Annotated in this window: 112 protein-coding genes and 1 CRISPR repeat array (2 of these 113 running past the window's edge); of the genes, 73 read left to right on the top strand and 39 right to left on the bottom strand. The window is 60.0% G+C overall.

Annotated elements, in window-relative coordinates:
• On the top strand, nt 1–2,656 hold the 3' portion of the coding sequence (locus H035_RS0114455) for a nitrate reductase (protein WP_022949683.1). 8 nt of this gene lie to the left of the window's left edge; only the last 2,656 of its 2,664 coding nucleotides appear in the window; its start codon lies beyond the left edge, outside the window; the stop codon is at nt 2,654–2,656.
• On the opposite strand, the gene H035_RS0114450 is transcribed toward H035_RS0114455, so the two are convergent.
• From H035_RS0114450 to H035_RS0114440, 3 genes are read right to left on the bottom strand one after another with little or no spacing between them, the layout of a single operon-like run.
• Nucleotides 2,636–3,082, bottom strand: coding sequence for a YqaA family protein (locus tag H035_RS0114450; RefSeq protein ID WP_022949682.1), 447 nt, complete (start codon nt 3,080–3,082; stop codon nt 2,636–2,638). The two genes, H035_RS0114455 and H035_RS0114450, sit on opposite strands and share 21 nt — an antisense overlap.
• A gap of 10 nt (nt 3,083–3,092) precedes the next feature.
• On the bottom strand, nt 3,093–3,785 hold the full coding sequence (locus tag H035_RS0114445) for a gamma-glutamyl-gamma-aminobutyrate hydrolase family protein (RefSeq protein ID WP_022949681.1): 693 nt from the start codon (nt 3,783–3,785) through the stop codon (nt 3,093–3,095).
• Nucleotides 3,755–4,768, bottom strand: coding sequence for an amidoligase family protein (locus H035_RS0114440; RefSeq protein WP_022949680.1), 1,014 nt, complete (start codon nt 4,766–4,768; stop codon nt 3,755–3,757). Before H035_RS0114440 ends, H035_RS0114445 begins: the two co-directional genes overlap by 31 nt.
• A gap of 289 nt (nt 4,769–5,057) precedes the next feature.
• Here H035_RS0114440 and H035_RS0114435 point away from each other — a divergent pair, with 289 nt between their 5' ends.
• Nucleotides 5,058–5,345 (top strand): sll1863 family stress response protein, encoded by a 288-nt coding sequence (locus H035_RS0114435; protein ID WP_022949679.1) that lies wholly within the window; start codon nt 5,058–5,060, stop codon nt 5,343–5,345.
• A 72-nt stretch (nt 5,346–5,417) separates the two neighbouring features.
• Here the strand turns inward: H035_RS0114435 and H035_RS19925 are convergent, their stop codons facing one another.
• The 4 genes from H035_RS19925 to nirB form a co-directional block, all read right to left on the bottom strand.
• Nucleotides 5,418–7,361 carry a RelA/SpoT family protein gene (locus tag H035_RS19925; protein ID WP_051149863.1) on the bottom strand — a complete coding sequence of 648 codons (1,944 nt, stop codon included), beginning with the start codon at nt 7,359–7,361 and terminating at the stop codon, nt 5,418–5,420.
• A 131-nt stretch (nt 7,362–7,492) separates the two neighbouring features.
• Nucleotides 7,493–8,404, bottom strand: a complete 912-nt coding sequence (locus tag H035_RS0114425) for a PhzF family phenazine biosynthesis protein (protein WP_022949677.1) — start codon at nt 8,402–8,404, stop codon at nt 7,493–7,495.
• Nucleotides 8,401–8,781 (bottom strand): nitrite reductase small subunit NirD, encoded by a 381-nt coding sequence (gene nirD / locus H035_RS19920; RefSeq protein WP_022949676.1) that lies wholly within the window; start codon nt 8,779–8,781, stop codon nt 8,401–8,403. The genes H035_RS0114425 and nirD overlap by 4 nt, the downstream gene beginning before the upstream one ends.
• Complete coding sequence (gene nirB, locus H035_RS0114415; protein WP_022949675.1) at nt 8,778–11,348, bottom strand: nitrite reductase large subunit NirB; 2,571 nt, start codon at nt 11,346–11,348, stop codon at nt 8,778–8,780. Before nirB ends, nirD begins: the two co-directional genes overlap by 4 nt.
• Nucleotides 11,349–11,597: 249 nt before the next feature.
• Between nirB and ftsH the strand changes: the two genes are divergently transcribed.
• The gene (ftsH, locus tag H035_RS19915; RefSeq protein ID WP_022949674.1) at nt 11,598–13,508 is read left to right on the top strand and encodes an ATP-dependent zinc metalloprotease FtsH; all 1,911 of its coding nucleotides are present in this window, start codon (nt 11,598–11,600) and stop codon (nt 13,506–13,508) included.
• A 93-nt stretch (nt 13,509–13,601) separates the two neighbouring features.
• On the opposite strand, the gene ntrC is transcribed toward ftsH, so the two are convergent.
• Nucleotides 13,602–15,020: a nitrogen regulation protein NR(I) gene (gene ntrC, locus H035_RS0114405; RefSeq protein WP_022949673.1), complete on the bottom strand. Its 1,419-nt coding sequence runs from the start codon at nt 15,018–15,020 to the stop codon at nt 13,602–13,604.
• Complete coding sequence (gene glnL, locus H035_RS0114400; RefSeq protein WP_022949672.1) at nt 15,010–16,095, bottom strand: nitrogen regulation protein NR(II); 1,086 nt, start codon at nt 16,093–16,095, stop codon at nt 15,010–15,012. The genes ntrC and glnL overlap by 11 nt, the downstream gene beginning before the upstream one ends.
• Before the next feature lie 204 nt (nt 16,096–16,299).
• On the opposite strand from glnL, the gene H035_RS0114395 reads away from it, so the two are divergent.
• The 3 genes from H035_RS0114395 to H035_RS19910 all read left to right on the top strand — a co-directional run bounded on the left by H035_RS0114395 (nt 16,300) and on the right by H035_RS19910 (nt 19,379).
• Complete coding sequence (locus H035_RS0114395; RefSeq protein ID WP_022949671.1) at nt 16,300–16,638, top strand: P-II family nitrogen regulator; 339 nt, start codon at nt 16,300–16,302, stop codon at nt 16,636–16,638.
• Nucleotides 16,639–16,674: 36 nt separating this feature from the next.
• On the top strand, nt 16,675–17,925 hold the full coding sequence (locus H035_RS0114390; protein WP_022949670.1) for an ammonium transporter: 1,251 nt from the start codon (nt 16,675–16,677) through the stop codon (nt 17,923–17,925).
• A 209-nt stretch (nt 17,926–18,134) separates the two neighbouring features.
• A complete protein-coding gene (locus tag H035_RS19910; protein WP_022949669.1) occupies nt 18,135–19,379 on the top strand; it encodes a porin in 1,245 nt (414 codons plus the stop codon).
• A 124-nt stretch (nt 19,380–19,503) separates the two neighbouring features.
• Here H035_RS19910 and glnA read toward each other — a convergent pair whose 3' ends face one another.
• The 4 genes from glnA to H035_RS0114365 form a co-directional block, all read right to left on the bottom strand.
• A complete protein-coding gene (glnA, locus tag H035_RS0114380) occupies nt 19,504–20,913 on the bottom strand; it encodes a glutamate--ammonia ligase (protein WP_022949668.1) in 1,410 nt (469 codons plus the stop codon).
• A 136-nt stretch (nt 20,914–21,049) separates the two neighbouring features.
• Nucleotides 21,050–22,219, bottom strand: coding sequence for a cation diffusion facilitator family transporter (locus H035_RS0114375; RefSeq protein WP_026596643.1), 1,170 nt, complete (start codon nt 22,217–22,219; stop codon nt 21,050–21,052).
• A complete protein-coding gene (locus tag H035_RS0114370; RefSeq protein ID WP_022949666.1) occupies nt 22,216–22,443 on the bottom strand; it encodes a sulfurtransferase TusA family protein in 228 nt (75 codons plus the stop codon). Before H035_RS0114370 ends, H035_RS0114375 begins: the two co-directional genes overlap by 4 nt.
• Entirely contained in the window at nt 22,440–23,480 is a 1,041-nt protein-coding gene (locus H035_RS0114365; protein WP_022949665.1) for a tRNA (5-methylaminomethyl-2-thiouridylate)-methyltransferase, read from the bottom strand. The genes H035_RS0114370 and H035_RS0114365 overlap by 4 nt, the downstream gene beginning before the upstream one ends.
• A gap of 133 nt (nt 23,481–23,613) precedes the next feature.
• On the opposite strand from H035_RS0114365, the gene H035_RS0114360 reads away from it, so the two are divergent.
• The 18 genes from H035_RS0114360 to ftsZ all read left to right on the top strand — a co-directional run bounded on the left by H035_RS0114360 (nt 23,614) and on the right by ftsZ (nt 43,035).
• Complete coding sequence (locus tag H035_RS0114360; RefSeq protein WP_022949664.1) at nt 23,614–24,537, top strand: SPOR domain-containing protein; 924 nt, start codon at nt 23,614–23,616, stop codon at nt 24,535–24,537.
• On the top strand, nt 24,534–25,112 hold the full coding sequence (locus tag H035_RS0114355) for a CPBP family intramembrane glutamic endopeptidase (RefSeq protein WP_022949663.1): 579 nt from the start codon (nt 24,534–24,536) through the stop codon (nt 25,110–25,112). The genes H035_RS0114360 and H035_RS0114355 overlap by 4 nt, the downstream gene beginning before the upstream one ends.
• A gap of 247 nt (nt 25,113–25,359) precedes the next feature.
• Nucleotides 25,360–25,818, top strand: a complete 459-nt coding sequence (gene mraZ / locus H035_RS0114350) for a division/cell wall cluster transcriptional repressor MraZ (RefSeq protein ID WP_022949662.1) — start codon at nt 25,360–25,362, stop codon at nt 25,816–25,818.
• 11 nt (nt 25,819–25,829) lie between these two features.
• Nucleotides 25,830–26,756: a 16S rRNA (cytosine(1402)-N(4))-methyltransferase RsmH gene (rsmH, locus tag H035_RS0114345; protein WP_152486074.1), complete on the top strand. Its 927-nt coding sequence runs from the start codon at nt 25,830–25,832 to the stop codon at nt 26,754–26,756.
• The gene (gene ftsL / locus H035_RS0114340) at nt 26,750–27,043 is read left to right on the top strand and encodes a cell division protein FtsL (protein WP_022949660.1); all 294 of its coding nucleotides are present in this window, start codon (nt 26,750–26,752) and stop codon (nt 27,041–27,043) included. The genes rsmH and ftsL overlap by 7 nt, the downstream gene beginning before the upstream one ends.
• A gap of 5 nt (nt 27,044–27,048) precedes the next feature.
• Nucleotides 27,049–28,776: a peptidoglycan D,D-transpeptidase FtsI family protein gene (locus tag H035_RS0114335; RefSeq protein ID WP_051149862.1), complete on the top strand. Its 1,728-nt coding sequence runs from the start codon at nt 27,049–27,051 to the stop codon at nt 28,774–28,776.
• A 7-nt stretch (nt 28,777–28,783) separates the two neighbouring features.
• On the top strand, nt 28,784–30,253 hold the full coding sequence (locus H035_RS0114330) for a UDP-N-acetylmuramoyl-L-alanyl-D-glutamate--2,6-diaminopimelate ligase (RefSeq protein WP_022949658.1): 1,470 nt from the start codon (nt 28,784–28,786) through the stop codon (nt 30,251–30,253).
• Nucleotides 30,244–31,641 carry a UDP-N-acetylmuramoyl-tripeptide--D-alanyl-D-alanine ligase gene (locus H035_RS0114325; RefSeq protein WP_022949657.1) on the top strand — a complete coding sequence of 466 codons (1,398 nt, stop codon included), beginning with the start codon at nt 30,244–30,246 and terminating at the stop codon, nt 31,639–31,641. The genes H035_RS0114330 and H035_RS0114325 overlap by 10 nt, the downstream gene beginning before the upstream one ends.
• Nucleotides 31,626–32,708 carry a phospho-N-acetylmuramoyl-pentapeptide-transferase gene (gene mraY / locus H035_RS0114320; RefSeq protein WP_022949656.1) on the top strand — a complete coding sequence of 361 codons (1,083 nt, stop codon included), beginning with the start codon at nt 31,626–31,628 and terminating at the stop codon, nt 32,706–32,708. Before H035_RS0114325 ends, mraY begins: the two co-directional genes overlap by 16 nt.
• Before the next feature lie 5 nt (nt 32,709–32,713).
• Nucleotides 32,714–34,237 (top strand): UDP-N-acetylmuramoyl-L-alanine--D-glutamate ligase, encoded by a 1,524-nt coding sequence (gene murD / locus H035_RS19905; RefSeq protein ID WP_084684974.1) that lies wholly within the window; start codon nt 32,714–32,716, stop codon nt 34,235–34,237.
• On the top strand, nt 34,228–35,394 hold the full coding sequence (ftsW, locus tag H035_RS0114310; RefSeq protein ID WP_022949654.1) for a putative lipid II flippase FtsW: 1,167 nt from the start codon (nt 34,228–34,230) through the stop codon (nt 35,392–35,394). Before murD ends, ftsW begins: the two co-directional genes overlap by 10 nt.
• A complete protein-coding gene (gene murG / locus H035_RS0114305) occupies nt 35,382–36,473 on the top strand; it encodes an undecaprenyldiphospho-muramoylpentapeptide beta-N-acetylglucosaminyltransferase (RefSeq protein ID WP_022949653.1) in 1,092 nt (363 codons plus the stop codon). The genes ftsW and murG overlap by 13 nt, the downstream gene beginning before the upstream one ends.
• A 46-nt stretch (nt 36,474–36,519) precedes the next feature.
• On the top strand, nt 36,520–37,917 hold the full coding sequence (murC, locus tag H035_RS0114300; RefSeq protein WP_022949652.1) for a UDP-N-acetylmuramate--L-alanine ligase: 1,398 nt from the start codon (nt 36,520–36,522) through the stop codon (nt 37,915–37,917).
• 82 nt (nt 37,918–37,999) lie between these two features.
• Nucleotides 38,000–38,911, top strand: a complete 912-nt coding sequence (gene murB / locus H035_RS0114295; RefSeq protein WP_040575088.1) for a UDP-N-acetylmuramate dehydrogenase — start codon at nt 38,000–38,002, stop codon at nt 38,909–38,911.
• Nucleotides 38,908–39,837 (top strand): D-alanine--D-alanine ligase, encoded by a 930-nt coding sequence (locus H035_RS0114290; RefSeq protein ID WP_022949650.1) that lies wholly within the window; start codon nt 38,908–38,910, stop codon nt 39,835–39,837. Before murB ends, H035_RS0114290 begins: the two co-directional genes overlap by 4 nt.
• 37 nt (nt 39,838–39,874) lie before the next feature.
• Nucleotides 39,875–40,549: a cell division protein FtsQ/DivIB gene (locus tag H035_RS0114285; protein WP_161624033.1), complete on the top strand. Its 675-nt coding sequence runs from the start codon at nt 39,875–39,877 to the stop codon at nt 40,547–40,549.
• Between the two features lie 9 nt (nt 40,550–40,558).
• A complete protein-coding gene (ftsA, locus tag H035_RS0114280) occupies nt 40,559–41,794 on the top strand; it encodes a cell division protein FtsA (protein ID WP_022949648.1) in 1,236 nt (411 codons plus the stop codon).
• A gap of 59 nt (nt 41,795–41,853) precedes the next feature.
• A complete protein-coding gene (gene ftsZ, locus H035_RS0114275; RefSeq protein WP_022949647.1) occupies nt 41,854–43,035 on the top strand; it encodes a cell division protein FtsZ in 1,182 nt (393 codons plus the stop codon).
• A gap of 97 nt (nt 43,036–43,132) precedes the next feature.
• On the opposite strand, the gene dnaN is transcribed toward ftsZ, so the two are convergent.
• Nucleotides 43,133–44,236: a DNA polymerase III subunit beta gene (gene dnaN / locus H035_RS0114270; RefSeq protein WP_022949646.1), complete on the bottom strand. Its 1,104-nt coding sequence runs from the start codon at nt 44,234–44,236 to the stop codon at nt 43,133–43,135.
• Nucleotides 44,237–44,245: 9 nt separating this feature from the next.
• Entirely contained in the window at nt 44,246–45,601 is a 1,356-nt protein-coding gene (gene dnaA, locus H035_RS0114265) for a chromosomal replication initiator protein DnaA (protein ID WP_022949645.1), read from the bottom strand.
• 185 nt (nt 45,602–45,786) lie between these two features.
• Between dnaA and rpmH the strand changes: the two genes are divergently transcribed.
• From rpmH to H035_RS0114225, 8 genes are all read left to right on the top strand, one after another.
• A complete protein-coding gene (gene rpmH, locus H035_RS0114260) occupies nt 45,787–45,933 on the top strand; it encodes a 50S ribosomal protein L34 (protein ID WP_022949644.1) in 147 nt (48 codons plus the stop codon).
• Nucleotides 45,930–46,316 carry a ribonuclease P protein component gene (rnpA, locus tag H035_RS22785; protein ID WP_022949643.1) on the top strand — a complete coding sequence of 129 codons (387 nt, stop codon included), beginning with the start codon at nt 45,930–45,932 and terminating at the stop codon, nt 46,314–46,316. Before rpmH ends, rnpA begins: the two co-directional genes overlap by 4 nt.
• Entirely contained in the window at nt 46,307–46,537 is a 231-nt protein-coding gene (yidD, locus tag H035_RS0114250) for a membrane protein insertion efficiency factor YidD (RefSeq protein WP_026596638.1), read from the top strand. Before rnpA ends, yidD begins: the two co-directional genes overlap by 10 nt.
• Nucleotides 46,530–48,173 carry a membrane protein insertase YidC gene (yidC, locus tag H035_RS0114245; protein WP_022949641.1) on the top strand — a complete coding sequence of 548 codons (1,644 nt, stop codon included), beginning with the start codon at nt 46,530–46,532 and terminating at the stop codon, nt 48,171–48,173. The genes yidD and yidC overlap by 8 nt, the downstream gene beginning before the upstream one ends.
• Complete coding sequence (gene mnmE, locus H035_RS0114240; RefSeq protein ID WP_022949640.1) at nt 48,170–49,519, top strand: tRNA uridine-5-carboxymethylaminomethyl(34) synthesis GTPase MnmE; 1,350 nt, start codon at nt 48,170–48,172, stop codon at nt 49,517–49,519. Before yidC ends, mnmE begins: the two co-directional genes overlap by 4 nt.
• A gap of 22 nt (nt 49,520–49,541) precedes the next feature.
• Nucleotides 49,542–50,042 (top strand): methylated-DNA--[protein]-cysteine S-methyltransferase, encoded by a 501-nt coding sequence (locus H035_RS19900; RefSeq protein ID WP_022949639.1) that lies wholly within the window; start codon nt 49,542–49,544, stop codon nt 50,040–50,042.
• A 133-nt stretch (nt 50,043–50,175) separates the two neighbouring features.
• A complete protein-coding gene (locus H035_RS0114230; protein ID WP_022949638.1) occupies nt 50,176–50,457 on the top strand; it encodes a DUF211 domain-containing protein in 282 nt (93 codons plus the stop codon).
• Nucleotides 50,454–51,047, top strand: coding sequence for a VIT1/CCC1 transporter family protein (locus H035_RS0114225; RefSeq protein WP_022949637.1), 594 nt, complete (start codon nt 50,454–50,456; stop codon nt 51,045–51,047). Before H035_RS0114230 ends, H035_RS0114225 begins: the two co-directional genes overlap by 4 nt.
• A 53-nt stretch (nt 51,048–51,100) precedes the next feature.
• Here the strand turns inward: H035_RS0114225 and H035_RS0114220 are convergent, their stop codons facing one another.
• Nucleotides 51,101–54,289 (bottom strand): PAS domain S-box protein, encoded by a 3,189-nt coding sequence (locus tag H035_RS0114220; protein ID WP_022949636.1) that lies wholly within the window; start codon nt 54,287–54,289, stop codon nt 51,101–51,103.
• A gap of 99 nt (nt 54,290–54,388) precedes the next feature.
• Nucleotides 54,389–55,846 carry a sigma-54-dependent transcriptional regulator gene (locus tag H035_RS0114215; RefSeq protein ID WP_026596636.1) on the bottom strand — a complete coding sequence of 486 codons (1,458 nt, stop codon included), beginning with the start codon at nt 55,844–55,846 and terminating at the stop codon, nt 54,389–54,391.
• Between the two features lie 184 nt (nt 55,847–56,030).
• Between H035_RS0114215 and H035_RS0114210 the strand changes: the two genes are divergently transcribed.
• Complete coding sequence (locus H035_RS0114210) at nt 56,031–56,690, top strand: PspA/IM30 family protein (RefSeq protein ID WP_026596635.1); 660 nt, start codon at nt 56,031–56,033, stop codon at nt 56,688–56,690.
• A 14-nt stretch (nt 56,691–56,704) separates the two neighbouring features.
• On the top strand, nt 56,705–58,024 hold the full coding sequence (locus tag H035_RS0114205; RefSeq protein ID WP_022949633.1) for a hypothetical protein: 1,320 nt from the start codon (nt 56,705–56,707) through the stop codon (nt 58,022–58,024).
• 159 nt (nt 58,025–58,183) lie between these two features.
• Here the strand turns inward: H035_RS0114205 and H035_RS0114200 are convergent, their stop codons facing one another.
• The 10 genes from H035_RS0114200 to H035_RS0114155 form a co-directional block, all read right to left on the bottom strand.
• Nucleotides 58,184–58,477, bottom strand: a complete 294-nt coding sequence (locus tag H035_RS0114200; protein WP_321162858.1) for a HigA family addiction module antitoxin — start codon at nt 58,475–58,477, stop codon at nt 58,184–58,186.
• Entirely contained in the window at nt 58,365–58,808 is a 444-nt protein-coding gene (locus H035_RS22655; RefSeq protein ID WP_321162857.1) for a type II toxin-antitoxin system RelE/ParE family toxin, read from the bottom strand. Before H035_RS22655 ends, H035_RS0114200 begins: the two co-directional genes overlap by 113 nt.
• Nucleotides 58,809–59,174: 366 nt before the next feature.
• Nucleotides 59,175–60,970: a CRISPR direct-repeat array (repeat unit 28 nt; unit sequence GGTCGATCCCCGCGTGTGCGGGGTAACC).
• Between the two features lie 48 nt (nt 60,971–61,018).
• Nucleotides 61,019–61,330 carry a type I-E CRISPR-associated endoribonuclease Cas2e gene (gene cas2e / locus H035_RS0114190; protein ID WP_022949630.1) on the bottom strand — a complete coding sequence of 104 codons (312 nt, stop codon included), beginning with the start codon at nt 61,328–61,330 and terminating at the stop codon, nt 61,019–61,021.
• Complete coding sequence (cas1e, locus tag H035_RS0114185) at nt 61,302–62,198, bottom strand: type I-E CRISPR-associated endonuclease Cas1e (RefSeq protein WP_022949629.1); 897 nt, start codon at nt 62,196–62,198, stop codon at nt 61,302–61,304. Before cas1e ends, cas2e begins: the two co-directional genes overlap by 29 nt.
• Entirely contained in the window at nt 62,195–62,902 is a 708-nt protein-coding gene (locus tag H035_RS0114180) for a type I-E CRISPR-associated protein Cas6/Cse3/CasE (RefSeq protein ID WP_022949628.1), read from the bottom strand. Before H035_RS0114180 ends, cas1e begins: the two co-directional genes overlap by 4 nt.
• A complete protein-coding gene (cas5e, locus tag H035_RS0114175; RefSeq protein ID WP_022949627.1) occupies nt 62,893–63,636 on the bottom strand; it encodes a type I-E CRISPR-associated protein Cas5/CasD in 744 nt (247 codons plus the stop codon). Before cas5e ends, H035_RS0114180 begins: the two co-directional genes overlap by 10 nt.
• Nucleotides 63,633–64,802, bottom strand: coding sequence for a type I-E CRISPR-associated protein Cas7/Cse4/CasC (gene cas7e / locus H035_RS0114170; protein WP_022949626.1), 1,170 nt, complete (start codon nt 64,800–64,802; stop codon nt 63,633–63,635). The genes cas5e and cas7e overlap by 4 nt, the downstream gene beginning before the upstream one ends.
• 12 nt (nt 64,803–64,814) lie before the next feature.
• Nucleotides 64,815–65,345: a type I-E CRISPR-associated protein Cse2/CasB gene (casB, locus tag H035_RS0114165; RefSeq protein ID WP_022949625.1), complete on the bottom strand. Its 531-nt coding sequence runs from the start codon at nt 65,343–65,345 to the stop codon at nt 64,815–64,817.
• Complete coding sequence (casA, locus tag H035_RS0114160; RefSeq protein WP_022949624.1) at nt 65,323–66,879, bottom strand: type I-E CRISPR-associated protein Cse1/CasA; 1,557 nt, start codon at nt 66,877–66,879, stop codon at nt 65,323–65,325. The genes casB and casA overlap by 23 nt, the downstream gene beginning before the upstream one ends.
• Nucleotides 66,876–69,521 carry a CRISPR-associated helicase/endonuclease Cas3 gene (locus H035_RS0114155; RefSeq protein ID WP_022949623.1) on the bottom strand — a complete coding sequence of 882 codons (2,646 nt, stop codon included), beginning with the start codon at nt 69,519–69,521 and terminating at the stop codon, nt 66,876–66,878. Before H035_RS0114155 ends, casA begins: the two co-directional genes overlap by 4 nt.
• 69 nt (nt 69,522–69,590) lie before the next feature.
• Between H035_RS0114155 and H035_RS19895 the strand changes: the two genes are divergently transcribed.
• From H035_RS19895 to H035_RS0114075, 16 genes are all read left to right on the top strand, one after another.
• A complete protein-coding gene (locus tag H035_RS19895; protein ID WP_022949622.1) occupies nt 69,591–69,833 on the top strand; it encodes an AbrB/MazE/SpoVT family DNA-binding domain-containing protein in 243 nt (80 codons plus the stop codon).
• 180 nt (nt 69,834–70,013) lie between these two features.
• Nucleotides 70,014–71,912 (top strand): ATP-dependent DNA helicase, encoded by a 1,899-nt coding sequence (locus tag H035_RS0114145; protein ID WP_235044654.1) that lies wholly within the window; start codon nt 70,014–70,016, stop codon nt 71,910–71,912.
• A complete protein-coding gene (gene tsaB, locus H035_RS0114140; protein ID WP_152486071.1) occupies nt 71,878–72,759 on the top strand; it encodes a tRNA (adenosine(37)-N6)-threonylcarbamoyltransferase complex dimerization subunit type 1 TsaB in 882 nt (293 codons plus the stop codon). Before H035_RS0114145 ends, tsaB begins: the two co-directional genes overlap by 35 nt.
• A 162-nt stretch (nt 72,760–72,921) precedes the next feature.
• A complete protein-coding gene (locus H035_RS0114135) occupies nt 72,922–73,551 on the top strand; it encodes an L-threonylcarbamoyladenylate synthase (RefSeq protein WP_026596634.1) in 630 nt (209 codons plus the stop codon).
• Nucleotides 73,552–73,573: 22 nt separating this feature from the next.
• The gene (locus tag H035_RS0114130; protein WP_022949618.1) at nt 73,574–74,224 is read left to right on the top strand and encodes a site-2 protease family protein; all 651 of its coding nucleotides are present in this window, start codon (nt 73,574–73,576) and stop codon (nt 74,222–74,224) included.
• Nucleotides 74,221–75,003, top strand: a complete 783-nt coding sequence (locus tag H035_RS19890; RefSeq protein WP_022949617.1) for a segregation and condensation protein A — start codon at nt 74,221–74,223, stop codon at nt 75,001–75,003. Before H035_RS0114130 ends, H035_RS19890 begins: the two co-directional genes overlap by 4 nt.
• Nucleotides 75,000–75,554 (top strand): SMC-Scp complex subunit ScpB, encoded by a 555-nt coding sequence (gene scpB / locus H035_RS19885; protein ID WP_022949616.1) that lies wholly within the window; start codon nt 75,000–75,002, stop codon nt 75,552–75,554. The genes H035_RS19890 and scpB overlap by 4 nt, the downstream gene beginning before the upstream one ends.
• Nucleotides 75,502–76,329, top strand: a complete 828-nt coding sequence (gene rluB, locus H035_RS0114115) for a 23S rRNA pseudouridine(2605) synthase RluB (RefSeq protein ID WP_051149859.1) — start codon at nt 75,502–75,504, stop codon at nt 76,327–76,329. The genes scpB and rluB overlap by 53 nt, the downstream gene beginning before the upstream one ends.
• A 73-nt stretch (nt 76,330–76,402) precedes the next feature.
• Complete coding sequence (gene truA, locus H035_RS0114110) at nt 76,403–77,212, top strand: tRNA pseudouridine(38-40) synthase TruA (protein WP_022949614.1); 810 nt, start codon at nt 76,403–76,405, stop codon at nt 77,210–77,212.
• 73 nt (nt 77,213–77,285) lie between these two features.
• Entirely contained in the window at nt 77,286–77,915 is a 630-nt protein-coding gene (locus H035_RS0114105) for a phosphoribosylanthranilate isomerase (RefSeq protein WP_022949613.1), read from the top strand.
• Entirely contained in the window at nt 77,896–79,119 is a 1,224-nt protein-coding gene (trpB, locus tag H035_RS0114100) for a tryptophan synthase subunit beta (RefSeq protein WP_022949612.1), read from the top strand. The genes H035_RS0114105 and trpB overlap by 20 nt, the downstream gene beginning before the upstream one ends.
• A complete protein-coding gene (gene trpA, locus H035_RS0114095; RefSeq protein WP_022949611.1) occupies nt 79,116–79,937 on the top strand; it encodes a tryptophan synthase subunit alpha in 822 nt (273 codons plus the stop codon). The genes trpB and trpA overlap by 4 nt, the downstream gene beginning before the upstream one ends.
• Nucleotides 79,934–80,923 carry an acetyl-CoA carboxylase, carboxyltransferase subunit beta gene (accD, locus tag H035_RS19880; RefSeq protein ID WP_022949610.1) on the top strand — a complete coding sequence of 330 codons (990 nt, stop codon included), beginning with the start codon at nt 79,934–79,936 and terminating at the stop codon, nt 80,921–80,923. The genes trpA and accD overlap by 4 nt, the downstream gene beginning before the upstream one ends.
• A gap of 4 nt (nt 80,924–80,927) precedes the next feature.
• Nucleotides 80,928–82,232, top strand: a complete 1,305-nt coding sequence (folC, locus tag H035_RS19875) for a bifunctional tetrahydrofolate synthase/dihydrofolate synthase (protein WP_022949609.1) — start codon at nt 80,928–80,930, stop codon at nt 82,230–82,232.
• Nucleotides 82,217–82,642: an SPOR domain-containing protein gene (locus H035_RS0114080; protein ID WP_022949608.1), complete on the top strand. Its 426-nt coding sequence runs from the start codon at nt 82,217–82,219 to the stop codon at nt 82,640–82,642. The genes folC and H035_RS0114080 overlap by 16 nt, the downstream gene beginning before the upstream one ends.
• A 191-nt stretch (nt 82,643–82,833) precedes the next feature.
• Nucleotides 82,834–83,265, top strand: a complete 432-nt coding sequence (locus H035_RS0114075) for a YybH family protein (RefSeq protein ID WP_026596632.1) — start codon at nt 82,834–82,836, stop codon at nt 83,263–83,265.
• Nucleotides 83,266–83,341: 76 nt separating this feature from the next.
• Here H035_RS0114075 and ispG read toward each other — a convergent pair whose 3' ends face one another.
• On the bottom strand, nt 83,342–84,571 hold the full coding sequence (gene ispG / locus H035_RS0114070) for a flavodoxin-dependent (E)-4-hydroxy-3-methylbut-2-enyl-diphosphate synthase (protein ID WP_022949606.1): 1,230 nt from the start codon (nt 84,569–84,571) through the stop codon (nt 83,342–83,344).
• Nucleotides 84,572–84,664: 93 nt separating this feature from the next.
• Between ispG and H035_RS0114065 the strand changes: the two genes are divergently transcribed.
• The 7 genes from H035_RS0114065 to H035_RS0114035 all read left to right on the top strand — a co-directional run bounded on the left by H035_RS0114065 (nt 84,665) and on the right by H035_RS0114035 (nt 90,486).
• Complete coding sequence (locus H035_RS0114065) at nt 84,665–85,390, top strand: metallophosphoesterase (RefSeq protein WP_022949605.1); 726 nt, start codon at nt 84,665–84,667, stop codon at nt 85,388–85,390.
• A gap of 282 nt (nt 85,391–85,672) precedes the next feature.
• Nucleotides 85,673–86,431, top strand: coding sequence for a flagellar motor protein PomA (gene pomA / locus H035_RS0114060; RefSeq protein ID WP_022949604.1), 759 nt, complete (start codon nt 85,673–85,675; stop codon nt 86,429–86,431).
• A gap of 8 nt (nt 86,432–86,439) precedes the next feature.
• Nucleotides 86,440–87,318: a MotB family protein gene (locus H035_RS0114055; protein ID WP_022949603.1), complete on the top strand. Its 879-nt coding sequence runs from the start codon at nt 86,440–86,442 to the stop codon at nt 87,316–87,318.
• On the top strand, nt 87,315–87,917 hold the full coding sequence (locus tag H035_RS0114050) for a PilZ domain-containing protein (protein ID WP_022949602.1): 603 nt from the start codon (nt 87,315–87,317) through the stop codon (nt 87,915–87,917). The genes H035_RS0114055 and H035_RS0114050 overlap by 4 nt, the downstream gene beginning before the upstream one ends.
• Nucleotides 87,918–87,987: 70 nt before the next feature.
• A complete protein-coding gene (locus H035_RS0114045; RefSeq protein WP_022949601.1) occupies nt 87,988–88,998 on the top strand; it encodes a biotin--[acetyl-CoA-carboxylase] ligase in 1,011 nt (336 codons plus the stop codon).
• Nucleotides 88,988–89,764, top strand: a complete 777-nt coding sequence (locus tag H035_RS0114040) for a type III pantothenate kinase (protein WP_084684973.1) — start codon at nt 88,988–88,990, stop codon at nt 89,762–89,764. The genes H035_RS0114045 and H035_RS0114040 overlap by 11 nt, the downstream gene beginning before the upstream one ends.
• Complete coding sequence (locus H035_RS0114035; protein WP_022949599.1) at nt 89,761–90,486, top strand: hypothetical protein; 726 nt, start codon at nt 89,761–89,763, stop codon at nt 90,484–90,486. Before H035_RS0114040 ends, H035_RS0114035 begins: the two co-directional genes overlap by 4 nt.
• Here H035_RS0114035 and H035_RS19870 read toward each other — a convergent pair.
• The 3 genes from H035_RS19870 to ygfZ all read right to left on the bottom strand — a co-directional run bounded on the left by H035_RS19870 (nt 90,480) and on the right by ygfZ (nt 93,496).
• On the bottom strand, nt 90,480–91,514 hold the full coding sequence (locus H035_RS19870; RefSeq protein WP_022949598.1) for a COX15/CtaA family protein: 1,035 nt from the start codon (nt 91,512–91,514) through the stop codon (nt 90,480–90,482). The genes H035_RS0114035 and H035_RS19870 overlap by 7 nt on opposite strands.
• A 73-nt stretch (nt 91,515–91,587) precedes the next feature.
• Complete coding sequence (locus H035_RS0114025) at nt 91,588–92,418, bottom strand: HDOD domain-containing protein (RefSeq protein WP_022949597.1); 831 nt, start codon at nt 92,416–92,418, stop codon at nt 91,588–91,590.
• A gap of 100 nt (nt 92,419–92,518) precedes the next feature.
• Nucleotides 92,519–93,496: a CAF17-like 4Fe-4S cluster assembly/insertion protein YgfZ gene (ygfZ, locus tag H035_RS0114020; RefSeq protein WP_084684972.1), complete on the bottom strand. Its 978-nt coding sequence runs from the start codon at nt 93,494–93,496 to the stop codon at nt 92,519–92,521.
• A 246-nt stretch (nt 93,497–93,742) separates the two neighbouring features.
• On the opposite strand from ygfZ, the gene H035_RS0114015 reads away from it, so the two are divergent.
• Genes H035_RS0114015 through H035_RS0113975 form a run of 9 tightly spaced genes read left to right on the top strand, consistent with a single transcriptional unit; the run spans nt 93,743 to nt 98,815 of the window.
• Nucleotides 93,743–93,955 carry a DUF1674 domain-containing protein gene (locus H035_RS0114015; protein WP_022949595.1) on the top strand — a complete coding sequence of 71 codons (213 nt, stop codon included), beginning with the start codon at nt 93,743–93,745 and terminating at the stop codon, nt 93,953–93,955.
• Nucleotides 93,956–93,958: 3 nt separating this feature from the next.
• Nucleotides 93,959–94,348 carry a succinate dehydrogenase, cytochrome b556 subunit gene (sdhC, locus tag H035_RS0114010; protein WP_022949594.1) on the top strand — a complete coding sequence of 130 codons (390 nt, stop codon included), beginning with the start codon at nt 93,959–93,961 and terminating at the stop codon, nt 94,346–94,348.
• Nucleotides 94,345–94,725 carry a succinate dehydrogenase, hydrophobic membrane anchor protein gene (sdhD, locus tag H035_RS0114005; protein ID WP_022949593.1) on the top strand — a complete coding sequence of 127 codons (381 nt, stop codon included), beginning with the start codon at nt 94,345–94,347 and terminating at the stop codon, nt 94,723–94,725. Before sdhC ends, sdhD begins: the two co-directional genes overlap by 4 nt.
• Nucleotides 94,726–94,731: 6 nt before the next feature.
• Complete coding sequence (gene sdhA, locus H035_RS0114000) at nt 94,732–96,564, top strand: succinate dehydrogenase flavoprotein subunit (RefSeq protein WP_022949592.1); 1,833 nt, start codon at nt 94,732–94,734, stop codon at nt 96,562–96,564.
• A gap of 1 nt (nt 96,565) precedes the next feature.
• The gene (locus tag H035_RS0113995; RefSeq protein ID WP_022949591.1) at nt 96,566–97,345 is read left to right on the top strand and encodes a succinate dehydrogenase iron-sulfur subunit; all 780 of its coding nucleotides are present in this window, start codon (nt 96,566–96,568) and stop codon (nt 97,343–97,345) included.
• Entirely contained in the window at nt 97,342–97,905 is a 564-nt protein-coding gene (locus H035_RS0113990) for a sigma-70 family RNA polymerase sigma factor (protein ID WP_022949590.1), read from the top strand. The genes H035_RS0113995 and H035_RS0113990 overlap by 4 nt, the downstream gene beginning before the upstream one ends.
• The gene (locus H035_RS22245) at nt 97,905–98,162 is read left to right on the top strand and encodes an anti-sigma factor family protein (RefSeq protein WP_022949589.1); all 258 of its coding nucleotides are present in this window, start codon (nt 97,905–97,907) and stop codon (nt 98,160–98,162) included. The genes H035_RS0113990 and H035_RS22245 overlap by 1 nt, the downstream gene beginning before the upstream one ends.
• Entirely contained in the window at nt 98,140–98,385 is a 246-nt protein-coding gene (locus H035_RS0113980; RefSeq protein ID WP_022949588.1) for an FAD assembly factor SdhE, read from the top strand. Before H035_RS22245 ends, H035_RS0113980 begins: the two co-directional genes overlap by 23 nt.
• 1 nt (nt 98,386) lies before the next feature.
• On the top strand, nt 98,387–98,815 hold the full coding sequence (locus tag H035_RS0113975) for a protein YgfX (RefSeq protein ID WP_022949587.1): 429 nt from the start codon (nt 98,387–98,389) through the stop codon (nt 98,813–98,815).
• Between the two features lie 32 nt (nt 98,816–98,847).
• Here H035_RS0113975 and H035_RS0113970 read toward each other — a convergent pair whose 3' ends face one another.
• From H035_RS0113970 to H035_RS0113960, 3 genes are read right to left on the bottom strand one after another with little or no spacing between them, the layout of a single operon-like run.
• Nucleotides 98,848–99,498 carry a TIGR04282 family arsenosugar biosynthesis glycosyltransferase gene (locus H035_RS0113970; protein ID WP_022949586.1) on the bottom strand — a complete coding sequence of 217 codons (651 nt, stop codon included), beginning with the start codon at nt 99,496–99,498 and terminating at the stop codon, nt 98,848–98,850.
• Nucleotides 99,495–100,181, bottom strand: a complete 687-nt coding sequence (locus tag H035_RS0113965; RefSeq protein ID WP_022949585.1) for a TIGR04283 family arsenosugar biosynthesis glycosyltransferase — start codon at nt 100,179–100,181, stop codon at nt 99,495–99,497. The genes H035_RS0113970 and H035_RS0113965 overlap by 4 nt, the downstream gene beginning before the upstream one ends.
• A 6-nt stretch (nt 100,182–100,187) precedes the next feature.
• The gene (locus tag H035_RS0113960; RefSeq protein ID WP_022949584.1) at nt 100,188–101,306 is read right to left on the bottom strand and encodes a methyltransferase domain-containing protein; all 1,119 of its coding nucleotides are present in this window, start codon (nt 101,304–101,306) and stop codon (nt 100,188–100,190) included.
• Between the two features lie 246 nt (nt 101,307–101,552).
• Between H035_RS0113960 and H035_RS0113955 the strand changes: the two genes are divergently transcribed.
• Entirely contained in the window at nt 101,553–102,293 is a 741-nt protein-coding gene (locus tag H035_RS0113955) for a class I SAM-dependent methyltransferase (RefSeq protein ID WP_026596630.1), read from the top strand.
• A 173-nt stretch (nt 102,294–102,466) separates the two neighbouring features.
• Here the strand turns inward: H035_RS0113955 and H035_RS0113950 are convergent, their stop codons facing one another.
• Complete coding sequence (locus H035_RS0113950) at nt 102,467–104,431, bottom strand: TonB-dependent receptor (protein ID WP_022949582.1); 1,965 nt, start codon at nt 104,429–104,431, stop codon at nt 102,467–102,469.
• 144 nt (nt 104,432–104,575) lie between these two features.
• Nucleotides 104,576–105,049 carry a transcriptional repressor gene (locus H035_RS0113945; protein ID WP_022949581.1) on the bottom strand — a complete coding sequence of 158 codons (474 nt, stop codon included), beginning with the start codon at nt 105,047–105,049 and terminating at the stop codon, nt 104,576–104,578.
• A gap of 46 nt (nt 105,050–105,095) precedes the next feature.
• On the opposite strand from H035_RS0113945, the gene H035_RS0113940 reads away from it, so the two are divergent.
• Nucleotides 105,096–106,754, top strand: coding sequence for a nitroreductase family protein (locus H035_RS0113940; RefSeq protein ID WP_022949580.1), 1,659 nt, complete (start codon nt 105,096–105,098; stop codon nt 106,752–106,754).
• Between the two features lie 209 nt (nt 106,755–106,963).
• The gene (locus H035_RS0113935) at nt 106,964–107,365 is read left to right on the top strand and encodes a VOC family protein (protein ID WP_022949579.1); all 402 of its coding nucleotides are present in this window, start codon (nt 106,964–106,966) and stop codon (nt 107,363–107,365) included.
• 3 nt (nt 107,366–107,368) lie between these two features.
• Here the strand turns inward: H035_RS0113935 and arsS are convergent, their stop codons facing one another.
• The 3 genes from arsS to htpX form a co-directional block, all read right to left on the bottom strand.
• A complete protein-coding gene (gene arsS / locus H035_RS0113930; protein ID WP_022949578.1) occupies nt 107,369–108,361 on the bottom strand; it encodes an arsenosugar biosynthesis radical SAM (seleno)protein ArsS in 993 nt (330 codons plus the stop codon).
• Nucleotides 108,333–108,986 carry a DUF3047 domain-containing protein gene (locus tag H035_RS0113925; RefSeq protein ID WP_022949577.1) on the bottom strand — a complete coding sequence of 218 codons (654 nt, stop codon included), beginning with the start codon at nt 108,984–108,986 and terminating at the stop codon, nt 108,333–108,335. The genes arsS and H035_RS0113925 overlap by 29 nt, the downstream gene beginning before the upstream one ends.
• A 102-nt stretch (nt 108,987–109,088) precedes the next feature.
• A complete protein-coding gene (gene htpX, locus H035_RS0113920) occupies nt 109,089–109,994 on the bottom strand; it encodes a protease HtpX (RefSeq protein ID WP_022949576.1) in 906 nt (301 codons plus the stop codon).
• Between the two features lie 258 nt (nt 109,995–110,252).
• Between htpX and H035_RS0113915 the strand changes: the two genes are divergently transcribed.
• The 4 genes from H035_RS0113915 to H035_RS0113900 all read left to right on the top strand — a co-directional run.
• A complete protein-coding gene (locus tag H035_RS0113915; protein WP_022949575.1) occupies nt 110,253–111,356 on the top strand; it encodes a PQQ-dependent sugar dehydrogenase in 1,104 nt (367 codons plus the stop codon).
• A gap of 67 nt (nt 111,357–111,423) precedes the next feature.
• Nucleotides 111,424–112,398 carry a signal peptide peptidase SppA gene (gene sppA, locus H035_RS0113910; protein WP_022949574.1) on the top strand — a complete coding sequence of 325 codons (975 nt, stop codon included), beginning with the start codon at nt 111,424–111,426 and terminating at the stop codon, nt 112,396–112,398.
• A complete protein-coding gene (locus H035_RS19865; RefSeq protein WP_022949573.1) occupies nt 112,395–112,658 on the top strand; it encodes a PepSY domain-containing protein in 264 nt (87 codons plus the stop codon). Before sppA ends, H035_RS19865 begins: the two co-directional genes overlap by 4 nt.
• Nucleotides 112,659–112,666: 8 nt before the next feature.
• A protein-coding gene (locus H035_RS0113900; protein ID WP_022949572.1) for a ribonuclease Z crosses the window boundary here: on the top strand, nt 112,667–113,188 show its 5' portion. 498 nt of this gene lie beyond the right edge of the window; only the first 522 of its 1,020 coding nucleotides appear in the window; it begins with the start codon at nt 112,667–112,669; its stop codon lies off the right edge, out of view.

Here is a 113,188-nt window from a genome sequence, read left to right as displayed (position 1 = left end):
GATCCGGACCACCTGCCCCTATTGCGGCGTCGGCTGCGGCGTGCAAGTCACGCTTGAAAAAGGCGGCGTCAGCGTCCGTGGCGATGAGTATCATCCCGCCAATCAAGGACGGCTTTGCTCCAAGGGGACCGCACTTGCCGAAACCGTCGATTTGCCCGAACGGCTGCGCCATCCCCGCATCCGTGGCCAACGTGTCGGATGGGAGGAAGCGATCGGCGCCGTGGCCGGCAAGTTTCGCCAGGTGATCGACCGCTGTGGCCCCGAGGCGGTGGCCTTTTATGTGTCGGGGCAGCTTCTGACCGAGGATTACTACGTCGCCAACAAGTTGATGAAAGGATTCATCGGTTCGGCCAACATCGACACCAACTCGCGGCTCTGCATGTCGTCGCCGGTGATGGCGCACAAGCGCGCGTTCGGCGAGGATTGCGTCCCGGCGTCTTACGAGGATTTGAGCCGGGCGGACCTGGTGGTGCTGGCGGGTACCAATCTGGCCTGGTGCCACCCGGTGTTGTTTCGGCGTCTCGCCGAGGCGAAGCGGGAAAACCCGAAGCTTTACGTGGTGGCGATCGATCCCCGGCGCACTTACACCGCCGATCGCGCTTCCTTGCATCTGCCCCTGAAGCCGGGCAGCGATGCGGTCTTGTTCAATGGTCTGCTGCACTATTTGCACGGAAGCGGCTGCATGGACGAGATCTTCGTCCGCGAACATACGGAAGGGCTGGAAGCGGCTCTTGCCGAGGCCGAAGCCAGTGCGCCGGACATCCCAACCGTGGCCCGGGCGTGCGATTTGCCCCCGGATCTGGTCCGCACCTTCTACGCCCGGTTCGCCGCAAGCCGCCGGGTGGTGAGTTGCTATTCCCAGGGGCTCAACCAGTCTTCCAGCGGCACCGACAAGCTCAACGCCTTGCTCAACTGCCATCTGCTCACCGGCCGTATCGGCCGGAAGGGCTGCGGACCGCTGTCTCTCACCGGGCAACCCAACGCCATGGGCGGACGTGAAGTGGGCGGACTGGCAACCCAATTGGCCGCGCACATGGCAATCGAGGATCCGATCGCCCGGGAACGGGTGGGGCGCTTCTGGGACGCTCCCCGGGTGGCGTCCGAACCCGGTCTCAAGGCGGTGGAATTGTTCGATTCGATCGCCTCGGGCAAGATCAAGGCGGTCTGGATCATGGCCACCAATCCGGTGGTGAGCCTGCCCGACGCGGACCAGGTCAAGAGGGCTTTGGCCGATTGCGAATTCGTGGTGGTGTCCGATTGCGTCGGCGATACCGATACCGCGGCGCTCGCCGATGTGCTCCTTCCCGCCGCCACCTGGGGAGAGAAGGACGGCACCGTGACCAACTCCAGCCGAATCGTTTCCAGGCAGCGCTCCTTTCGGACGCCGCCCGGAGAGGCCCGTCCCGACTGGTGGATCGTTTCCCGGGTGGCCAAGGCGATGGGGTACGGAGCGCAATTCGACTACGCCTCGCCGGCGGCGATTTTCCGCGAGCACGCCGCCCTGTCGGGATTCGAAAACGCTGGCGAAAGGCAGTTCGATATCGGTGTTCTGGCCGATTTGACCGACGCCGAATACGATGAGTTGGAACCGCTGCCGTGGCCGGTGACCGTCGCCGCTCCTCGAGGCACCCCGCGTCTGTTCGGGGATGGCCGTTTCCCGACTCCCAACGGCCGCGCCCGCTTCGTCGCCGTCACCCCGAGAGTCCCCGCCCGGTTGCCGGATAATGATCTACCGTTCGTGCTCAACACCGGGCGGGTACGCGATCAGTGGCATACCATGGCGCGCACCGGCGCCGTGCCGCGCTTGGCCGGCCATGCGCCCGAACCGTTCGTGGAGATCCATCCCGACGATGCCCGAAATCTGAGTCTGACGGAACAAGGTCTGGCCTGGGTGCGGGGAAAGGATGGGAAAGAAGTCCTGATGCGAGTCAAACTCAGCGAGCGGCAGCGCCCCGGCAGCCTGTTCGTTCCCATGCACTGGAACGGGCAATTCACCGGGCAAGGGCGGGTCAATACCCTGGTGGCGGCGAATACCGATCCGATTTCCGGCCAGCCGGAATTCAAGCACGCGCCGGCCGCGATCCGTCCCTGCCCATGCGCCTGGTACGGTTTCGTCCTCAGCCGAAAGGCAATCCATCCCCGCCTCCGGTACGCCCGTTACTGGGCCCGCGTCCGGGCGGGGGAGGCGCTCTGGCGTTACGAGGCCGCCGGCGACGCCGCTCCCCCCGAATGGGCGGGACGGGCGCGCGAACTATTGGGGACGGAAGGAGATATTTGGATCGAATATCACGACACCCTCCGCAATCAATACCGGGCGGCGGTGTTGAACGGCGAGAAGCTGGAGGCGGCCATTTTCATCGGTCCCGATCCCGATCTTCCGCCCCGCGAAAGCCTGAACGATTTGTTCGAGAAACCGGTCCTCACCCGCGACGACCGGATGCGGTTGGTGAGCGGCCATTCGGCCAGCGGGTGCGGCGGCGAGCGGACGGTTTGTGCTTGTTTTCGGATATCCGAGCAGGCGATCCGCCAGGCCATCGAGCAAGGACTGACTTCGGTGGAGGACATCGGCCGGCAACTCGGGGCGGGAAGCAACTGCGGCTCGTGTCTGCCGGAGTTGGAAGCATGGCTTCGTCAATCACCCGACCAAGGGCAATAAACCGTCTATCCAATTCATCAGCCCCAGCAGGATGGCGTAGCGCACTCCTTTGCCTATCCCGGTGAGGAGAAAGAAAACGTCGAAGCGCACCCGCATGAAGCCGGCGATGAAGGTCAGGGCGTCGCCGCCCACCGGGGCCCACGCCATCAGCAGCGACCATACGCCGTAGCGTTGGAACCAACGTTGCGCGCGTCCCAGGTTGGCGGCGCGAAAGGGAAACCAGCGTCGATCCTGGAAATGCAAAAGATAACGTCCCAGCACCCAGTTGACCGCCGCTCCCAGAGTATTGCCCGCGGTCGCCCAGGCCCACAGGGGGAGCGGGTCGTAGCCGGCCGCCAGAAGTCCGGCGAAAACGACTTCCGAATAGGCGGGCAGCAGGGTGGCGGCCAGGAAAGAGATGAAAAACAGACTCAGATAAGCTTCCATATTGTTCTGTTTAGAGGTGTTTTTGCGCCGCGGCGACCAAGGCGCTGAAAAGCTTTCTCTGGCGGGAGGAAAACAGCAGAAATTCGGGGTGCCACTGGACACCGATGAGAAAGTCCTGCTGAGAGTCCTCCACCGCCTGGATGATGCCGTCCAGATCCCAGCCCGACACCCTAAGGCCGCGGCCCAGGCGGTCGATGCCCTGATTATGCAGGCTGTTGATGCGGGTGCGCGTCGTGCCCAGGAGTTCGAGCAGTCGACTGGTGTTTTCCACCAGCAGGGTCTTGAGAGGCAAAATCGTCCAGCGGTTGGAGGTGTTTTTGCGCAGGGACTTGAGCTCCTGATACAGGGTGCCTCCCAGGCGCACGTTGAGCAATTGCGCGCCGCGGCAGATGCCCAGAAGGGGCAATCGGCGGGCCAGCGCATCGTCGATGATGCGGGACTCGAACTCGTCGCGTTCCTTGTCGTAGCGCGGCTCGACCTCCGATTCTTGCGCGTACAATACCGGGTCCACGTCGTGTCCTCCCGTGATGACGACGCCCTGATAATCGAGCTGAAATGCTTCGTGATTATGCGCCGGGCTCAGCTGAACCGCCCGGCCGCCCGCCAGCCAAACCGCCAGATGGACCAGAATCCGTGGTGCGATACCTCGCCTCCGGGGGCCGGTGACCGCGATTAGCGGTCGCCGGGATGAGAAAGCAGCCAATTTTCTACTTGTTCGGCCCAGTTTTTAAATAAGCGATCGAGGGGCTTGTCCAAAAATCGGACGTATAGCCGACACAATTCATCCAGTCGATCGGGTTCGAATGCCAGCTTCTCCACCTCGAGCCAGTCTCCCCATGCGAATCGGATGCCCCAGCCTTCCCGGTCGATTTCGCAGTTGGGCAGACGATAATGAAAGGTGGGGCGGGCTTGGATGCGAGGATCCTTGATGACTTGCCTCACCCGGGGTTCATCCAGCAGGGCGAATAGGGGCAATAAATCCAAGGCGCGGTTGCGGGTGGGGTTGGCTTTCAGGTAATCGTCGATCAGATCGCGCATTTCGGGGCGATAGGCGGGGTCCACCACCCAGCGCACGTAATCGATGGGAAAAGGGTCGATATAGGTGGTGAGCCGACGGGTCAGATTCACATGGGCGTGCGCCTTGAGCCAGTCGAACAGACACAGGAAGGCCTTCAGGTAACGCGTCAGGGTGGTGGCGTCGGTGGCGGGGACTTCGGGGTTGAGGTGCATGCCGAAAGCATACAGCAAACCGTCTTCGGTGCCTTTGGCGCCGGCTTCCCGGAGGCGCTCGATCAGATATTCCACCGCGATCAGGCGGTCCAGGGGAATGGGCGGGCTGACCACTTCCAACGGCACGATTTGCTCCGATCCGACCCGAAGCAATTCCTCCGCGAGTTGATCCATGTCCTTCCGCAATTTTCCGGACGGGCCGGTTTCGCGCCCCTTCTTTTTCAAATAGGCGAAATCGAGCTCGATCTTCCAATCCCCGGCGGGATCTCCGTGGACGATATGCTCGTAGCGGCTGAGCTTTTCCACCGTGCCGGAGACCCGGTCGGCCACGATCCGGGAGAGGGTTTCGATGTCGATGCCGATCATTTCCAGCTCGACCCCGATTTTCCGAGTCTCGCCGTGTTCCGTGGTAGTGACGGGCGGCAGGGGAATGTTTAGGTTCGAAGATTTCATCATGTCGATCGTGTCGGATAATCTGAAGCGTTTGCACCGGCCGGGAACAATCGGTGGTGGTAGTTTACATGCCGATGGACAGTTAAGGGGAGGGATAATTCCGCCTCCCTTCTTTTTCATACCAATGGTCTCTAGATATCGGTTCGTAGATAATACGCTTACTCAAAAATGTCAATGCGAAGCGCAACCGGAGTGATCTATAGTGGATTTTCGCCTTATTTGGGCGAGGGCCGTTGATACTTATCGGGTATCGGCCGGCAGACGCGTAACCGATCAAAGCAGGAGAATGACGATGAATGAACGTGATGCTTATGTACAAAAGATGAAGGCCAAGCTGGATGAATGGAACGCCGAGTTGGATAAACTGAGCGCCCAAGCGGAAGCGGCCGAAGCGGACGCCAAGTTGGAATACCAGGATCAGATAGACGAACTCGAAAAGCTGCGCAACCAGGCCCGTCAAAAGCTGGGGGAAGTGGAATCGGCGAGCGACGATGCGTGGGCGGACGTCCGGCAAGGCGCGGAAGCGGCGTTGAACGAGATGAACAACGCTTTCAGCAATGCCCTGAAGCGTTTCAAGTAAACCGCGCAAACTTTACACAGCCCGCGACCTCCCTTACAAGAGCGGGCTGTTTTTAGGGGAAAACGATGCGGATCATTCCCAAGCCGCCTCCACCAGGCGTTCCCGCCGTGCTTCCGGCAGATGCACGATATTGGGACAATCCCGGCGGTGGATGGTGATCCGGTGCTGGACGGTGAGATAGCCGATCACCGGATCTCCCGGCGACGGCTGGCAGCAGCGGGCCAGCCGGGTCAGCAGATTCGGTTCTCCTTGCACGGACAATGTCGGGGCAACCCCCTGTGATTGCCCCGAATTAGAACGGGCACTGGGGCCCGCTCCTACTGAGGATTTGGGGTCGACCGGTGGGGTTGACGGGGAGATGTTCCCACGCAGGGCGGTTGCGACTTGACCGCGCGAGATCTCTCCGCGGCCGGCGGCGATCCATACTTCTTCCGGTTTGCGAAAACGAAAACGCCGCAAAATCGCCGGCCAATCGATTTCCTTCAATCCCAGTCGGCGCTGTTCGCGCTCCAGCCGTTGGCGCCCCAGGCGGAGATGGTTTTCCGCTTCCTGGCGCTTGAACCATTGCCGGATGCGGTGGCGGGCGCGGCCGGTCCGAATCTGATCGAGCCAGCCGCGGTTCGGCCCCCCGGATTTGGCGGTCAAAATCTCCACCCGTTGTCCGGTCCGGAGACGATAATCCAGCGGCACGATGCGGTCGTCCACCCGCGCGCCGCGACAACGATGGCCCACCTGGGTATGAATGGCGTAGGCGAAATCCACCGGGGTCGCCCCGGCGGGCAGACAGATCACCCGATGGCGGGGGGAGAGCACGAATACCCGTCCGGCGAACCAGTCTTCCCCTTTTGCCCCCGTCTGCAGCGAGCGGCGCAGCGCCGCGACGGTATGTTCCAGGGTGGCGTCGTGGCGCCCGCCCTCCTTGTAGCGCCAATGGGCCGCCATCCCGTATTCCGCCAGGGTGTGCATGGCGTCGGTGCGGATCTGGATTTCCACCGGCAGGCCCTGCGGTCCCTCGATCACGGTGTGGAGCGATTGATAGCCGTTGTCCTTGGGCCGGGCGATGTAATCGTCGTATTCTTCCGGAATCGGTTCCCAGCGGTCGTGCACCAAAGCCAGAACCCGATAGCAGGCGGGCACGTCGCCGACGATCACCCGCACGGCGTTGAGATCGAAGAGTCCCGAGAAATCCAGCTGTTTGCGCTGCATTTTCTTCCAGATGCTGAATAAATGCTTGGGACGCCCCTGGACGTTGGCGGTGATTCCGGCGTGGTGCAGTCCGGTCTTCAGGTGAGCGATGAAATCGTTGACGTAGCTTTCCCGGTTGGCGCGGGTCGAAGCCAGCCGGGTCGCCAAGTGGTAATAGGCTTCCGGTTCCAGATGGCGGAAAGCCAGGTCCTCCAGTTCCCATTTCAACCGGTGCACGCCGAGGCGGCTGGCCAGGGGCGCATGCACCGCCAGGGTTTCCCGGGCCAGCGTCGGCGGGGTATTTCCCTCCGGTGCTTTTCGTGCGACGACCTGGCGCAGCGTTTCCAGTCGCCGGGCGAGGACGATCAGGAGGGGACGCACGTCGTTGGCGACGGCCAGAAACAGGCGGCGCCACATTTCCACCTCTTGGTCTTGGGACTTCGCCTGATCCGAGAGGGCCGCCTGTGCTTCCGGGCAGACCAATTGCTCCAGTCGCTTGACCTTGGTCACCCATTCGGCGACCTGGGTGCCGAATTCGGTGGACAATCTGTTGCTGTCCGGTACGGCATCGACCAGCAAAGCCGCCTGCAGGGTGGGGGCGTCGGCCCAGACACTTTTGAGGGTTCGGGCCACGGCGAAGGCGTTGGAACGCTTGCCCGGTTGACGTTCCGCGGTCAGGACGGATGCCAGGGCGCGGCGCACGGCTTCGGCCTGCTCCGGGGCATAGCCCCGGCACAAACTGTTCAGCAAACGATATTCCGGGGTCGCTTCCCAAACCCTGGGGGCGAACTTCAATCGCTCCGGAGAAGAAACGGACGGTGGCACGGGCATTTGGCAATTCTGATCTGACATCGCTTAACCGTTATATTCGAGAACGGCAAGAGGGTAAAGTTCGATTTTTTTCGTATCCCTGCCCACCGATATCCACGCGAAGGCGTGTCGGTCAGAGCTTCTCGCTTCGGTCAGAGAATATTGCCTTCCGCCACGATGGTCGCCTCTCCGCCGATACGAAGATTAAGCCGGTCGGATCCCCGGTGGTCCATTTCCAAATGAATCAGGCTGCGACGGGCGTCTTCCGCTCCCCGCTCCACGGTAAATACGTAAGTCCCCCGGCGGATATGGGGATGCGCGCACAGGTAGGCGCAAAATGCGGGCATGGCCGCCCCCACCGGCGGCGCTTCCCGGGGGGCGATATCGGGGCCCACCAAGCGGGCGTGAAAGTCCGTTTCCGGGCGCCGGGTCCGGGCGCTGAATAAAAGAATTTCCTGGGCGGCGGTGGCGGGGGCGGTGGATTCGGCCCAGGTTTTGAAGTCGAACACCGCGCGCCGCACGGTTTCGTCGTCCTTCAGTGGAATGATCAGGAAGGGTCGGCCGCAGGCGGCGATTTTGGGGTGAAAGCGTTGGGTTTCGATCTGGGACGGTTTTAATCCCAGGATCGCCGCCAGTTCTTCCAGCGGTGGCGTGAACGAATCGACGATCGGTTCCACGCTCATCGCCAGGGTGATCAGCCGCGGTTCGCCGTGTTCGCGGATTATATGCACCGGCAGGACGCCGCGCCGGGTTTCCAGGGCGATGCGGGTATCGGCTGTCTCCTTGGGAAAATCGTCGAGATGCGCCAACACATAACCTGCGGCGACAATGGCCTGGGCGGCGAAATTCATCTCCCGGTGGGGCATGAAGATCCGCGCCCGGTAATCGTGGTCGGGGTCTTGCGGAGGCAGCAGGAAGAGGGTCTGGGGTAGGTTCAGCTCGCCCGCCAATTGTTGCATCCGGGTTCCGGTCAGTTTTTCCGCCCGGGGAAAGACACCGATCTGGGCGCCACTGAAGGCTTCCCGGGCAAAGGCGTCGACGATGTAATAGCGGACTTCGCTCATGGGTTGTCCCCCGCTTCGGATTGATTGTCTGCCAGCGCCTCGAGTCCGATTTGAACCCGGTCTCCCTCGATTTTCACCGGATAGACGGGAATTGTCACTTCGTCCGACTCCAGGCAGCGTCCCGTCCTGAGGCTGAAGTGCTGCTTGTAGACCGGCGAGGCGACCACCGGCTCTTCGCCGATGCTGCCGGTCAATCCCCGGGCCAGGACGTTGGCTTGGCTGAAGGGGTCGTAGTTGCCGACAGCATATACCTGATCCAGTTTGGGGAAATGAAAAATCGCGACTTGCCGCCCTTCCACCAAGACGCAGACGCCGGCATCGGGTTCCAAGTCGTCACTGTTGCAGACATCGATCCAAGGGGTTGCGTTCGGACTCATGCGGTCTCCAATTCGATGGGAATTTCCTCGAGGTGCTTGCGTTCCACCGGGGTGGCGGGCCGGATCTGTCCGCGCTCTTCGATGAACACCACATTGTCGTCGCTTCGGTCGCTGTTGACGAAGAAGCGAAAGCGTTTTCTGAGGATTTCCTCGTTCTCCAGGGTTTTCTTCCACTCGCATTCATAGGTTTCCACGAGGCGCTGCATTTGCGCTTCCAATTCGTCGCAGATGCCCAGCTTGTCGTCGACGACCACCTCGCGCAGATAGTCGAGTCCGCCTTCCAGGTTCTCCAGCCAGACCGAGGTGCGCTGCAGCCGGTCGCCGGTGCGGACGTAGAACATGAGGAAGCGGTCGATATATTTGATTAGGGTCTCGTCGTCCAGATCGGTGGCGAACAGGTCCGCGTGGCGCGGTTTCATGCCGCCGTTGCCGCACACGTAGAGGTTCCAGCCCTTTTCGGTGGCGATCACCCCCACGTCCTTGCCCTGGGCCTCGGCGCACTCGCGGGTGCAGCCGGATACCGCCATTTTGATCTTATGGGGCGAGCGGAGTCCCTTGTAGCGGTTTTCCAATAAAATCGACATGCTGACGCTGTCCTGGACCCCATATCGGCACCAGGTGGAACCGACGCAGGATTTGACCGTGCGCAGCGCCTTGGCGTAGGCGTGGCCGGACTCGAAGCCGGCGTCGATCAACTCCTGCCAGATGGACGGGAGTTGCTCCAGCCGCGCGCCGAACAGATCGACCCGTTGGGCGCCGGTGATCTTGGTGTAGAGGCGGTATTTTTTCGCCACCTCGCCCAACACGATCAGCTTCTCCGGGGGGATTTCCCCGCCCGGCACCCGGGGAATCACCGAATAAGTACCGTCCTTCTGCATGTTGGCCAGGCGATAGTCGTTGGTGTCCTGCAGCTTGAAGTGCTTGTCGGACAGAATATAGTCGTTCCAGTAGGAAGCCAGGATCGAGGCCACCGCCGGCTTGCAGATGTCGCATCCCAGCCCCTTGCCGTACTTTTCCAAAAGCTCGTCGAAGGTGCGGATTTCCTCTACCCGAATCAGGTGATACAGCTCCTGACGGCTGTAGGGAAAATGCTCGCACAGGTCCTTATTGACTTCCAGGCCGCGTTTTTCCAATTCCGAATCCACCAGGGACTTGAGCATCGCCGCGCAGCCGCCGCAACCCGTGGAGGCCTTGGTTTGCGCCTTGATGTCGGCCAGGGCGACCACGCCTTGCTCGATCAATTCGACCACGCCGCCCTTGGTGACGTTGTGGCACGAGCAGATGGTGGCGCTGTCGGGCAGGGCGCCAGGGCCGAGTCCCGTCTCTGTTCCTTCCACGGCGGGCAGGATGAGTGTATCCGGTTGCTCCGGCAGTTCGATGCCGTTGAGATAGTATTGGAGCAAGGTGTCGTACTGGGCCGCGTCCCCCACCAGCACGGCGCCCAACAGGTGTTTGCCGTCGAAACTGACGATCAGGCGCTTGTAGATTTCGTCGTGTTCGTTCTGATAGAGATAGGTTTGCGCTCCGGGAGTGCGGCCGTGGGAGTCGCCGATGGTCCCCACGTCCACGCCCATCAATTTGAGCTTGGTACTGAGATCGGCGCCGGTAAAGCGGGCTGCTGCTCCGTTGAGCTGTGCCACCACCGTTTCCGCCATTCGGTAGCCCGGCGCGACCAAGCCGAAGATCTGGTTGTTCCACAGCGCGCATTCGCCGATGGCGTAGATATCCGGATCGGAGGTTCGGCAGCATTCGTCAATGACGATTCCGCCGCGCGGCCCCACTTCCAGCCCCGTTTTGCGCGCCAGTTCGTCGCGCGGGCGGATGCCGGCGGAAAACACGATCATGTCGGTTTCCAGTTTGTCGCCGTCGGCGAATTCCATCACGTGCTTTTGGAAAGTGCCCGCGCCGATATTCCGGGTATTCTTGCCGGTATGGACGCCTACCCCCAGGTCTTCGATCTTGCGCCGCAGCATGACGCCGCCGCCTTCGTCCAATTGGACCGCCATCAGGCGCGGGGCGAATTCCACCACGTGGGTCTCCAGCCCCAGGTCCTGCAAGGCCTTGGCCGCCTCCAGACCGAGCAGGCCGCCGCCCACCACCGTTCCGCTCTTGCTTTCCCGCGCGGCTTCGGTGATGGCTTCCAGATCCTCGATGGTGCGATAGACGAAGCAGCCTTCCCGGTCGTGGCCGGGAATCGGCGGCACGAAGGGATAGGAACCGGGGGCCAGGACGAGTTGATCGTAGGGGATTTCGATGCCTTCGCGGGAGTGGACGATTTTGCGCTCTCGATCGATATCCACCGCCTTGTCGCCCAAATGGACGGTCACCCCGTTTTTACGGTAGAACTCCGGGGTGGTCATGGCCAAGTCGTCCGGATCGCGGTTGGCAAAGTACGAGCTCAAGTGAACCCGGTCGTAGGCCAGCCGGGGTTCCTCGCTGAAGGTCACGATCTTGAACTTCGCGGCCGCATCGCTCTGGAGCAAGGCTTCGATAAAATGGTGACCGACCATGCCGTTGCCGATGACCACCAAGGTTTTCTGCTTTGTAGTCGGGTGATTCCGATACATGGGTTTTGCCTTCTGGGAAATGGATCGGGTACTTGATTAAGATTTATACGAATTGATCCAGCACTCATCGTGCCAACCCGTTTTGATAAACGCAGTGGAATGATTATGCGGGCGATCCGTCGGGATCGATGGAATCCGGAAGCAGGGAAAAATGCACCGAATCTGTGCGACAAATGGCGGCATGCACAAAAAGTGGACTCTTTCAATGAGTGATAAACTGCGAGTCTCTTGACGAAAGACGAAAACCTTATGGCTCCCAAGCAAACCCCGAATCAATCCCAGCCGCCGGTGAATACCCAGCAGTCCCCCCAACAGTCCTGGTCGCGTCTGCTGCTTTGGTTTTTCATGCTGCTGATTCTGTCGTGGTACTGGTTCAATCTGGGCCAGAATCAGGCGCAGACCCTTTCCTATACGGCATTCAAGGAAACCGTCCGCGCCGGAAAAGTCGCCAGCGTGACCTTGCAGGGGGATCAGGTGACCGGTCAGTTGCGGTCGATGAAACCGGTTTCGGAAAAAGACCAAGCCAAGGCCGAACGTTTCAAGACCACCTTGCCGCCGGTGGAAGATCCGGAGTTGATGCCCCTGCTGGAAAAAAACGGCGTGGAAATTCAAGCCAAATCGGAAGAAGCCACTTGGTGGCTCAGGGCCTTGATCGGCATTCTGCCCTGGATGTTGATCATCGGCCTGTTTTGGTACAGTAGCCGCAAGATGCAGGAGCGTATGGGCGGGGGCGGGGTGTTCGGATTCGGAAAATCCAGGGCCCGGCGTTTTCGCAAAGGCGAGACGGATCTGACCTTTGACGATGTCGCCGGCTTGGAAAACGCCAAGCTGGATTTGCGCGAAATCGTCCATTATTTGCGCGACCCGGATCACTACCGCAAATTGGGCGCCAAGATTCCCAAGGGGATTCTCCTGATGGGTCCGCCGGGCACCGGCAAGACCTTGTTGGCCAAGGCGGTGGCCGGCGAGGCGGACGTGCCTTTCTTCAGCATCAGCGGCTCGGAATTCATCGAAATGTTCGTGGGGGTGGGGGCCTCGCGGGTGCGGGACATGTTTGAAAGCGCCAAGAAGGAGGCGCCGGCGATCATTTTCATCGACGAGATCGATTCGGTGGGCCGGGCGCGCGGCACGGGACTCGGCGGAGGCCATGACGAGCGCGAGCAGACCCTGAACCAGATCTTGAACGAAATGGACGGTTTCGCCCCCCACGAAGCGGTGGTGGTGCTGGCCGCCACCAACCGCCCCGATGTGCTCGACCCCGCTTTGCTGCGGCCGGGGCGCTTCGACCGCAAGGTCACCCTCGATTTGCCGGACAAAAAAGCGCGTCTGGAAATTTTGAAAATTCATACCGCCCATGTCCCCTTGGCTGGGGATGTGGCGCTGGATCGCCTGGCCGCGCTCACGGTGGGCTTCTCGGGAGCAGACCTGGAAAATCTGGTCAACGAAGCGGCGCTGCTGGCGGGACGGGACGATCGGGACCAAGTGGATATGGCGATCCTGCTGAACGCCCGGGACAAGATCGTTTTGGGCGGCAAGCGCGAAATGGTGATCAGCGACGAGGAGAAAAAGCAGATCGCCTATCACGAGTCGGGACATGCGATCGCGGCGAGTCTTTTGCCCTACGCCGATCCCTTGGACAAGGTGACGATCATTCCGCGGGGGCGGGCCTTGGGCGTCACCGAGCAGATTCCCGAGGAGGATCGGCACAATCTCAGGCAAAGTTACCTGCGGGACCGCATCGGTGTGATGCTGGGCGGCCGGATCGCCGAACAGATCGTATTCGGTGAGGTCAGTTCCGGGGCCGAGAACGATCTCAAGCAGGCGACCCGCCTGGCCCGGCATATGATCACTCAATGGGGTATGAGCGAGAGCCTGGGGCCGGTGGCGTTTCGCCGAGGGGAGGAACATATTTTCCTGGGCCGGGAAATGGCGCAGCAGCGCGATTTCAGCGAGCATACCGCGCGGATGATCGACGAGGAGATTCGCGGTTTGCTCTGCGAAATCGAGGGTAAAGTGACCGAATTGCTCCAGACCCATCGCCCGCAATTGGACGATCTGGCCAAGGCCTTGTTGGAAAAGGAGACGCTGGAGGCCGATGCCATTCAGGCGATCATCGAGTCGGAGAGCTCCCTCGAACGTGCCCGGGAATCCGGTGCTTGAATCGTTCTGGCTTATCCCGCCAGCGGTGAGACTGGCGCCCAGGGCTCATTTGGTCGGCCAACGTCATCGTGGATGCGTTTTCCGGAAAGCGGGTCACGGCGTTGCCGGTTCCTCTTCCTCCAATTCCAACTCGTTGATCTTGCGGGTCAGGGTGTTGCGCCCGTAGCCCAATAGCCGGGCGGCGTCCTGACGTCGGCCCCGGGTGTGCTTGAGGGCGGTCCGAATCAGAATCCGTTCCGCCTCGGCGATCGCTTGTTTGGCGATGTTGCCTTTGCCGTCGGCCAATTGTTGGGCGGTCCATTGAGTCAGTTTCGTCCGCCAATCCCCGCCGCTGTCGGCCAGTGTCGATCGGGGCGAGGGTTTTCCCATCAGTTCAGGCGGCAAATCCTCCCTATAAATGGTTTGACCCGGCGCCATGACCGTCAGCCAGCGGCAGGTGTTTTCCAATTGGCGCACGTTGCCTGGCCAATCCAGTTGACTCAGATATGCCTCCACTTCGGGGCGCAAGAGCTTGGGTTCGGTGTTGAGCTCCTTGGCGATGCGCTTGAGAAAGCGGCGCAGCAACAAGGAGATGTCCTCGCGTCGATCGCGCAGCGCCGGCGTATGGATGCGGATCACGTTGAGGCGATGATAGAGATCCTCGCGGAAGCGGCCTTGGTTGACCAGTTCCTCCAGGTTTTGATGGGTGGCGGTGATGATGCGGACGTCCACTCGGCGCGGAGTATGGGCGCCGAGAGGGTAGAACTCTCCCTCGGCCAGGACCCGCAGAAGCCGGGTTTGGAGTTCGGCGGGCATGTCGCCGATTTCATCCAGGAACAAGGTGCCGCCGTCGGCTTGTTCGAAGCGGCCGATGCGACGCTGCTGGGCGCCGGTGAAGGCGCCTTTTTCGTGGCCGAATAATTCCGATTCCAGCAGATCCTTGGGGATGGCGGCCATGTTGAGGGCGATGAAGGGCGCATCCCGGCGAGGGCTGTGACGGTGGAGGGCACGCGCCACCAATTCCTTGCCGGTTCCGGACTCGCCGGTGATCAATACCGTGATCGGCGAGCGGGCCAGCCGGCCGATGGCCCGGAATACTTCCTGCATGGCCGGGGCCTCGCCGATGATTTCGGGCACCGGGCCGCAGCTGCCGGTCGCCTTGGGTTCCTCGCGGTTATGACAGGCCCGCTGAACCACTTGGACCACTTCCTCCAGATCGAATGGCTTGGGTAGATATTCGAATGCGCCGCCGTGGAGAGAGGCCACCGCGCTGTCCAGATCCGAGTGGGCGGTCATCACGATCACCGGCAGATCCGGGTGGCGGTTTCGAATTTGACTCAGAAGCTCCAGGCCGTCGATGCCGGGCATACGGATGTCGGTGAGGAGAACGTCGGGCTGGGAGTGTTGCAGCAACAACTCCGGCTCGGAGGCGTCGGCAAAGCTGTGAACCCGAAAGCCGGCCTTCTTGAGGGCCTTGTCCAAGACCCAACGGATGGATTGATCGTCGTCGATGACCCAGATTTCATTGGGCATGGCGATTCTCCAGTGGCAGATAAATGGAAAAACAGGTCCGTCCCGGCTGCGATTGGCACTCGATCATTCCGCCGTGACGGGTGACCAGGGTTTGGGCGATGGAAAGTCCCAAACCCGTCCCGTCGGGGCGGCTGGTAATCATGGGATAGAAGATCTGATCCAATAGTTCCGGGGCAATGCCGGGCCCGGCGTCGATGATGTCGATTCGAACCGCCTGCCGGTGGTGCTGCTGGCGGATGGTGACGCGCCGCTTGATGCGGGTCCGAAGGGTGATCTCGCCGTCGCCTTCCAGGGCCTGGGCGGCGTTGCGGGCAATGTTGAGGAAGGCTTGAATGAGCTGATCCGGGTCGCCGTGAATCGGCGGCAGGCTGGGATCGTAGTCGCGCCGGAAAGCGAGGGTGGGATACTCCGCCGCCAGGACCTGGCTGACCCGTTCCAAAATCTGGTGGATGTTGAGCTCGATCATGCGGGGCGGTTGATTGGGAGCCAGCAGGCGATCGATCAAGGCTTTCAAACGGTCGGCTTCGGCGATGATCACATCGGTGTATTCGGAAAGCGCCGGATCGGTCACTTCGGTGGCCAGCAATTGGGCCGCGCCGCGCAATCCCCCGAGGGGATTTTTGATTTCATGCGCCAGTCCCCGGAGGAGCTGGTGAACCACGTTTTGCTGGGCCAGCCAACGTTCGTCGCGGGACAATTGCTGGTAGCGTTCCACATCCTCGATTTCCATCACCACCGCATCCACTTGCTCGTCCTGGAAGAGGGGAGTCATGGCGCAATGCACGGGAAGGATGCGCCCCGGCAAGTGGAGGGGCAGGTTGCGTTCCACCCGCGGCGAACCGCTCCGGATGGTGTGCGCCAGGTCGCCGGCGAATTTTTCTCCCTGGGGACCGAACAGCGCCGACGCCGGTAATCCCAGGCTCTGGCGGGCGCTGATCGCCAAGAGCATTTCCCCCGCCGGGTTGAGGTAACGCAGGTGTTGCGTGCGGTCGAACAGCAATACCGCGTTCCCCAGATGTTCCAGGATGCGTTGATGTAACGGTTCGTCTTCGCGGTGGATGGTTTGATTGTTCATGCAATATTGAGAAGCAAATTATATACCTAAGTTTAGGAATGAGAAGAAAAGGGAGGATCGGCTGGCCTGCCCGTTGATGGTGCGCAAAGGTCCAATCATGTGCATTGTAGGAAAGCCTATTCGCCCAATCCAGGGATATTCATGCATGGCATGAAAGGTGCTTGTTTATTGCCGGAGAAACCGAACTGAATTTGAGGAGTTGCAATGAAACTGGTAACTGCGATTATTAAACCGTTCAAGCTGGACGATGTGCGCGAGGCTTTATCCGATGTGGGTATCGCCGGGATTACGGTCACCGAGGTCAAGGGTTTCGGCCGCCAGAAAGGGCATACTGAACTCTACCGCGGCGCCGAATATGTGGTGGATTTTCTGCCCAAGGTGAAAGTGGAGGTGGTGGTGTCCGAAGATCAATTGGAGCGGGTGGTGGAGGCGATCGGTCAGGCCGCCCGCACCGGCAGGATCGGCGATGGCAAGATTTTTGTCGGTCCCATGGAGCAGGTCGTCCGGATTCGCACCGGGGAAATCGGTGCCGAGGCCCTTTAAGGTTGAATAACGCGTAATGTAAGAGAGGAAAACAACGTGGAAAAACTGATTGAACTGAGCTATGCGCTGGACACGTTTTATTTTCTGATGTGCGGTGCGCTGGTGATGTGGATGGCGGCGGGATTCGCGATGCTCGAAGCGGGTCTGGTGCGGGCCAAGAACACGGTGGAGATTCTGACCAAGAACGTGGCCCTGTATGCCATTGCCTGCCTGATGTATTTGCTGATCGGCTATCAGATCATGTATCCGGGCGCCGCGGTCAATTCGGTCTGGCCCGGGATCGGGTTTCTGATCGGGGCGGACAATACCGCCCAGGAAGTGCTGGCAAGCGGCGGCGACGTCTATTATTCTAAGATGGCCGACTTTTTCTTCCAGGTGGTGTTCGTGGCCACCGCCATGTCCATCGTGTCGGGGGCGGTGGCCGAGCGGATGAAGCTGTTTTCCTTTCTCCTGTTCGCGGTGGTGATGACCGGCTTTATCTATCCGCTCCAGGGTTATTGGAAATGGGGCGGCGGCTTCCTGGACGGCTTGGGCTTTTTGGATTTCGCCGGCAGCGGGGTGGTGCACATGTGCGGCGCGACCGCGGCCTTGGCCGGGGTGCTGCTGCTGGGGCCGCGGACGGGCAAATACGGGCCCGACGGGGAGATTCACCCCATGCCCGGCTGCAATCTGCCGCTCGCCACCCTGGGGACCTTCATTCTGTGGCTGGGCTGGTTCGGCTTCAACGGCGGCTCGGAATTGAAAGTCTCCGACATCGGCGAGGCCAACGCGGTGGCCAAGGTGTTCGTGAACACCAATACCGCGGCCGCCGGCGGGGCGGTGGCGGCCTTGCTGACCGCGCGCCTCTTATTCGGCAAGGCCGATCTGAGTATGATGCTCAACGGCGCCTTGGCCGGCCTGGTGGCGATCACCGCCGAGCCGTTGACCCCGGTGCCCTGGTTGGCGACCTTGATCGGCGCCATCGGCGGGGTGCTGGTGGTGTTTTCCATCGTCTGCTTCGACAAGCTGCGCGTCGACGATCCGGTGGGCGCCCTGTCCGTTCACGGCGTGGTGGGCATTTGGGGGTTGCTCGCGGTCTGCCTGTCCAACCCCGACGCCAAGTTCAGCGCGCAATTGATCGGCGTGGTCACCATTTTCGCCTTCGTGTTCATCGCCAGCTTGATCGTCTGGTCCGTGATCAAGGCCCTGCTGGGCATTCGCCTCAGCGTGGAGGACGAATACAACGGCGCCGATTTCGCCGACTGCGGCATGGAGGCTTATCCGGAGTTTACCGGAAGCGCCCGCTGAATTAATTGAACAACTGAAAGTAGACGAGGGGCCGACTGACGGAAGGTAACGAGCGGAGACGCGGTTGCCTGCCGGTCGGTAGCCCCGGGAAAAAGAGTGTTTACGCTTGTGAATTTGAAAGTCACGTCTATTTGGTTTACTGTTAAATCGCAGAAAAACAACGATTTGTAGCAAAAACAACACAATCAATCATGAAGTGAGGATTCGCCATGCAAACGATCTATAAACCGACCGTGCTGGCTGCCGCGATGGCGGCCGCCTCGGGCGTCGCCGGGGCCAACCCGATTCCCGAAAATATCAGCCAACCCGACAACGCTTTGAAGGCCTTGACCGGCTTTAATCACAACGAAACCGCCCTGATGAAGGATTTGGGGCTGCATTTCGGCGGTTGGGTGGACTTCGGCTATACCCATAATTTCGACAGCAGCGACAATTTCAACACCCCCGTCACTTTCAACTTCCGCAACGATCGGGTGTTGCTGAATCAGGTCAATCTGTTCGTGGAGCGTGCCGTCGACACCGAAGGCAACGCATGGGACATCGGCGGCCGGGTGGATTTCATGTACGGCTCGGACAGCCCGTTTACCCAAGCCGCCGGTCTGGAAATCTCCGATGGCGGCAAGCAAAAGTGGGTCGGCAACACCAATAGCGGCAACAACATCAACAAGCTGGCCATGCCGCAGGCCTATCTGGAGGTGTTTGCGCCGGTGTTGAACGGCATCACCGCCAAGTTCGGTCATTTCTATACCATCATCGGCTACGAAGTGGTCACCGCCCCCGACAACTTCTTCTATTCCCATGCCTACACCATGCAGTACGGCGAGCCGTTCACCCACACCGGGGCGCTTTTCTCCATGCCCCTGGTGGACAATCTGTCGGTGACCGTGGGCGCGGTCAACGGTTGGGACAGCTTCACCGCCGATATCGACGATGCCTGGAATTTCATCGGCGGTTTGAACTGGGATAACGGCGTGGAAGGCGCCGGTGCCCTGTCCGCGGCGTTGACCGCCACTCACGGCAGTATTGCCGGCAACAACGGCCCGGCGGACGATCTGGACCGTTCTCTGTACAGCATCGTGCTCGGTTACGACCTCACCGATTCCCTGCACTTGGTGTTGCAGCACGACCACGGTTGGCAGGAGCAATTGGGCACCGACAACGAAGCCCACTGGTACGGAATCAACAGCTATCTGACCTACGACATCAATGATATGTTCAGCGTCGGCTCCCGTATGGAGTGGTTCCGCGACGAAGCTGGCATTCGCGTCATCGGCAACGGCAAAAGCACCAACTTCTACGAGATGACCGTAGGGGTCAATTTCACCCCCACCCACTGGTTCAAGGTGCGTCCGGAAGTTCGCTACGACTGGGCGGAAAACAGCAAGCCCTTTGACGAAGGCAGTCAAGACGACCAGCTGACCTTCGCGGTGGATGCGGTGGTTGCGCTGTTCTAATTGACGGTCTTCGGGATCGATTGAAAAAAGCGGGATGGATGCGTCCGTCCCGCTTTTTTTTCGGGCACAAAAAACGCCCCGGCTTATGCGGACGGGGCGTTTTTTTTAGCTTAGAGTCTCTTTTTTAGAGGCTGTAGTACATGTCGAATTCCACCGGGTGGGTGCTCATCCGCAGGCGGGTGATTTCTTCGGTTTTGAGCGCGATATAGCCGTCGATCATATCGTCGGTGAAGACGTTGCCCGCCTTGAGGAATTCCCGGTCCTGATCCAGGGCTTCCAGCGCTTGATCGAAGGCGAAGCATACCTGGGGAATGCTTTGTTCCTCTTCCGGCGGCAGGTCGTACAGGTTTTTGTCCATCGCATCCCCGGGATGGATTTTGTTGAGAATGCCGTCGAGGCCCGCCATCAACATCGCCGAGAAGGCGAAGTAAGGGTTGGCGGTGGAATCGGGGAATCGCACTTCGATTCGCCGTGCCTTGGGATTGGCGATGAATGGGACGCGGATGGAGGCGGAGCGGTTGCGGGCCGAGTAAGCCAGCATCACCGGCGCTTCGAAGCCCGGCACCAAGCGTTTATAGCTGTTGGTGGAAGCGTTGGTGAAGGCGTTCAGGGCGCGGGCGTGTTTGAGAATCCCGCCGATGTAGTAGAGGGCGGTTTCCGAGAGGCCGCCGTAGAGGTCTCCGGTAAACTGATTTTGTCCGCCTTTGGCCAAGGACATGTGGACGTGCATGCCGTTGCCGTTGTCGCCCACCAGCGGTTTGGGCATGAAAGTGGCGGTTTTGCCGAAGGCGTGAGCCACGTTTTGAACCGCGTACTTGAGAATCAGTACTTCGTCGGCTTTTTTCACCAGGGTGTTGCAGCCCACGCCGATCTCGCACTGGCCGGCGGTGGCCACTTCGTGGTGATGAACCTCGGCGGTCAGACCCATTTCCTCCAGAGTTTCGCACATGGTGGAGCGGATGTCCTGGAGCGAGTCCACCGGCGGTACCGGGAAATACCCCCCTTTCAGCCCCGGGCGGTGACCGATATTGCCGCCTTCGTAGACCCTTTCGGTGTTCCAGTTGGCTTCTTCGGAATCCACTTCATAGAAGCAGCGATGGATATCGGCGGCCCAACGCACGTCGTCGAAAATGAAGAATTCGTTTTCCGGTCCGAATAAAGCGGTGTCGGCAACACCGGTGGATTTCATATAAGCTTCGGCGCGCTTGGCCACCGAGCGGGGACAGCGTTCGTAGCCTTCCATGGTGGAAGGTTCCACGATATCGCAGCGGATGATGAGGGTGGGCGCTTCGAAGAACGGATCTTCGACCGCGGTTTCCGGGTCCGGCATGAGAATCATGTCCGATTCGTTGATGCTTTTCCATCCGGCGATGGACGAGCCGTCGAACATTTTGCCGTTTTCGAAGAATTCCTCGTCGAGCGTGTGAGCCGGTACGGTGACATGCTGTTCCTTGCCCCGGGTGTCGGCGAAACGCAAATCGACGAATTGAATTTCTTTTTCTTTGATGACTTCAAATACCTTGTCAACGGACATTGAATTACCTCATTGGACGAATTGAAAAATTCCAGGCATTTTAAGCATGAAACATGCCATTGAAATTTAAGATGAAGAGCGTGCTCGAATCTCGGGTTTATTCAGTAAGTGTTCCCTAATTTGGTGCATAATGTACTTATTTGGTGCGTTCGGATCTTGGGGGCGTAAAATAGATTTGCACCTTGCCTACAAAGCTAAACGGTTTGGCGGCTTTTCGCAATTCCTCATGGATAGCCTGGGCGGATCGGTTCGGGGTTAAAACGGATAAGGGGAGATAGGCCTCCACGTCGATTTTTCCCCTCAAATAGTGAAGATTGATTCGTTTGATTTCTTGGGCATAGGGCAGATGCCGCCACGCCTGCTGCAGCTGTTCGATCACCCGGGGGCGGAGTGGAAGGGCCTGAGGGCGTTGCTGGAGATCGTTCTCGGCGTCGATGTGGACGACCACGTCGGTGACCTCGTCGAATTCCTGCAGCAAGCGATCGCGGACCCGGTCGGCGATGGCGTGGCCTTCGGACACCGAAATCTGCGGATGCACTTGAATGTGGACGTCCACCAAGGCTTCTCCGGCCATTCGTCGGCTGCGCAAGGCGTGGAGGGATTTGACTCCCTCGGTGGTGCGGATGGCGGTCTGGATTTTTGTCACTTGTTCGGCCGGCAGGGCGGTATCCACCAGTTCCCGCAAGCTTTCCACAATCAGCTCCAAACCGATTTTGGCGATCATCAAACCGACCACGATGGCGGCGACCGCGTCGGCGAAGTGGTAGCCGGCCAAGACCCCGATCACCCCCACCAGGACGACGACGGACGAAACCGCATCCGAGCGATGATGCCAGGCATTGGCGCGCAGGAGCTTGGAGCGGGTGTGGCGGGCGACCCGGAGCGTGTAGTGGTACAACCCTTCCTTGACCAGGATGGAAATTCCCACCGCGATCAGCGCCCAGCGGTTGGGGTGCCAGAGGGGGGCGGTTCCCTGCAATCTTTGCGCCGCGTCCCAGACGATGCCGGCGGCCACGGCGGCCAGAAATCCTCCCAGTGCCACGGTGGCGAGGGTCTCGAAGCGGCCGTGGCCGTAGGGATGGCTTTCGTCGGCGCTTTGTCCGGCAAAGCGGACGGTGAAAAGAATCAACAGGTCGGTGGCCAGGTCGGAAAAGGAGTGAATCCCGTCGACGATCAAGGCCCCGGAACGTCCGTAAGATCCCGCTGCGATCTTGCCCACGGCCAACAATAAGTTGACCACCCCGCCCACCAGGGTGACGCGTTGTTTGGCGCGAAGCTGCTCCGCTTGCAGGGAAGGGGGGGTCATTCTCCGACCGTGAGCAGGACGTGGTACTCGTCGCCTTGGCGCCAGCTGTCCTGAATCTGATGGCCGTTGATTCGGCACCAGGCGGGCACGTCGTTCAGAATTCCCGGGTCGGTGCCGATCAATTCCACTTCCATCCCGGCGGGAAGATCCTTGGCGGCGTCCTGAAGCCGGATGACCGGCATGGGGCAAAGCAGTCCGCGGGCGTCCACCGTTTCCTTGCTCATAGCACCCACTCCGCGGGGATTCCATGGGGCGGTAGCGGGGCGACGCGCAGGGTGCGTTCGTTTTCGGCGGTGACCGCCTTGACTTCCACCACATCCGCATTCCGGCCCTGGCTGTAGCGGGCGAGAATGCGCGCCGCCAACTCCCAATCTTCGGCGGTGGGGTCGCCGTCCACCAGGATCAAGGGACCGGCATGGCTGACCGGATACAGGTGCGGAAAGCGTTTCTTGTAGCCTTGCAGAAAACGACCTTCTCCCTCTTCCCGGGCGACGATCAATTTATAGTGGGCGCGGGGGCGGATATGGCGACCCACTTTGAGGAGCATGATGTCGTCCAGTTCGTAGCGTTTTTCTCCGCGAGCCTGCCACAAATCGCTCAGCTTGTGCGAGTAGTTTGCGTCGGTCAGAAAGCAGCAGCCACCGGCGGGCTGGGCGTAATCCTCGAGGCCCAGCCGCTGCGCCAGCGCCATCTGCGGCTTGCGGGTGCGGCCGGAGAAGGCGTAGAGCTTGTCCCGGTCCACCCAGCCTTCCCGCTCCGGTTTGGAAGGCGGGAGATTTTGGGCGCAGAGGGGACGCAACAACCGGTCGTCGGCTCCGGATTCGCGGGCCACTAAGGGCATGGTGTCCTTGCGTTGGGATTTGGGTCGTTGACCGATCACTTCCCCGGTAATGATGAAATCGAAGCCGTTGGTTTCGATCCATTGCCTGGCTTTGCCCACCATGAAGATTTTGCAATCCAGGCAGGGGTTTAGATTGGCTCCATAGCCGTGTTTGGGGTTGATCACCACATCTTTGTACTCTTCGATAATATCGACGATGTGAAGCTTGATGCCCAATTGCTCGGCCACCCAGAGGGCGTTGTTGCGCTTGGGTTTGGCCTGATCGCGCTTGCGAATGGCGTGGGTGTGACCTTCCACGCAGAAGCCGGTGAAAAAATTGATGCCTTCCACGTGAATGCCCTGTTCCATCACCACGCGGGCGGCGAGCATGGAGTCGAGGCCGCCGGAAATCAGGGCGACCGCCTTAAGTTGTTGACGCATGGAGCTCATAAAGACTTAATTGCACGAAAACGTATTTTACCATCGGCTCACCGGTCGGTGCGTCAGTCGCCGCGGTTTTGATGTCCGGGATGTTGTGATATGTTTCCTCAAATATCTTAAGGAGGGGCGCCCCATGAGCGACGATTCTCGCAATACAGACCAGCCGGATTTCGCACAGCAGTTGGAAAAGGCGGCGCGCGACCGCCGTGCCCGAATGACCCGGCCTGCGGGTCGGGAAGAGGATTGGGAGCCGGAAGAGGATACCTTGGAGTTGTCCACCGCGCCCGAAAGTACCCGCCATCCGCGCAGTTCGGCGGAGCGTCCCACCGCGCCGACGGTTTCGGCGGAGTCGGAAGTGCCGCCGCCGTGGTCGTCGAATCGGAGCGGGGAGGGCGATGGCCGGTTGTGGATCGCCGTGGGGCTCGGGGGGGCGGCTTTGGTGATCGTCTTGGTGGTGGCGGCGCTGCTGTATCGTCAAAGCGACCGGATCGAGCATCTGGGCAATACGGTGGTTTCCTTGGAGGAGCGCTTGCAAGCAGGGGCCGGTAGGGGAGGCAATGCAGCCTATCTCGGGGGCGAGGTGGATCGAATGAAGGTCCGGCTGGGCGAGCTCGAACATCAGGCCGGACAGCGTTTGGCGGCGCTGGAGGCGGCAACGGGCGAGGACGGGGAGGCGCTTCGAGGCGAGGTCGAGCGCTTGAACGAGGCCATGGCCGGGATCGAACCGCGCTTGGATAAATTGGAGCGACGGCTCGAAGCCGGCCCGCCGTCCCAGGCAGCCAAGTCGCCTTCCGCCGGGGCGGCTGCGGAAGGCGGCAGCGGACGGCAAGGATGGTATATTGTATTGGCTTCCTTCAACAGCCGCGCCGCGGCGGAAAAATTACGGCGGAATTATGCCGGTCGCGGCGTCCAAGCGGAGATTCAGGCGGCGACCGTCAAGGGAAAGCCTTGGTATCGGCTGCGGGTGGGGCCGTTTACCGATCAGAAAAAAGCTTCCGATCGCGGCGAGGATCTGCGCGGGAAACTGGGATTGAATTCGGTCTGGTTGAGCCGATGAATAAAACCCAGTTTCTGATCATGGCCACCCTCTTCGAAGGGGGGTTGGTAGTGGTGGCTTATTTGTTAGGGTGGTGGATGGAAATCGACCCCATGGCGTCGTTTGCCTGGCGTTCCGAGGCTTTGAGTCTGGGGCTGTTGGGGACTTTCCCTTTGTTGGCTTTTTTCGGGATTTCATATCGCTTGCCCGTTTCCGGGCTGGAAAAAATCAAGCGACTTTTGATCGATACCTTGGGCTCGTTGCTGGCCGCCTCTCGCTGGTATGAATTGGTCTATGTGGCCGCGCTGGCGGGGGTGGGGGAGGAAGTGTTGTTTCGTGGGGTGCTGCAGCCCTGGTTGGAGAGTCTCTGGGGATGGGGGCCGGCGCTGCTGATCAGCAACCTGCTTTTTGGACTGGCCCATTCGGTGACACCTCTATATACCGTCCTGGCCGCCTTGACCGGTATGTATTTGGGCTGGCTGTTGGATGTCGGCGGTGAGCGCAATTTATTGGTGCCCATCGTGGTGCATTCGGTTTACGATTTGGCGGCCTTTATCATCGTGGTCGCCGCCTACCGTGCCGAACGCGCCGCTTGAGCGGCGTCTTTTCGGTTTTTTCTGAGATTCTCCTCACGTTTCTGCCTTTCTTTGCGGGGATCTTTTCGGCTGAAAAGTGTCTTCCCCCTGCCCCTGAATGCCCGCCTGGTGTTGGGTTTCGGCAACTTTTGTCGCCAAAAAGGTACGCTTGACGAAGCGTCGCCGGCTCCTTATAGTGCCTTAAAGCCAGTGGGGAAATGTGGGGATTGGTGGGGACTGCGGCATTCGGAAAGCTCCGGGGGGAGAATTGTTTCGTGGTATTCACACGCTGAGTTTGGATAGCAAGGGCCGTTTGGCGCTGCCCTCCAAATACCGGGAGAGCCTGCAGGCCGAAGCGGATGGCCAGGTGGTCGCCACCATTGCCCTCGATAACCGGTGCCTTTGGTTGTACCCCTTATCCCAATGGGAAGCTTTGGAACGACAATTGGTGTCCTATTCATCGCTTAATCGGAAAGCCAGCCACTTGCAGCGGCTGTTGATCGGCCATGCCAACGAATGCCAATTGGATGGGCAAGGGCGAGTTTTATTGTCGACGCCGTTGCGTAAGTACGCCAATTTGGACAAAAACATCGTGTTGGTGGGCGTGGGTGGCAAATTCGAAATTTGGGATGAGGAGACTTGGGACATCCGCCGCAACGTTTGGATTGAAGAGATGAGTCTCGAGGACCTTGCCGAGCCGCCGGATTTTAGCGCTTTGAAGATTTGATTATGGATGCCATGATTCACCAGCCCGTCATGCTTGAAGAGGCGTTAGCGGGGTTGGCCGTCCGTAACGATGGCGTATACGTGGATGGTACGTTCGGGCGCGGAGGGCATAGCCGTGCGATTCTAGAGCAACTGGGCCGCGAAGGCCGGCTGATCGCTCTGGACAAGGATCCGGATGCCGTCGCATCCACGCAAGCTCGGCAGTTGGCGGAAGACCGTCGGTTCAGCTTGATTCACGCGGATTTCAATCAGTTGCGGGAAGTCATCGAGGAGATGGGTTACGCCGGCCGGATCGACGGCATACTTTTGGATTTGGGCGTCTCATCGCCGCAGCTGGATACACCGGAGCGGGGATTCGCTTTTCTCCATGACGGTCCTTTGGATATGCGGATGAATCCGGATGTGGGAATGAGCGCCGCAGATTGGTTGGCCCAGGCACCGATGCGGGAAATCGCCGATGTCATCCGCAAGTTTGGGGAAGAGCGTTTCGCCCACCGCATTGCCCGGGCCATCGTCGAGGCCCGCAGCCGCCAACCGCTGCTTCGCACCCGGCAACTGACGGCGCTGATCGAACGCGCCGTTCCTGCCCGGGAACGCCACAAACACCCGGCGACCCGGACTTTTCAAGCACTGCGCATTCACATCAATCGGGAGCTGGAGAGTCTGGAAGCCGTCCTGGAGCAAGCGGTGGATCTCTTGGTGCCGGGCGGCCGCTTGGTCGTGATCGCTTTTCACTCCCTGGAGGACCGGATCGTAAAGCGTTTCCTGCGCGCCCAGTCCCGGGGAACGCCCTTGCCCAAGGGGCTGCCGGTGACCGGGACGCCGTCTCCCCAACGCCTGAAAGTTCTCGGCAAAAAGCGTCCCGACGCCTTGGAGGCGTCCCGTAATCCCCGGGCACGGAGCGCGATCCTAAGAATCGCCGAACGCCGATCATGTTAAGCAAATCGGAAGGCGTGTGTATCGGCCTGCTGGTATTGGCGGCCGTTTCAGCGGTGGGCGTGGTGCATAGCAAATACCGTGCCCGCTTGTTGTTCAACGAAGTTCAGCGTCTCCAGCGTCAGCTGGACGACTTCGAGGTGGAATGGGAGCAGTTGTTGCTTGAGGAACATGCTTGGGCCGATCCGGCCCGGGTCGAACGTTTAGCTCGAACCCGCTTGCAGATGGTGGTTCCGGATGCGAATGAAATCGTTTATTTGCCGCTCTCTTCAGGCCCTCCGATGCATTGAACGAGATGGTGGATACTAGCCCCCCCCGAATTGACTTGATTTCCTGGCGGCGCGGATTGGTGCTGGCCGGGTTCGGCCTGGGATTGGCGGGATTGCTGGTGCGGGCGTTTTACGTGCAGGTATGGGCGCGGGATTTCTATCAACGGAGGGCGGATAGACAGCAGATTCGGGTGATGGAATTGCCCGCTCACCGGGGGCGGCTGCTGGACCGCAAAGGCGCCCCCTTGGCGATCAGCGCGCCGGTGCAATCGGTTTGCGTCAATCCCCGGATATTTCAGGCCAGCGCGGCACAAATGCGCACCTTAGCGCGCTTGCTGAATATCCCCGAAGCGCGTTTGCGGCACCGGATCGATACCCACCGCCGGCGCGCATTCCTCTATCTCAAACGCCGCCTGCCGCCGGCGAGGGCGGAGCGGATCGCGGGCTTGGAGATCGACGGCCTGTTTCTGAGGCCGGAATTCAAACGTTATTACCCCGCCGCCGAAGTGACCGCCCACTTGCTCGGTTTTACCGATATCGATCAGCACGGTCAGGAAGGCGTGGAGCGGCGATTCGAAGCCCAATTGCAGGGGATGTCCGGGCAGGTGCGGGTGATTCAGGATCGTCGCGGGCGAATCATCGAATCCATCGAAGCGGTTCAGCCGGCGCGACCGGGCCACGATATCCGCTTGAGCATCGATCGGCGCCTGCAGTATTGGGCTTATCTGGAACTCAAGCGTGCAGTGACCGAACATCGCGCCAAGGGCGGGATGCTGGTATTGCTCGATGCGAAAACCGGGGAAGTGTTGGCCCTGGCCAACCAGCCCGCCTTCAACCCGAATTTCCGCGATTCGCTGACCTCGGGCAATTTCCGCAATCGGGCCCTGGTCGACCGATTTGAACCGGGCTCCACCCTCAAGCCCCTCACCATGGCATGCGCCCTGCGGGAGCACGCCGTGTCTCCCGGTTGGAAGGTCGACACCACGCCCGGTTGGATGCGCGTGGGACGGAATCGGGTGCGGGACCATCGCAATTACGGGGTGCTCGATTTGGCGGGGATATTGCGGAAATCGAGCAATGTGGGCATTACCCATGTGGCTTTGAAAATGCCATCCGAATCTTTTGCCGCCTGTCTCAGGGATTTCGGTTTCGCCGGGCGCACCGGAATCGAGTTTCCCGGCGAAACGGAAGGGGTGGTGCCCGATCCGTCCGGCTGGGGCCAGTTTGAGCAGGCGACGATCGCCTTCGGCTACGGTTTGGCGGTTTCCACCCTGCAGTTGGCGCGCGCTTATGCGGTGCTGGCCGATGACGGCATACGCCACAGCATCACCCTCTTGCCCCGCGATCAGGACAGCCGGGCACAGCGGATTCTACCGCCCGGCCTGGCCGCCCGCCTGCGGCGGATGCTGGAAGGCGTGGTCAGTCGGGATGGCACCGCCTCTCGGGCCCGGGTGGCGGGTTATCAAGTGGCGGGCAAGACCGGTACCGCCAAAGTGGCGATTCCGGGCGGTTATGCGGACGATCGTTATCGGGCTTTGTTCGTGGGGATGGCGCCCGCCTCGAAACCTCGTTTGGTCCTGGCGGTGGTGATCGATGAGCCCGGTGGCAAGGATTACTACGGCGGTTTGGTGGCGGCGCCGGTGTTCGCCCGGGTCATGGAGATCGCGCTGCGCTTGTTGGGTGTGCCGCCGGACGGTGTTCCTCAGACCTCTCAACCCCTCTTGGTGAAATTGGATGGGCAGCCGGATGGATAGGCGGGGGATGCCCGGCTGGGTGCCCCTGCAAGAACTGATGCCGGACGTTCCCTGTCCGCCCGGCCTGTGCGTGTCGGGACTCAGCGACAGCGGTTCTTCCGTGCGCCCGGGGGAGGCGTATCTTGCTCCCGCCGGCGTTCGCCGCCATGGGATCGAATTTGCCCCGGAAGCCCAGGACCGGGGGGCGGTCGTGGTGGTCTACGAACCGGAAGGGGCCCGTCTGCCGGCCGGTTTGACCGTTCCCGCCCTGGCCGTACCCCGCCTCAATGAGCGTTTGGGAGAGATCGCCGCGCGTTTCTACGGCCATCCTTCCCGGGCAATCGAGGTGATCGGGATCACCGGCACCAATGGGAAGACATCTTGCAGCTTTTTCCTGGCTCAAGCACTCGGGGGCGCGGTGCTAGGCACTCTCGGGTGGGGCAGTCCGGCCGCTTTGCAAGCGACCCATCACACCACCGCACCGGCCCTGGAAAACCAAAAACGCTTGGCCGCCTTGCGGGCACGAGGAATTCGCTCCGTGGCCATGGAGGTCTCTTCCCACGCGTTGGATCAGGGGCGGGTCAACGGGATCGATTTCGATCTCGCTTTATGGACCAATCTCAGCCGCGACCATCTGGATTACCACGGGACCCCGGACGCTTATGCCGACGCGAAGATCAAGCTCCTGAGTCATCCGAAGCTTCAGGCGGCGGTATTGAATTTGGACGATCCGGCCTGGCCGGCCTTTCATCGCGGGGTCGGTCCCGGGGTTCGGATCTATGGGTTTAGCGCAATCCCGGGGAAAGACGCTCCTTTTCCCCGTTTAGTCGCCGATGCGGTTTGTTATCGCGCCGCCGGAATGGAGTTTCAAGTGACCTGGAAAAACGAGCGGATGCCGGTTCAGGTGCCGCTGCTCGGGGAATTCAATCTCGCCAACGTCTTGGCGGTATTGACGGTATTGCTGGCGCGGGGGTCGGCATTGGCGGAAGCGGTCCGCCTTTTGGCGAATCTTACACCGGTGCCGGGAAGGATGGAGTGCTTCCGGTCGCCGGACCGGCCTTTGGCGGTGGTGGATTACGCCCATACCCCGGCCGCCCTGGAACTGGCCCTGCGCAGTTTGCGTCGGCATTGCCGCGGACGCCTGTGGGCGGTGTTCGGTTGCGGCGGGCAGCGCGATCGGGGCAAACGCCCCCAGATGGGGCGGGTGGCCGAGGGTTTGGCCGACCGGGTGATCTTGACCGACGACAATCCCCGCGCGGAAGACGGCGATCGCATCGTCGCCGAAATTATGGCGGGTATGACCACCCATCCGCAGGTGGTGCGGGATCGCGGCGAAGCGATTGCGACTGCGATCGCCTCGGCGGACGTCGATGACATCGTCCTGGTGGCGGGAAAAGGCCACGAGAGTTGGCAGGAAATCGGAGGAGGAGAGCGGCGCGCCTTCTGCGACCGGGCGGTGGTGGCCGAGCTTTTGCGGGAGGCGCCGGTATGCGCTTGAGCGAGTTGGCGCCCGTATTGAAAGGAACGCTCCTCCGCCAGGATGTCGAGTTTCACGGCGTGGGCATCGATAGTCGCGGGGATTTGCAAGGCCGCTTGTTCGTGGCGCTGCATGGAGCGCGATTCGACGGCCACGACTTCTTGCCCCAGGCGCGGGAGGCGGGCGCCGTCGGCGCGCTGGTGACGCGGCCCGGGGCGAGCGAATTGCCCCAGCTCAAGGTGGCCGATACCCAACTGGCCCTGGGGCAGTTGGCCCGGTATTGGCGCCATCTAAATTTCGACGGGATGGTGGTGGGGGTCACCGGCAGCAACGGCAAAACCACCGTCAAGGAAATGATCGCTCAAGTATTGGCCGAAGCGGAGGAAGCGCACGGCGCCGCTTCCCTCCTTAAGACTCAGGGCAACCTCAACAATGCCATCGGCGTGCCTTTGACCCTGTTGCGCCTGCACCCGTCGCATCGCTTCGCGGTGATCGAAATGGGCGCCAATCACGCCGGTGAAATCGCCTATGTAGCCGGATTGGCCGAACCCCAAGCCGCGGTGATCACCAACGCCGGCCCGGCCCATTTGGAAGGTTTCGGTTCTCTGGAAGGAGTGGCCCGGACGAAGGGAGAATTGATCGCCGCTTTGCCGACTACCGGAACGGCGGTGCTCAACGCCGACGATCGATTTTTTCCATTGTGGCGGGAAATCGCCGGCCGCAGACGGGTGATCACTTTCGGATTGTCTTCGTCGGCCGATGTCAGCGCCGAGGCCATGGAGCCGTTGGCGTTCAGCGAAGGCCGGTTTCGTAACCGGTTCCGGGTTCGAGCGCTGGGTGAGCGTTTCGATGTGGATCTGGCCTTGCCGGGCCGTCACAACGTGATCAATGCGCTGGCGGCCACGGCTTGCGGTTTGGCCATGGATGGAAGTGTCGCCGGGATTCAGGCGGGATTGGCCCGGATGGTGCCCGTCTCGGGGCGATTGCGGCCGTTGCCGGCCAAGAGCGGAGCTTGGCTCTTGGACGATTGCTACAACGCCAATCCGGCTTCCTTCGAGGCCGGATTGGACGCCTTAGGTGCTTGCGGCGGCGAGCCCTGGGTCGTGTTGGGTGCGTTCGGCGAACTGGGACCGGACAGTACAGCTTGGCACACCCGGGCGGGGGCATTGGCCAAAGCCCGCGGTGTCCGGCGCTTATTGGCGGTGGGCGATGCCAGCAGAGCGGCGGTGGCTGCCTTTGGCATCGGGGGGGAATGGTTCGCGTCTCAGGCAGCCTTGATCGACGCCGCGCTCGACCACCTCCACGCCGAGGTGCGAATTTTAATCAAAGGGTCGCGCAGCCAGCATTTGGAGACCACGGTGGAGGCCTTGCAGGCCTGGGGGGGAGAGCAGGGGTGCTATACGAGTTGACGGAATGGTTGAGTGATTGGTACGGCCCGTTTCGGGTGTTCCAGTATCTGACCTTGCGCGCCATATTGGGGGTGCTGACCGCATTGGCGATCGCTTTCATGATCGGCCCCTCCTTGATTCGTCGCCTTGGAAGTCGGGGGCTGGGGCAGCCGATCCGGGTGGACGGGCCCGAAGCGCACCTGAGCAAAGCGGGTACCCCCACCATGGGGGGCGCATTGATTCTGGCGGCCGTTACCCTCGCCACCCTGTTGTGGGCGGATTTGAACAACCGTCAAACCTGGGTAGTGCTATCTGTGACTTTAGCTTACGGGGTGATCGGCTTCGTCGATGACTATAAGAAATTGATTCTCAAAAACAGCAAGGGAATCTCGGCGCGCCAGAAGCTGTTTTGGCAGTCCGCGGTGGCGTTGGGTGCGGCCGCTTTCCTCTACCACACCGCCCAGGTGCCGGCGGAGACCACCTATATCGTCCCTTTCTTTAAGGAAATATCGATCGGCTTGGGATGGGGATTTATTCCTCTTACCTGGTTGGTCATCGTGGGCAGCAGCAACGCGGTCAATTTGACCGATGGTCTAGACGGTTTGGCGATCCTTCCGGCAGTGCTGGTGGGCGGGGCATTGGGGATCTTCGCCTATGTTTCGGGCAACGTGAATTTCGCCGTTTATCTGGCCGTTCCCCACATTCCCGGCGCCGGCGAGTTGGTGGTGTTTTGCGGTGCGCTGGTGGGAGCCGGATTGGGTTTTTTATGGTTCAACGCCTATCCGGCTCAAGTGTTCATGGGAGATATCGGCGCCCTCGCATTGGGTGCGGCCCTGGGGATCCTGGCGGTACTGGTTCGCCAGGAAATCGTCTTGATGATCATGGGGGGCGTGTTCGTGGTCGAGACGGTTTCGGTCATCCTTCAGGTGATCTCGTTCAAGCTGACCGGGAAACGGATTTTTCGGATGGCCCCCCTGCACCATCATTTCGAACTCCAGGGCTGGCCGGAGCCGCGGGTGAGCGTTCGCTTCTGGATCATCACCGTGATTTTGGTCCTGATCGGGCTGGCGACTTTGAAACTGAGGTAGGCGACATGGCAGAGGTCACAGATACGATAGGCAGCAGTGGCATTCAACCCAACGGGGCTTGCGGCCATGGGCAATCGTCTTTGTCGACGTTAGGTCCCGATCCCCGAGTGGCGGTGGTGGGATTGGGCGTGACCGGCGTGTCGGCGCTCAACTTTCTGCATCGCCGCGGGATCGAATGCGTGGCCCTGGATACCCGGGAGAATCCTCCCGGCTTGGCCGCCGCCAGTGCCTTGAGCGGGGTGCCGGTGTTTACCGGCGGTTTGCGTGCCGATTGCTTGACTTGGGCGACCCATCTGCTGGTGAGCCCCGGGATCGGTTTGGAGCAGGCGGAGATCCGCGCAGCTCTGGAGCACGGAGCCGCCTTGATCAGCGACATCGATCTTTTTGCCGATCAAGTTCGGGCACCGGTGATCGGGGTGACCGGTTCCAACGGCAAGAGCACGGTCGTGACCCTGGTGGCGGAGATGGCTCAAGAGGCGGGCTTGAAAGTGCGCGCCGGCGGCAATTTGGGCACCCCGGTTCTGGATTTATTGGATGAGGCTTGCCAACTCTACGTCCTTGAGCTGTCCAGCTTCCAGTTGGAGCGAAGCCGGCGATTGCGTCCGGAGGCTGGCGCGGTGCTGAATGTCAGCCCCGATCACTTGGATCGTCACTCGAATCAGGAAGCCTATGCCTCGGCCAAGGGACGTCTGTTGCGATGGAGCCGGCGGCAAGTGGTAAACGGGGACGACCCGGTTGTGACGAGGTTGGCAGGAAGTGCGCTTCGCGATCGCCAACTGCGGTTTAGTCTGAGCGATCCCACGGCCGATTACGGCTTGCTTCGCTATCGCGGTCGCGAATGGTTGGTTGCCTATGGGAAACCGCTCATACCGGCGGCGGAGATGCGGCTGAGCGGCCGCCACAATTGGGCCAATGCCTTGGCGGCTCTGGCGTTGGCGGAGACGGCGGGGATTTCGCCGGAGGCCGCGATCTCGGTGCTGCGACGATTCAGCGGCTTGCCCCATCGGATGCAAACGGTGGGGGAAATCGACGGGGTGGCATGGATCAACGATTCCAAGGCCACCAATGTGGGGGCCGCCGAGGCGGCCATTGCGGGTTCGGGTGCGCCCTTGATTTGGTTGGCCGGCGGGGACGGCAAGGGCGCCGATTTTGCTTCGCTCGTCCCGGCCGTCGCCGCCAAGGTCAAAACGGCGGTGCTGTACGGCCGCGACCGTAACCGGCTGGCCGAGGCCCTGGCCGGGGCGACGGAAATACGCGTGGTGGAGGACTTGTCTGGCGCGATGACGGTCGCCGGACGGATCGCCCGTCCGGGAGATACCGTGTTGCTGGCGCCGGCTTGCGCCAGCCTCGATCAATTCGAAAATTATCAGGCCCGGGGAGAATGTTTCATGCAATGGGTGCAGCGTCTCGTAGGGCGCGCCGAGGGAGGAAGCGCGTCGATCGCGAACGAGGCGGTTCCTCCGTCACCCCGTCCTGAAATATCCCTAGCCGGTGCCGATCTCGGGGAGGGTGAATCTAAATGGCGGTAAAAGCGCGGCAAGCCGTGTCCCCGACCGGCACCGGCATCTTTCTCGATCACGGTTTGCTGGCGGCGGCGACGATCCTCTTGGTGGCGGGCTATGTGATGATGACCTCCGCTTCGTTGCACTTGACCGAGGACGGCTTGCATTTCGCCAAACGTCAATTGGCCCATCTGGGGTTGGGGCTCGCGGCCGGAGCGGCGGTTCTGGCTGTGCCGTTGCATTGGTGGCTGCGCGGCGGGGCGGTGTTGCTCTTGGGGGGCTTTGTCTTATTGGTGGCGGTGAAAATCCCCGGTCTCGGGGTCACGGTGAATGGCAGTACCCGTTGGCTGAATTTGGCGGTGCTTCGCCTGCAAGTTTCGGAAGTGTTCAAATGGGTGGCGGTGATCTATTTAGCCGGTTACGTGGTTCGTCACCATCATGAATTGCGTACCCGCGCCATGGGGTTGATTCGTCCCCTGGTTCCATTGGGTTTGGGCGCCGGTTTGTTGCTCTGGGAACCTGATTTCGGTGCGGCGGCGGTACTTCTGGCCACCGCGGTGACGGTATTGTTCTTGGGCGGCGCCCGGCTGTTGCCGCTGCTGTCCTTGATGGCCATTCTGGGAGGCGCCGCGACGGGCTTGGTGGTTTTCGAGCCTTATCGGTTCAAGCGTTGGATCGGTTTTCTCGATCCCTGGTCCCATGCCCAGGATTCCGGCTATCAATTGGTACAGGCACTGATCGCCTTCGGTCGAGGGGGGCTGGGAGGCGTTGGTTTGGGGAACAGCGTCCAGAAAATGTTTTATCTGCCCGAAGGCCATACCGATTTCCTATTGGCCGTGGTGGGCGAGGAACTCGGTCTGCTGGGAGTGGTCGGCGTCATTTCGATGTTCGGCTGGTTGTTGTGGCGGGTATTCGCTACCGCCCGTCTGGCGGAGTCGAACGAAGCGGTTTTCGGCGCTTGCCTCGCCTACGGGGTGGGGGTCTGGCTGGGACTTCAAGCGTTGATCAATATGGGGGTCAATTTGGGCGTCTTACCCACCAAAGGTTTGACCTTGCCGCTCATGAGCTACGGCGGCGGCAGTTTGGTGGTGAACTGTATGGCGATCGGTTTGGTGCTCAGGGTGTATGCCGAAGCCCGGGAAATCCAGGCACAGCAGCCGCGAGGCAAATCATGGCGGAGGTGATGATCCTGGCGGGCGGGACCGGTGGCCACGTCTTCCCGGCGCTGGCGGTGGCGGTTTGGCTGCGCGAGCAAGGCCACCAAGTGAGCTGGATGGGAACCTCGCGCAGTTTGGAATCCCGGGTGGTGCCCGCCGCGGGGTTCGAGTTGGATACCGTGTCGGTCAGTGGTTTGCGGCGGACGGGCTTGAAAGCCAAACTACAGGCTCCCTGGATGTTGGCTCGAGCCTTGATCCAGGCGGGCCGCTATTTACGTCGGCGCCGTCCCTCGGTAGTCCTGGGAATGGGCGGATTCGTCGCCGGTCCGGGAGGGCTCATGGCAGAGTGGTTGGGGATACCCTTGGTGCTCCACGAGCAGAATCGAATACCTGGGACGACCAACCGCTGGTTGGCGCCACGCGCGAAGCGGGTATTGGAAGGATTTCCGGGAACCTTCCCCGACCGTTTTTGGCCCTGCTGGACCGGCAATCCCTTGCGGGCCGAAATCGTCGGAATGTCGGCCGATAAAGGTCCGCTCGAAGGGCGCCCGGTGAGGCTGTTGGTGATGGGGGGCAGTCAGGGGGCTCAGATTCTAAACGAGACGGTCCCGGAAGCCTTGGCGGGACTGGAAAACACTGAATTGGAGGTTTGGCATCAAAGCGGTGCGGTTATGGCGTCCCACGTGGCCGAGGCCTACCGGAAAAACAAGGTTTCGGCCCGGGTGGAAGCATTCATCGACGATATGGCGGCCGCCTATGCCTGGGCCGATTTGGTGATCGCCCGCGCCGGAGCGATGACGGTGAGCGAATTGGCGGCGGCCGGTGTCGGTGCGATTTTAGTGCCGTATCCCTATGCCATCGACGATCATCAGAGATTGAACGCCCAATATCTGGTGGAGCGAGAAGCGGCGGTCATGTTGCTCCAGAACGAGCTGACGCCGCGGTCTCTGCGACAAGCGGTGACGGCTTGTTTGGCTCGCCCCGAGCGGTTGCGGGCCATGGGTGCGGCGGCACGCAAAGCCGCCCGCTTGGATGCCACGGAAACGGTGGCGCGAATTTGTCTCGAGGAGGCCGAAAGTGGTGCCCCAGTTAAAAACGGAAAGTGATCCCCGCCTACTGCTGCGAGCGGGGGGAGAACCGGTTCAGCGGCGAATGGCTCGAATCGGGCGGATTCATTTCATCGGCATCGGCGGCGTCGGTATGAGCGGTATTGCCGAGGTGCTCGCAAACCTGGGTTATCGAATATCCGGTTCGGATCTGCGCGAGAGCGTCGCTCTGCAGCGGCTACGCGGCCTGGGGGCGGACGTCTTCGTCGGCCATGCCGCCGAGCATGTGGACGGAGCCGATGTGGTGGTGGTTTCCAGCGCGGTGATGCCCGACAACCCGGAATGGGTGGCGGCGGAAGCGCGCCGGGTTCCGGTCATTTCCCGGGCGGAGATGCTGGCCGAATTGATGCGGTTTCGATTCGGCATCGCGGTGGCCGGCACCCACGGAAAGACCACTACCACCAGCCTGGTCGCCAGCATTCTGGCGGAAGGCGGCCTGGACCCCACTTTCGTGATTGGCGGGCGTCTCAACAGCGCGGGCAGTCATGCCGCCCTGGGGGCGAGTCCCTACTTGGTCGCCGAAGCCGACGAAAGCGACGCCTCGTTTTTGCACTTGCAGCCGATGATGGCGGTGGTCACCAATGTGGACCGCGATCACATGAGTGCCTATGGGGACGACTGGCAACGACTCAAGGAGACGTTCATCGAATTTCTGCATCATTTGCCGTTCTATGGAATGGCGGTCATGTGCCTGGACGATCCGGGAGTGGCTTCGGTCCTCCCCCGCATTCAAAAACCGGTGGTCACTTACGGTCTCCACCCGGAAGCCGACTTGCGCGCGCGGGATCTCGTTCCGGACGGACTCAAGACCCGCTTCGTGGTGGAAGGTCACGGCCTGGATCAACCGTTGGAGATGGAATTGAACCTTCCCGGCCGGCACAACCTCCTCAACGCATTGGCGGCCATCGTAATCGCCTTGGAGGTGGGGGTACAACCGACCACCATTCGCCGGGCACTCGCCCGCTTCGCCGGGATCGGACGCCGCTTTCAAGTCTGTCAAGTGTCGTGGCGCGGGGGCGAGGTGACCTTGGTGGACGATTACGGTCATCATCCGCGCGAGCTGGAAATGACCTTCGCCGCCGCGCGTCAAGCCTGGCCCGGCCGCCGGCAGGTATTGGTTTTTCAGCCTCATCGCTATAGCCGAACGCGGGAGCTGTTCGATGATTTCGTGGAGGTATTGACCGAGGTGGATGAAGTATTGCTGCTCGACGTTTATCCGGCGGGCGAGGCGCCGATCCCGGGAGTCGACAGCGCCGCTCTGGCGGAGGCTTTGGCGGCGCGCGGTCGGGTTCCCAAAATGCTCGATTCGTTGGAGACCGTTCCCGTGGCATTGATGGAGGCGCTTCGGCCCGGCGACGTAGTGATGACCATGGGGGCCGGAAGTATCGGGCAGTTGGCCGCGGCTTTGCCCGAGATGTTACAGGAGAGGCGGGATGACCAGTAACCGGGCAATGCCGATGAGCCACTTGGATTGGAGCCACGAAACGTCTCCGGGACGGGAGAAAGGGGGAGTGGACAGGCATCCCATGTGGCATCCGCTCGAAGGGCTGCGAAGCAGTATTCGGGGGGAACTCCAAGGCCGGGTGCCGCTGGCGCGGTTTACCGCCTGGCGAGTGGGCGGGCCGGCCGAGCGTCTGTTTCAACCGGCGGACAAGCAAGATTTGGTGGCGTTCCTGGAGGGGCTTCCGGCAGACGAACCGCTCACTTGGCTGGGGCTGGGAAGCAATCTGCTGGTGCGCGACGGCGGCGTTCCGGGAACGGTGATTTATTCCGCGGGGCGTTTGCGGGGCATGGCGATGGAGGAGGGCTTGGTATACGTGGAGGCCGGCGTTCCTTGCGCCCACTTGGCGCGCTTTTGCAGTGTCCACGGTCTCGGCGGGGCCGAGTTTTTGGCCGGGATTCCCGGTACCTTGGGCGGCGCGCTGGCCATGAATGCCGGCGCCTTCGGCGGCGAGACCTGGATCTGGGTGGAGGCAGTGGAAACGGTGGATCGTCGTGGCCGCTTGCACCGGCGCACGCCGCGTGAATACAAGGTCGGTTACCGCAGCGTGCAAGGGCCGGCCGACGAATATTTCTTGGCCGCCTGGCTGCGGTTTCAACCGGGCGACATCGAATCCGGCCAGCGCCGCATTCGGGAGCTTTTACAGCGACGCAGTCGGACTCAGCCGACCCGCTGGCCGAATTGCGGCTCGGTCTTCAAAAACCCGCCCGGCGACTTCGCCGCGCGGCTGATCGAAGCCTGCGGTCTCAAGGGCAAGCGGATCGGCGACGCCAAGATATCGGAAGTGCACGCCAATTTCATCATCAACAATGGCGGGGCGAGAGCGGCGGATATCGAAGCCTTGATCGAGGCGGCCCGGGAAGCGGTGAAATATCGCTTCGGCATTGATTTGGAGTTGGAAGTGCGCATCATCGGCGTGGCGGAGGAGCAAGCATGACGGGACTCGGCGATCCCGGTCGTTTCGGCAAGGTGGCGGTGGCCATGGGAGGCGCCAGCGCCGAGCGCGAAATTTCCTTGATTTCCGGGGAGCAGGTCTTTGCCGCCCTCCAGCGGCTAGGGGTGGACGCGAAGGCGGTGGACGTGGGACGCCGCTTCCTGGATGAATTGGCGGGGCGAGGCTTCGATCGGGTGTTCAATATCCTCCACGGCCGCGGCGGCGAGGACGGTGTGCTGCAGGGGTTGCTGGAGGCGCTGGACCTTCCCTATACCGGCAGCGGGGTGCTGGGTTCGGCTTTGACCATGGATAAGCTGACCACGAAATGGTGTTGGCGTGGTGCGGGTTTGCCGACTCCCGATTGGCAGGTTTTGGAAACCCGTGAGGATCTGGCTCGCTGCGGTGATTATTTGGGGTTTCCGGTAATCGTCAAGCCGGCCCTGGAAGGCTCCAGTCTGGGCATGAGCAAGGCGGACGATCGGCACCAGTTGGTCGAGGCGTGGACGCTGGCCCGAAGATACGATTCGCCGGTGTTCGCAGAGCGTTGGATCGACGGCGAGGAGTACACCGCCACCTTGCTGCAGAAGGAAATCTTGCCCCTCATCCGTCTGGAGACGCCGCGTATTTTCTATGATTTCGAAGCCAAATACCGGGCCGACAGCACCCGTTATCATTGCCCCTGCGGACTGCCGGCGGAAATGGAGCAAGCACTCATGGCGTTGGTCGTCAGGGCCTGCGGAGTGCTCAGGGTCAGCGGTTGGGGACGGGTGGATTTGTTCCTCGACCGAACCGGTCAACCCTGGTTGATCGAGGTCAACACGGTACCGGGGATGACCGATCATAGTTTGGTGCCGATGGCGGCGCGGGCGGCCGGTATCGAGTTCGACGAATTGGTGTGGCGGATTTTGGAAACCAGTGTCCAGGCGTAACGCGATCCTCTGGGGAATGGGATTGACGGTGATTGGAATGTTAACTTGGATAGGGAGCCTGAAAACGACGGCTCCGATCCGGTATGTGAGGATCGAAGGGCAGGTTCGGCACGTGACCGGCGATGCCTTGAAGCAAGCGTTGACGCCCTTGTTGGCGGGTGGTTACTGGAAATTGGATGTAGACGATGCGGTGACGGCGGTGGAAAAGCTGGCCTGGGTGGAAAAGGTGCAAGTGATGCGAATCTGGCCGGACGTGATCCGCCTTAAAATCCAAGAGCAGGTGCCGTATGTGCGATGGGGAAAAACAGAACTGTTGAATCGGCGGGGGGAAAAGTTCGTCCCCGCCACCATTGAAGGATACACGGATCTGCCGATGCTGCGAGGACCGGACGGTCACGAAAAAAGACTGTTTTCCGCTTATCGGGAGATGATTCGATCCCTCGGGGCTTTATCTTTCCGGATTCTCGGAATCGAGGTGGATGCCCGGCGGAGTTGGCGGCTGACGATGACCAGCGCAGGCGGTTCGCAATCCGCTCCCGCCACACGCACGATGGTGGTTTTGGGGCGGCAGCAACCGCAGGCTGCTTTCGGCAAGGTGGTTCGGCTTTTGGCCCGCTTGACGCCTGAGCAAAGGCAAAACGTAAAGCGGCTCGATGCTCGCTACGAACACGGATTCGCAGTCCGCTGGCGTGAGCAGGACAAACAATCATAACGAGACGATATGGCTAAGCGCAGAGACCGAAATATTATCGTAGGGCTCGACATCGGCACTTCCAAGGTGGCGGCGATTGTGGGGGAGTACAACGTCGAGGAAGACGAAATCGAAATCGTCGGCATCGGCAGTCACCCTTCCACGGGCCTGAAACGGGGGGTGGTGGTCAATCTGGAATCCACGGTGCAGGCGATTCAGCGCGCGGTGGAGGAGGCCGAATTGATGGCCGGTTTTCAGATCCGTTCGGCCTACGTGGGGATCGCCGGGAGTCACATCCGCAGCCTCAATTCCCACGGCATCGTCGCCATCAAGGACAAGGAGGTGACCCAGACCGACGTGGATCGGGTCTTGGATTCGGCCCGGGCGGTGGCGATTCCGGCCGATCAAAAGATTCTCCACGTCCTTCCCCAGGAATACATCATCGACAGCCAGACCGGGATCAAGGAACCGGTGGGCATGGCGGGCATCCGCCTGGAGGCCAAGGTCCATATCATCTCCGGCGCGGTTAGCGCGGCCCAGAATCTGGTCAAATGCGTCCGCCGCTGCGGCCTGGAAGTGGAGGACATCATCCTCGAGCAGTTGGCGTCCTGTTACGCCATCCTGAGCGAGGACGAAAAGAATCTCGGAGTGTGCCTGGTGGACATCGGCGGGGGAACGACCGACATCGCCGTCTATACCGACGGCGCCATTCGGCATACCGCGGTGATCCCGATCGCCGGCGATCAAATTTCCAACGACATCGCGGTCGCCCTGCGCACCCCCATCCAGCACGCGGAATCGATCAAGATCGATCATGCCTGCGCCCTGACCCAATTGGCCGACATCGACGACATGATCGATGTGCCCAGCATCGGCGATCGCCCTCCCCGGCGGATTTCGCGCCACAACCTGGCGGAAATCGTCGAGCCCCGCTGCGAGGAACTGATGCTTCTGATTCAAACGGAACTGCGCCGCAGCGGCTTCGAGGATTTGATCGCCGGCGGCATTGTCCTGACCGGCGGCAGCTCCAAGCTGGAGGGCTTGGTGGAATTGGCCGAGGAGATTTTTCACATGCCGGTGCGTCTGGGCATGCCCCGCCATGTCACCGGCCTCACCGACGTGATTCACAACCCCGCGTTCGCCACCGGGGTGGGGCTGTTGCTGTTCGGCCACGAGCACGAGGACGGGTTGGGGTTGAGTGACGACGAATCGGTTTTGCTGTCGATTTGGCGTCGCATGTGCAGCTGGTTTCAGGGAAATTTTTAACGGGGATAGTGGGTTTTGGATGTGTGTTCTAATCGCAAATTGCGGAGAGGAGTAAAGTTATGAAATTCGAAATGGTAGACGACTACGGTCAAAATGCGATCATCAAAGTGATCGGCATCGGCGGCGGCGGCAGCAATGCGGTCGACCACATGGTCAACAGCAGCATCGAGGGGGTGGAATTCATCTGTTCCAATACCGATGCCCAGGCCTTGCGCAAAGCGTCCGCCAAGACCGTGCTGCAGATCGGCGGCGAACTCACCAAAGGATTGGGCGCGGGCGCCAGCCCGGAAGTGGGCAAGCAGGCGGCCATGGATGACCGGGATCGAATTCAGGAATTGATCCAGGGCGCCGACATGATTTTCCTGACCGGCGGCATGGGCGGCGGCACCGGCACCGGCGCGGCCCCGGTGTTCGCCGAGATCGCCCGGGATTTGGGCGTGTTGACGGTGGCGGTGGTGACCAAGCCGTTCCCCTTCGAGGGAACCAAGCGGCGCGCGATCGCCGATCGGGGAATCGAGGAATTGAGCCGCTACGTGGATTCCCTGATCACCATTCCCAACGAGAAACTCCTGCCGGTGTTGGGCAAGGATGTTTCCTTGCTGCAGGCGTTCGCCGCGGCCAACGACGTGCTCTTGGGAGCGGTTCAAGGGATCGCCGAATTGATCACCCGCCCCGGTTTGATCAACGTGGACTTCGCCGACGTGCGCACGGTGATGTCGGAGATGGGCATGGCGATGATGGGAACCGGTTCCGCCAGCGGCGAAAACCGTGCCCGCGAGGCGGCGGAACGGGCCATCGCCAGCCCCCTGCTGGAGGATGTCAACCTGCACGGGGCGCGGGGCATTTTGGTGAACATCACCGGCGGCCTGGATCTGTCCATCGGCGAATTCGACGTGGTGGGCAACACGGTCAAGGAATTTTCCTCCGACGATGCGGTGGTGGTGGTCGGCACCGTCATCGATCCCGAGCTGCAAGACGAGATTCGGGTGACGGTGGTGGCCACGGGCCTGGCCGGTTCCGCCGGCGCCGCCGTGGAAGAGCCGCCGGTACGCCTGGTGGAAAAGGACAGTGACGGGAAGGTGGATTATGACAAATTGGAACGTCCCACCGTGATTCGCCAACAACCCGATCGGGTGCGCAAGCTCAACGTGCCGAGCGGGAGCAATTCCGGCGTCAACAACAGCGAGGAAGATCTGGATTATCTGGATATTCCGGCGTTTCTGCGCCGGCAGGCGGATTGAATCCGGTTAGTAGGGGCAGGCCCCTGTGCCTGCCCGATAGCCCCTGTGCCTGCCCGATAGCCCCTGTGCCTGCCCGATATAACCCCGCGGCTCCGGATCAAAGCCGCATCGGCATGACGAGATAGCGGATGGAGGGGTCCTCGGGGTCTTCCGCCAGGCAGCTCAGAGAGGGGTCGGCAAACCCCAGGCGGATGGTTTCCGCGTCCAGGTGGGAAACCGCATCGGCCAGATAGGCGGCATTGAAGCCGACCGTGAACGGCTCGCCTTCGTAGAGTACTTCCACCTCTTCCTCGGCTTCTTCTTGATCCGGGTTATGCGCGGAAAGGCGCAGCAAGTTGGAGGAGACGTCCAGGCGAATGCCGCGGTATTGCTCGTTGGAAAGGATGGACACTCGGCCGATGGCTTCTTTCAAGGCCAATCGGTCGCAGCTCACAAAGCGATTGACTTGCTCGGGAAAGACCCGCCGATAGTCGGGATAGCGGCTGTCGATCAGTTTGGCGGAAAAGACCGCCGAGGGCAGCTCCAGGCGTATATTGCTGGCGGTGAGTCGCAACTGGACGACTTCCTCACCTTCCAAGAGGCGAAACAACTCCTGCACGCCCTTGCGGGGCAAAATCGGCTGGTGGGTGCCGTCCACCGGTGCCTCCAAGGCGTGTTCGCACCAAGCCAGGCGATGGCCGTCGGAGGCGACGGTGCGGATATGGGGCCCGTCCAATTCCAGCAGCAAGCCGTTGAGATAAAAGCGTACGTCCTGTTGAGCCATGGCGTACATGGTCTTGGCGAACAATTTTCTCAGCGCCTCGCCGCTCAATTGGGCGCGAGTTTCTTCGCCGTGGAGGCTGAACTCGGGGAAATTATCGCTGGGCAAGGTGGCGAGCGCGAAACGGCTGCGTCCGGCCTTGACCTCCAGCGTCTTGCCGTCCTTCAAGGTGCATTCCAAGCGAATGCCGGAAGGCAAAAGCCGGCAGATATCGAGCAGTTTGCGCGCCGGTACCGTTGTTTCTCCCTCGCCGCTTGGCACGCTGGCTTCGGTATGGGTAATGAGCTCGATTTCCAGGTCGGTGCCGATCAAGGTCAAGTGCTCGTCCCGGACCCGAAGCAGGACGTTGGCCAGAATCGGCAGGGTGGAGCGGCGCTCGATCACGCCGGCTACTTTCTGCAGCGCTTCCAGAAGCGGTTCGCGGGCAATGGAAAATTGCATCGTCGTGTCTCAGTTGATCAAAAGGTGTAATAGAGTGGCGTAGTCCTCTGCGATTTTGCTGTCGGATTCTTTCAACGCTTCCACTTTGCGGCAGGCGTGCAGGACGGTGGTGTGGTCGCGCCCGCCGAAAAACTCTCCGATTTCCGGCAAGCTGTGGTTGGTTAATTCCTTGGCCAAGGCCATGGCGATTTGGCGCGGCCGGGTGATGGAACGGGTCCGTTTGTTGGAGAGAATGTCGGTGACGCGGATTTTGAAATATTCGGCCACCGTTTTTTGGATATTTTCCACATTGATCAGCTTATCCTGGACCGCGATCAGATCGCGCAACGCTTCCTTGGCGAAGGGGAGGGTGATGGGTTCGCCGGTGAATTGGGCTCGGGCGGTGACCCGGCGAAGCGCTCCCTCCAGCTCGCGGACATTGGAGCGGATTCGTTTACCCACGAAAAAAGCCACATCCGCCGGGAGTTCCACGCCCCACTGCTGGGCTTTGCTCATCAGGATCGCCACCCGAGTCTCCAAGTCCGGCGGTTCGATCGCCACCGGTAGCCCCCAGCCGAAGCGGGACTTGAGGCGCTCCTCCAGACCGTTGATCTCTTTCGGGTAGCGATCGCAGGTGAGCACCACCTGGTGTTTGTTTTCCAGCAAGGTGTTGAAGGTGTGGAAGAATTCCTCCTGGGAACGCTCCTTGCCGGCGAAGAACTGAATATCGTCGATCAGCAGCGCGTCCACCGAACGGTAATATTCCTTAAACGCGTTGATGGCATTATGTTGCAGGGCGGAAACCATGTCCGAGACGAAGCGCTCGGAATGGAGATAGACCACCGAGGCCGAAGGGTCGCTCTGGACGATCAGGTTGCCGATGGCGTGCATGAGGTGGGTCTTGCCCAAACCCACGCCGCCGTACACGAACAAAGGGTTGTAGGCCCGGCCGACGTTTTCCGCCACCTGCATGCCCGCGGCTTTGGCGAACTGATTGGATTTGCCTTCCACGAAAGTGTCGAAGGTGAACGCCGGGTTGAGATTGTTGACGCCTGCTTTTTTCTTTCGCGGACGATGGCTCGCGGCGCCGTTTCGGGGCGCCGCGGAGGAAAAATCCGGTTGTACGGGCGGCGGCGCGGTTTCCTCTTTGCGTGCGCCGATCTCTATGACTACTTGATGGACGCCGCCGTCGTTAGGGGGTAGGGCGGCTTCGATTTTATCGATGAAGTGTTCCTTCACCCAGTCCAGTACGAAGCGGTTGGGCGCCAAGAGGCGAAGCTCCGAACCCTTCTCGACCGCCTGCAGAGGGCGGATCCAAGTGTTGAACTGTTGCGAGGGGATTTCGTTTTCGAGTCGTTGGATACACCGATTCCAGAGGTCGCTCATGGGGTTTTGGCCTGAAACTGTGGGGTTGAACTGCCTGTCCCGACCGTGAGGAGGTTTCGCCACAACGCCGGGGAAGATACTATACCGGATTTGATCCGTACTCACAGCATTGACATGCAGGTGCCGACAGAGTATTATCCAAATCCTTTTTTACTAGGTTTTTCAAATAATTAGAGGCGACGGAGATGAAACGAACCTATCAGCCCAGCAAGATCAAGCGCGTGCGTGCTCACGGTTTCAGGGCCCGCATGCGTACCCGAGGCGGTCGCAAGGTAATCGCTTCCCGGCGCGCCAAAGGGCGGGCCGTATTGGCGTCCGGCCGGACGCGTTGACGCACGGCGAATCGACAAACGGCGGTTCGGAATTCGGCTTTCCCAGGTCCCGTCGACTGCTGTGTGCGGGCGACTTTGCTCGGGTATTCAGTCATCCCCGAGTGTCGGCGGATGCGTTTTTTACGGTGTTGATGCGGCCTAACGAGCGATATTATGCGCGTCTGGGACTGGCCATCTCCAAACGCAAGGTCAAAAAAGCGGTTGCGCGCAACCGAATCAAGCGTTTGGTGAGGGAAAGCTTCCGCCTCAATCGATCTCGCCTGCCTGCGGCCGACATCGTCGTTGTGGCAAAACCGGCCGTTTCGGCCGCCGATCGGAGTGTTCTATGGGCATCATTGGCAAAGCATTGGCAGCGCTTGAGTACGGCTGCCGAATGCTCCTGATTGCATTGATCCGCGGTTACCGCTTTTTTCTGAGTCCCTGGTTGGGGAATCAGTGTCGTTTTCATCCCACCTGTTCCGTCTATGCCCTGGACGCGCTCGAGCGATTCGGGGTGGTGCGGGGCAGCTGGCTGGCCTTGCGCCGCCTATTGCGTTGCCACCCATGGCATCCAGGCGGGCTCGACCCTGTCCCGGAGCAATTTGGAATAACAAAACATGGATAATCTAAGGTTTTTCCTCATCACCCTGTGTGCATTGCTAGGCTACTTGCTGTGGTCGGCTTGGCAGCAGGATTATGGCCCCAAACCGCCCCAAGCTGTTGCGCCTCCGACCCAGGCGGAGGCGCAACAGCCCGCTGCACCGGCGGGGGCGGGGGAAGTGGCGCAACTGCCGGCCGATGCCGGCGGGGTGGCCGAAGCCGAGCCCCTGCCAAGCAGCGGCGGGCGGGTGATCGTGGATACCGACGTCGTCCACGCCGAGATCGATCTGAGCGGTGGCGACATTCGCCAGGTCGAACTGCTCAAGTATCCGGTTTCCAAGGATAAACCGAACGAGCCGGTGCGCCTGCTCGCCGACGAGCCGGGTCGCCTCTTCGTCACCCAGACCGGTTTTTTGGGGGACGAAAAAATCGCTCCCAAGCATAGCGTTCCCTGGCGGGCCGAGACGCGCGAGTATCGCCTGGAAGGGCAGGAAGCGCTCAAAGTGCCCTTGGTGTGGCGCGGCGACGGGGTGGAAATCGTCAAAACCTTCACTTTCGAGCCGGGCAGCTACGAAATCCATATCGATTACGAGGTGCGCAATCTCTCCGCCATGCCGTGGAGCGCGCGCCAATACGGCCAGTTGAAGCGCACCCCACCGACCAAGTCCAAGGACAGCGCCTTTATCCGGACCTTCACCGGGGTGGCTTGCCGGCGCGCCGACGAGCCCTACGAAAAAATTTCCTTCGGCGATATGGAGGATGCGTCCCTGAACTGGGAAACCCAAGGGGGATGGTGCGCGATGGTCCAGCACTATTTCCTCGCCGCCTGGTTGCCGCCCCAAGATCAGGTCAACCACTTTTACACCAAGGCATTGCCGGAGCAAAACTTCCTGGTCGGCTCCTATTCTCCCGAATACCGGGTGCCGGCGGGCGAAAGCCGCACCTTCAGCGTACGCTATTACATCGGCCCCAAGCTGCAGCGCGTGCTCGAGCAGGTGGCGCCCGGCTTGGAGTTGACGGTTGACTACGGCATCTTCACCCTGATCGCCGAACCCATCTTCTGGTTGCTGGAGCAGTTTTACAAGCTGTTGGGTAATTGGGGCTGGGCGATCATTTGCACGACGGTGGTCATCAAGGCCGTGTTCTTTCCCCTCTCGGCGGCCAGTTACAAATCCATGGCCAAGATGCGCAAGATGCAACCCAAGATGCAGGAGTTGAAACAGCGCTTCGGAGAGGACAAGCAGAAATTCCAACAGGCCATGATGCAGCTTTACCGGGAGGAGAAGGTCAATCCGCTCGGCGGCTGTCTGCCGATTATTATCCAAATCCCGGTTTTCATTTCCCTCTACTGGGTGTTGGTGGAAAGTGTGGAGCTTAGGCAGGCGCCTTTCGTCTTCTGGCTCAACGATTTGACTTCCAAGGATCCCTTTTTCATCTTGCCGATTTTGATGGGGGTCTCCATGTGGGTCCAGCAGAAACTCAGCCCACCGCCCACCGATCCGGTACAGGCCCAGGTGATGAAGATGTTTCCGTTGGTGTTCACGGTCTTCTTCGCCTTCTTCCCCGCCGGTTTGGTGCTCTACTGGGTGGTGAACAATACGCTCTCCATCGGGCAGCAGTGGTTGATTAATCGGAAAATCGAAGGCGTCGCCAAGACTTGATTCCCGTCGACGACACCATCGCCGCCCCCGCCACCGCCCCCGGCCGGGGGGCGGTGGCGATGGTGCGGGTATCCGGCCCCGAACTTTCCTCCCTGGCCGCAGAACTTACCGGTAGATCCCGCCTTGCGCCGCGTTACGCCCATTACGTCCGTTTTCTGGCCGAAGATGGGCAAGTGCTCGACCGGGGTCTGGCGCTCTATTTTCCCGCTCCCCGTTCCTATACCGGCGAGGACATGCTGGAACTGCACTGCCACGGTAGTCCGGTGGTGGTGGAATCCTTGCTGAAGCGGTTGATGCAACTGGGGGCCCGGATGGCCCAACCGGGAGAATTCAGCCGCCGCGCGTTTCTCAACGGCAAGCTCGATCTGGCCCAGGCCGAAGCGGTGGCGGCGCTTATCGAAAGCACCTCGGAGCAGGCCGCGCGCGCCGCCCAGCGTTCCTTGGAAGGCGAGTTCTCCCATCGAGTCGAGGGCTTGGTGGAAGCATTGACCGCGATCCGGGTACAGGTGGAGGCGAGCATCGATTTTTCCGACGAGGATATCGATTGGCTCGCCGAAGGGGCGGTGCTCGCCCGTTTGGAGCGAATCATCAGGGACGTGGACGAGCTGAACCGCCGGGCCTTTCAGGGCCGTCTTTTGGAAGAGGGCATGACCGTGGTAATCGCCGGCCGCCCCAATGCCGGCAAATCGAGCCTCCTCAACCGGCTCGCCGAGCGGGAAACGGCCATTGTCACGGATATTGCCGGCACCACGCGGGATCTGCTGCGCGAGCGGATTCAGATCGACGGCATGCCTCTCCACGTGATCGACACCGCCGGCCTGAGGGAAGGCGGCGATGTGGTCGAGCGCGAGGGGATACGCCGGGCGCTCGATGCCATGCAAAATGCCGACGCCATCCTGCTGGTGGTGGACAGCCGAGAAGCGGCGGCGGGTTTGGCGTTGCCGGCGGATCTGCCGGCCGGGATACCGGTGATCCGGATTCACAATAAGATCGACTTGACCGACGAAAAGCCGCGCATCGAAGCGGCCGACCAGGGCGGGGTGGTTTATCTTTCCGCCAAAACCGGCGCTGGTGTGGAACTGCTTCGAACCCATCTCAAGCAAACCATGGGCTTCGAGGCCGAGGCCGAAGACGCTCTCGCCGCACGTCGCCGTCACCTGCAAGCGCTGGCCCGGGCGCGGGATTATTTGAGCCAAGCCCGGGAGGCGTTGGATAGTCTCCAAGCCTCGGATCTCGCCGCCGAAGACTTGCGCCTGGCTCAGCAAGCGCTGGGCGAGATCACCGGCGAGATCACCAGCGACGATCTTCTGGGAAAAATTTTTTCGGAGTTTTGCATTGGCAAATGAGGCGACTTGCTCGGCCAGATCAATGAATGGAGAGATTCAATTCGCCCTCGGCGAATGCGCCTTGGGTATCGTTCTGGTGGCCCAAAACCAGCATGGGATTTGCGCTATCCTGCTGGGCGACGATCCCGATGCCTTGCTCCAGGCGCTCCATCGTTGGTTTCCAGGGGTTAAGATCGTTGCCCATGAGGAAGCGAATGCGGCGCTAACCGCGGTGACGGGCTTGATTGAAAATCCCCGCTCGAATTTCGATCTGCCTCTGGATAGGGGCGGTACCGTTTTTCAGCGCCGGGTATGGCGGGCTCTGCAGGACATTCCACCGGGCGAGACCCGGACATATGCCGAGGTTGCCGAACGGATCGGCGCGCCGAAAGCGGTTCGGGCGGTGGCGCAAGCCTGCGCGGCCAACCGGCTGGCGGTGGCGATTCCCTGTCATCGGGTGGTGCGCAAAGACGGCGCTTTGTCGGGTTATCGTTGGGGTATGGCGCGAAAGCGGGCGTTGCTGGAGCGAGAAGTTTGGTTATGAATGAGCGCTCTCGCCGACTCTTGTTGCTCCTTGCACCTGCTTTCGTTTGAGTCTGAGGGAAAACCCCGTACAATCGATTCAAGGAGGCCTCATTGAGGTTTGGAGCGGAAACGGACCAGCGGGAAGAAACTTCATGCCTGTTGTCACCCGGCTTGTACTCGATGTTTTGAAACCCCACCAACCGAATGCCTTGGAATTCGTCCAAAGCGTTTTGATGCTGGATAGTCTGGATCGCGTCAAGCTCACGGTGGAGGAAATGGATGAAAAAACCGAATCGGTGATCCTTCTCGTGGAAGGCGTGGATATCCAATATCAAGAACTGGTGGACGTCATCGCCAGCATGGGCGGTTCGGTGCACAGCCTCGATGAGGTGGATTTAACCAAGCGGCCCGCCCCTGAGGATGAGTCGGCGTGATCGGCTTCGGCCCATTGAGGCTCTTGTTGCATATCACCCAGGCGCACAAGATCGCGCGCCGCTATTTGGTGACCAACGGCTTCGACGGCGCTCTGACCATGTTGGGGCTGCTGATGGGGTTTTACATCAGCGGCGGAACGCCCTTGCCGGTGATCATCAATGCGTGTTTCGGGGCGGCCATCGCTTTGGCGATGAGCGGTCTCAGCAGCGCCTATATCAGCGAGGCCGCGGAGAGAAAAAAAGAACTGCGCGAATTGGAGTACGCGCTGGGGGCCGATCTGGATCAGTCGGTGCACGGCAGTGCTTCCCGCTTCATTCCGGTATACGTGGCCATTGTCAATGGTTTCTCTCCATTCGGGATTTCACTCGGAATCATCTCTCCTCTCTGGTTGGCGCGGTACGGAATGCAATTTCCCATCGCTCCGTTGGAAGCGTCCATCGGTTTGGCCTTGTTCGCGATTTTCCTGCTCGGCGTATTCCTCGGCCGGATCAGTGGGACTTTTTGGTTGTGGATGGGGATCAAAACCACCCTTCTGGGGCTGTTGACCGCTTTCCTGATTTTATTGGTGGGAATGACCGAACCCGGCTGATTAGATGCGTTTCGCCCCCTTTTAATGACTTGTCTTACCCTTGTCCGCTCATGTCATCTTGGGGAATACATGGCTTCTTCGAGGAATCTTAGAATATCGCGCGCCATTTCGATGAGCCGTTTGATTCGTTCGTCGGCTCGTTCGAACGCATCCATCGCGGCCGGGTGATCGTCGGCGACGATTTTCGCCTCCAGTTCGGCCACCGAGCGCTTGATGTCGCCGAACCCGCAGATGCTCATGGAGCCCAAAATTTTGTGGCTGATCTCCCTGGCCCGGACGAGATCGCCGCCCATTAATGCTTCGCGGGTAGCGGACATCTGGCCGGGTAATTCCTTGCACAGTTTGCGAAACAATAAACTGCTCAGCTGGCCATTCCCGTTGGTATGCCTCAATAGGGTGGCGGCGAAGTCTTCCGCGGTTCGGGGGGCGGAAGGCGAGGGTGTCTCGTTCTTCGGGGCCGGCCGGGTTGTCTCTCCGAGATGCAGGCAGCGATCGATCGCTGTATAGAGTTCCTGATCGGAAACCGGCTTGATCAGGCAATCGACGAATCCCGTCTCCCGTGGCATGGGACTTTGTTCGGACAACGCATGGGCGGTAATCGCCAAGACGGGCGTTTGGGCATTGGGAGAGGCGTTGGACTGAATCCATTGCATGACCTCAATGCCGTCCATGGCGGGCATCCTCAGGTCGAGAAAGATGAGATCGAAGGGGATTTTTCGAATCAGGGTCACGGCTTCTTCGCCGTTCGCGGCTTCCAGTACCTGGGCACCGTAGTCGACCAGGAGTTTTCGGAGCACGGTGCGATTGATTTCATTGTCGTCGGCGATTAGAAAAATTCGATCGAAAAAGCGGCGGGAAATCATTGATCGGGGTCGGGGGGGGGCCACTTTCGTCGATGCGCCGGGGATTTCGGCAACCGCATCGGCCGGAGCCAGGTAATGATCGGGTTCTTCGCCCGGCGAGGAAGGTAGGGGAAGTTCGATCTTGAATAGCGTCCCTTTGCCGGGTTGGCTGGACACTTCCAACTCGCCCTCCATCAAGTCGACGATTTTCTTGCTGATGGCAAGCCCCAGTCCCGCCCCGCCCAGCCCCATCTTTTTCGCCGAGGCTTGCTCGTAGGGTTCGAATATTTTGTCCAGATAACGGGGCTCGATGCCGATGCCGGTATCTTCGATCATAAAACGGGCGGTTTTGCCTCCGTAGCCGACACGAAAACTGACTCCGCCCGCATGGGTGAATTTGACCGCGTTGCCGAGAATATTGATCAGCACCTGGCGCAGGCGCTTGTGATCCCCACTGACTCGGCGCGGAAGGGGGGTGAGGGGCTGGAATTCGAAACGGATGTGCTTTTCGCTGGCGTTCATCTGAAATATTTCGCATATTTCATGAATCAGACCCGGAAAATCGAAATCTTTCGGCTGCAGCGTCAGCATTTCGGTATCGGCCTTGGTGAAATCGAGCAGATCGTTGATCAGGCCCAGCAAATAATCCCCACACTGGGCGATGTGGTGAACGATCTCCTGGTCTTCGGCGGCCAGGGTGTTTTTTTTCTGCAGGACTTGCGCGAAGCCGATGATTCCGTTCAAGGGCGTGCGAAGCTCGTGACTGACGTTGGCGAGGAACAGCATCTTCGCCCGATTTCCCGCTTCGGCCGCTTCCTTGGCCTTCAGCAAGGCGATTTCCGCTTCCTTTCTGGCGCTGATATCCTGAATCTGGGCGAGTACATGGAGTAGTTGATGGGAGTTCGTCACCGTGGTGGCGCTTTTCTGCACCCAAACCGGCTCGCCGCTTTTGTGAAGGAGGCGCTTTTCCATGTGATAGGAATCGATCTCGCCTCGAAGCAGCCGGTTCAAATTTTCCAGGTCGCACGCCAGATCGTCGGGGTGGGTGATGGCTTGGAAATTCTGCGCGAGCAGTTCCTGTTGGGAGTAGCCCAGCATTTGACAAAGGGCTTCGTTGACCTGTTGCCAGCGACCTTCCGGGCTCAACAGCGCCATACCGTTGACGGCGGTTTCGAAAGCGCCGCGAAACCGCGCCTCGCTCTCCCTGAGCGCATTGTCCATCTCTTTGTGCCCGGTCAGGTCCATCCAGCATCCCACCACTTCCTCCAGGTTGCTATCTTCGTCCCGGATGAGCCGGAGCTTGTCGTGAATCCAGCGATAGTTCCCGTCTTTGTGCAGAAAACGGTACTCGTGGTCCAACATGCCGGTTTCAAGCAAGATGCGCTGGCGGGATAAGGCCTCTTGGCGGTCTTCGGGATGCAAGTGATCCACCCAGAAGGTGGGTTGGGACAACCAAGCCTCGGCCTTGTAGCCGACGATGGATTCGATGCCGGCGCTGATCATGGTGACTTGGAAGGGCGATTCGAGATTGCCGGTGGGGCGGAGGGTATAAATCGCCGCGGGAGAAGCGTCCAGGATATGTCTGAGTCGTTTTTTCGACCGCTCCAATTCCTGCTTGACGCGTTTAGGGGCGGTGATATCGACGGCCACCCCGAGCACCGCCGGTAATTCTTCGCCCTCCGGGAGGAAAGGCAGCATTCTCGTTTCCAGAATCCGGGTCTCCCCCGAAGCGGTGGTGAAGCTTTCCTCCGGCACATACATCGGTTGTCCGGTTCGCAGCACTTCCTGCTCGTCGCGGAGAAATTTGGGAAACTCCTTTTCCGCGCCGGGAAGCTCGGGGTTGGTTTTGCCGATGATTTCCCGGGGCGTGGTCGCGTGGGCCTCGGCCAGCGCCTGGTTGGCCAGCAAAAATCGACCTTCGGCGTCCTTGGCGAAGATCATGTGCGGTACCAGGTCGATTACGGTGCGAAGCGGCGTGTTGAAGTCGGCCAGCGCTTCCGCCAAGGAACGCTTCCGGTTCGTCTCGATGAGTATCCCCGCGAACATCGAAGGTTTGCCGGCGCGGTCCGCCCGGCGAACTTGACACCTGATCCAGGCGTACTGCTCCGTGGCGATTTTTAGCCGATATTCGTGTTCCAGGACCGCGCCGCTCGGGGTGTCGAGCCACTTGTTCCGCCACTGCTTTGCATCCTCGGGATGGGCGCGATCGAATAGCCAGGCCTGCGCGTCGAGATGAGGCTTTGCGTCCGCACCCAGCAGCTCTTCCGCGTACGCGCTGAGATAAACGGTTCGCAGGCGTTGACGAGGGTCGTCCTCTGCCTCCAAAAGAAACACGACCGCCGGCAGCGTATCCAGATATTTCACCAGCCATTCCGGTTGGGAGAGTTCATCCGACTGCATCGCGATTGCCCCTGAAAAGAATACCGGTCTTTTTGAGCACGCCCCAATTTATAGACATAAGCGCGCGCCCACAAAGTTCAAAAGCATGATCGGCATGGCTTAATCGACCACATATTTGCGTACCGTGCGCCGGTCCAGTTGGGTGATTTGGGCGACGGCCTGGTAGCTGCCGTGTCGCTCATAAAGGGAACGGCAATAGGCCTGCAGTAATTGCTTGGCGGACAGCTTCTTTTCCAGGTCATCCTCCGAAAAGAGGGAGGCGGATGAGGAGCGACGTGGCATCGGGCGGTAGACCCCGGCCAGACAGATCTGCCGGATGCATTGCTCCAGTTCGCGCACATTTCCCGGCCACGGGTGGTCCTCGGGTACGCTGGCGGCGATTTTGCGCTCGACCTCTTCCACCAGTCGTTCGTCCGGATCGCGGAGAATCCGGCTCAGCAGCTTGGTCACCAAATCCCGCAGTTCCGCCGGGTTTTCCCCGAGCCTTTGCCTCAGGCTGGGGAGGGTGATCACGTCGGAGCAGAGCCGGTAGTAAAAATCGTCCCGGAAGCGTTTGTCTTGCCGGAGTTGTTGAAGATCCCGGTTGGTGGCGCTGATGACCCGGCCGGAAAAGCGCAGTTTTTCATGGCTGCCCACCGGACTAAAGACCCGCTCCTGAAGAACGCCCAGCAGTTTGACCTGGGTGGGGAGGTCGATATCGCCGATTTCGTCGATAAAAACCGCCCCGAATCGGCTGCAACGAGCGAACAGGCCGGGATGGTGGTCGATCGCCCCGGTGAACGCCCCTTTCTTGTGGCCGAACAGCTCGGATTCCAAGAGCCCTGCGGAATACTGGGACAGGTTGATGGCCTGGAAGGCGCCGGCGAAACTTTCCTCGAAGCGGCGTTTTTCCAGATCGAAGGGAATCAGTCCCGAGCAGCCGATGGCATGGGCCACCAGGCTCTTGCCGGTGCCCGTTTCCCCCAGCAGCAGGGTGGAAAAATCCTCCATCGTGCCGCTGAGATGGTTGAGATACCAATGGGGGTTGAAGGTGAAGATGTTGTTCCAGAGCCGCATGCGCAATTCGATCATGGCATCGCACTGGCCATGGATCGACTCGCTGATGAAGTGATAGCCGCGCTGAATTTGGTAAAACAGCGCGATATAGTCGGCCGTTTCCCGGGGGGTGAAGCCGGCTTGCTCGAACATGCCGATCAAGCGCCGGGCGAACGGCAGGGGGATGGGGTGGTCGCCGGCCCGCCCCTGGGCGTGGATGAAAGCGCTGAAATCATCCTGTACCTCGTGAAAGGCGTAAAACAACCACGAAAATAACATGATTTCGTAGGTTTTTTCTGAATAATCTCTAATATTGAAGGGTTTTTTTCTTTGGAGTCGATCCAATTCACACTTCAGCCGGGCTTGGATGGTTTCCACCCGGTCGAGCCATCCCATGCTGCCCGGGGCGATTCCCAATAGCGCGCAATCGGCTTGCTCCCGCGCGCTGCTGAAGGGGTTGGTGAAGGCGAGGTCGGCGATTTGGCGGAAAAAAGCGTGCTGATTGGCGGTGAGGGGGTTCATTTTGGGGACCATCACTTCAGATAAGCTGTTCTCAAAATGTACGGCAGACGTTCATAAATTGTATGTTCGATCGGGGACGGAATGATACAAAAATATATAAGCGGTTGTTTTTATTGAGCTCCATGTCATGGCCCGTTTTTTGATGATAGATGAATTGATTCGTCGAAAAACAGAGGAAAAATTCATGACAACCCTGAAACGCATTTATATCAGCCTGAAAAGCCGCATCGACCAAGTGGCCGATGATTTTGAAAACCACGAAGCGCTCGCCGGCGCGGCGATCAAGGAGCTGGAAGCGGCGGGATCGAGCACCCGCGTGCAGCTGCATCGCTTGAATCGACTCGTGCGCCAGTATGAGGAAAGGCTGACCGATCTGGAAAACCAAGCCCGACGCTGGTCGGAGCGTGCGGTGCAAATACGCGAGAAAGACGAGGAGAAGGCGCTCCGATGCGTCAAGCGTTTGCGCGAAACCCGTCATGCGATCGAGCGCATCGAACAATTGCGGGAGGAGACCCGCCGGCAAGAAGCCAAGACGCGCGCCGATCGGGAGGCGATCGAAACCAAATTGCAAGCGCTGAAAAACAAAAAAGCGCTGCTGGCGGCCAGGCAAACCCACGGACTCGCCCATGCCGCCATCCATTCGGGGGAGGAAATGGGCGGCGAGGATCCGGAGGCGATATTTCAACGCTGGGAAGAAACGGTCGCCGGCGCTGAATGCGGTTTTAGGGAAAGCGATGCGGTCGACGGGTTGGAAGCCGAATTCCGGGAAAAAGAGGATGCCCGGGACTTGCGCGCCATGCTCGATGAGCTGGTTGCCCAACGCAGCGATTCCGGTACATCTTGAACGGGAGGCCCCCCATGTACGCACAGCAATGCTCTACCGAGATTCATCCAGCGATCGAAGCGCAATCCGAGCCGGAAACTCGCTCGAACCGGGGCGGCAAAATAACCACCTATTTCCGCTGGGCGGGAACCCTGCTGATTGTGGTTTCCGCGCTCGGTTTCATGATCCAGGGGCATGCCGACCTGGTGCCCGCCTACCGTTATTGGGTGGGGCTCGCCTTCACCCTGGTGTTGTGCGGCGGCGGTCTGTTGTGCGCCTACGGCATGCGGGAAACCCGGGGCGCGCGGATATTCTTCGGCCTGGGAACGGCGTTCGTCTCGGTCCAGGTGTCTCAGGTGGGCGCGATGATCTACGCCTGGTGGCACGGCCAGGCCGCATCGCAGCCCGCCTATGGCTGGTTGCGGTTCATGGACGTCAGCCCCGCACTGATCGCCGTCGACCTCGTGCTGACGGCAATTTTGTTGGGCTCGGTGAGCTATGCCGGTTTTTCCATCCTGGCGCGCAGGCACACCAAACGTCTCATGCAGGCTGCCATCGTCGGCAACGCTTTGTTGCTGATCCCCGTGCGCGATGGCCATTGGGTGGTGTGGCTGATCGCCGGATTATTCCTGTATGGGCGCGCGGCGGAGCGGTGCTTGCACCGGGATTACGCCATGCAAACCTGGGAGGGCCGGGCCGCCCGGGCGCTGCTGGTATTGCCGCTGGCCATCATGATCGGCCGCAGCCTGTTGCATCCGGTGTCCTATCCCTTGGTCCTGGTGCTCTGCGGGATTTTGGCAATCGGTGCGATTCACGATCTGAAGCGCTATACCCGATCTCCGCAGTTGCTGTATTGCGGTCAGTGGGTCGGCACCTTGGCGGCGCTGGTCGGATGGCGGGTGGGGTGCGAGGCATTTTTTGGCGGGATCGGCGGCTACAACGCTCACCTGCTGCCCTTGAGCGGGCTGCTGTTTTTCCTGTCCAGCCAGGTGACCTATCATTCTCGTCTGTATCGCACCTTTGCATCCCTGGTGGCGGCGTTCGGCGTTTGCGCCGCCTTGCTGGATACCCAAGCGTGGGCGCCCGTCACCGCGCCGGGCGCCGGCATCGCGCTGACGGTGGCCGGGATGCATTACCGGGAGAAAATGCCGTTGCTTTGCGGAAGCCTTTGTTTGGTTGCCGGAGTGCTGTTCTATGGCCGCTACGCCATGGATTATTTCTCGGCCATCCCCTGGGTCGGCACCATCGGGTTGGGATTGATCGTCATCCTCGCCGCTTCTTGGCTCGACCGGCAGGACCGACGGCTTTTCCGCAAAGCGGGATATTATCTGCAGCAGTTGAAATCCTGGTCTTGATGCGTTTATCCGGCCGGGCGGAAGTGATAGGACTTCCGCCCGGGGGTGGCCGGGACAGCTCCAGGTTTTGAAGGTCAACGGCGCTGTTTTCGAGCCTTTTCACCCCATTGGGCGCTTACGACATCGGCGCCCGCCCTCCGACCCGGTCGTTAACCCCTGTCAGGTGTGACGAGCCGGCTCGAAAGGCTGGATGTGAGCCAAGACGTCCCGCATCGACTCCCGAGCCACGGCCATGTCGTAATCGGTTTGCAACCCCACCCAAAAACCGTCGCTCATGCCGAAAAAGCGCGACAGGCGCAGACCGGTATCCGGTTTGATGGATCGCTTGCCCGCGACGATCTCACCGATGCGGCGCTGAGGCACCCCGATTTCCTTGGCCAGCCGGTACTGGCTGATGCCCATCGGTTTCAGGAATTCCTCCAAGAGAATTTCGCCTGGATGGACGGGCGGCAACTTCCCCGAGGATAGATCCGCTACATCGGAAAAGTCCGTCTGCTCCAGATCTTCGGCACGAATGTTCATATAATCTCTCAATGGTAATCCACAATCTCGACATTCCAGGCATGGCGTCCCGCCACTCGAAGCAAACACGCCATTGGTTGTTGATGCGGATACTCCATTGACCCTCCCGGTCGCCGGAAAGTTTTTCCAGCCGGTTGCCGGGTGGAATACGCAATTCTTCCACGGAAGCAATCCGATTCAGAAGCGCCAGTTTCCGACGGGCGGCTTTTGAGACAGTCAAAACACGGTTCCCTGCGCAGGGACGGGAGACCGAATCGCACATTCCTCCTGTCAAGATAGATGTTGCATTGCAAGATCTGACGCTATTGCCTCATAACGTTGGAATGTGAGAACTGACACCGTCGTCTCAGGGGTTGGGTTGTTCACGGCATCCAGGAGATGCCCCAGGGCGTCCAGGACGGGGCGGTCGTCGACTTCGATTTGGATCATCGGAGCACTTTATCTGTTCGATCAGGTCTACAATATAGGGCGCGGATGTGACACGGTGAAATTCTCCCGGCCGTAGCACGGTCGCCTGACCGGAGCATTATGCGGGGTTTCGGGTCATCCGGTGGGAGGCCCCGCCATCCGCTATACCCGCCTTGCTGTCTCAGAATGCGGCGAATTTCGCTGTCTCGCTTCGCCTGATGGTCGATCCCCGCGTGTGCGGGGTAACCCTTAAAGCCGATATCGAAGCCAACAGCGCCGAAGGTCGATCCCCGCGTGTGCGGGGTAACCGCGGCCCGCGCGATAGCCGGACTGGCTATCATGGGTCGATCCCCGCGTGGGCGGGGTAACCATCGGCTATCCCCACAAAATTAAATCGGCCCGGGGTCGATCCCCGCGTGTGCGGGGTAACCGCCGCCGCCTGGCGTTTTTCGCGCGCCGACGGAGGTCGATCCCCGCGTGTGCGGGGTAACCCCATTGGGTGAGTCCCTGTACGTCGCCTGGACCGGTCGATCCCCGCGTGTGCGGGGTAACCGCCGGCGTGGACGATCCCCGCCGCTGCCCCCGGGGTCGATCCCCGCGTGTGCGGGGTAACCAGACAATCAGGCAGGGACCACATTAAGCTCCAGGGTCGATCCCCGCGTGTGCGGGGTAACCGGCAATCCGTCATCGTAATCGACGCCGTAGTCAGGTCGATCCCCGCGTGTGTGGGGTAACCGCATCCCATCCGCGCTCAATCATAACGGGTATGGGTCGATCCCCGCGTGTGCGGGGTAACCATTGTCCGCCCATTAACCTGTCGATAATAAGTGGGTCGATCCCCGCGTGTGCGGGGTAACCGAGAGTCAAATATTTAGGAGAAAACCATGATCAGGTCGATCCCCGCGTGTGCGGGGTAACCGCGAGGTAACTAAATCAGGATTGCTGGAGGTATGGTCGATCCCCGCGTGTGCGGGGTAACCTGAACTAGCGACATCGAAACACTTCGGAATTGAGGTCGATCCCCGCGTGTGCGGGGTAACCGGTTGTTGTTTCAACACTCGAGCGAGGGACGAAGGTCGATCCCCGCGTGTGCGGGGTAACCCATAGCGGGTGGCGTCCAATAGATCGTCCGGGGGGTCGATCCCCGCGTGTGCGGGGTAACCACTGCACGAGATCAAAAAAAATAGCCCAAGTAGGGTCGATCCCCGCGTGTGCGGGGTAACCCTAGAGTCTTTGATTGTGTCGCGGGATACCTGAGGTCGATCCCCGCGTGTGCGGGGTAACCGATCTATCGGCCACGGCCAGTCTCTCCGCCTCGGGTCGATCCCCGCGTGTGCGGGGTAACCCCTTTCCCATATGACATAACATTTACTCCGGTTGGTCGATCCCCGCGTGTGCGGGGTAACCGGTCAAGGATACGTCCGCCTCCGGCGTGGTCAGGGTCGATCCCCGCGTGTGCGGGGTAACCCCGAGTTTCAGCGCCGGCTCGCTGACCGTGCAGGGTCGATCCCCGCGTGTGCGGGGTAACCGCGGCCGGCCCGGGCCATGTATTGGTCGAGCAGGGTCGATCCCCGCGTGTGCGGGGTAACCTGACGCAAAAAAATCTCGAACTGGCGCTTAAAAGGTCGATCCCCGCGTGTGCGGGGTAACCCCGATTTCAGCGCGCAGACGATCCCGCTGCCGGGTCGATCCCCGCGTGTGCGGGGTAACCATCGCTCACCGAGATGACCCAGGCGGTGCGGGAGGTCGATCCCCGCGTGTGCGGGGTAACCCAGTTTGGCGGCGCGGCGCATCACGTCGTCCAGGGTCGATCCCCGCGTGTGCGGGGTAACCTTTGAGTCGCGGGAAATTTGAGCTGCCCTTTGAGGTCGATCCCCGCGTGTGCGGGGTAACCGGTGGGCGGCATGTGCGCGCCTTGCGGGGATCGGGTCGATCCCCGCGTGTGCGGGGTAACCCGCCGTCGCATCCGGGCTGATCGATGGCGAGGAGGTCGATCCCCGCGTGTGCGGGGTAACCTCTTAACCATAACATTTTGTTAAAGAACAAAAAATTCAATCATTCCCTCTATTTGATAGAGGGTGTTTTATTTTTTCGACTTAAGACAATGCCATCTATTTCAATCAAATCGATAGGAGGTAAACCCAAGGTTTTGACAGCTTGGCCTCCGGGAGTTTGCGGGTCTTGCCAGAGCATGATGATCGATGCCTCGGTCTCGATCGAAAACCACTCCTCAAGAACTTTCCAGATACGCTGCCGAACGGCGGGAGATTGGCGGGGAGCACTGTAAACGCCAGGGGCGAGCTCTAACATAGAAGAAGCCAAAAAACCTCGAATCCGGTCTGAAACGTTACGAGTTACCACCACTGTCATGCTCATGGAGCAACTCCTTGATCCGGTCGATCATATTGGGAATCAACTTATGTTTTCGGAACCACGTAGCCGCTTCGCGTCGTATTTCCCTTTCGAGAGAAATTTCCGGATCGTTCATCGCTCGCTTGGCGACCGAGAAGGCCATAGGAAGGGTAATGTCGGCACGCCACAGATCGGCGATATCGAGCGTGAAAGCATTACTCGAATCTTCATGAATGAAGCCAAGAGGTGGGAGTGCTCCCACTGCTGCCACTGCTACGTCAGCGGCTGCTTCGACAAAGGTGGCGGCATGATTAATCGCTTGATTGGGGGGGTCTGCGGCGTTGGGGTTGTTACGGTTATAGCGCCTGCCCTTCCAAGGTATTCCGTACCTCTGAGCAGTGATTTTATAGAGTTCTTTGACCCGCCCGCCTTCGATTCCCCGTAAGACGGTGATGTCTCGATGGGGAAGTACCCGTCCAAAACGGAAAGCATAAAGGCGTCTGGCTGTATCGAGACGTTTTTTCTTATTCGCCCAAAGTTGGGCATGGGCGCGGGCAATATCGGAACGTCCTTGTCCCATGGGCGGTGCGGTATAAAATTTGACTCCACCTTCTCCGATGGCTGCAAGCAAGGTTCCGTGCCGGGCAAGAAGACGGAGAGTGTCATGACTAACGGTAGTTCCCGGTCCCATCAGGATCATGGAAAGGGTCTGATAAGGTATGGCGTAATTCCCTGGTGCAATGTCATTGCTACCGGCGGCGCGGAAGTGCAGGGTACCGTCTTCTACATACAAATTACCCTTGTTAAGCCATAAGAGGCCGTGACGGTCGGTATGGGGAATTCTTGATTCTGCAAGTCCTAACCGACCGGGAAACAAGGTGCTGCGGCTCATCTTGGTGGCCTCAATAACAACATCCCATAACCAAAAGCGCGGTGGCGCCCGATTCCGCGGGCAACAAGTTGGAAAAATTTATTCTCCTCTTGGATGACGCATTCGCCGCGTAATAAAGCTTGAGGTCTCATAGGGTGGAATCTTTTTCGTTGGTGATTCTTCGTTTGTGTGCGTCGTGTTTGACGTATGAGTTGGAAACCTTCGAGCCGTAGGTCATGAATCTGTGCTGCGGTGCTGAATTGTTCTTCCAGCCATTGTCGATATATTGAGGTGCGATCCAGAATGTTTTTTTTAGGGGTATGGTCGGCATGTACAAGAAATACATCCTTCTCGCGGACACCGGAGGTCGTAGACCGGCGGCGGACTGGGCAACACAGAACCTCGAATGCCAATCGCCGTCCAGATTGCCACTGAGGCATTTTGCGGCTGTCGACGTATTCGGGTGGGCAGGCAGCATAGACAGCCGGATCAGCAAAATTAGTCAGCCGGTCGCGCAAGGCGGCGGCATCGACCGTACTATAGGCAAGCACCCGAAGTGGTCGGGGTCGTTTTAAAAATAGCCGGAAAGGCTTGGGAGCCAATTCACCGAAGGCAGCCTTGAGCCACGCGTGGAGGCCATAGCCGAAGTCTTCGTCATCCAGCCCTTCCCTATGCAGAAAGCGCAGCCAAGCGGCCTGATCAATTTTGAGTTCGATCATGTACATGAGTCACCCTCTTGTAAGAGACCTTCGGTACGTAAGCGGCTACCGGCGGGAAGCTGGTTGGCCCAGTCGCGAAGGTCATAGACCCGCCGGGTTTCCTCTCGCTCGTGAATGTCGAGTTCGGCAGGCCAGCAAGCTTCCATGTCAGCTTGATCGGTTTTTTCCCCGTGACGGTTCCATCGGGGTAACTGCCGGAGAATGTGAAGGAGGTCCGGGCCTTCGGCAAGTGGGGTTTCGGGGTCGAATAGGGGGCGAGAGGGAATGCAGGCCTTACGGCCTAAAAAAAGAGGCCGTGCGGGATGGTGCAAGGCGGATAGGAGGAAGGTTAGGTCGGGATTGCCAGACCCTTCGAGGGTGAGCACCAGGGTCATGAGTCCGTCCATCCAATAATGGCGATAACGCTGATGGGTACCAAATTTAGCGCTTTGACCGCCTGCTCGGTGTTCTGGATTTCCACGTGTAGTCCAGCCCGGTTTACTCATTTTTGGCTGGCTTAGATCAACAGTATGGTAGTCTACAACTCGTTCGGGCTTGACGTCCCAACGGGCGGCATAGCGAAGTCGGCGTTGTAGGTTTTCTAAACGGTCAAAGTCTCCATGATGCCATCCTAGGGCGTTGGCAAGAAGGCCGGTTAGCATGGCTTGACCGGGAAAACGTTCGATGAAGCCATGCTGGTCGATGATGACTCCTCCAAAGCTCATCATCGGTGCATCCAAGCGAAGGACCAACGCTTTCATGGCGCTCTCCCGAAAACATCGTCGAGACTGCGGTCGATGGCTTGCTGTAAGCTCAACACCGGTTCTTTGTCTCGAGGCCAATTGTACAATGAGCTGATGTAGCGATTTTCTCCGGTATTTCCGTACATCTTTTCCAGGGCATTCAAAAAGTTTGCCATGGCTTCGACCGATTGCGCCAAAGGATGGCGATCTTCCCGCATCCGGAGAGGTTGCAGGTAGGCGTTGGCTAAACTGCGCGGTTGGGCCTGGCCGCTTTCAAGAATCAAGTGCTCGGCACAGGCGTAAGGCGCGGTGGCACCCAACTTGGCTCCGGGGCTAACTTCGGCGATGGCGTGAATGAGTCGGTCGAGTACGGTGCGAGCGTCGTTATGATCCTGCTCGCGCCATTCTTCGAGTTTACAACCGGTAAGATTAGAGACAAGTAAGGGGATGTCCACGGTGACATAGCTGTAAAAAATACCGGATCCGAGTTCCATATCCCCGGCGTGGGCTGCACCGGTTTCGTCTTCAGCTAGGTCATCCACGACAGTGAAGAAGTCCACCTCGGTATCTAGGGCGTGGGTTGTGAAGGCATGGGCCACGTGTACCGGTGCATCTACCCGGGCGAGCACGTCGGAAGTGACAAAGCGGCCAAACAAGGCGCCTTCGAGACCTGCCATTGGATCTTTGATCCCTGCTTGGAGGAGGAGAGCACGGAAATTGTTTTTGCTTTTTTTGATGCGTTCATCGATCAGTGTTGTGGCGTCCTTGTCGTCGCCAGCAGCATCCGCCTCCTTGAGGAGTTCAAAAAAATAATCCGCCTCCGGTTTGCCGAACAGCACCGGTTGTTTCATCTCCAGGCTTTTTTTGTCCAAGGCATCCTTCTCACCGGCGGCAGTGAGCAGGCCCTTGGCCAGATGCAGAATAAGCTTGTTGGCGCGGTCTTCATTTATGCCGCTTCGCATGAGCCGTTTTTTTAGCTCACGACTGAAAAAATGCCGGGTACGCTGTCCGATGGGCAAATTCACCTGTTTTCTAAGCCATTCGGTCCAGTGCCGTTTCAGACATTGGCTGGAAACTCGCATACGGGTGCTTCCACCGAATGGGATACGCTTGGCGAGACCGGCGTCGTCGCGATTGAGAAGACTGGCGTGATAGGAAGTCAGGGTATGAATTTGCAGGAACATGAAATTCTCCTTTCAGGTTGATTGTTTGTCTTTGTTGTCCAGGTTTGTATAAAAATCCTTGGCAATTCGGGCATGGATTTGATCCTGCTTTATTTCGTTGCGCGTCAGAAGGAGGCGGGCCGCATCCGTCCAGTCGAAGGGCGTGGCCTTGGATGCCAAAAATCGGATAGCGCGCAGGAAGAGGATTCGGCGGACATCGCCCCTTGCCTCGAGAAGCCGTTCCAGCCGCGCTTCGCTGTAATTGTTTTCGGCCAGGGCAGAGCCGTAGCCATATCTTGGCCGGTGGATGGCCGGCGACATGAGAGCCATACCGGCGACCAAGGTTTGCCAGTCGGCAATCTGAAATTCCCAACTTTCAGGAAGATGGCGCAAGGCGAAACGGTAAAAATAAATGGAAGGCGATTGATCCGGGGTCATGCGGCGCAACGATGCCCGCTCGCCAGTGGGAAAACCGGAAGCGCCAATCACGCCAGCAATATGGGCGATGGTATGGTACAGTTCGTGTGATTTAGGGGCGGTATCAGAGACCTGCGGCTGTATCATGGCGATTCTCCTTTAATTGCGGGAAATAGTGGTAAAGTGCCCCCCAAAAACGGCCCTCGGCCTGGGTGCGGCTACGCCAGCGGCGCCCACTATGAGCGGGCATGGCCTCACTGGTTTCGTTGAGTACGTCAAAAGCATGATTACGCAGGCGCTCGATCCACTCGTGTTGGGCTGCATCTTCATCGAAATCCTCGGGTACCGACCAGAACCAGGGAAAATAGTCATCGGACCAGAGGGTATTGAAGCGACGTTGGGATTTTTCCCACCAGTCTTGGGCCGAATCGCGGTCAAACTGGATTTTTTCTGGTGAGCCTTCCAGATAAGCAAAGACTGCCGGTTTCAGAACGCGATTCTGCATTTGTTCGGCGAATTCGATGGCAGTTTTGGCAAGCGCTGCAAGTGGTTGGCGTCTTTCGGGTGGCCCGAACAGGCGCCGGCGGAATGCATGAGGGATTGGTATCCACTTCTCGCAAAAGCCGTCGGTGGTTCCCTGTCCGCGCACTAATACGGAAACTAATAGCCACACGTCGCCTGGACGTTCAGGGATAGGTTGATGAAGCTCCGTCAGCTTGAGGGAATCGTGAAAGAGAATACGTCGCAAAAGCTCTGAAGTTATACCGGTTGGCCCAACGGTAAGGGCGGCTTCTCCCTTTTTGTTGGCCAGATCGATGGGTAACCAGGCATCCCCGACACGGCCTTTCAGTTCCTTGGCAGCTATACGCGGTTGATCGGTAGTGATGCACATCCCATAGATTGTATCTTCATTCAGATAACCGAGACGCACTCGTCGGCAGATTTCCAGATAAAACGGGTCCAATGTCTTTAAATCAAGTCCGGTTTTACCGTCCCACTCCCGAAGCCAGACCAACACCAGCCCTGTTGGATCATAGCCCCACGGACTAGCCAGGGTTTCGGTACGGTGTGGAAAAAGACGTTGTACTGCATCGCGCCATCGGTGGCCTATGCGGCGGTTGTGGACGATTTCTACCACCGGGCGGTTCCCGAATCCGCTATTCATGCGGGATATTCCCGGGTTTCCACGACCGAAATATCCACTCATAGTCTGCAGACTAACCAGCGCGTAGATCCACTCGTCTAACTCTGGCAGGAAGGCACGCGCCTGTTTGAGGTCGTGATTCTTGGCGGTGGGTAGAAGATCCAATTCGTCAGGGGTTTCCGCTTGAAGTTTGAGACGTCCATGATCGGATTTGGGCAGGGGCGGCTGCATGAAGGCAGGCCGGCTTAAGTCTTCCACGACCAGTGACCAGGCGTCATCGTTACCTTTGGCCAAAGCGCGCAAGCCGTCGCGCCAATAGTCCTCGCTCTGGAGCGGATCGTTGTCGCCTTGTCTGGCTAGCACGGAAGCGGCGAGATAGCAGAGAAAAACGTGGAAGGCATCCTCTTGGTGGCGCTGTAATCCAGGTAGGCTGTCCACTTTATCGCGGCCGAGGGCAGCGAGCAGGGCGGGCAGATTCATCCAAGTTAGACCTTTTGCCGTTTGGACGCGCAGCAGGTTGTTGGTAAGCAGATTCATGAGTCCTCCTTTTCCAAACCAAAGCGGGTATAGCGATACCGCCAATCTTTGCCGGTGCGCTGATCGCGCAGGCTTACACAAATTTCTTTGGCCGAGGCGGAAGTCACACTGAGCGTTTCTACTGGCTTCTCAGGAGCCAGATGGCCGGGGATGACTAGTTTCGTGAGTGCTTGGCCAAAAGGGCCGGTGACTTTGCGGTCGAGCATTATTTCGAGATTGCCCACACCAAGGCGGGTTGCCACTTTGCTATTCGCTTCGTGGTATTCGAATTCTCCAAACAACTGATTAAAGGGTAGCAGAACCATGTTTCCAGAGAGCTCCTTGGCCAAGCCTTCCCCTTCGACATTTTGGGCATGCCGCAGCCAACGGTTGCTGGTCAGGGACTTCAGAGACTCGGGGTGGGTGATTGCCTCTACCAGTCGGCGGTTGTCTGTGGGGATCTGCACAGCCGGGCTGGCCGCCAGTACTCGTTGGGTGAGTTCCAAGGTACGCAGGTCCGCATACACACTGCCATACCCCAGGCCTTTGTAGTTGCCGAAAACGTTTCCATGATTGTCCAAGGCGTTTTCCAGATCCTCATGTTCTGGGATTAACACCAGACACCGGGGTGTCTCGAATCCACTAGGCCGAGTGCGTTGGTGACGGTGCAGTCGACCCACCCGCTGAAGGAGCACGTCGGCGGGACAGAGATCGGAGATCAAAAGATCCGCGTCGATGTCCAGACTCTGCTCCAGGGTTTGGGTACCAATGAGCAGTAAAGCGTCGGGAGACGAGTCCCTGCCAAGGCACATGCTCACCGATTTATCCAAGATCAAACGATCTTCCGGGGCAAAACGGCCGTGGTGTGGGCAAACGATTCCATGGCATCGGAACAAATGGCTTGAATCCATTTGCTCTTCCAAGATTCTTTGAAGGGCAATGGCGCGGGAGACAGTGTTCATCACCACCAACACCTTAGCACCCCCATCCAGGGCTGAAGCGATCCGCTCGCCTATAGCCTCCGGGATAAACGCATGAGGCACTAGCTCGAACTCTACCGTTTTATGGTTGGATTCTCGTATCGGTCCACAGCTCAGTGTCTGGCCACTGCCTAGGGTGAGTGCCGGATAATCTATGGCTTCGGCTGCCTCCAGTGAAAGATGCTTTGATTTGTCACCATCCATTTGGAGCAAGTCGGTCCGAGCATGGGAACCCAAGGTGGCAGAAAGCAGCAAGGCGCGGCCGCCCACCGCCAAGTGATGATTTAGGAGATGACGCAGTAAGGCGGTCATGTAGATGTCCGAGGCGTGGACCTCATCCACCACCAACAGGCTGCGGCCAAGGCATACCGAACGCAGATGGGCGTGTTTGGACTGGACGCAGGAAAGTAGGGCCTGGTCGACAGTACCTACTGCTACGGTAGCTGCGAGAAAGCGTTTGGGGTGTTCCGCAGCCCAGATCCGCTCCCTGCGTCGCAGATCTTCGTCATCCTGCCACAGATTGGCAGCGTCAACATCGGGCAAGATGTGCTCGGGTGGTAGGCCGTCCACTTGAGCGTAGCCGGGAACCGCAAGTACTGTTACAGGGCGATTGTCCGGTTCGGGAAACCAGCGCGCCAGGGTTTCGTTCACACGTCCGTAAAGTTCACGGGCGGCGACACGAGTGGGAAGGGCGAAATACAAACCATCTACTAATCCAGCCGAAAACAATGTGCAGAACCAATCCAGTGCTGCCTCGGTTTTACCTGACCCAGTTTCCGACTCGGCGATGAGGAGACAAGTGGTGGGGTCATGTGGATCCAATTCGTGAAGCCGTTTCTGGAGGGGCCGGGGTGGAAATCTAAACCGATCCTCAAATGTGCAGGGTCCTTTAGCCAGATGATGCTGCAGGTATGTCGTATCCAATCCAATTCCTTTGAGCATACCGGGAATGATTTCCCGGTTTTGATAGGATCGTTTAACAGGATCCATTCGTTGTATGGGGAAATGAGCCGGGTGGGAACCTAGCCAGTCGGCGAGCATCACCAGTCCTGCAAAAAGATGGTGGAAGCGGGGCTCGGCGGGCAGCGGTATTCCAGAGGGGGCGAAGGCACGAGGAAAAACCTTACGTGCCTGCTCCATCAGATTTGCAACCTCCGTGAAGGGGTTCCAACCTCTCTTAGGCTGCCACCATTCGGTTTTGGCAAGGAAATAGTTACCTGTTTGTTCGCCTTTGAAACAAAGGGGCTGGCCGTGGTGAGACCAGGTTGCTAGAAGCAGGCTTTCCAGTATTTCAGGATGATCGGTATCCACCCAGGGAAACAGCGCTTCAATGTCCAAGGCTTGCGCGAATCTATGATTGAGTGTTTGTTCTTCAAACAGCGGCGCTAGCTCTCGAATATGACCGGCCCGTCGCGACTTAGGATCAAAGACCTTGAACTGAAAGCCCAGGTTGGCTTTGCCCACATCGTGAAGCATGGCGAAGACCGCCAATCGTTCAAAATCCAGTCCACAGAGTGCTCTTCCAGCAGCAAGTTCTAAACTTCGCCGAATCCCGGCCAACTCAACGAGTTTATGGAAAGTCATGGCTACATCCAAGCAGTGTGCTGCAAGGGGTAAGCAGGAAGGACCGTTTTTTTGGAATTTCCCCCAGAAGATGCACTTTAAATTCTCAATTGTAGTCATCTATCAAATTTCTCAGTAATGTATGTTGATCAGGATTATTTTGCTTCTTGACCGGAACAAGATAAGCAAATGGCGTTTGAAAAAATCGTCAAGATCTCATCCAAAGGGCGAATAACCTTACCCAAAGCGGTGCGTGACTTGCTCAAAACCGACATGGTCAGGATAGTCGCTGAAGACAATAAGATACGTATCGAACCGGCCGAGGAGCTCGATGGCAGTTTGAATCGATATGCGAAGCAATACGTCCCGTTGGCGAAAGTTCGGCAACAGGTTTCGGGTCAAGTAAGGCGTGACAAATCTGGGGGCAGTTGAATGAAGGGGACCGTTCCTCGGGCAATCCAACCTGCGGCAGGAACCCCCGCCGGCAGGAAAGGGCTGTGGTAAAGTTATCGGTTTAATAATATCCGTCTTGCCGAAACCATGCCCCCGGAGAGTAGTGCGGCCCCTTCCTCGAAGCAAGCTCTAAACCAGGTATTCGGGCCCGAAGGGCCCTTGGCCCGCCTGATCGATCGTTACCGACCGCGCCAGTCTCAGGTGGAGATGGCCGAGGCGGTGGCCCGGGTCGTCGCCGACGGCGGCATTCTGGTGGCGGAAGCCGGCACCGGGACCGGCAAGACCTTCGCCTATCTGGTGCCGGCGCTGCTGTCGGGCCTGCAGGTGCTGGTTTCCACCGGCAGCCGCAATCTCCAGGATCAGTTGTTTCTCAAGGATCTGCCCTTGCTGTTGAAGGCTTTGCGGCGCCCGGTGCAGGTGGCCCAGCTCAAGGGGCGGGGCAATTATCTGTGCCATTACCGTCTCGAGCAAACCCTGGCGGCGGACATGATGCGCAGCGAGTCGGAGCTGCACGATCTGACTCGGGTGAGGCGCTGGACGGATGTGACCGAGGTGGGGGACGTCGCCGAGATGGCCGAGCTCCCTGAGAATTGGTGGGGATGGCCGGCGCTGACTTCCACCGAGGATAGTTGTCTCGGGCAGTCGTGCCCCTTCGTCAACGACTGCTTTCTGCTCAAGGCACGCCGCCGGGCGCAGGAGGCGGATCTAGTGGTGATCAATCATCACCTTCTGTGCGCCGACTGGGCGCTGCGCGAGGATGGCTTGGGCGAGCTGTTGCCGGAGGCGGCTGCGGTGGTGGTGGACGAAGCCCATCAGTTCGCCGAAATCGCCGCCCGTTTTTTAGGGGACAGTGTCTCCTCGCGCCAGATTCAGGAATTGATTCGGGATGCGGCGGTGGAGCTCCAGCAGGCGGAATTGGCTTCGCCGCCGACCCAACAGGCCTTGCTTTATCTGAAGCAGCGGTTGGACCGGGTCCAAGGCGTGTTTGCCCGGGCGCCGGGTCGCGGCGCCGGGGTCGAGTTGGAGGCGTTTCCGGAAGTGATGGATTGTCTGCAGCAGCTGCGTCAAGCCTTGGCCGCGGTCAACGACGCCTTGGCGCCGCTGGCGGGGGCCAGTCACGGTTTGGAGTTGTGCTGGCAGCGCAGTCAACGCCTGGGCGGGCGGTTGGAGAAATGGGTGGCGGGGGAGTGGGCGGATGCCCCGGAAGAACCGGAGTGGGTGCGCTGGTTCGATGCCGGTCAGCGCCGCTTCGCCCTCCACGCGACGCCTCTGGACGTGGCGGGGTCGTTCGGCGGTTACCGGAAAACCTCCGGCGCGGCTTGGGTGTTTACCTCCGCCACGCTGAGCGTGGCCGGCCGGTTCGATCATTTTCTCGATCAGTTGGGGCTGACCGAAAAGTCCGCGGAAACCCGCCTCTGGCCCAGTCCGTTCGACTACGCCAGGCAGGCTTTGTTTTATTTGCCCCCCGGAATGCCTGCGCCGTCGGCGTCCGATTACACTTCCCGCGTGGCGGCCGCGGTGCGGCCGGTATTGCACGCCAGCGGGGGGCGGGCGTTTCTGCTGTTCACCAGCCACCGGGCCCTGGCGGAGGCGGCGGGGCTGCTGGAGGATCTGCCGTTCCCCCTGCTGGTTCAGGGACAGGCGCCCAAGGCGGTGCTGTTGGCGCGGTTCCGGGAGTTGGGCAACGCGGTGCTGTTGGGCACCAGCAGTTTCTGGGAAGGGGTGGACGTGCCGGGATCGGCGCTGGCGTGTGTGGTGATCGATAAATTGCCGTTCGCCGCGCCTTCCGATCCGGTGTTTCAGGCCAAATTGGCGAGTCTGCGCCGGCGCGGCCATCATCCCTTTCCCGATTACCAGGTGCCGGCGGCGGCGATCACGCTCAAGCAGGGGGCGGGGCGGTTGATCCGCGGTAGCGGGGATCGGGGCGTCTTGGTTTTGTGCGATCCCCGGGTGACGGGAAAGGCATACGGCAAGGTCTTTTTGGAAAGCTTGCCGCCCATGCCCGTCACCCGGGATTTGACCGATGTGGAGCGATTTTATGCGGATTCTGGCGATTGAAACCGCCACCGAGGCGTGTTCGGCGGCGCTGTATTTGGACGGGGCGGTGGAAGAGCGGTTCCAGGTGGCGCCGCGCCGGCATACCCATTTGATCCTGCCCATGGCGGAGGCGTTGCTGGCGGAAGCGGGACTGACGTTGTCCGCGCTGGATGGTTTGGCCTTCGGGCGCGGCCCCGGGTCCTTCACCGGGCTTCGCATCGCGGCCGGGGTGATTCAAGGGCTGGCGTTCGGGGCGGATTTGCCGGTGGCGCCGGTGTCGACCTTGGCGGCGTTGGCTTGGCAGGTATTCGACGAAGGGGCGGCCGATTGCGCCTTGGCCGCGCTGGATGCGCGCATGGGGGAGGTGTATTGGGGAATATATCGACGGCGGTGGGAGCCCGGGAAGGTGGGTTTCGGGGACGCCGACAACCTGGCAGGACAGCCAGGTTGGACGCACTTCAGTGCGCAAATGTGCGAAGCCAGGAAGGCGAAGCATCAAAACCCGTCCGTGGGGGCTTCATCGCCGCATCCTTGCGGCGAAGACCCCGAAACCCACCTTCCCGGGCTCCTTGATGCCGTTGTCCCTAACTCGGTAATCGCCCCTGAGAGGGTGTCGATTCCGGCTGATGTCGGGGGGGTCGGCATCGGCCCCGGCTGGGAGACTTACGGTGAGGTGTTGACCCGGCGGGTGGGAGCGCAGCGGTTGGTTCAGGTATGGCCGGAGCGGCTGCCCCGGGCCGAAGGGGTGGCCCGGTTGGCGGTGGAGGCGCTGGCGAGCGGTAAAGCCGTGGCGCCGGAGCAGGCATTGCCGGTGTATTTGCGCGATCGGGTGGCGAAAGCGGCGCAAACCGGCCAGACAACCGGTTAAATATATTCACCTGTTGAAAGAAGTGTTATTCTATAAGGCTGATCGTTCTCCATACGTTGCTCTTGTCCCGCGGGTAGGAGAGCAAACAAAGTAGGGGCCCGATTGGCATTGATGCCTCCCTTACCCCGCGCGGATGCGAGTGACCATTGCATGACCTATTCCATGGCGCAGTATTTTCAGATTCATCCCGAAACCCCCCAGCCGCGCTTGATTCGGCGGGCGGTGGACATCCTCCGGGAGGGAGGCGTGATCGTCTATCCCACCGATTCCTCCTATGCTCTGGCCTGTCGGGTCGACGACAAGCGGGCCCTGGCGCGGATTCGGCGGATCCGTCAATTGGGGGAGAAGCACAATTTCACGCTCATATGCCGGGACCTGTCCCACGTATCCCAGTTCGTGCGTCTGAGCAATGAAGCGCACCGTTTGATCAAGGCTTTGACCTCGGGGCCCTATACTTTCGTGCTCAGGGCCACCCGCGAAGTGCCCCGGCGCCTGCAGCATCCCAGCCGCAAGACGGTGGGCATCCGCGTGCCCGATCATCCTATCGCCCAGGCCCTGCTGGCCGAATTGGACGAGCCCTTGTTCACGACTACCTTGATCCCGCCCGGAGAGGAACACGCCCTGGAAGATCCGGAGGAGATCCGCCAGCACCTGGAAAAGCAGGTGGAGTTGGTGATCGATGCCGGGATCGTGCCTTATGAACCCACCACTGTCATCATTATGACCGACGACCTGCCGGAAATTGTCCGTTACGGCAAGGGCCGGGACAAATTGGAAGCCTTGTTGGGATAGCCGCAATAGCCGTGGAGCGAGAATGGAAAGTTTGACCTTGGCCCAGAAAATTTCCGTCTGGGTATTGCCGATTTTGTTCGCCATCACCTTGCACGAGGTCGCCCACGGGGTGGCGGCCCGGTGGTTCGGGGACGATACCGCCAAACGCTTGGGGCGCCTGAGCGTCAATCCGCTCAAACACATCGATCCGGTGGGCACCGTGGCGGTCCCTTTGATCATGCTGCTTTTGGGCGGCTTCATCTTCGGCTGGGCCAAGCCGGTGCCGGTGGATTTCGGAAAGCTGCATCGGCCCAAGCGGGATATGGCCCTCGTCGCCTTGGCCGGTCCCGGCGCCAATTTGCTGATGGCCCTGGGATGGTCGCTGCTGGCCAAGCTGGGAGTATGGCTGGAATGGTCCTATATCTCCTTGCCGCTGATCTACATGGGGGCGGCGGGGATTTTCTTCAATCTGGTTCTGATGGTGCTTAATCTCTTGCCGGTCCCGCCGTTGGACGGCGGACGCGTGCTGGCGGGGATCTTGCCGACCCGGTGGTCGGTGAAGGTGGCCCACTTGGAGCCTTACGGCCTGCCCATCTTGTTGTTGCTGTTGGTGACCGGAGCCCTGGGGCGGATTTTGGGGCCGGTGATTTTTTCTCTGCAGGGCGTCTTTTTCGGCTTGGCCGGGCTGGCATGAGCGAGATAGCGACTCCGCTGGCCACGGTTCTCGGCGAGCCGGTCACGGAACTTCCCGAGAATCTCTATATCCCGCCCGACGCGCTGCGCGTGATTCTGGAGGAAACCTTCGAAGGGCCGCTGGACCTTTTGCTCTATTTGATCCGGCGCCGAAATTTGGACATCATGGCCGTCTCCATCAGTCAGGTGATCGAGCAATATCTGGAATACATCGCCCTGATGGAGGAACTCAAAATCGAATTGGCCGCCGAATATTTGTTCATGGCGGCGCTATTGGCGGAAATCAAGTCGCGCCTCCTTCTCCCGCGGCAAGAATCGGACGAGGCCGAGGAGGAAGATCCCCGCGCCGAACTGGTGCGCCGGCTCAAGGAATACGAGAAATTCCAGCAGGCCGCCCGGGATTTGGATGCGTTGCCCCGGATGGCACGGGATATTCACCCGGTTAACGTGGAACCCCATCTCCCCCCGCGGCCGCCAAGCTATCCCCCGGTTTCCCTGGAGGATTTGGCCGAAGCGTTCCATCGGGTCCTGGTTCGGGCCGAGCAACTGAAAAGTCATACCATCGAGCGTGAAGCGCTGTCGGTGCGCGAGCGGATGGGAGGCGTCCTGGACCGGCTCCGCGCCGATCGGGAATTGGCGTTCGAAAACTTGTTCGATCCCGCCGAGGGGCGCGCCGGCATGGTGGTGACTTTCCTCGCCTTGCTGGAGTTGTGCCGGGAGGGATTGGTGGAAATTCTCCAAGGCGAACCTCTGGCTCCGCTCACAGTCAAAACGCGATGACTTTAAAGCGAATCGTCGAGGCGCTGCTGCTGGCTTCTCCCGAACCTTTGGATACCGCCCAGCTGCTTTCGCTGTTGGCGGACGAGGGGGTTGAAAAGGCGGAGCTGGAGGCGGTGCTGGCCGAATTGGCCGCCGATTACGCCGAACGCGCCTTGGAGTTGACGCGCGTGGCGGGGGGATGGCGCTTTCAAGTGCGGCGGGAGATGGGTCCCTGGGTCGAACGCCTGTTTCCGGAGAAAGTCGGGCGTTACTCCCGCGCGCTTCTGGAGACCCTGGCTATCATCGCCTACCGCCAGCCGGTGACCCGGGGCGACATCGAGGCGGTCCGCGGGGTGGCGGTCAGCGCCAATATTCTGCGTACGCTGGAATCGCGGGAATGGATTCGCGTAGTGGGGCACAAGGAAGTTCCCGGCAGGCCCTCCCTATTCGCCACCACCGGCCGTTTCCTGGACGATTTCAATCTGCAACATTTACACCAATTGCCACCTTTGCCAGTCGATGAAGAAGAACAGACCGACGCCCCGGCCTCGACGCCGGACGCACACACCTGAATCCCCCGCCGACGAGAATTTGCCGGACGGCGAGCGCCTGCACAAGGTGCTCGCCCACGCCGGCTTGGGCTCGCGCCGCCGGATCGAGGAATGGATCCGCCAGGGTCAGGTACGGATCAACGGCCGACTCGCCCGCTTGGGCGAGCGTTGGCACGCGGGCGACCGGATTCAGCTCAAGGGCCGCCCGGTCAATCTGAGCAAACGTTTGGGCGGGGTGGTCCGGGTGCTGGTTTATCACAAGCCGGTGGGCGAGGTGGTCACCCGGCGCGATCCGGAAGGGCGCCCCACCGTCTTCAAGCGGTTGCCGAAGTTGACCAAGGGGCGCTGGGTCAACGTGGGCCGCCTGGACATCAACACCGAAGGCTTGCTGCTGTTCACCAATCGGGGTGAACTGGCCAACCGGCTCATGCATCCCTCCCGGGCATTGGAACGCGAATACGCGGTGCGGGTTTACGGCAAGGTCGACGATGCCGTCCTCAGCCGCTTGCAGCGGGAAGTGAACTTGGACGACGGCCCGGCCCGCTTCGAATCCATCGAACCCGCCGGCGGGGAAGGCGCCAACCGCTGGTACAAGGTGGTTTTGACAGAAGGGCGCAACCGTATCGTGCGGCGCCTGTGGGAATCGGCGGGCGTGACCGTGAGCCGTTTGATTCGCATTCGTTACGGGTCGATCGTGTTGCCGGAGGGGTTGGCGTCGGGGCGTCTCCACGAGCTGAGCCGGGCCGAGGTCAAGCAACTTAGTAGGGGCGACCGGCCGGTCGCCCCTACTCTATAAACCGGCCGGTCGCTCCATAAACTCCATAAACCGGCCGGTCGCCCCCTATAATCTCCCATAAACAATCGTTGAGATGCGGATTGCGCTGAAAATCGAATACGACGGTAGTCACTATGCTGGCTGGCAATATCAAACCCACAGTCCTTCCGTCCAAGCTGTGGTCGAGACTGGGCTGGGTAAGATCGCCGCCCATCCGGTGCGGATCATCGCCTCCGGCCGGACCGATTCCGGCGTTCACGCGCTGGAACAGGTGGTCCATTTCGATACCCGCGCCGAGCGTCCCCGGCGGGCTTGGGTCCAGGGAACCAATACCCATCTGCCGACGGACGTGCGCGTCCTTTGGGCCAGCCCGGTGGCGCCGGTTTTCCATGCCCGCACCCAGGCCGTCGCGCGTTGGTACCGCTACCGGATCTTCAACCGCTCGGTGGCGTCCGCCTTGCTGCGCGGCCGGGTCACCTGGTGGTATCATCCCCTGGATGTGGAAAGGATGCGGGAGGGTGCGGCCTATTTGTTGGGCGAGCACGATTTTTCCTCGTTTCGGGGGCCCTACTGCCAATCCAAAAGCCCGTTTCGGCGGGTTTATCTCCTCGATGTGATTCGGGCGGGAGAGGAGATCTGGGTCGACATCATCGCCAACGCCTTTCTGCACAATATGGTTCGCAACATCGTCGGCGTCCTGATGGCCATCGGCAGCGGTAAACGGCCTCCCGCCTGGGCCCGAGAGGTGCTTTGGGCCCGCGATCGCAGTTCGGGAGGGGTGACCGCGCCGCCGGACGGGCTTTATCTGGCCGGAGTTTGGTATCCTGAGCAGTTCGGTCTCCCGCGGCCGCCGATTTTTGATCGTTTGCCGCAGGATTTGAAACGGGTGGACGGCAACGCTTAGTCGAGCGGTCAAATGACATAAAAAAACAAACCGCCGCGAAGCAGTTTAAGAGCGGTTGAAGAGGAACGGGATTTTGGCGCGAATCCGAGTTAAAATCTGTGGGTTTACCCGCATCGAAGATGCGTTGGCGGCGGCGGAATTGGGGGTCGATGCCATCGGCTTGGTGTTTTATCCTCCCAGCCCGCGTGCGGTGGAAGTGGCGCAAGCGCGGCGGATCGCCCTCGCCCTGCCGCCGTTCGTGACCACGGTGGGGTTGTTCGTGGATGCCGGGGCGGCCGCGATCGAGGCCGTATTGCGGCGGGTGCCCCTGGATCTCATCCAGTTTCACGGCAATGAAACCCCGGCCGATTGCGAGCGTCTCGATCGGCCGTATATCAAGGCGATCCGCATGGCCGAGGGGGTCGATCTCCGCCGCGAGGCCGAGCGCTTCGAAAGTGCCCGGGGGTTGCTGCTCGACGCCTATCACCCGGGGGTGCCGGGGGGCACCGGAAAGCGTTTCGATTGGGACTTGATTCCGGAGGATCTGCCCCGGCCGGTGATCTTGGCCGGCGGCTTGGAAGCGGGCAATATCAACGCCGCCATCGAACGCGTCCGCCCGTGGGCGGTGGACGTCAGTTCCGGCGTGGAGCGCGGCAAGGGGATCAAAGACCGCGCCAAAATGAAAGCATTTTTACGAGAGGTGAATGATGGCGACTGCACCTGAACAGATTGAAAACTATCCATGGCCCGATGCCCATGGGCATTTCGGCCGCTATGGCGGGATCTTCGTCGCCGAGACGTTGATGTACCCCCTGGAGGAGCTGAACCGGGCCTATCAAAAATACATCGGCGATCCGGACTTTCTGGCCGAACTGGACCGCGACCTGAAAGATTACGTCGGCCGTCCGTCTCCCCTCTACCACGCCGAGCGCTGGAGCCGGGAGCTGGGCGGGGCTCAGATTTACCTCAAGCGCGAGGATCTCAATCATACCGGCGCCCACAAGGTCAACAACACCGTCGGTCAGGCGCTTTTGGCCAAACGCATGGGCAAGCGCCGGGTCATCGCCGAAACCGGCGCCGGCCAGCACGGGGTGGCGACCGCCACCGTGGCGGCCCGGTTGGGAATGGAGTGCGTGGTCTACATGGGGGAGGTGGACGTGGAGCGCCAGAAGCTCAACGTCTACCGCATGTCCCTGCTCGGCGCCGAGGTGCGCCCGGTGGCTTCCGGCTCCAAGACCCTCAAGGACGCTTTGAACGAGGCCTTGCGCGATTGGGTCACCCATGTGGACGATACCTTCTACATCATCGGAACGGTGGCCGGCCCCCATCCCTATCCGGCGATGGTGCGCGATTTCCAGGCGGTGATCGGGCGCGAGGCCAAGCGCCAGAGCGTGGAAAAGACCGGACGTCTTCCCGATGCCCTGGTGGCCTGCGTGGGTGGCGGCTCCAACGCCATCGGCCTGTTCTATCCTTTCTTGGATCACGAGGAAGTGGCCATGTACGGGGTCGAGGCGGCCGGCGACGGGATCGCCAGCGGTCACCATTCCGCGCCCCTGTGCGCCGGTCGGCCCGGGGTGCTGCACGGCAACCGGACCTATCTGATGGAAGACGACGACGGTCAGATCATCGAAACCCATTCCATCTCCGCCGGCCTCGATTACCCCGGGGTGGGTCCGGAACACGCCTGGCTCAAGGATTCGGGCCGCGCCGATTACGTCAGCATCACCGACGAAGAAGCCCTGGAAGCCTTCCATCGAGTCACCCGGGTCGAAGGTATTCTGCCGGCGCTGGAATCGAGTCACGCACTCGCCTACGCTATGAAGCTGGCCCCCCGGATGGACAAGGATCAAACCATCGTGGTGAACTTGTCGGGACGGGGGGACAAGGATATTCACACCGTCGCCGCACGGGAGGGACTCGAGCTGTGAGCCGGATTCAGACTACCTTTGAAAATTTGAAGCGGGAAAAGCGTAAGGCTTTGATTCCTTTTATCACCGCCGGCGATCCCCGGCCCGAATTCACGGTGCCGATGCTGCACGCCATGGCGGCGGCGGGCGCCGACATTCTGGAATTGGGGGTGCCGTTCTCCGACCCGATGGCCGACGGCCCGGTGATCCAACGCGCCAGCGAGCGGGCCCTGACCCATCACGTCAGCCTGCATCAGGTATTGGACATGGTGGCCGAATTCCGCCGCCGGGACATCCAAACCCCGATCGTTCTGATGGGCTATCTCAATCCCCTCGAGCGCATGGGCTATCGGGCGTTCGCCGAGGCCGCCCGCAAGGCGGGCGTGGACGGGGTGTTGACGGTGGATCTGCCGCCGGAGGAAGCCGAGGCCGAAATGCTGCCTTTACTGTACGAAGCCGGCATCGACCCGATCTTTCTGCTCGCCCCCACCAGCACCCGCGGGCGAATCGAGAAGGCCGACGCCGCGGGACGCGGCTATCTTTACTACGTGTCCCTCAAGGGCGTGACCGGGGCCGGCCATCTGGATCTGGAAGAGGTGGCGCGCAAAGTGGAAGAAATTCGCGCCGCGGCCCGCTTGCCCATCGGGGTGGGATTCGGAGTCAAGAATGCCGAAACCGCCGCCAAAATGGCCCAGTTGGCGGATGCCGTGGTGGTGGGAAGCGCGCTGGTCCAGAAAGTGGAGGAAAACTCGGGGGATCCGGAGCGGATCGAAACCGCCATCGTGGCGCTGCTCAAGGAGATGCGTGCGGCGATGGATAAAGAGGCGAGGGCGGCATGAGTTGGTTCCAGAAACTGGTTCCGGCCCGGATTCGGACCGACGGAAACCGAAAAGGGGGGGTACCGGAAGGCCTGTGGAGCAAGTGTCCGGCGTGTAGCGCGATCCTGTACAAGGCCGAATTGGAGCGGAATCAGGAAGTTTGCCCCAAATGCAACCACCATATGCGGATTTCCGGCCGGCGGCGTTTGCATTTCTTTCTCGACCCGGAAGCGCGGGAAGAGATCGGCGAGGAGTTACGTTCGGTCGATCCTCTGAGATTCAAGGATACCAAGAAATACAAGGACCGCTTGGCTCAGGCGCAGAAAACCACCGAGGAATCCGAGGCGCTGGTGGTGGTGCGTGGCCTGCTGCAAGGGCGGCCTTTGGTGGCGGCGGCGTTCAATTTCGCCTTCATGGGCGGCTCCATGGGGTCGGTGGTGGGCGAGCGCTTCGTGCGCGGGGTCGATCGCGCCTTGGAGGACAAGATCCCCTTGGTGGTGTTCACCGCCAGCGGGGGGGCGCGAATGCAGGAATCCCTGCTGTCCCTGTTCCAAATGTCCAAGACATCGGCCGCTCTGGCACGTCTTGCGGGAGCGGGTCTGCCTTACATCTCGGTGATGACCGATCCCACCATGGGCGGGGTGTCGGCCAGCCTGGCGATGCTCGGGGATCTCAACATCGCCGAACCGGGGGCCTTGATCGGTTTCGCCGGTCCCCGGGTCATCGAGCAGACAGTGCGGGAAAAACTCCCGGAGGGATTTCAACGCAGCGAGTTCCTGCTCAAGTACGGCGCCCTGGATATGATCGTGGATCGACGCGATTTGCGCGATACCCTGTCCAGCTTGCTGGCGATGCTGGCTCACACCGAGCCTCCGGCCAAGGTGGAAACGCCGCCTGCGCAGGCCGGTTACGGCGCCGACTCGGAGAGCTGCGAAGCAGAAACCTTGTTGCCGACCTTGCCCCTGGATGCGCCACCGCCGGAAGGCGAGGGCGGCGAAGAATCCTGACCGAATGCGTTTCGCTTGCCTGAACGACTGGCTGGTTTGGCAGCAATCCTTTCACCCCCGGTCGATCGATTTGGGGCTGGAACGGGTCCGGCGGGTCTTCGAAACGCTGCGCCCCGATTATCGGCCGCCGGTGACGATCACCGTGGGCGGCACCAACGGCAAGGGTTCCTGCGTGGCCATGCTGGAGGCGATTCTGAAGGCGGCGGGGGTGTCGGTGGGCGCCTATACCTCGCCCCACATTCTGGATTACAACGAGCGCATCCGCATCGACGGTCTGCCGGTTTCCGATCAGGCCATCGTCGACGTCTTCGCCCGCATCGACGAAGCTCGCGGCGATATCAGCCTGAGCTTTTTCGAGTTCGCCACCCTGGCGGCGTTGGAGCTTTTCGCCTTGGCGGAAGTTCAGGTGCAGTTGTTGGAAGTGGGGCTGGGGGGCCGCCTGGATGCGGTCAACATCGTCGATGCCGATGTGGCGGTGATCACCAGCATCGATATCGATCACAAGGATTGGCTGGGGGAGACCCGCGAGCGGATCGGGGTGGAAAAGGCGGGTATTTTCCGTCCCGGTCGTCCGGCCGTCATCGGCGACCGCCGTCCGCCCTTGTCCTTACTGCAGCAGGCGGATCGGCGCCAAGCATCGCTCCAGCGTCTGGGGTTCGATTTCGACCATTGCCGGCGCGACCGGGATTGGGATTGGTGGGGGCCGGAGCACGCCTGGATGCGCCTGCCCTTGCCGGCGCTCCCCGGATCTCAACAGTTGGACAATGCGGCCATGGTGATGGCGGCTTTGCACGCCTTGGGCGATCGCCTTCCGGTGACGCAGGATGCGATCGTGCAGGGATTGAAAGCGGTCCGCCTGCCGGGGCGTTATCAACTCCTGCCCGGTCCGCCGCAGGTATTGTTGGATGTGGCCCATAACCCCCAGGCCGCCGGGCTGCTTGCCGAATACTTGCGGAATCAGTATCCAGGGCGTCGCATCGTGGCATTGTTCACCGCCATGTGCGACAAGGACATCGAAGGGATTTTGGATGCCATGCGTCAGGCGGTGGATGCCTGGGTATTGCTGGAGTTGCCCGACAATCCTCGCGCCGCTTCCGGGGAACGGCTGGTCGAGGCTTTCCGGAAAGTGGGCTTGCCCTTTCCTCTGGCGTCTTTCCGGGATTGCTCGAAGGCGATCGCTTGCTTGGAACAACAGGTCGGTCCGGAGGGTCTTATTGTGGTTTTCGGCTCCTTTTTTTTAGTCGCGGAGTTTTTCCGTAGCTCTACGAACGCGAAGGTTTTGGGAGGAAAGCAATGGATCTTCGCCTGAAGCGGCGTCTGGTGGGAGCGGCGGTATTGGTCTTGCTGGCGGTTATTTTTCTGCCCATGATGTTCGAAGATGCGCTGCGCGACGAATCGGATTTCAGCCCCCCTTTGACCGAGCTTCCCCTATCCGAAGAACCGGCGTTGCCTCGGGTTTCCACGCCTCAAGTACCGCTGCCCGCTGATTGGGCGGTGCAAGTGGGCAGTTTCAGCCAAGCGGACAATGCCGACAGCCTCCAGAATCGACTGCGGCAGGCCGGTTTCGCCGCCTTCATCGAAAAGGTGAAAGCCGGGGAGGGGGTGATGTATCGAGTGCGCGTGGGCCCCTATCTGGACAAAGACAAAGCCGAGGCCATGGTGGCCGAGATCAAGCAACGCCTGGCCTTGGACGGTTTCGTCGTTCCCCATCCCGATTAGGAAATATTCTCTTTCTCGATTTTTGTCGCTCCCGTCACGGGAATTTCAAAGAAAAAGACTACTATGAGAATCAAGGTCGACGGAGTCTTGCCGTTTATAATTTCATAAAAGGAAACACGATATGATTATTGAAGTATTTTGTTTTGTTATCTATAATAAATTCGACTTTTAAAGTAAGTGAGGTAAACCCCATGTTGAAGAAACTAATGTTGATGACGGCCCTGGCGATGGGTATGACCCAGGGGGCGGTGGCCGGAGACACGTCCAAACAAGTGGCGGCCAATGCCGTTGCCCAATGGAATACGGTATTGAAAAAGGGCAGCGTGGACGCATTGCTGCGGCTATATACGGAGGACGCCATGGTGCTGATGCCCAACGGCGAGGCGACCAAGGATCCGCGGGCGATTCGGAAATTCTGGCGCCATTTGTTGGCCAAGCAAGCCGGTCGTTATGAGTTGGATCTGGGCAATGTGATCTATGCCAAGGATGACACGGTGGTTTCGACCCTGCGTTGGTCGAATGTAGATGGGAATTTGAAATATTCCTATGACGGCGTGATCTACAACGTTTTCAAACGCCAACCGGACGGAAGCTGGAAGGCCCAGGTGCAACGCTGGAATTAAGCGACTCACTACCCGGTTTTTCAGCCGCGAGGGAAAGGCCCCGGTCGTACCGGGTCACCTTATCCAAGCGGTTTTTTTATGCCTGCTTACCGTAGCGGTTTTCCACGTACCGCTCGACGATCGCCTGAAATTCTTCGGCGATGTGATCTCCTTTCAAAGTGACGGTTTTCTGTCCGTCTTGGTAGACCGGAGCGACCGGTTTTTCGCCGGTGCCCGGCAGACTGATGCCGAGATTCGCGTTCTTGCTTTCTCCCGGGCCGTTGACCACGCAGCCCATGACCGCCACGTGCATTTCCTCCACTCCGGGATAGTGATTTTTCCATTCCGGCATTCTTTCCCTGAGGAACCCTTGAATCTGCTGGGCCAGACGCTGGAAGTAATCGCTGGTGGTGCGGCCGCAGCCGGGGCAGGAGATCACCATCGGGGTGAATGAACGGATCCCCATGGTTTGCAGGATTTCCTGGGCCACCACGACTTCCTTGGTGCGCGGGGCGCCGGGTTCCGGGGTCAAGGAAATGCGAATGGTGTCGCCGATTCCCTGCTGGAGAAGGACCGCGAGTGCGGCGGTGGAGGCGACGATGCCTTTGGTGCCGATGCCGGCTTCGGTCAAGCCCAAATGGAGCGCGTAGTTGCAGCGCCGGGCGAGTTCCTGGTAGACGGCGATCAGTTCCTGCACTCCGCTCATCTTGCAGGAGATGACGATACGATCGGCGGGAAGTCCCCATTCCTCGGCTTTGGCGGCGCTCTCCAGGGCGGAGGTGATGACCGCGTCGCGCATCACTTCGTCCAGATCGCGGGGATTGGCGAGCTCGGCGTTTTCGTCCAGCAGGCGCGCCAGGACCGATTGATCCAGGCTGCCCCAGTTGACCCCGATGCGCACCGGCTTCTGGTAGCGGCACGCGAATTCGATCATTTGCGCGAACTGGGGATCGCGTTTGGCGCCGCGCCCCACGTTGCCGGGGTTGATCCGAAATTTGGCCAGGGCCTCGGCGCACGCCGGATGGTTGGCCAGAAGCTTGTGGCCGTTGAAATGAAAGTCTCCCACCACGGGAACGTTGCAATCGCGTCGGTCCAGTGCTTCGCGTATCTTGGGAACGGCCGCGGCGGCCTGGTCGGTGTTGACGGTGATCCGAACGATTTCCGAACCCGCGCGGGCCAAGGCGAGGATTTGCTCGACGGTGGCGGCGACGTCCTCGGTGGCGGTGTTGGTCATGGATTGGACCACCACCGGGGCTCCGCCGCCGATTTGGATGGGGCCCACCTTGACGCCCAACGAGGATCTTCTGGGTATGACAGGTGTACTCATAGCTTCAATTGGGAATCGCAGATGCTAATATTGTTGATGATAATGGTGTGATTTACCTGAAACAGAGGACATTATAAGGGAAATGGGCGGGACGTGAGGCTTCATTATTTTTCCGATATCCATCTGGAGTTCGGCGGTATGCGGTTACCCAAGGTGAATGCCGACGTGATCGTCGCCGCCGGCGATATCGGGGTCGGCTTGCAAGGGTTGCGATGGTTGTCCCGACAGGGACGGCCGGTGGTTTATGTGGCCGGCAATCATGAGTTCTACAAACACGAACACGGAACCTTGCTCGCGCAACTGGAACTGGCTGCCCTCGACGGACCGGTGCATTTTTTGGAGAACCGGAGCGAGGTGATCGGCGGGGTGCGTTTTCTCGGCTGCACTTTGTGGACCGATCTAGGGGGCGAAGACGAAGACGTGGCGGCGTTGGCCGATTCGCTGAACGATTTTCATAAGATACGCTTCGGCAACGGACCTTTTCGTTTGGAGCATTATCGAATGCTGCACCAAGCATCCCGAGACTGGCTGGAACAAAGCTTGCAAATTCCTTTTGCCGGACCCACGGTGGTGGTGACCCACCATGCGCCGAGTTTCTGGAGCTGGGATCATCGCCCCAGCGCGCTCAATCGTTTCGCCTATTGCAATGATCTTAGGGAATTGATGTACGAACACGAGATCACCGCCTGGTTTCACGGCCACACCCACGTGGCCCGCGATTACCGCTGCGCGGATACGCGGGTGCTCTGTAATCCCCGGGGTTATTTCTATCAACGCTTGGTGGATGAGTTCCGGCCGGATGGCGTAATCGAGCTTTAAGAGCCCCTTTACAGTCGACCTTGACCCAAAGTAGGGCCCGGCGGCTTGACCGGAGGGCGTTCGCATCCCCCCCACCCAACCCTCCCCCCAACGGGGGGAGGGCAAGGGAGGGGGGAAGCCCCCAGGGATGGGTTCACGGCGTCCCGGAGGGCAAGCCGCCGGGCCCTGCCCCAATTTGAGATGGCTTTGAAAACCCCCTTTAAGCGGCGACCGCCTTTCCTTTTGTCCGGGGCGTGCTACTTTTTGTAGTGGAGTGAGTGAAATCGATAAGGAGGTTCATCCTTGGACATTGCGACCCTGGTCGGATTTTTAGGCGGCTTCGGGGTGATTGCCGGCGCCATCGTGGTGGGCGGTGACGTCGGTCTATTCGTCAATGTGCCTTCGATCTTGATCGTGCTTGGCGGGACCTTCATGGCCACGCTCATGAAGATTACCCTGGCCGACTTCTTGCGTTCCTTCGGGATCGCGTGGAAGGCGTTCTTCAACCAGGTGGACGATCCGGCCCAATTGATCGAGGAAGCGGTGCGCTTGGCGGACGCGGCGCGCAAGAACGGTCTGCTGGCGCTGGAAAACGAAACCGTGGATAACCTGTTTTTGCAGCGGGGGATCATGCTGTGCGTCGACGGTCACGAGCCGGCCCTGATCCGAAAAATGCTGTCCGAAGAAATCAATCAAGCCATCAAGCGCCACGAGATGGGGCAGACCATGTGGGCCTCGGTGGGAGACGTGGCGCCGGCCATGGGAATGATCGGTACCTTGGTGGGTCTGGTGCAGATGCTCGCCAATATGGAAGATCCCTCCAAAATCGGCCCGGCCATGGCGGTGGCGCTGCTGACCACTTTGTACGGGGCGATCATCGCCAATGCGTTTGCGATCCCCTTGGCGGATAAGCTGGCGTTGCTCAGTAATTACGAACGGACCACCAAATCCTTGATCATCGAGACCATCAACGGCATTCAGGAAGGGATGAATCCCAAGTTGCTGGAGACCTTGCTCAATACCTATCTGCCTGAAAAGAAACGCGCTACCGATGAGGACTGAGGAGACCGATGGCGGAAGAATCTGAATGCCCCAAATGCAAACCCGGCGCGCCCGCTTGGGTGATGACCTTCGCGGATCTGATGTCCTTGTTGTTGACGTTCTTCGTCCTGATGCTGTCGTTCGCCACCATGGACGTGATCAAATTCCGCCAGATGGCCGCTTCCATGAAGAATGCCTTCGGCGTGCAGACCCAGATTCCGGCTTATGAAACCGTCAAGGGGACCAGTGTGGTGGCCCAGCATTTCACGCCATCGACGGTCGACCGGAGTCCCCTGGAGGAAATTCACCAAACCACAAGCCGGGATCAGCCCGAACTGAAGATTCCCGAACAGGCCCAGGGCGAGCGCCAGGGGGAATTGAGCCAGGAAGCAATCCGGCAAAAATTCGAGCAGGCGCAACAGGAAAAGCTCCAAGCCCAAGCCAAAAAAATTCGGGAATCCCTGTTGGAAGAGATCAAAGCCGGAAGAGTCAGCATCGAAACCGAAAAGCAGAAAATCGTTATCCGGATTCACGAGAAAGGCTCGTTTCCTTCCGGAAGCGCGGTCTTGAATGCGGGCTTCGGCGCGTCCATGAAAAAGATTATCCGGGTGGTCAAAAACGGCCGGGGAAAAGTCATCGTGGCCGGACACACCGACGATGTCCCCATTTCCACCGACTGGTACCGCTCCAATTGGGAGTTGTCTTCGGCGCGTGCGGTGACTGTCGCCCACGAACTCCTGAAGGGCAAGATCGATCCCCGCCGCTTGGTGGTCGCCGGTTACGCCGACACCGAGCCGCTGGTGCCCAATGCCAATCCCGAAAGCCGGGCCCGCAATCGGCGCGTGGAAATCATTTTGGAGCAGCCGGGATCGGAAGTCGGGCCAGGAAAAAAAGGGGGGGACTTATGAGCGATATCCGCCGGGGCAGTCCGCCGGATCGGCGCCGCTATTTTCGAATCGATGACGAGATCGTATTGGTGTACCGGCCGGTTCCCTCGCACGAAGTGCCCGAGCCCGAACAACTTTCGGAACGTTTTTCCGAGCCTTTTTCCCTGACTTCCACATTGGCGTGTCTGACGCACGAATCTCGATCCCAGTTGCGTCGCATCCAGCGGGATTCTCCCCAGGTGGCGGAGTATCTGGAGGTGCTCGAGCGCAAGATCGACGTACTGGCCCAGGCGGTCATGATGGCGGAAAATCCCTTGGTGGAACAGCCCACTCGGCAGGTGAACCTGAGCGCCTCCGGAATCGCTTTCGATATCGAGCGCGGGCTTTCCGAAGGCGAGGTCCTCGAGTTGAAAATGGTCGTGCCGCCCGCCCTCGTGGGCATTCTTACCTTCGGCAAGGTGGTTTACTGCCGACAACGAAAAAACGGCGATTACCGGGTCGGTGTCGATTTTCTCAGCATCCGCGATCAAGACCGGGAGTTCTTGGTGCGGCATGTGGTTAAACGTCAATTGGTCCGGCTGAGGGAGAAGCAACCGTCGCCCGGTTCCGAGTCGGTATAGGCGCAGGTGGCAAGTCCGGGGGAGACTTCTTGTATACTCATGAAATGTGCAATCAAGTTGACCTGCGTGCATGTTGACCCCCTCCGTAGAAGCTTTAATACAGCATTTGGCCGACGGAAAGTTTCATTCCGGAAAAAAATTGGCCGATACCCTGCAAACCAGCCGTACCACCGTGTGGAAGTCGGTTCAATCCCTGCAGGCCTTGGGTTTGGAGATTCAGGCCGTCAAAGGCCGCGGCTATCGCTTGACCCATCCCTGGGAGCGGTTGAACGCCGAGCAAATCACGGCGTCCATCCAGGTTCCCGAGGCTTGTCCGCCACCGGTCGTGGAGGTGCATGATTGCTTGAATTCCACCAATGCGCATCTGCTCCGGACGGCGTCTCTGCGACCCGCGGCGAGCATTTGCCTGGCGGAGATGCAGACCGCCGGCAGGGGGCGCTTGGGCCGAAACTGGGTATCTCCGTTCGGAGCCAATATTTATCTGTCTTTGCTGTGGCGTTTTCGACGCGGAGAGTCCCTCGGCGGATTGAGTCTGGCGGTGGGCGTGGAAACGGTCCGCGTGTTACGGACGCTGGGTTTGGCGGATCTGCGGCTGAAATGGCCCAACGATATTCTCTGGCAGGAAAGAAAGCTGGGCGGCATTCTGATCGAGGCGATCACCGAATCGCAGGGACAATGTGTCGTCGTGGTCGGTTTGGGCTTGAATTTGAGGCTTCCCCCGGGAGCCGCCGATGCGATCGATCAGCCGTGGGTGGATATCCGCACCATTTTGGGGGGCGGTTCTTCGCGGTCGGACCTGGCCGTGCCTTCGCGTAACCGGATGGCGGGCGACTTGAGCAGTCGTCTGCTGGCCTTGTTGAACGCCTATGGCAGCGAAGGTTTGACGCCATGGCTGGAGGATTGGCGGCGCTGGAATTGCGTGTTGGGTCGCCGGGTGACGGTGGATGAGATCGGGCAGCGCTATGAGGCCACCGCGGTGAACGTGACCGAGGAGGGATCGCTGGTGTTGCGGCGGGACGACGGTCGGCGTCGGCTCTTGGCCGCGGGCGATGTGAGATTGCGGGTTCGGCATGACGCTTAGACAAGGCGGCTCGATGGCCCGCGAAGCGAAATTGTTGGTGGACTGCGGCAACAGTCGTCTGAAATGGGGACTGTTGCGCGCCGATGAGATCGTTTCCGGCGTTTCTTTGCGGAGTCGCAACGGCCTCGCCGAGGCTGATTTGAGTGGCATTTGGGCCGATTTGAATACGCCGCGCCAGGTTTGGATCGCCAATGTGGCGGGACAAATGGTGGCGGACCGGTTAAATGCCTGGAGCCGAACCCATTGGGGGATCACGCCCCATTTCGTGCGGCCGCTGGCGGAAGGCTACGGAGTCGTCAACGGCTACCGGAACCCCGAGGCCTTGGGGGTGGATCGTTGGTTGGCCATGATCGCCGTCCGTCATCGCTATACCTTGCCGGCGTGCATCGTCGACTGTGGGACCGCCTTGACCCTGGATGTGCTGGACCAAACGGGGCGCCATCGGGGCGGATTGATCTGTCCCGGCTTGGCGCTCATGGCTGAAACCCTGGTGCAGGATACCGCCGGTATTCGGTTCGAAGCGCCAGCCGGAGGAGCGCGTGGGGGCGACTTGGCGGATCATACCGGCGCCGCGGTCTATCGGGGCGTTCGCCAAGCCGCGCTGGGCTTGATCGAACGGACCTACGGCCGATACGCCCGGGCGGGGGCGCCGCTTTCCTTGGTGATGACCGGCGGGGACGCGGCCGAATTGGCCCCCTCGCTTTCGGCTCCGGTCCACTTGGCGCCGGATCTTGTCCTGCAAGGCTTGGCGGTGGTGAGCCGATGACGATGGCGAGGAAACTGTGCTGGATCTTGGTGACCGCCAATGTGATTTTTTTTCTATGGGCGTACTATGGCCGTCATGGCGGACCACCCACCCTTTCCCAAGTGCCGCTTGCCCCGGTAGAGCGTCTGGTCTTGCTGAACGAACGACCGCCTGAGGGCGAGTATTCGGATTCGGTTCCGTCGTCGCGCTCGGAAACCGGGACATCTTCCGAAGAGGCGCAGACTGCGGAAAGGGAGAGCGATTCGGAAACCGAGGGCGATACGGATAGGACAGTCGATGTGGACCCCCGGTGTTATCGAATCGGCCCGTTCGCTCGGACCGAAGATGCCGATGCCTTCGTTGAAAAGGCAGGCGTGAAGGGGCGGATCGAAGCCGAGGAAAACGCTTCGGTGGAAGGTTTCTGGCTCATGTATCCCCCCGCAGAAACGCTTTCCGCCGGCCGGAGGAATCTGGAGCGTTTGCGGACCCAAGGGTTGCAAGATTTATGGTTGTTCGAAGAGGGGCCGTGGAAAGGCGCCATTTCCCTGGGAATGTATAGCCAGCTCAGTCGTGCAAAAACGGTGAGCGATCAGCTTCGAGAACGGGGAATTGAAGTGACAGTGATGCCCAGGCGAAAAATAACCACGACCCGTTATTGGGTGCGGATGGAGCGTTCACTGTCACCGCAATGGCTGGAAGCGGTGCCCGCCGGTGTGAAAGCGGTGCCTTGCCGGTCTCAGTGAGAAATCGGCGGGGTTTCCCCGGCGGAGGAAACGTCGGTTTCTGCCGGATACCGCAATTCCGCCGGTTTGGAACGACTAAAGCGCAGGCTGACCAAAAGCAGGAATTGGGCGCCGAAAATCAAATTGGCCACCAACAAGTGGATCGGTTGAACGGCGGGGGGAATGCCCAGACGTTCCATCCCGATACCGGTGGCAACGGCCAAAAGGACCAATAATCCCAGGGCCAAATTGAGTCGGAACATCAGGTGATGTTGGGGGAGGATGCGCAGAAACCGCCAGACCAACCAAAGGTTGGCGCACAGAATGAAAAAGGCGCACGCCCGGTGGACGGAAAATACCCAGGGCAGTTCGGCGTACCACAAATAGCGGTCGGCGTAGTCATGGGTTCGGGCGATGGTATCCACCGCTTCGCGTACCTGAGCGCCCAGGACTATCTGAACCAAAGTCAGCGCCAGCACCGACCACAAGGCGATTTCAAGTTTGGGCGAGTGGATCAGGGCGTTGAGACGAATGAAATAATGTTTTTGGGAGCGGGCGACGGTGTAGATCAACAGGGCGGTGATCGCGATCGCCAGCAACATATGGGCAGTGATCATCAGGGGGTGGAGATTGGAGCTGACCACCACCGCGCCGAGCCAGCCTTGAAACATGACCAGAATCAGGGCGGTCAGCGTCAGATAGAAGACCGGCGGGTCCTGCTTGCGTAAAGGAAAGGCGCAGACGACCGTCGCCAGCATCAGAAGTCCGACGCTGACTCCGGTTAGTCGGTTCATGTATTCGGTCCAGGTTTTGACCGGGTTGAAGCGGGTTTCGGCGTAGCCCAGATCGGCATAGATTTCCTGGTAGTCGGGAGGGAGCTGGGATTCTTCGGTGGGAGGAATCCAGCGGCCGAAACAAGTGGGCCAGTCGGGGCACCCCATGCCGGCGCCGGAAGCGCGTACGATCGCGCCCACCAGAATCAAAAAATAGACCGCCGCCACGGTGAAGAAGCCGATGCGCCGAAAGCGCCGAATCGCATCGTCGTTCATCGAGTTGCTCGAAACCTGTCTTCAAAGATCGGATTTCGAACTATACCGGCTGACGATGGCCCGCACAAGCCGCTCAGGCAAAGACCTGTTTAGCGGCGTCCACGTCCTCGATTTCCACGACGTTGATATCAGGCGCCAGGCCCAGACGTTTGAAAGCGCCCATTTCTTGAGGATCGATGGGAAGCGGTTCCGCATTGCTGGTCAGGTGCTCCAGATAGGCGATCTGCACCACGTCCACGTAGTCGGGCGCGTCTCCGTTCGGTTGGCGGTGCCAGTCGGGGTATTCGGTGGCCACCTTGTACAGACTGTCGGGAAAATTCCAATGCTTCATGATGACCCCGCCGATCTTGGGGTGCATTTTTTCGATCAGGGGGTCGAGGCTGGCTTGATTGTTGGCCAGACTAGGGATCTGTTCGGCCAGGGTCAGGATGGGGAGCTTGCCGATCTGATGAATCAAACCCGCCAACAGTCCGTGTTCGGGATCCAGTTTCGGGCTCAGGCTCGCCAACGCCCGACTGATGGCGGCGACATTGACGCTGGTTTGCCAAGTCTCGTGAAAATAACTGTCCAACAGGGTCGAGGTGGGTTGGAAGATTTGTTGCATGGCCAAACTCATCAACAGAGTGCGAACGGTGTTGTACCCCATTCGCGTGATGGCCATTTGGAGGCTGGTAATTTCGCTGCGGGCCCGATAGAGGGGACTGTTGGCCACCTGCAGCAAGCGCGCCGACAAGGCGGCGTCCTCGGCGATCATGTCCGCCAATTTGGCGGCGTTGATATCGCCGCGCTCGACCTCGTCTCGGACTCTGAGCGCCACTTCGGGCAAAGAAGGGAGGACGAGGCGATTGGATTCGATTTCTTCGAGCAAATGATCGAGAAATTCCTGGGCGTTACTGACTTTCATGGCGTATTTGGATCCTTTGTATGGCTACCCTGGTTTCGCGCGGAGCAGGCGGCTTCGGTCGAAACCCGTTTGCATGGTCCGGCAGCCTGTTCCGTCTCGCTCAAGCTATAGTATAGGGGAGCTCGAGCCACCGTAAGACGAGCGCCTCCTGATCGGCAAGGTGAATCTCCGATCTGTGAACTCGGTCACAATGCACCACCGCCAAGAGTTCTTGTTCGGAGTCGTTGGGGGCGGCGTTGACCACTTGGCCGACCGTTTTATCCTTCGCTAGGAGTCTCATCCCGGCGGCGGGTGTCGCGTGAGCGGCCAGCCGGGCCCGATAGAGGCGTCTTTTGACCTGCCCCCGGTAATGCGTTCGAGCGACCACCTCTTGGCCGGTATAGCAGCCTTTGTCGAAACCAATGCCTCCCAAAGCATCCAGATTGAGCATTTGGGGTAGGAATTCTTCCGAGGTGGCGGCGGTGACGGTGGGCAATCCGGCGCGGATATCCTGAAGCCACCAGTCGGTGGCTGGCCGTTCGGTGGCCCCCCGGTTCTCCGCCAAGTCGAACCACAAGGACCGGGCGGCTTCAGCCTTTCCCAGAATTAAAAAACGCTCGCCCGGACCGGGCATTTTGATCCAGAGCAATTGGCGAGCCCGGGTGACGCCTTCGACTGTCCGGGGAAGCGGCTGCAACAGTTCTTGCAAGGGAGCGGCGCTTGCCAGAATGAGACCGAACAAAGCCACGTCGGCGGTTTCGATGGTAATGTCGGAACGTAGCACATACAATCGCAGGCGTTGGGCCACCTTTTCCGCCAGGTCGGCCGAAAGCAGCAGCAGAAATCCGGTTTCGTCACGCAGAATCCGAAAGGTGGCGATCACCCGTCCCTGGGGATTGCAGAAGGCTCCGAGACCGCTTTGTTCGGAGGTGATTCGGCGCACATCGCAGGTGGTCTGACCTTGGAGAAAGGTTTCGGCATCGCCTCCCCGAATGGCCAGCGCCGCTGTCGGCGGGAGGGGAGATAAAACCATGTCTCCGGTCGCAGACGAGGCTTGCGACAGGCGTTGTTGGACGAAGGTTTGCCAAGCTGTATTCATCGTTGCTCTTTAAGTGCGAAGAAGACGGTTATTGTTAATAGAATGGCCTGGAGCAGGCAAGCAATTCTGCAAGTGGCGCATGAAATGGACTGTTGCCGGAGGGGAGGCAAGAACCGCTATAAGCGCTCCGGGACACCATACCTATCGGCGGAGTGCCGACCATTTCCTTGAGAACGGCATCGATCCGGCATACAATCACCTGAGTTCAGGGTGGAAAATTCCTAACGCGATCTTCAGGAGGACCCGATGCACAGCTACGATCCGCTTTTGTCGTCCGCCCCTAAGGAATCGGAGAGCGGTGCAGAAGACCCCCGCGCAGTTTCCGGCTCGGAAAGCTCCGGAGGAGAAAAACCGGCCAGGGTTCCTATTTCTAACGGCGTCGAGGAAATCCCCGGCCGGCCGGTCGATCCGACCCGTTACCGGGACTGGGAAAAAAACGGCCGTTGCATCGATTTTTAAGCCATGGGTGATCGTCCGTCCTCTCCCCTTTCTCCCCATCTGCAGGTTTACCGCCTGCCGCTCACCCCGCTACTGTCCATTACCCACCGCATTACCGGGGTCGTCTTGAGCATCGGTTTGTTGGCCGTGGTCGGAATGCTGCTGGCGGTGGCGGAAAGCCCGTCCGCCTACGCAGCGATTCGCGGCTTTCTGTCCGGCTGGATCGGGCGGGGATTGATCCTGATTTGGCTGTTGGCCCTATTCGTGCATTTTTGTCACGGCATTCGCCATTTGATTTGGGACCTCGGTTACGGCTTCGAGCGTTCGAATCTGACCCGCCACGGCGTGTGGGAAGTGGCGGCGGCGGTCGCCTTGGCCCTCTTGACCTGGTTGACGATGAGTTTCGCGCCATGAGTTTCAGAACGCCCTTGGGCAGAGCGCGCGGTTTGAGCGCGGCGGGAACGGGCACCGGCCATTGGTGGGCGCAGCGGGTGACGGCGGTGGCCTTGATCCCGCTGACCTTGTGGTTCGTCTGGTTTTTGTCCCGGTTCTTGGTTTTTTCCCACGGCGAGATGGTGCAGTGGCTGGCGCATCCCGCCCATGCCGTTTTGTTGTTGGCTTATTTGGGCGCCGCTTTTTACCACGCCCTGCTCGGTCTTCAGGTGGTGATCGAGGATTACGTTCATGCGCCATGGCTGCGAACCGGCAGTCTCCTGGCATTGAAATTGGTTTTGATCGTGCTCGGTCTAACCGCGGTCTTCGCGGCGCTTAGGATTGCATTTTCAATTTGAGATGATATGAGCAAAGCCTATCCAATCATCACCCATACCTACGATACCGTGGTGGTGGGTGCCGGCGGCGCCGGTCTGCGCGCCACCTTGGGTATGTCGGCCCGCGGTCTCAAGACCGCTTGTCTAACCAAGGTCTTTCCCACCCGCAGCCACACGGTCGCCGCCCAGGGGGGAATCAGCGCCGCGCTGGGCAATATGAGCGAGGACGACTGGCGCTGGCACATGTACGACACGGTTAAGGGGTCCGATTGGCTCGGCGACCAGGACGCCATCGAATACATGTGCCGGGAGGCCATCCCGGCGATCATCGAACTGGAGCATTACGGCGTGCCGTTTTCCCGGACTTCCAGCGGCAAGATCTACCAGCGTCCGTTCGGGGGGATGACCACCCGTTTCGGCGAGGGGGAGGCCCAGCGCACCTGCGCCGCCGCCGACCGGACCGGGCACGCTATTTTGCATACGCTTTATCAGCAATCCCTCAAGCATCAGGCCGAGTTTTTCATCGAATACTTCGCCCTGGACCTGGTCATGGACGAACAGGGTGTTTGCCGCGGGGTACTGGCGTGGTGCCTGGAGGACGGCAGTCTACATCTGTTCCGGGCCCACGTGACCTTGCTCGCCACCGGAGGTTACGGTCGCACCTATTTCTCCTGCACTTCGGCCCATACCTGTACCGGCGACGGCAACGGCATGGTGCTGCGCGCAGGATTGCCGCTTCAGGACATGGAATTCGTCCAGTTCCATCCCACCGGCATTTACGGCTCCGGTTGCTTGATCACCGAAGGCGCGCGCGGGGAAGGCGGATATCTGACCAATTCCGAAGGCGAGCGCTTTATGGAGCGCTATGCCCCCCACGCCAAGGATTTGGCTTCCCGGGATGTGGTCAGCCGGGCGATGACCATCGAGATCCGCGAGGGCCGCGGGGTAGGGGCGCACAAGGACCACTTGCATCTCCACTTGGAGCATCTGGATCCCGACATCCTCCACCAGCGCTTGCCGGGCATCGCCGAAACCGCGCGCATATTCGCCGGCGTGGACATGACCCAGGCCCCGATCCCGGTGCTGCCCACCGCCCATTACAACATGGGCGGCATTCCCACCAACATGGAGGGGGAGGTGCTCACCTGGAAGGACGACGACCCGGACTCGGAGCGCCGCGGCGCTGAAACCCCGGTGCCGGGGCTGATGGCCATCGGCGAGGCGGCGTGCGTCTCGGTCCACGGGGCCAATCGCTTGGGCTCCAATTCGCTGCTGGATATCGTGGTGTTCGGCCGCGCGGCGGCGATCCGCTGCGCCGAATTGGTCAAGCCGCGCCGTCCCCACAAGCCGTTGCCGTCCGATATTCTCGACCCGCTTTTGGCGCGTTTCGATCGGATTCGCCATGCCGAGGGTTCCCTGAAAGTGGCGGAAGTGCGCAAGCGGATGCAGCGCTGCATGCAAAGTCATGTGTCCGTATTTCGCACCGGGGAAGTGCTGGAGGAAGGAAAAAACCAGATCCAGCAAGTTGCCGAGTCATTTTCCGACATCGGGGTCGCCGATCGTTCCTTGATTTGGAATACCGATCTTCTGGAGGCCCTGGAGCTTCAGAATTTGCTCGCCCAAGCGCAAGTCACCGTCGCCGCCGCCCTCAACCGCACCGAAAGCCGGGGCGCGCATGCGCGCGAGGACTATGCCGAACGCGACGACGACAACTGGCTCAAGCATACGATGATCTGGCTGGAGATCTCGCCGGAGCGTACCGATCCGGCGGGCCGCTCCCGAATCGTTTATCGACCGGTCCATTTGCAGCCGTTGACCGGAGAGATCCAGTCCATTCCACCGAAACCGAGGGTGTACTGACATGGTGCAATTGCGTCTGCCGCCCAACTCCAGGATTCAGCCGGGCAAAATTTGGTCCGCCGCCGAAGGCGCCGAGACGGTTTTGACCGTCAAAGTCTATCGCTTCAATCCGGACGGCGGCGAAAACCCCCGTTTGGATGTGTTTCAACTGGATCGCAGCCGGTGCGGAGCGATGGTGCTGGACGCCTTGATCCAAATCAAGAATGAAGTCGATACCACCCTGGCTTTCCGCCGTTCCTGTCGGGAAGGGGTGTGCGGCTCCTGCGCCATGAACATCAACGGCCGCAATACCTTGGCCTGCACCCAGCCGATCGACGACTTAGGAGATACCCTCGCCATCTATCCGCTACCGCACCAGGACGTGGTCAAGGATTTGGTCATCGACTTGACCCATTTCTATGCCCAATATGCTTCGATCCAGCCGTGGCAGCAGACCCTCACCCCGGCGCCCGACCGCGAGCGGCTGCAGAGCCCGGAAGAACGCGCCGAGCTCGACGGCCTCTACGAATGTATCCTCTGCGCGTGTTGTTCCACCGCCTGCCCCAGTTATTGGTGGAACAGCGACCGTTATTTGGGGCCGGCGACATTGCTCCAGGCTTATCGTTGGATCGCCGACAGCCGCGACGAAATGACCGGCGAACGTCTGGACGAACTGGAAGACCCGTTCAAACTGTTTCGTTGTCACACCATTACCAACTGCACCGACGTGTGTCCCAAGGGACTCAATCCGGCCAAGGCCATCGCCGAAATCAAAAAGCTGCTCCACCAGCGGCGGGAATGACCGGCCTCGATCCTGAGCGATGGCTCGACCGCCACGGCGATCTCTTGTTTCGTTACGCCTTGGCGCGGGTGGGAGAGGTCGACTTGGCCGAGGACCTGGTGCAAGAAACCCTGCTTTCCGCTTGGCGCGGATCTCGTTCGTTCTCGGGCAATGCCCGCGAGAGCACCTGGTTGGTGGGGATTCTCAAACACAAGATCGCCGATCATTTCCGTAAATCTCCCCCGCTTTCGATAGAGGATCTGGGATTGGATTTGGACCGCTATTTCGACGACCGGGGTCATTGGCGCCAAGCGCCTGCGAATTGGGATGAGCCGGACGCAAATTTGGATCGGGAGCAGCTCAAAGCGGGATTGCGGGACTGCGTCGGGCGGCTTCCGCCTCGCTTCCGTTATTTGTTCTACTTGCGGGAAGTGGACGGCTTGAGCGGCGAAGAAATATGTCAGCTATTGCCCGCTCCCTCGACCAACAGCGTGTGGGTCATGCTGTCGCGAATGCGTTTCAAGCTGCGCCAGTGTCTCGAACGGGCCGGTTTCGGTCGAATCAACGAAGAGTGCCGATAATGTTGTCGTGCAAGCAGGCGGTGGAATTGTCTTCCAAAGCCCAGGACAAACCTTTGAGTTGGCGGGAGCGAATGGCGCTGTGGTTTCATTTGCGGTTGTGCCAAATTTGTCGTCGTTACACGAGGCAATTGCGTTTGTTGAGGCGAGTGAGTGCCTCCCTCCGTCCGGAGGATTGCTTGAGCGATACCGCCTTGTCCGCGGAAGCCCGCCGCCGGATTGAAGAGCGATTGCACCGTGAGCAGCGCCGAGCGGAATAAGTTGCGCTGGCGTTGCCGGCGCGGCATGAAAGAACTGGATGTGATGTTGGCGCGTTACTTGACACGGGGTTATCCTCAAGCCGACGAGGCCGAGCGGCTGGCCTTCACTCGTCTGCTGGAGGCGTCCGATCCGGAGCTTGCCGCCTGGTTGATATACCGCCATCCCTGTCCCGATTCCCAATTGGCGCTTGCCGTTGCCGCTGTCTGCGCCTGCGAGGGGTGACTTGAAGCATTCCGGCGGGGAAGGGCTGAATCTTTGGTTTCAGGCGTCTCGATGGCAACGCCTGTTTCTCTCGGTCGGTCACGGCTTGGCACTGATGACGGTTTGGCTGAGCGCCTTGCCGATGCCCGCGCCCCTGCTGCTCTCTGCGGTGTTGTTTGTCAGCATTGGTTTTGGTTGGCGCAAGGGGCGACGGCCGCCGCTGAGACAGTTGCACTACGACGGGGAGACTTGGACTTTGGTGAGTCCCGGTCATCAAGTCCGGGAAGGGCGCTTGTTGGGCTCCACCTGGTGCAGCCGTTGGCTGACCCTGCTTCATTTTCGCCTCAGCGGCGGGCGCTTTCGGGCGGTTCCCGTCTGGCGCGACAGTCTTACGGACGAGGACTATCGGCGTTTGCAAGTGGTGCTGCATTGGCAGGCGGATGTTTCCTAACTCCGACGGCGTTCCTTCCGATGCGTCGTTCTTCAGCGCGTCCTGCCCGACGCACCACGGCATTCGGATTGCCACCGTCGAAGATCTCGAGGCCGGTCCAGATCCCATTGGAGGGGGAGTTCCCAAGCTTTTAAATTGAGATCTCGGATACGGCGGCGGGTATCCGCCAGAACCGTCTCCTTTCCCCATGCCATCTCTCGAAATAATTCGGGCTGCGGTCGAGGCAGGCCGATCAGGACGTAACCGCCGTCTTCGGCCGGCCCTAACACGACATCCGTGTTTTGGCTCAGCATGGTGAGCGCCGCCCGAAAATCGGCCGGGGTGAGGGAAGGGCAGTCGCAGCCCACAATCAATGCGGCTCGAGAAACGCTTAGGCGGTCTCGAAACGCCCGCGCCATGCGATCGCCCAAATCGGCGCCTTGCTGCTTCTCGAGCCGAACGCCGTAGCGCCGCTTGAGGGCGCCGAAAAAGGGATGACGGGTATCCGGGTGGCAATACAGATAAACCGGGGCCAACCGGGCGGAAATGAGACGCGTCACCAGGGTACGGCTCAGGCGGGCGTGAACCGCGGCGGCCTGCGCCGGGGTCAACGTTGCCAGTAAGCGTGTCTTGACCTTCCCCGGCACCGGGGCTTTGCAGAATATCAAAATGGCGGCGTCGGGATAGACGTAGTTCGAGCTCACCCGAATCGCCCTTCTCGATACAACCGGGCCAGCCGATTCGGGTCGGTGCCGAGGAAATACCGCAGCCTCAGCCACCACATCAGCAAGATGGTCCGGATCACCCCGAATTGTTCCCAGCGCCGCGCCGAGGTGACGACCTTGGCCTTCAGGCATGCGGGCGGTCCCAGGTTTTTCAGGCGACGGCACAGTTCGATGTCTTCCATCAGAGGTTGCACCGGCAATCCGCCCACCCGCCCAAATGCTTCTTGAGTGACGAAAATCGCCTGATCGCCGGTGGCGATGCCGGTCAAGCGCGAACGCAGGTTCATCATCGCCGCCACCAGCCGAAGCAGGGGCGCGCGGCCGTCGAGCGCTACGTCGAATCGGCCCCATCGGCGATTGTCGGCCAATGCTCGGTGAATCTCGTTCAACGCGCCGTCCGGGAGTCGGGTGTCGGCGTGCAGGAATAGCAGGGCTTCCCCCCGTGCGGCCCGGGCGCCGGCATTGAGTTGCCCGCCGCGGCCGCGCGGGGCGGTCATGACCCGATCCGCCCAGGGGCGGGCCAGTTTGGCGGTGTCGTCGTCGCTGCCTCCGTCCACCACCAGGATTTCCGCCTGCGAACGCAGAGTTTGCAGCGTCCGCAGGTGGGCTTCGATTTTCGCTGCTTCCCGGAAAGTCGGCACAATAATGGAAAACGGCTTCACCGGCGGTCAGCAGCAACAGCTTTCCGAGTTTCCTCCCGAGCTGGCCCCGCCCTTGGTCTCGGCCGGTGAGCGCACCGTGCCGGCCGGGGCGCACCAGGGTTTGCCTTCGCCGATCTGAGCCGGGGCGATGCCGATGAAATCCTCGCGGTAGGGTCCCTCGGTGAGCATGCGGAAAGTCCGTTCGCACACCGCCATGCGCTGACCGCGGCAGAAAACGTGTCCTTCCTCGTCGTAGACCTTGTCGAATGGCCCCTTGTAGATCACCGCGTGGCCGTAGTCGATGCATGTCTCGCCTTCCGGCTTGACCGCGGTCACGGTGACGGTGCGGAACTCGATGCCTTCCACCACCTGCCACGGCTCGTTCCCCCATTTGTCCAGCTTGACCGCGATGAAACCGGCCTGGGCGAATTCCTCCAAAAATTCGTGTTCCTGCAGGGCGCCCGAAATGCAGCCGCTCCAAAGCTTGGGATCTTGCTTCAGCGCATCGGGGACCGGCTCGTCGCAGACGATGTCGGAAATGGCGATTCGCCCGCCCGGCTTGACCGCCCGGAAGATTTCCCGGAACAATTGCCGTTTGTCGCCGTCGTCCACCAAGTTGAGGACGCAGTTGGAGATCACCAGATCCACCGACGCGTCGGGGATCAGCGGGCGCTCCTTTTTCTGCCGCGTCTGCCACGCTTTGAGGGCGAGCAGATCCTCGTGGCTATGGATCGGATGTTCGCGCAAATAACGATCGAGACCTTCCACGTCCAGCGCCAGATCCTGGATCAGCCCCTTGGCGAAGCGGACCCGATCGCCGCCCAGTTTTTCGGCCATTTCGGCCTGGTATTTGCGCGCCAGATCGAGCATGGCATCGTTCATATCCACCCCGATCACCCGGCCGTTCGCCCCCACCAGTTGCGCCGCCATGTAGCAGATTTTGCCCGAGCCCGAGCCCAGGTCCAGAACGGTGTCCCCCGGCCGGACATAGCGGGAGGGATCGCCGCAGCCGTAGTCCTTGTCGATGATTTCCCGGGGCAATAGCGTTAACAGCTCGCGGTCGTAGTCCACCGGACAACAAAGCTCGGCCTCGCGGTTGCGGGCGCCTTCGGCATAGCGGTTCAAAACATGGGTTTCGACACTCATCAAGTCATCTCCTGTTTACGTGATGTTCAGTTTACCTTGAGTCGGGGGATGGCGGAAAACCTGTCGGATTTTTTAGAGGCCGTTGACAAAGCGATCTCAAAGTGGGGCAGGGGCCGGCGGCTTGCCTTCCGGGACGCCGTGGTGGGGCATGCGCTTATTGATCAAATTATCATGAAATTTCAAACACTTGCCATAGGCCATGATTTGCGCGAGACTTGGGGTTTTGATTTCATTGTTTTCGAACCAATGCACAAGCTTGAAACCGAAAAGCTTTTCGCCGGCGTGATCGGCGAGCAATATGAAATGCTGAAAGTCATTTGCCCCGAAGCGGCCCGATTGAGCCAGCTGGTGGGGAAATATGTAGGACAGGCCGAGTTGCCCTGTCAAGATGCGCCGCAAGCTTTGGAGTTGGGATGCGGAACGGGGATTACCACCCTGGCGCTGCTTTCGGAGCGTCCCGATCTGAAATTGACCTCGCTCGACAACGAGCCGACCATGCTGCGCCAAGCGCGGGAGAATTTGGCGCCTTGGTTGGATCGGGGCACCCTCGCCTTGCTCGAAACCGATGCCTTGTCGGGGCTTAAAGCGACCGCCTCGGACAGTCTGGACGTGATCGCGTCGGCCTACACCATCCACAACTTTTTGGACGACTATCGCAGCGAGGTGCTGGCGGAAATCAGCCGGGTGCTCAAGCCGGGCGGTCTATTCGTCAACGGCGATCGCTATGCCTTGGACGACAGCCGCGAGCACACCGCCATGATCCAGGAGGAAGTGAAGCTTTATTTTCAGCGCGTGGCACCGCTGGAACGCTACGATTTGCTCGAGCACTGGATCGTCCACCTGTTCAGCGACGAATCTCCGGACCACGTGATGCGTATCGGCCCGGCTTTGGCGAAAATGGAAGATTTGGGTTTCGAAGCGATTCAAGTCCATCACCGGCAGGCGGTCAACGCCATGGTCACCGCCAGAAAGGGCGATAGCACCTGAAGCAAGGCAAATTGCGCCAACTTCAGGGGTGGCGCCGGCTTGGAAGTCGTTCTCCCAAGCCGGCTATCGATAAGCCTTGTTCAAGGACGTGTTGATATTTCATCACTCTCACGCAGCATCCCCGCTACGAACGGTCCCGGTTGAAAAAATAGCGGGCACAAAAACGGGGAGATTCAAAACCCGATCCGGATTCCCGCCTGCGCGCCGCGTCCCGGTTCCGGGGCGATGGTGCGGAGAAAGGAAGTGGCATTACGCACGGTTTGGTTCAACAGATTGGTGCCTTGGGCAAATACCGTCACTTGCGTTCGATCCCCCGTGGGGATGCGGTATTCGCCGCCGATATTCAAGACCACATAGCTCGGGGTGGGGGCTTCCAGGCGGCCGGGGTGATCCTGGGCTTCGGCGCGGGTCAGGCGGAGAAAGGCGTTGCCTTCGTCGCGGTGGAATTTGAACTCGAACCCGTAGCGCAACGGCGGCATCCTCGGGACGTCCCCACCCCCGGACAGCCGGCCGCGGGTGTAGTCGCCGAAGAGGATCAGATCCAAGTCGCCCTGGCGGGTGGCCAGTAAGGGGAAGTGAAGCTGGGCGTCGAAGCCTTTGAATATGGCGTTCTGTTGGGTGGCGTTAAAAATGGGCAATTCCGATTCCGCGTCGATCCGGCCGCTGTTGCGGAAAAAGATATAGTCGTCGATCCAGTAGTGAAACAGATTGATTTCCGCGATGACCAGGCTGCTTTCGAAGCGGTAGCCCAGTTCCAGTTGGTGGGAATGCTCCCTATCCAGATTCGGGTTGCCCACCTCGAAGCTTTGGGAGGCGTGGTGGACGCCGAAGGCATACAGTTCCTGCACTTGGGGCGCGCGTTGGGTCGAAGTGAAAGCCAGGGAGAGGCGGTGGTGATCGTTGCCCTGCCAGGTGACGCTGGCCGCCCCGCTGACGGGAAGATCGCGGCGTAATCGGCGGTTTTCGGCGTCGGTTCGCTGGTGTTCCACCCGCGCGCCCAATTCATAGAGAAACGGTCCTTGCTGTAAGCGTTCATTGATGAATAGGGCATAATTTTCGGTATCGGTGCGCGGAACGATGGCTTCCTCGCCGATCGCGGCCAAGTCGCCGTGGCGGGACTGGAAGCCGACGCTGCCGGTTACCGGTCCGATGGGGGCGTGGGTCAGTTCCAGGCGGCTTTCATAGGCTTGTCGCGTCCAAAGGGTGCCGCGCTCATCGCCTTCGATTTCCACGTGGCGATAGTCGGTATGGCCGAAGCCGAGACGCACTTCCTCCGCCCAGGGAAAGGGGGCGTACAGGGCGGCGCGAAGATCGTGGCGGGTCTGCTTGAGGTCAATGTAAATCTTTTCGCCGGCGTGATCATCTTCTTCGTGATGCGGCTCGTCGTGGGCCTCATCGTGATGATGGGGAAAAGTGGGAACCCCGTAGGTATTCTCCAAACGGTTGATCGAGGCGCCGATGAAGCCCGCCTCGCCGACCCAGGAAATGCCCGCGCTGCCGCTGATCGCATCGCCGTCGGTCCCATCCAAGACACCGCTGCCGGTATCCAGATCGCCGTGGGTCCGGCGGAGTCCCTCCAGATGGAAGGCGAAAGGCCCCCAGCCTGCGTCCAAACGGGCGGAACCGGCGTGTTCGTCGGAAGGGGAGTCGTAACGGTACTCGCCGGCGCCTTCCACCGCCCGGTCAGGAAGGTTTTCGGGGATGCGATTATCCAAGACGTTGACCAATCCCCCGACGATGCCGCTGCCATAGCGCAGGGTGGCCGGGCCGTGCAAGACTTCGATCCGATCGGCGAAAAGCGGTTCCAGGCCGATGGCGTGATCGGGGCTGATCGAGGAGAGATCGTTGACCCCGAGGGAATTCTGCAGAATGCGCACCCGAGGCCCGCTTTGGCCGCGAATCACCGGCAAGCCCACCCCGGGACCGAAGGATTGATTATTGAAGCCGGGCAGTTGCTCCAGGGTTTCTCCCAGGGTACGACGCAGTTGACGCTGGAAAGCTTCCTTGTTCAGCACCGTGCGTCCGCTTCCTTGTTCGGGGGCGGCGGTGACCGTCAAGGGGGTGAGTTCGACGCTGGGTTGGTGGGCGAAGCTTGTGCTGGATACGAGTAGCAGGGGAAGAAACTTATGAGGGGACATGCCAAAAACTCCATCTTAATCTATGTTATATCATAACATTTAAGAGCAGAAGCTAAACTTAAAATAAGTACCCTCCAAGCGAAATGGTTCTTTCTCGGCAAAGATACAATCGGATACGCCGAGACCAGCGGTATTGATGATGAATCAATCGGCCGGGTGCCGGGCGCAATGGGCACACAGCCCCACGATTTCCACCGACTTGTGTTCGGGAGAAAATCCCGCTCGTTGGATTTCTCGGTTCAAGGCGTCCATTACTTCGGGGGCGGGAAGTTCTTCCACCTCGCCGCACTGGCGGCAGATGAGTAATAACACTTCGTGGGAAAGCTCGCTGCAGCGGCAGCCGATAAAGGCGTTGAGACTTTCCACCCGATGGATCAGTCCTTGGGCGATGAGGAACTCCAAAGCCCGATAGACGGTCGCCGGTTTGGCGGTCTGCTCCAAAGGTTTGAGGCGGTCGAGCAAGTCGTACGCCTTGACCGCACGATGGTCTTGCCAAATCAGCTCCAAGACCCGCCGGCGCAGGGGCGTCAAACGTACGCCGCGCTCTCGGCAAAGCCGCTCTGCCGTTCCCAGGGCTTTATGAATACAATGGTCGTGGTTGTGTCCAGGTTTCGTCATTTGGACTTTATCCTAACAAACCCCCGATTCTGAGGTGTCACTATTCATGGCGACTGAAAAGGGTGTCAACGAAAAATCTCTATCTTTTCTGTTCGATTACCATCAGCGTACTAAGCATCATTTCCACCGGACCGCCCCCGGCCCGGGTTTCCTGGATTGGGCGACCCAGCCCGAGCCGTTCCGATTTTATCACGGCGCTCCGCTACACCGTTTCACCCGCCGCGAATCGGATGCTCGGGAAACACCCGGTTACGATGCCCTCTATAAAGGCTTGTCTGCCGAGCCGGTCAACGCGGAAACGATCGCCGATTTGTTTTATCACAGCTTTGCGCTATCCGCCTGGAAAGAGATTCCGGGGGCGCGCTGGGCATTGCGGTGTAATCCCTCCAGTGGGAACCTTCATCCCACCGAAGTCTATCTTTTGACCGGCGCCGTCGAGGGTCTCAACCAAGTGTCGACCCTGTATCATTACCAACCCTACCAGCACGGTCTGGAGATACGCGGCGAGTTACCCGATTTAGACTGGCCGGATCTTATCGCGCCATTGCCGGAATCCACTTTTCTGATCGGTTTTACTTCCATCTATTGGCGCGAGAGCTGGAAATACGGAGAACGGGCGCTGCGGTATTGCTTATTGGATCTGGGGCATGCCCTGGCGACGCTTGCCTACGGCGCCGCCGTTCTGGGCTGGCGCTGCGCGCTTTTGCCGGTGGTGGGGTCGAAAAAACTGGCCCCGCTTTTGGGCGTCGATGGCCAAAACGGGCCGGAAGCCGAACATGCCGATTGTCTGGCGGCGGTGTTTCCCGGCGGCGAGGTGCCCTGGTCGGCAGTGGCCCAATGGCGATTGGAGGAAAGGACGGTCCGGGAGATCAACCGCGCCGTTCGTTCGGATCCCCCCAACCGTCTCAGTTCCTCCCATCGGCCCTGGCCGATCATAGAAAAGGCCGCCGGGGCGATGGCTTGCGAGCGCATAGAAATTATTTTCCCGGGTGGTGAAGAAAGACATCCCCAGCCACCGCCGGTGGACACGCTGGCGCGTTCGGTCGGCGCCCGCTGGTTGATTCGGCAACGCCGCAGCGTGCAGATGATGGACGCCACCTCGACGATGGCGCGCGTCGATTTCATCCGGCTGATGGCGCGGCTGGGCCGGGGCGGTTTGCCCGTGGCGTCCTTGGCACGGGAACCCGCCGTCCATTTGGGATTTTACGTGCACCGGGTGGAAGGCATGACCCCGGGGCTCTATTTCCTGGCCCGTTCCACCGGCGGATTGGATCTGTTTCGCAGGACCACGACGGAGGCGTGGCGATGGCGGAAGGTGGACGGTTTTCCAGACGATTTGTCGTTCTACTGGCTCCGGGAAGGGGATGCCCGTGAGGTGGCCAAAGCGGTCAGTTGCCATCAAGGTATTGCTTCCGGCGGGGCGTTCGCGGTCTCCATGCTGGCCGAGTTTGAACCGCGCCTGGAGGAGTCGGTGTGGGAATACGCACGGCTTCACATGGAAGCCGGGGCATTGGGGCAATTATTGTATTTGGAATCCGAGGCGGCAGGTTTGTGCGGTACCGGGATCGGTTGCTTCTTCGACGATCCGGTCCACGAACTTTTCGGTTTGCCGGACCGGACCTTCCAGGTGATCTATCACTTTACCGCCGGCGGCGGGTTGGAAGATCAACGTCTGAGCAGTTTGGAGGCTTATCATCACTTGTAAGCTTTTCGTTTACGGCATCTTGCTCCGTGAGCGCTTGCGAAAACATTTTCCCGAATGGAAGCCGAAGGTGGTACCCGCCCGACCGGATGGGCATACCCCTATCCCCTGGTGATGGCTTCTTGTCCCGGTATGGGTAGGGCGGTAGGTCAATAGATCGAAGGAGAGTTGCTGTAAAATGGGTGATCATCCATAGATGGGGAGTGCTATCCATGCTCAAATTTCACCTACACCACGCCAGTATCCTCGTTTCCGACACTCAAAAGTCGCTTGAATTTTACTGCGGCGTGTTGGGGATGACCCAAACCGAGCGCCCCGATCTGCCGTTCCCCGGTGCGTGGCTTCAGATCGCCGAGCACCAGCAGATCCATCTCCTGGAGCTTCCCAGCCCCGATTCGACCTCCGGGCGGCCCGAGCACGGCGGCCGCGACCGCCATTTTGCGCTGATCGTGCCCGATTTGGAGGCGATTCGCCGACGGCTGGACGACGCGGGTATCTTTTATTCCATGAGCAAGTCGGGACGCCGGGCCTTATTCTGCCGCGATCCCGATGCCAACGCGGTGGAATTCATCGAGGTGGGCGTCCTGCCGGGTACGGAAACCTTGTTTGATTGACCCTCACCCCTGCCCTCTCCTAGAGGGAGAGGGGGTATTGAGTGCCCCGCGGCAACTGCTGCCTTGGCCGGCGGTGCAGCCATAACAATGATCGGCCACGGCGATGGGAGCGCCGGTGAAGGTATTGGGATCCAGGTCGCGCAAATGTTTCCTGCCGCCCCCTTGGGGGAGGTGCAGCATTTGGTTGAAGTCGCAGTCGTAGACGTAACCTTGCCAGTCCACGCTGAGGGTCGAGCGGCACATGACCGCCTCCAAGTTGGCGCGGTCGAAGTGCGCGCGCAATAAGGCCAGGTATTCGTCCAGCCGACCTTCCCGGGCCAGGGTGTGGGCAAAGCGCTGGATGGGCAGGTTGGCGAGGGTGTAGAGTCGGTCGAAGCCGATGTCGAATTGTTCCCGGAGGTGTTGTTTATAGGCCGCCTCCAATTCCTTCTGCGGCGGAGGCAATACCGGTCCCTGAGGATTGAAGACCAGATTGAGCTTCAGCCGGGAGCCGGTGCCGTAACCCAGGCGGTTGAGGGATTTGAGCGCGGCGATGCTGGCTCGGAACACGCCCCTGCCGCGCTGTCGGTCCACGTTGTCTTCCAGGTAGCAAGGCAGCGATGCGGTAATTTCCACCCGGTTTTCGGCGAGGAAGCGGGCCATGTCCTCGTAGCCGGGTTCCTCCAAAATGGTGAGATTGCAGCGGTCGATTACGTGAACGCCCAATTTCCGGGCCGATTCCACCAGATAGCGGAAGTGGGGGTTCATTTCCGGCGCGCCGCCGGTCAAGTCGAGCACCGAAATCCGGCCGCGGGCGAGAAACGCCAGTACCGTCTCCACGGTGGGCCGGTCCATATTTTCCGTGCGCTTGGGGCCGGCGGCGACGTGGCAATGGGTGCAGGACTGATTGCACAGGTAGCCCAGATTGACCTGAAGCGTTTCCAGGCGGTCGCGGGTGAGGGCCGGAAAATCCGTCGCCGGCGCGATTTCAATGGGAGGAAAACCAGATATCGCCATAATAAGCTGCCGTTTGTTGCTTGCTATTGTCACTGTCGGTCATCAAGGCGACGGCGTCAATGCGATCGGTTGCCTCGCCGAAGGCGCGCCGCCAGTCGGTGCGAAGATCGCGCTTCTCGCAATGCCATCCCTGATCGCCGCGGCTGCGCACCGCCAGCATCATCACATTGTCGCCGGCAAAGGCATTGGGCCACATGGATGCGCGGGCTTGCCCCGAGGACCAGACATAATTGAGCGCTTTCGTCTTCCAGAAAAAAAGGCCCCCTTTTTTGACCAGATAAATGCGGGCGGCGTAGTCGTCTCCCGGTTTGCTTCTTTCGGGCAAGGGGGGAAGCGGTTCGATCACTTGCCAGCACCAGTTCAGATAGGGCGTTCGGGTCAGGTCGACTTGCATTTGCCGAAACAGGCCCGAAGCGCTCGCATCACTCTCGGCGAGCAGCACCGTCTTGCCGCCCAAGTCCTTCAGCCGATAGGCGGTTTCGCCGGCAAACGCCTTGGATTTCCAGCCGCTCAGGCTCCCTTCGGAGAAGCGTCCCGCCTTGACGATTTCATCGGCTTGAAGGGCAGGCGTCAGGAGAAGCGCGGCAAGCAAATGAAAAATGATTCGATCGTATCCTCTTTGCATGAAACCCGTCTGAATCGTTTTCGTACCGCATGAGTCGCAGGCCGGGAAAATAACTTACACAAAAAAAAGCGGCCCTAAGGCCGCCAAATAGGGAGTAAGCGGTTAGCGCTGAATTTTTTGCAGCGCCGCGATCCGCTCTTCGAGCGGGGGGTGGCTCATGAAAAGGCGCATGAGTCCCTGTCCGATGGCGCCGCTGATGCCGAAGGCCGCGAATTCCCCCTGCAAGTCGCGGGGTTCGGCGTTCCGACGCAGCGCCTGAAGGGCGGCGATCATCTTATCGCGTCCGGCCAGCCGGGCGCCGCCGGCGTCGGCGCGAAATTCCCGCCAGCGCGAGAACCACATCACCACCATGGAGGCCAAAATGCCCAATACCATCTGGGCTACCAACTGGGTGATGTAATAGGCCGGACCGTAGCCGACATAGCCGCCTTCCTCGTCTTGGGATTGGAACAAGGTACGGTCCACCACATGGCCGATGATGGTGGCGAAAAAGTACACGAAGGTATTGACCACCCCTTGAATCAGGGTCAGCGTGACCATGTCTCCGTTGGCGACGTGACTGACCTCGTGGCCCAGCACCGCTTCGATTTCCTCGGCGCTCATGGATTGCAACAAGCCGGTGCTGACCGCCACCAAGGCATGGTTCTTGTCCATGCCGGTGGCGAAGGCGTTGGGCTGGGGACTCTGAAAGATCCCCACCTCGGGCATGCCGATCCCGGCCTGGCGCGCCAGATGTTCCACGGTGGAAAGCAGCCAGGTTTCGGTCTGGTTGTGGGGACGGTCGATGAGGTGGACCCCCATGGAGGTCTTGGCCATCCACTTGGAAATCACCAGCGAAATGAATGACCCCGACATGCCGATGACGGCAGAGAAGATGAGCAAGGCGTTCAAATTCAGGTGAACCCCCTGCCTGTCCAGAAACGTGCCCAGCCCCAGCCACTGAAACACGATGCTGATCATCAGCAGGATGGCGGCGTTGGTCGCCGCAAACAATAGAATGCGTCGCATAGGGTATGGATCCTCCAACAAGATTACGATTGACTAAATGGGGGTTGAAGGGGCGCTTTTCAAGCGTAAAAAAGCGGCAAATTCGCTGCTGGGAAGGAACATGCATTGAATCGCCCAAACAAGGCGCCTATTGGGATAGCTTCGCCGGTACGCTTGGGGAGTCGATGGGAATGGGGCATGGAAAACGGTTCCGGCTTGAATATGGCCGAGCCGAAAGTCGATAATTGATCGAAGCTAACCCGATTGAGGAGGGCGGCAATGAGAATTCTGTTTGCGCTGCTGTTTAGTTTGGCCTGGGCAGTAGAGGTATGGGCGGTTCGAGATCCGGTGGAATCCTTGATCAAACTGCCTCCGGGCTTCCAGATCGAGCTGTTTGCCCGGGATATCCCCAACGTCCGCTCCATGAGTTTGGGCGACGACGGCACGATTTACGTGGGCAGCCGCACCGCCGGCAAGGTGTATGCGCTTCGCGACGAGAACGGAGACGGGGTGGCCGAGCGCCGGTACGTGATCGTCGAGGACTTGACCATGCCCAACGGCGTGGCGTTTTATCAAGGCGATTTGTATGTGGCGGAAGTCTCGCGGATCCTGCGTTTCCCGGATATCGCCCGGCACTTGGCCGATCCGCCCGAACCGGAGGTGGTTTACGATGCGTTGCCGACCGATTTGTGGCACGGCTGGAAGTATCTCCGGGTGGGGCCGGACGGCAAGCTCTATACGAACGTGGGGGCGCCGTGTAATATCTGCTTGTCGAAAAACGATATCTATGCCACCTTGGTGCGTCTCGATCGGGATGGCGGCGGTTTGGAAATCGTTGCCCGCGGCGTGCGCAACAGTGTCGGCTTCGACTGGCATCCCGAAACGAAAGAGTTGTGGTTCACCAATAATGGTCGCGATTGGCTCGGTGACGACCGTCCGCCGGACGAACTCAACCGCGTCTCCGAAGCGGGGCTCCATTTCGGCTATCCTTACTGCCATGGGGGCGACATTCCCGACCCCAATTACGGCAAACTGGCACCTTGCAAGGACTTCGAGCCACCGGCCTGGCGTTTCGGAGCGCACGTGGCGCCCCTGGGATTGCGATTCTACACGGGAGATCAGTTTCCCGCCCGCTATCGAGGGCAATTGTTCGTCGCCCAGCACGGCTCCTGGAACCGCTCCGAGCCGGTGGGATACAAAGTAGTCTGGCTGGAATTCAAGGACGGTGAACCGGTGGCGGAGCATGTATTCGCCGAGGGTTGGCTGCGTCCGGACGGCGAGTCCTTCGGGCGGCCGGTGGATATCTTGCAGCTTCCGGATGGCTCCCTTTTGGTCTCCGACGACCAGCGCGGGGTGATCTATCGGATTTATTATCAAAAATAGCGTCGTTTTGCAGACGTTCAGGTAGTTTAATCGACAATTATATTTGTCAATCATTCCTGGAGGAGAAATGGCACAGGAATCGGAGACCCGGTCGGAAAAGTCCCCGCAAGAGTCCCCCTGGGAGCGGGATGTGCTGGAGAAGCTGGCGCTGGAGGGGATCGCCGAACGGCGCCGGGCACGCCGTTGGAACATATTCTTCAAGCTGTTGTTTTTCGCCTATTTGGTGGCGATCACCGTGAGCGCCTTGCGGCCGTGGCCGGAAATGGTGCGCCCGGACGGCAAGGTCACCGCCCGGGTGGATGTCAAAGGCATCTTGATGGAGGACTCCCGGGCGAATGCCGAAACCCTTATCAAAGGGCTGCGGCGCGCTTCGTCCGCCCCGAATGCCCGGGGAATTTTGCTGAAGATGAATTCTCCCGGAGGAAGCCCGGTTCAAGCGGCCTATGTTTACGAGGCGATCCGCCGGATCAAGCAAGAAAAACCGGATTTACCCATCGTCGCCGTGGTAACCGACGTGTGCGCTTCCGGTTGTTATTACATCGCGGCGGCGGCCGATAAGATCTATGTCAATCCCGCCAGCGTCGTCGGTTCCATCGGGGTTATCATGAACGGCTTCGGGCTGGTGGAAACCCTCCAAAAGCTGGGTGTCGAACGGCGTCTGCTGACCGCCGGTGAACACAAAGCGCTGCTCGATCCTTTCTCGCCGGTCAACCCCGAAGAAAAGGCCCATGTCCAACGGCTGCTGGACCGGATCCATCGCCAGTTCATCGATGCGGTGAAACAAGGCAGGGGCGAGCGCCTCAAGGACGATCCGGACTTGTTTTCCGGCTTGGTTTGGACGGGAAGCCAAAGCGTCGATTTGGGCTTGGTCGACGGAATCGGTGATAGCCGCTATGTGGCCGAGGAAATATTCGGCGCCAAGAAAATCGTCGATTTCACGCCCAAGGAAGATGTGCTGGAACGGCTCAGCCGCCGGATCGGGACGACCCTGGGAACCACTCTGGGGCAGGTCTTGACGAACGGCTGGGGAGCCTTGCGGTGAGGGGCAAACGAATCTGGAAAGGCTTGCTGCTTTGTCTGTTGGTCGTGGGGCCGATGATAGCGGAAGCGATCGATCTGGATAAGGCCGCCGAGCGGGTGCAAAAGAAAATCGACGGACGGGTATTGGGGGGGAAATCGGTGACCGAAGACGGGCGCACGGTTCATGTCATCCGGGTGTTGACCCCGGATGGGCGGGTGGTGCACATCCGAGTGGACCAGGAAACCGGCAGAATTCTCAACCCATCTGCTACCGAACGCTGAACGTCTCAGTGAAACCGAGTTTCCAGCTCCAACTGGTCAACGATCCCTTCGGCGATCCGGCGCTGTATGTGGAGTTTTTGTTTCGAAAGCGGGCCATTCTTTTCGATTTGGGGGATATTCATGCCCTCGCCCCCCGCAAGTTGCTGCGCTTAAGCCATATTTTCGTCTCCCATGCCCACATGGATCATTTCTACGGCTTCGATTACCTCCTCCGGGTTTGTCTCGGCCGGGCCAAGACAATCCATCTGTACGGGCCTTCCGGATTCATCGATCGGGTCGAACATCGCCTGGGCGGTTATACTTGGAATCTGGTGGAGAACTACGTCGACGAGCTGGTTTTCCGGGTTCAGGAATGGGACGGCGGAGACACCATGCGGTGCGCGAAATTCCGCTGCCGGCATCGATTCGCCCGCGAATCTTTACCTCCGGAAAGGGTAGCGGAGGGGGAGCTGCTCAAGGAACCCGGGCTCAAAGTGCGCGCCGCGGTCCTCGATCACAAGATTCCCTGTTTGGCATTCGCCTTGGAGGAA

Origin of the sequence: Methylohalobius crimeensis 10Ki (genome assembly GCF_000421465.1) — a bacterium.
Taxonomy (GTDB): Bacteria; Pseudomonadota; Gammaproteobacteria; order Methylococcales; family Methylothermaceae; genus Methylohalobius; species Methylohalobius crimeensis.
This window is presented reverse-complemented; position numbering and strand designations above follow the sequence as displayed.

Coding starts and splice junctions, on each gene's coding strand:
- H035_RS0114450 (WP_022949682.1), bottom strand. CDS start 3,082: ATGGAAGCTTATCTGAGTCTGTTTTTCATCTCTTTCCTGGCCGCCACC.
- H035_RS0114440 (WP_022949680.1), bottom strand. CDS start 4,768: ATGATGAAATCTTCGAACCTAAACATTCCCCTGCCGCCCGTCACTACC.
- H035_RS0114435 (WP_022949679.1), top strand. CDS start 5,058: ATGAATGAACGTGATGCTTATGTACAAAAGATGAAGGCCAAGCTGGAT.
- H035_RS19925 (WP_051149863.1), bottom strand. CDS start 7,361: ATGCCCGTGCCACCGTCCGTTTCTTCTCCGGAGCGATTGAAGTTCGCC.
- H035_RS0114425 (WP_022949677.1), bottom strand. CDS start 8,404: ATGAGCGAAGTCCGCTATTACATCGTCGACGCCTTTGCCCGGGAAGCC.
- nirD (WP_022949676.1), bottom strand. CDS start 8,781: ATGAGTCCGAACGCAACCCCTTGGATCGATGTCTGCAACAGTGACGAC.
- nirB (WP_022949675.1), bottom strand. CDS start 11,348: ATGTATCGGAATCACCCGACTACAAAGCAGAAAACCTTGGTGGTCATC.
- ftsH (WP_022949674.1), top strand. CDS start 11,598: ATGGCTCCCAAGCAAACCCCGAATCAATCCCAGCCGCCGGTGAATACC.
- ntrC (WP_022949673.1), bottom strand. CDS start 15,020: ATGCCCAATGAAATCTGGGTCATCGACGACGATCAATCCATCCGTTGG.
- glnL (WP_022949672.1), bottom strand. CDS start 16,095: ATGAACAATCAAACCATCCACCGCGAAGACGAACCGTTACATCAACGC.
- H035_RS0114395 (WP_022949671.1), top strand. CDS start 16,300: ATGAAACTGGTAACTGCGATTATTAAACCGTTCAAGCTGGACGATGTG.
- H035_RS19910 (WP_022949669.1), top strand. CDS start 18,135: ATGCAAACGATCTATAAACCGACCGTGCTGGCTGCCGCGATGGCGGCC.
- glnA (WP_022949668.1), bottom strand. CDS start 20,913: ATGTCCGTTGACAAGGTATTTGAAGTCATCAAAGAAAAAGAAATTCAA.
- H035_RS0114375 (WP_026596643.1), bottom strand. CDS start 22,219: ATGACCCCCCCTTCCCTGCAAGCGGAGCAGCTTCGCGCCAAACAACGC.
- H035_RS0114370 (WP_022949666.1), bottom strand. CDS start 22,443: ATGAGCAAGGAAACGGTGGACGCCCGCGGACTGCTTTGCCCCATGCCG.
- H035_RS0114365 (WP_022949665.1), bottom strand. CDS start 23,480: ATGCGTCAACAACTTAAGGCGGTCGCCCTGATTTCCGGCGGCCTCGAC.
- H035_RS0114360 (WP_022949664.1), top strand. CDS start 23,614: ATGAGCGACGATTCTCGCAATACAGACCAGCCGGATTTCGCACAGCAG.
- H035_RS0114355 (WP_022949663.1), top strand. CDS start 24,534: ATGAATAAAACCCAGTTTCTGATCATGGCCACCCTCTTCGAAGGGGGG.
- rsmH (WP_152486074.1), top strand. CDS start 25,830: ATGATTCACCAGCCCGTCATGCTTGAAGAGGCGTTAGCGGGGTTGGCC.
- ftsL (WP_022949660.1), top strand. CDS start 26,750: ATGTTAAGCAAATCGGAAGGCGTGTGTATCGGCCTGCTGGTATTGGCG.
- H035_RS0114335 (WP_051149862.1), top strand. CDS start 27,049: ATGGTGGATACTAGCCCCCCCCGAATTGACTTGATTTCCTGGCGGCGC.
- H035_RS0114330 (WP_022949658.1), top strand. CDS start 28,784: ATGCCCGGCTGGGTGCCCCTGCAAGAACTGATGCCGGACGTTCCCTGT.
- H035_RS0114325 (WP_022949657.1), top strand. CDS start 30,244: ATGCGCTTGAGCGAGTTGGCGCCCGTATTGAAAGGAACGCTCCTCCGC.
- murD (WP_084684974.1), top strand. CDS start 32,714: ATGGCAGAGGTCACAGATACGATAGGCAGCAGTGGCATTCAACCCAAC.
- ftsW (WP_022949654.1), top strand. CDS start 34,228: ATGGCGGTAAAAGCGCGGCAAGCCGTGTCCCCGACCGGCACCGGCATC.
- murG (WP_022949653.1), top strand. CDS start 35,382: ATGGCGGAGGTGATGATCCTGGCGGGCGGGACCGGTGGCCACGTCTTC.
- murC (WP_022949652.1), top strand. CDS start 36,520: ATGGCTCGAATCGGGCGGATTCATTTCATCGGCATCGGCGGCGTCGGT.
- murB (WP_040575088.1), top strand. CDS start 38,000: ATGTGGCATCCGCTCGAAGGGCTGCGAAGCAGTATTCGGGGGGAACTC.
- H035_RS0114290 (WP_022949650.1), top strand. CDS start 38,908: ATGACGGGACTCGGCGATCCCGGTCGTTTCGGCAAGGTGGCGGTGGCC.
- H035_RS0114285 (WP_161624033.1), top strand. CDS start 39,875: ATGTTAACTTGGATAGGGAGCCTGAAAACGACGGCTCCGATCCGGTAT.
- ftsA (WP_022949648.1), top strand. CDS start 40,559: ATGGCTAAGCGCAGAGACCGAAATATTATCGTAGGGCTCGACATCGGC.
- ftsZ (WP_022949647.1), top strand. CDS start 41,854: ATGAAATTCGAAATGGTAGACGACTACGGTCAAAATGCGATCATCAAA.
- dnaN (WP_022949646.1), bottom strand. CDS start 44,236: ATGCAATTTTCCATTGCCCGCGAACCGCTTCTGGAAGCGCTGCAGAAA.
- dnaA (WP_022949645.1), bottom strand. CDS start 45,601: ATGAGCGACCTCTGGAATCGGTGTATCCAACGACTCGAAAACGAAATC.
- rpmH (WP_022949644.1), top strand. CDS start 45,787: ATGAAACGAACCTATCAGCCCAGCAAGATCAAGCGCGTGCGTGCTCAC.
- yidD (WP_026596638.1), top strand. CDS start 46,307: ATGCTCCTGATTGCATTGATCCGCGGTTACCGCTTTTTTCTGAGTCCC.
- yidC (WP_022949641.1), top strand. CDS start 46,530: ATGGATAATCTAAGGTTTTTCCTCATCACCCTGTGTGCATTGCTAGGC.
- H035_RS19900 (WP_022949639.1), top strand. CDS start 49,542: ATGAATGGAGAGATTCAATTCGCCCTCGGCGAATGCGCCTTGGGTATC.
- H035_RS0114230 (WP_022949638.1), top strand. CDS start 50,176: ATGCCTGTTGTCACCCGGCTTGTACTCGATGTTTTGAAACCCCACCAA.
- H035_RS0114220 (WP_022949636.1), bottom strand. CDS start 54,289: ATGCAGTCGGATGAACTCTCCCAACCGGAATGGCTGGTGAAATATCTG.
- H035_RS0114215 (WP_026596636.1), bottom strand. CDS start 55,846: ATGAACCCCCTCACCGCCAATCAGCACGCTTTTTTCCGCCAAATCGCC.
- H035_RS0114210 (WP_026596635.1), top strand. CDS start 56,031: ATGACAACCCTGAAACGCATTTATATCAGCCTGAAAAGCCGCATCGAC.
- H035_RS0114205 (WP_022949633.1), top strand. CDS start 56,705: ATGTACGCACAGCAATGCTCTACCGAGATTCATCCAGCGATCGAAGCG.
- H035_RS22655 (WP_321162857.1), bottom strand. CDS start 58,808: ATGTGCGATTCGGTCTCCCGTCCCTGCGCAGGGAACCGTGTTTTGACT.
- cas2e (WP_022949630.1), bottom strand. CDS start 61,330: ATGAGCATGACAGTGGTGGTAACTCGTAACGTTTCAGACCGGATTCGA.
- cas1e (WP_022949629.1), bottom strand. CDS start 62,198: ATGAGCCGCAGCACCTTGTTTCCCGGTCGGTTAGGACTTGCAGAATCA.
- H035_RS0114180 (WP_022949628.1), bottom strand. CDS start 62,902: ATGTACATGATCGAACTCAAAATTGATCAGGCCGCTTGGCTGCGCTTT.
- cas5e (WP_022949627.1), bottom strand. CDS start 63,636: ATGAAAGCGTTGGTCCTTCGCTTGGATGCACCGATGATGAGCTTTGGA.
- cas7e (WP_022949626.1), bottom strand. CDS start 64,802: ATGTTCCTGCAAATTCATACCCTGACTTCCTATCACGCCAGTCTTCTC.
- casB (WP_022949625.1), bottom strand. CDS start 65,345: ATGATACAGCCGCAGGTCTCTGATACCGCCCCTAAATCACACGAACTG.
- casA (WP_022949624.1), bottom strand. CDS start 66,879: ATGAATCTGCTTACCAACAACCTGCTGCGCGTCCAAACGGCAAAAGGT.
- H035_RS0114155 (WP_022949623.1), bottom strand. CDS start 69,521: ATGACTACAATTGAGAATTTAAAGTGCATCTTCTGGGGGAAATTCCAA.
- H035_RS19895 (WP_022949622.1), top strand. CDS start 69,591: ATGGCGTTTGAAAAAATCGTCAAGATCTCATCCAAAGGGCGAATAACC.
- tsaB (WP_152486071.1), top strand. CDS start 71,878: ATGTGGAGCGATTTTATGCGGATTCTGGCGATTGAAACCGCCACCGAG.
- H035_RS0114135 (WP_026596634.1), top strand. CDS start 72,922: ATGGCGCAGTATTTTCAGATTCATCCCGAAACCCCCCAGCCGCGCTTG.
- H035_RS0114130 (WP_022949618.1), top strand. CDS start 73,574: ATGGAAAGTTTGACCTTGGCCCAGAAAATTTCCGTCTGGGTATTGCCG.
- H035_RS19890 (WP_022949617.1), top strand. CDS start 74,221: ATGAGCGAGATAGCGACTCCGCTGGCCACGGTTCTCGGCGAGCCGGTC.
- scpB (WP_022949616.1), top strand. CDS start 75,000: ATGACTTTAAAGCGAATCGTCGAGGCGCTGCTGCTGGCTTCTCCCGAA.
- rluB (WP_051149859.1), top strand. CDS start 75,502: ATGAAGAAGAACAGACCGACGCCCCGGCCTCGACGCCGGACGCACACA.
- truA (WP_022949614.1), top strand. CDS start 76,403: ATGCGGATTGCGCTGAAAATCGAATACGACGGTAGTCACTATGCTGGC.
- trpB (WP_022949612.1), top strand. CDS start 77,896: ATGATGGCGACTGCACCTGAACAGATTGAAAACTATCCATGGCCCGAT.
- accD (WP_022949610.1), top strand. CDS start 79,934: ATGAGTTGGTTCCAGAAACTGGTTCCGGCCCGGATTCGGACCGACGGA.
- folC (WP_022949609.1), top strand. CDS start 80,928: ATGCGTTTCGCTTGCCTGAACGACTGGCTGGTTTGGCAGCAATCCTTT.
- H035_RS0114080 (WP_022949608.1), top strand. CDS start 82,217: ATGGATCTTCGCCTGAAGCGGCGTCTGGTGGGAGCGGCGGTATTGGTC.
- H035_RS0114075 (WP_026596632.1), top strand. CDS start 82,834: ATGTTGAAGAAACTAATGTTGATGACGGCCCTGGCGATGGGTATGACC.
- ispG (WP_022949606.1), bottom strand. CDS start 84,571: ATGAGTACACCTGTCATACCCAGAAGATCCTCGTTGGGCGTCAAGGTG.
- H035_RS0114055 (WP_022949603.1), top strand. CDS start 86,440: ATGGCGGAAGAATCTGAATGCCCCAAATGCAAACCCGGCGCGCCCGCT.
- H035_RS0114050 (WP_022949602.1), top strand. CDS start 87,315: ATGAGCGATATCCGCCGGGGCAGTCCGCCGGATCGGCGCCGCTATTTT.
- H035_RS0114045 (WP_022949601.1), top strand. CDS start 87,988: ATGTTGACCCCCTCCGTAGAAGCTTTAATACAGCATTTGGCCGACGGA.
- H035_RS0114040 (WP_084684973.1), top strand. CDS start 88,988: ATGACGCTTAGACAAGGCGGCTCGATGGCCCGCGAAGCGAAATTGTTG.
- H035_RS0114035 (WP_022949599.1), top strand. CDS start 89,761: ATGACGATGGCGAGGAAACTGTGCTGGATCTTGGTGACCGCCAATGTG.
- H035_RS19870 (WP_022949598.1), bottom strand. CDS start 91,514: ATGAACGACGATGCGATTCGGCGCTTTCGGCGCATCGGCTTCTTCACC.
- H035_RS0114025 (WP_022949597.1), bottom strand. CDS start 92,418: ATGAAAGTCAGTAACGCCCAGGAATTTCTCGATCATTTGCTCGAAGAA.
- ygfZ (WP_084684972.1), bottom strand. CDS start 93,496: ATGAATACAGCTTGGCAAACCTTCGTCCAACAACGCCTGTCGCAAGCC.
- H035_RS0114015 (WP_022949595.1), top strand. CDS start 93,743: ATGCACAGCTACGATCCGCTTTTGTCGTCCGCCCCTAAGGAATCGGAG.
- sdhC (WP_022949594.1), top strand. CDS start 93,959: ATGGGTGATCGTCCGTCCTCTCCCCTTTCTCCCCATCTGCAGGTTTAC.
- sdhD (WP_022949593.1), top strand. CDS start 94,345: ATGAGTTTCAGAACGCCCTTGGGCAGAGCGCGCGGTTTGAGCGCGGCG.
- sdhA (WP_022949592.1), top strand. CDS start 94,732: ATGAGCAAAGCCTATCCAATCATCACCCATACCTACGATACCGTGGTG.
- H035_RS0113995 (WP_022949591.1), top strand. CDS start 96,566: ATGGTGCAATTGCGTCTGCCGCCCAACTCCAGGATTCAGCCGGGCAAA.
- H035_RS0113990 (WP_022949590.1), top strand. CDS start 97,342: ATGACCGGCCTCGATCCTGAGCGATGGCTCGACCGCCACGGCGATCTC.
- H035_RS22245 (WP_022949589.1), top strand. CDS start 97,905: ATGTTGTCGTGCAAGCAGGCGGTGGAATTGTCTTCCAAAGCCCAGGAC.
- H035_RS0113960 (WP_022949584.1), bottom strand. CDS start 101,306: ATGAGTGTCGAAACCCATGTTTTGAACCGCTATGCCGAAGGCGCCCGC.
- H035_RS0113955 (WP_026596630.1), top strand. CDS start 101,553: ATGCACAAGCTTGAAACCGAAAAGCTTTTCGCCGGCGTGATCGGCGAG.
- H035_RS0113950 (WP_022949582.1), bottom strand. CDS start 104,431: ATGTCCCCTCATAAGTTTCTTCCCCTGCTACTCGTATCCAGCACAAGC.
- H035_RS0113945 (WP_022949581.1), bottom strand. CDS start 105,049: ATGACGAAACCTGGACACAACCACGACCATTGTATTCATAAAGCCCTG.
- H035_RS0113940 (WP_022949580.1), top strand. CDS start 105,096: ATGGCGACTGAAAAGGGTGTCAACGAAAAATCTCTATCTTTTCTGTTC.
- H035_RS0113935 (WP_022949579.1), top strand. CDS start 106,964: ATGCTCAAATTTCACCTACACCACGCCAGTATCCTCGTTTCCGACACT.
- arsS (WP_022949578.1), bottom strand. CDS start 108,361: ATGGCGATATCTGGTTTTCCTCCCATTGAAATCGCGCCGGCGACGGAT.
- H035_RS0113925 (WP_022949577.1), bottom strand. CDS start 108,986: ATGCAAAGAGGATACGATCGAATCATTTTTCATTTGCTTGCCGCGCTT.
- htpX (WP_022949576.1), bottom strand. CDS start 109,994: ATGCGACGCATTCTATTGTTTGCGGCGACCAACGCCGCCATCCTGCTG.
- H035_RS0113915 (WP_022949575.1), top strand. CDS start 110,253: ATGAGAATTCTGTTTGCGCTGCTGTTTAGTTTGGCCTGGGCAGTAGAG.
- sppA (WP_022949574.1), top strand. CDS start 111,424: ATGGCACAGGAATCGGAGACCCGGTCGGAAAAGTCCCCGCAAGAGTCC.